Origin of the sequence: Paenibacillus sp. HB172176 (assembly GCF_011947265.1) — a bacterium.
GTDB lineage: Bacteria > Bacillota > Bacilli > Paenibacillales > Paenibacillaceae > Pristimantibacillus.
Window position 1 is genome coordinate 57,672 of sequence record NZ_JAATHD010000012.1, and the last position, 112,421, is coordinate 170,092.

General features: G+C 50.8%; 81 protein-coding genes and 1 pseudogene (1 of these 82 only partly in view). 63 read left to right on the top strand and 19 right to left on the bottom strand.

Annotation, left to right across the window (positions count from 1 at the left end; translation table 11 throughout):
* Positions 1-290, bottom strand: the beginning of a protein-coding gene (gene mnmA / locus HFP08_RS16305) for a tRNA 2-thiouridine(34) synthase MnmA (protein WP_277345860.1). 841 nt of this gene lie to the left of the window's left edge; only the first 290 of its 1,131 coding nucleotides appear in the window; its start codon is at positions 288-290; its stop codon lies beyond the left edge, outside the window.
* 153 nt (positions 291-443) lie between these two features.
* On the opposite strand from mnmA, the gene cymR reads away from it, so the two are divergent.
* The 17 genes from cymR (at position 444) to HFP08_RS16390 (ending at position 18,734) form a co-directional block, all read left to right on the top strand.
* Entirely contained in the window at positions 444-863 is a 420-nt protein-coding gene (cymR, locus tag HFP08_RS16310; RefSeq protein WP_168121666.1) for a cysteine metabolism transcriptional regulator CymR, read from the top strand.
* A gap of 55 nt (positions 864-918) precedes the next feature.
* A complete protein-coding gene (locus tag HFP08_RS16315) occupies positions 919-2,070 on the top strand; it encodes a cysteine desulfurase family protein (protein WP_346768740.1) in 1,152 nt (383 codons plus the stop codon).
* A gap of 16 nt (positions 2,071-2,086) precedes the next feature.
* Positions 2,087-2,623 (top strand): PRC-barrel domain-containing protein, encoded by a 537-nt coding sequence (locus tag HFP08_RS16320; RefSeq protein ID WP_168121668.1) that lies wholly within the window; start codon positions 2,087-2,089, stop codon positions 2,621-2,623.
* Positions 2,624-2,635: 12 nt separating this feature from the next.
* On the top strand, positions 2,636-2,839 hold the full coding sequence (locus tag HFP08_RS16325; protein ID WP_168121669.1) for a hypothetical protein: 204 nt from the start codon (positions 2,636-2,638) through the stop codon (positions 2,837-2,839).
* Positions 2,840-3,019: 180 nt separating this feature from the next.
* On the top strand, positions 3,020-4,090 hold the full coding sequence (locus HFP08_RS16330) for an AI-2E family transporter (protein ID WP_168121670.1): 1,071 nt from the start codon (positions 3,020-3,022) through the stop codon (positions 4,088-4,090).
* Between the two features lie 25 nt (positions 4,091-4,115).
* On the top strand, positions 4,116-4,283 hold the full coding sequence (locus HFP08_RS16335) for a hypothetical protein (protein WP_168121671.1): 168 nt from the start codon (positions 4,116-4,118) through the stop codon (positions 4,281-4,283).
* Between the two features lie 153 nt (positions 4,284-4,436).
* Positions 4,437-7,070, top strand: a complete 2,634-nt coding sequence (alaS, locus tag HFP08_RS16340) for an alanine--tRNA ligase (protein ID WP_168121672.1) — start codon at positions 4,437-4,439, stop codon at positions 7,068-7,070.
* 50 nt (positions 7,071-7,120) lie between these two features.
* Positions 7,121-7,384 (top strand): IreB family regulatory phosphoprotein, encoded by a 264-nt coding sequence (locus HFP08_RS16345; protein WP_168121673.1) that lies wholly within the window; start codon positions 7,121-7,123, stop codon positions 7,382-7,384.
* A gap of 15 nt (positions 7,385-7,399) precedes the next feature.
* The gene (gene ruvX, locus HFP08_RS16350; RefSeq protein WP_168121674.1) at positions 7,400-7,816 is read left to right on the top strand and encodes a Holliday junction resolvase RuvX; all 417 of its coding nucleotides are present in this window, start codon (positions 7,400-7,402) and stop codon (positions 7,814-7,816) included.
* An 8-nt stretch (positions 7,817-7,824) separates the two neighbouring features.
* Complete coding sequence (locus HFP08_RS16355) at positions 7,825-8,124, top strand: DUF1292 domain-containing protein (protein ID WP_168121675.1); 300 nt, start codon at positions 7,825-7,827, stop codon at positions 8,122-8,124.
* Positions 8,121-8,423 carry a DUF1292 domain-containing protein gene (locus tag HFP08_RS16360; protein ID WP_168121676.1) on the top strand — a complete coding sequence of 101 codons (303 nt, stop codon included), beginning with the start codon at positions 8,121-8,123 and terminating at the stop codon, positions 8,421-8,423. Before HFP08_RS16355 ends, HFP08_RS16360 begins: the two co-directional genes overlap by 4 nt.
* A 147-nt stretch (positions 8,424-8,570) precedes the next feature.
* Complete coding sequence (gene mltG, locus HFP08_RS16365; protein WP_240941490.1) at positions 8,571-9,710, top strand: endolytic transglycosylase MltG; 1,140 nt, start codon at positions 8,571-8,573, stop codon at positions 9,708-9,710.
* A gap of 40 nt (positions 9,711-9,750) precedes the next feature.
* Positions 9,751-10,686, top strand: coding sequence for a peptidase U32 family protein (locus HFP08_RS16370; RefSeq protein WP_168121677.1), 936 nt, complete (start codon positions 9,751-9,753; stop codon positions 10,684-10,686).
* A 28-nt stretch (positions 10,687-10,714) separates the two neighbouring features.
* Positions 10,715-11,971 carry a peptidase U32 family protein gene (locus HFP08_RS16375; protein WP_168121678.1) on the top strand — a complete coding sequence of 419 codons (1,257 nt, stop codon included), beginning with the start codon at positions 10,715-10,717 and terminating at the stop codon, positions 11,969-11,971.
* A gap of 219 nt (positions 11,972-12,190) precedes the next feature.
* Complete coding sequence (locus HFP08_RS16380) at positions 12,191-14,380, top strand: methyl-accepting chemotaxis protein (RefSeq protein ID WP_240941492.1); 2,190 nt, start codon at positions 12,191-12,193, stop codon at positions 14,378-14,380.
* A 187-nt stretch (positions 14,381-14,567) separates the two neighbouring features.
* On the top strand, positions 14,568-16,736 hold the full coding sequence (locus HFP08_RS16385) for a methyl-accepting chemotaxis protein (protein WP_240941493.1): 2,169 nt from the start codon (positions 14,568-14,570) through the stop codon (positions 16,734-16,736).
* A gap of 153 nt (positions 16,737-16,889) precedes the next feature.
* Positions 16,890-18,734: a peptidoglycan D,D-transpeptidase FtsI family protein gene (locus tag HFP08_RS16390; protein WP_240941495.1), complete on the top strand. Its 1,845-nt coding sequence runs from the start codon at positions 16,890-16,892 to the stop codon at positions 18,732-18,734.
* On the opposite strand, the gene ytvI is transcribed toward HFP08_RS16390, so the two are convergent.
* Positions 18,731-19,834 carry a sporulation integral membrane protein YtvI gene (gene ytvI, locus HFP08_RS16395; RefSeq protein ID WP_168121679.1) on the bottom strand — a complete coding sequence of 368 codons (1,104 nt, stop codon included), beginning with the start codon at positions 19,832-19,834 and terminating at the stop codon, positions 18,731-18,733. The two genes, HFP08_RS16390 and ytvI, sit on opposite strands and share 4 nt — an antisense overlap.
* Before the next feature lie 182 nt (positions 19,835-20,016).
* Between ytvI and HFP08_RS16400 the strand changes: the two genes are divergently transcribed.
* Complete coding sequence (locus tag HFP08_RS16400; RefSeq protein WP_168121680.1) at positions 20,017-21,429, top strand: polysaccharide deacetylase family protein; 1,413 nt, start codon at positions 20,017-20,019, stop codon at positions 21,427-21,429.
* A 131-nt stretch (positions 21,430-21,560) separates the two neighbouring features.
* Here the strand turns inward: HFP08_RS16400 and ilvD are convergent, their stop codons facing one another.
* Positions 21,561-23,231 carry a dihydroxy-acid dehydratase gene (ilvD, locus tag HFP08_RS16405; protein ID WP_168121747.1) on the bottom strand — a complete coding sequence of 557 codons (1,671 nt, stop codon included), beginning with the start codon at positions 23,229-23,231 and terminating at the stop codon, positions 21,561-21,563.
* A 287-nt stretch (positions 23,232-23,518) separates the two neighbouring features.
* Between ilvD and HFP08_RS16410 the strand changes: the two genes are divergently transcribed.
* The 9 genes from HFP08_RS16410 (at position 23,519) to melA (ending at position 31,496) form a co-directional block, all read left to right on the top strand.
* Positions 23,519-23,824 carry an urease subunit gamma gene (locus HFP08_RS16410; protein ID WP_168121681.1) on the top strand — a complete coding sequence of 102 codons (306 nt, stop codon included), beginning with the start codon at positions 23,519-23,521 and terminating at the stop codon, positions 23,822-23,824.
* Positions 23,825-23,854: 30 nt separating this feature from the next.
* Positions 23,855-24,223, top strand: a complete 369-nt coding sequence (locus HFP08_RS16415) for an urease subunit beta (protein WP_168121682.1) — start codon at positions 23,855-23,857, stop codon at positions 24,221-24,223.
* The gene (gene ureC, locus HFP08_RS16420) at positions 24,220-25,935 is read left to right on the top strand and encodes an urease subunit alpha (RefSeq protein WP_168121683.1); all 1,716 of its coding nucleotides are present in this window, start codon (positions 24,220-24,222) and stop codon (positions 25,933-25,935) included. Before HFP08_RS16415 ends, ureC begins: the two co-directional genes overlap by 4 nt.
* A gap of 13 nt (positions 25,936-25,948) precedes the next feature.
* Positions 25,949-26,641 (top strand): urease accessory protein UreF, encoded by a 693-nt coding sequence (locus HFP08_RS16425; protein ID WP_168121684.1) that lies wholly within the window; start codon positions 25,949-25,951, stop codon positions 26,639-26,641.
* Positions 26,642-26,727: 86 nt separating this feature from the next.
* Positions 26,728-27,420, top strand: coding sequence for an urease accessory protein UreG (gene ureG / locus HFP08_RS16430; protein ID WP_168121685.1), 693 nt, complete (start codon positions 26,728-26,730; stop codon positions 27,418-27,420).
* 17 nt (positions 27,421-27,437) lie between these two features.
* Entirely contained in the window at positions 27,438-28,277 is an 840-nt protein-coding gene (locus tag HFP08_RS16435; RefSeq protein ID WP_168121686.1) for an urease accessory protein UreD, read from the top strand.
* 165 nt (positions 28,278-28,442) lie between these two features.
* The gene (locus HFP08_RS16440) at positions 28,443-28,940 is read left to right on the top strand and encodes a MarR family winged helix-turn-helix transcriptional regulator (RefSeq protein ID WP_168121687.1); all 498 of its coding nucleotides are present in this window, start codon (positions 28,443-28,445) and stop codon (positions 28,938-28,940) included.
* Positions 28,941-28,965: 25 nt separating this feature from the next.
* Positions 28,966-29,877: an AraC family transcriptional regulator gene (locus HFP08_RS16445; RefSeq protein ID WP_168121688.1), complete on the top strand. Its 912-nt coding sequence runs from the start codon at positions 28,966-28,968 to the stop codon at positions 29,875-29,877.
* A 104-nt stretch (positions 29,878-29,981) separates the two neighbouring features.
* On the top strand, positions 29,982-31,496 hold the full coding sequence (gene melA, locus HFP08_RS16450; RefSeq protein ID WP_168121689.1) for an alpha-glucosidase/alpha-galactosidase: 1,515 nt from the start codon (positions 29,982-29,984) through the stop codon (positions 31,494-31,496).
* Between the two features lie 73 nt (positions 31,497-31,569).
* On the opposite strand, the gene HFP08_RS16455 is transcribed toward melA, so the two are convergent.
* Positions 31,570-32,199 carry a 3'-5' exonuclease gene (locus HFP08_RS16455; RefSeq protein ID WP_168121690.1) on the bottom strand — a complete coding sequence of 210 codons (630 nt, stop codon included), beginning with the start codon at positions 32,197-32,199 and terminating at the stop codon, positions 31,570-31,572.
* 443 nt (positions 32,200-32,642) lie between these two features.
* Between HFP08_RS16455 and HFP08_RS16460 the strand changes: the two genes are divergently transcribed.
* Positions 32,643-33,890: an MFS transporter gene (locus tag HFP08_RS16460; protein ID WP_168121691.1), complete on the top strand. Its 1,248-nt coding sequence runs from the start codon at positions 32,643-32,645 to the stop codon at positions 33,888-33,890.
* Positions 33,891-33,962: 72 nt separating this feature from the next.
* On the opposite strand, the gene HFP08_RS16465 is transcribed toward HFP08_RS16460, so the two are convergent.
* The 3 genes from HFP08_RS16465 to HFP08_RS16475 form a co-directional block, all read right to left on the bottom strand.
* Positions 33,963-34,958, bottom strand: coding sequence for a carbohydrate kinase family protein (locus HFP08_RS16465; RefSeq protein ID WP_168121692.1), 996 nt, complete (start codon positions 34,956-34,958; stop codon positions 33,963-33,965).
* Between the two features lie 62 nt (positions 34,959-35,020).
* Entirely contained in the window at positions 35,021-36,541 is a 1,521-nt protein-coding gene (locus HFP08_RS16470) for a sensor histidine kinase (protein ID WP_168121693.1), read from the bottom strand.
* Positions 36,538-37,224, bottom strand: a complete 687-nt coding sequence (locus HFP08_RS16475) for a response regulator transcription factor (RefSeq protein ID WP_168121694.1) — start codon at positions 37,222-37,224, stop codon at positions 36,538-36,540. Before HFP08_RS16475 ends, HFP08_RS16470 begins: the two co-directional genes overlap by 4 nt.
* A 192-nt stretch (positions 37,225-37,416) precedes the next feature.
* Between HFP08_RS16475 and HFP08_RS16480 the strand changes: the two genes are divergently transcribed.
* The 6 genes from HFP08_RS16480 to HFP08_RS16505 all read left to right on the top strand — a co-directional run bounded on the left by HFP08_RS16480 (position 37,417) and on the right by HFP08_RS16505 (position 45,069).
* Positions 37,417-38,097, top strand: coding sequence for a hypothetical protein (locus HFP08_RS16480; protein ID WP_168121695.1), 681 nt, complete (start codon positions 37,417-37,419; stop codon positions 38,095-38,097).
* Between the two features lie 174 nt (positions 38,098-38,271).
* Positions 38,272-39,552: a DUF445 domain-containing protein gene (locus tag HFP08_RS16485; protein ID WP_168121696.1), complete on the top strand. Its 1,281-nt coding sequence runs from the start codon at positions 38,272-38,274 to the stop codon at positions 39,550-39,552.
* Positions 39,553-40,887 (top strand): DUF445 domain-containing protein, encoded by a 1,335-nt coding sequence (locus HFP08_RS16490; RefSeq protein ID WP_168121697.1) that lies wholly within the window; start codon positions 39,553-39,555, stop codon positions 40,885-40,887.
* Between the two features lie 181 nt (positions 40,888-41,068).
* Positions 41,069-43,285: a right-handed parallel beta-helix repeat-containing protein gene (locus HFP08_RS16495; RefSeq protein ID WP_168121698.1), complete on the top strand. Its 2,217-nt coding sequence runs from the start codon at positions 41,069-41,071 to the stop codon at positions 43,283-43,285.
* A gap of 75 nt (positions 43,286-43,360) precedes the next feature.
* Positions 43,361-44,305 carry a VanW family protein gene (locus HFP08_RS16500; protein WP_168121699.1) on the top strand — a complete coding sequence of 315 codons (945 nt, stop codon included), beginning with the start codon at positions 43,361-43,363 and terminating at the stop codon, positions 44,303-44,305.
* A 194-nt stretch (positions 44,306-44,499) separates the two neighbouring features.
* A complete protein-coding gene (locus HFP08_RS16505) occupies positions 44,500-45,069 on the top strand; it encodes a hypothetical protein (RefSeq protein WP_168121700.1) in 570 nt (189 codons plus the stop codon).
* 15 nt (positions 45,070-45,084) lie between these two features.
* Here the strand turns inward: HFP08_RS16505 and HFP08_RS16510 are convergent, their stop codons facing one another.
* The 3 genes from HFP08_RS16510 to HFP08_RS16520 all read right to left on the bottom strand — a co-directional run bounded on the left by HFP08_RS16510 (position 45,085) and on the right by HFP08_RS16520 (position 47,968).
* Positions 45,085-45,990 carry an AraC family transcriptional regulator gene (locus HFP08_RS16510; protein ID WP_168121701.1) on the bottom strand — a complete coding sequence of 302 codons (906 nt, stop codon included), beginning with the start codon at positions 45,988-45,990 and terminating at the stop codon, positions 45,085-45,087.
* A 98-nt stretch (positions 45,991-46,088) separates the two neighbouring features.
* Positions 46,089-47,099, bottom strand: coding sequence for a Gfo/Idh/MocA family protein (locus tag HFP08_RS16515; RefSeq protein WP_168121702.1), 1,011 nt, complete (start codon positions 47,097-47,099; stop codon positions 46,089-46,091).
* A gap of 23 nt (positions 47,100-47,122) precedes the next feature.
* Complete coding sequence (locus HFP08_RS16520) at positions 47,123-47,968, bottom strand: sugar phosphate isomerase/epimerase family protein (protein ID WP_168121703.1); 846 nt, start codon at positions 47,966-47,968, stop codon at positions 47,123-47,125.
* A gap of 242 nt (positions 47,969-48,210) precedes the next feature.
* On the opposite strand from HFP08_RS16520, the gene HFP08_RS16525 reads away from it, so the two are divergent.
* From HFP08_RS16525 to HFP08_RS16545, 5 genes and pseudogenes are all read left to right on the top strand, one after another.
* The gene (locus HFP08_RS16525; protein WP_168121704.1) at positions 48,211-48,735 is read left to right on the top strand and encodes a DinB family protein; all 525 of its coding nucleotides are present in this window, start codon (positions 48,211-48,213) and stop codon (positions 48,733-48,735) included.
* Between the two features lie 159 nt (positions 48,736-48,894).
* Entirely contained in the window at positions 48,895-49,593 is a 699-nt protein-coding gene (sigK, locus tag HFP08_RS16530) for an RNA polymerase sporulation sigma factor SigK (RefSeq protein ID WP_168121705.1), read from the top strand.
* Between the two features lie 110 nt (positions 49,594-49,703).
* Positions 49,704-49,880, top strand: a complete 177-nt coding sequence (locus tag HFP08_RS16535; RefSeq protein ID WP_168121706.1) for a hypothetical protein — start codon at positions 49,704-49,706, stop codon at positions 49,878-49,880.
* The gene (locus HFP08_RS16540; RefSeq protein WP_168121707.1) at positions 49,873-50,478 is read left to right on the top strand and encodes an ATPase; all 606 of its coding nucleotides are present in this window, start codon (positions 49,873-49,875) and stop codon (positions 50,476-50,478) included. The genes HFP08_RS16535 and HFP08_RS16540 overlap by 8 nt, the downstream gene beginning before the upstream one ends.
* Positions 50,479-50,506: 28 nt before the next feature.
* Positions 50,507-50,920, top strand: a pseudogene (locus HFP08_RS16545) (sigma-70 family RNA polymerase sigma factor); the annotation flags it as partial.
* Positions 50,921-51,146: 226 nt separating this feature from the next.
* Here the strand turns inward: HFP08_RS16545 and HFP08_RS16550 are convergent.
* Positions 51,147-51,545 (bottom strand): ZIP family metal transporter, encoded by a 399-nt coding sequence (locus HFP08_RS16550; RefSeq protein ID WP_168121708.1) that lies wholly within the window; start codon positions 51,543-51,545, stop codon positions 51,147-51,149.
* A gap of 214 nt (positions 51,546-51,759) precedes the next feature.
* Between HFP08_RS16550 and HFP08_RS16555 the strand changes: the two genes are divergently transcribed.
* Positions 51,760-52,596, top strand: coding sequence for a lipase family protein (locus tag HFP08_RS16555; RefSeq protein ID WP_240941497.1), 837 nt, complete (start codon positions 51,760-51,762; stop codon positions 52,594-52,596).
* Positions 52,593-53,438, top strand: a complete 846-nt coding sequence (locus tag HFP08_RS16560; RefSeq protein ID WP_481856578.1) for a lipase family protein — start codon at positions 52,593-52,595, stop codon at positions 53,436-53,438. The genes HFP08_RS16555 and HFP08_RS16560 overlap by 4 nt, the downstream gene beginning before the upstream one ends.
* A gap of 103 nt (positions 53,439-53,541) precedes the next feature.
* Here HFP08_RS16560 and HFP08_RS16565 read toward each other — a convergent pair whose 3' ends face one another.
* Positions 53,542-59,886: an immunoglobulin-like domain-containing protein gene (locus tag HFP08_RS16565; protein WP_168121710.1), complete on the bottom strand. Its 6,345-nt coding sequence runs from the start codon at positions 59,884-59,886 to the stop codon at positions 53,542-53,544.
* A gap of 248 nt (positions 59,887-60,134) precedes the next feature.
* Here HFP08_RS16565 and HFP08_RS16570 point away from each other — a divergent pair, with 248 nt between their 5' ends.
* The 11 genes from HFP08_RS16570 to HFP08_RS16620 all read left to right on the top strand — a co-directional run bounded on the left by HFP08_RS16570 (position 60,135) and on the right by HFP08_RS16620 (position 81,118).
* Entirely contained in the window at positions 60,135-63,317 is a 3,183-nt protein-coding gene (locus tag HFP08_RS16570; RefSeq protein WP_168121711.1) for a heparinase II/III domain-containing protein, read from the top strand.
* Entirely contained in the window at positions 63,317-66,721 is a 3,405-nt protein-coding gene (locus tag HFP08_RS16575) for an alginate lyase family protein (protein WP_168121712.1), read from the top strand. Before HFP08_RS16570 ends, HFP08_RS16575 begins: the two co-directional genes overlap by 1 nt.
* Before the next feature lie 178 nt (positions 66,722-66,899).
* Positions 66,900-69,224, top strand: coding sequence for an AraC family transcriptional regulator (locus tag HFP08_RS16580; protein ID WP_168121713.1), 2,325 nt, complete (start codon positions 66,900-66,902; stop codon positions 69,222-69,224).
* Positions 69,225-69,390: 166 nt separating this feature from the next.
* Positions 69,391-70,368 carry an ABC transporter permease gene (locus tag HFP08_RS16585; RefSeq protein WP_168121714.1) on the top strand — a complete coding sequence of 326 codons (978 nt, stop codon included), beginning with the start codon at positions 69,391-69,393 and terminating at the stop codon, positions 70,366-70,368.
* 19 nt (positions 70,369-70,387) lie between these two features.
* Positions 70,388-71,269 carry a carbohydrate ABC transporter permease gene (locus HFP08_RS16590; protein ID WP_168121715.1) on the top strand — a complete coding sequence of 294 codons (882 nt, stop codon included), beginning with the start codon at positions 70,388-70,390 and terminating at the stop codon, positions 71,267-71,269.
* A gap of 66 nt (positions 71,270-71,335) precedes the next feature.
* Positions 71,336-72,964 (top strand): ABC transporter substrate-binding protein, encoded by a 1,629-nt coding sequence (locus HFP08_RS16595; protein ID WP_168121716.1) that lies wholly within the window; start codon positions 71,336-71,338, stop codon positions 72,962-72,964.
* A 115-nt stretch (positions 72,965-73,079) separates the two neighbouring features.
* Entirely contained in the window at positions 73,080-74,987 is a 1,908-nt protein-coding gene (locus tag HFP08_RS16600) for a glycoside hydrolase family 97 protein (protein WP_168121717.1), read from the top strand.
* Positions 74,980-76,335, top strand: coding sequence for a glycoside hydrolase family 28 protein (locus HFP08_RS16605; protein WP_168121718.1), 1,356 nt, complete (start codon positions 74,980-74,982; stop codon positions 76,333-76,335). The genes HFP08_RS16600 and HFP08_RS16605 overlap by 8 nt, the downstream gene beginning before the upstream one ends.
* A gap of 182 nt (positions 76,336-76,517) precedes the next feature.
* A complete protein-coding gene (locus HFP08_RS16610; RefSeq protein WP_240941499.1) occupies positions 76,518-78,128 on the top strand; it encodes a glycoside hydrolase family 28 protein in 1,611 nt (536 codons plus the stop codon).
* Positions 78,129-78,324: 196 nt separating this feature from the next.
* Entirely contained in the window at positions 78,325-79,401 is a 1,077-nt protein-coding gene (gene rsgA, locus HFP08_RS16615; RefSeq protein WP_168121719.1) for a ribosome small subunit-dependent GTPase A, read from the top strand.
* Between the two features lie 154 nt (positions 79,402-79,555).
* Positions 79,556-81,118 carry a glycosyltransferase family 39 protein gene (locus tag HFP08_RS16620; RefSeq protein WP_168121720.1) on the top strand — a complete coding sequence of 521 codons (1,563 nt, stop codon included), beginning with the start codon at positions 79,556-79,558 and terminating at the stop codon, positions 81,116-81,118.
* Here the strand turns inward: HFP08_RS16620 and HFP08_RS16625 are convergent.
* Positions 81,108-83,114, bottom strand: coding sequence for a stalk domain-containing protein (locus HFP08_RS16625; RefSeq protein ID WP_168121721.1), 2,007 nt, complete (start codon positions 83,112-83,114; stop codon positions 81,108-81,110). The two genes, HFP08_RS16620 and HFP08_RS16625, sit on opposite strands and share 11 nt — an antisense overlap.
* A gap of 322 nt (positions 83,115-83,436) precedes the next feature.
* Between HFP08_RS16625 and HFP08_RS16630 the strand changes: the two genes are divergently transcribed.
* Together HFP08_RS16630 and HFP08_RS29520 are read left to right on the top strand one after the other, a co-directional pair.
* Positions 83,437-84,138, top strand: a complete 702-nt coding sequence (locus HFP08_RS16630) for a GDSL-type esterase/lipase family protein (RefSeq protein ID WP_240941502.1) — start codon at positions 83,437-83,439, stop codon at positions 84,136-84,138.
* 181 nt (positions 84,139-84,319) lie between these two features.
* Positions 84,320-86,050 (top strand): collagen-like domain-containing protein, encoded by a 1,731-nt coding sequence (locus tag HFP08_RS29520; protein WP_206109270.1) that lies wholly within the window; start codon positions 84,320-84,322, stop codon positions 86,048-86,050.
* 395 nt (positions 86,051-86,445) lie between these two features.
* Here the strand turns inward: HFP08_RS29520 and HFP08_RS16640 are convergent, their stop codons facing one another.
* Genes HFP08_RS16640 through HFP08_RS16650 form a run of 3 tightly spaced genes read right to left on the bottom strand, consistent with a single transcriptional unit; the run spans position 86,446 to position 92,233 of the window.
* A complete protein-coding gene (locus tag HFP08_RS16640; RefSeq protein ID WP_168121722.1) occupies positions 86,446-87,408 on the bottom strand; it encodes an alginate lyase family protein in 963 nt (320 codons plus the stop codon).
* Between the two features lie 24 nt (positions 87,409-87,432).
* Positions 87,433-91,566, bottom strand: coding sequence for a glycoside hydrolase family 2 protein (locus HFP08_RS16645; RefSeq protein WP_168121723.1), 4,134 nt, complete (start codon positions 91,564-91,566; stop codon positions 87,433-87,435).
* A 16-nt stretch (positions 91,567-91,582) separates the two neighbouring features.
* Complete coding sequence (locus HFP08_RS16650) at positions 91,583-92,233, bottom strand: hypothetical protein (RefSeq protein ID WP_240941503.1); 651 nt, start codon at positions 92,231-92,233, stop codon at positions 91,583-91,585.
* Positions 92,234-92,355: 122 nt separating this feature from the next.
* Between HFP08_RS16650 and HFP08_RS16655 the strand changes: the two genes are divergently transcribed.
* Positions 92,356-93,225 carry a helix-turn-helix transcriptional regulator gene (locus tag HFP08_RS16655; RefSeq protein ID WP_168121724.1) on the top strand — a complete coding sequence of 290 codons (870 nt, stop codon included), beginning with the start codon at positions 92,356-92,358 and terminating at the stop codon, positions 93,223-93,225.
* A 145-nt stretch (positions 93,226-93,370) separates the two neighbouring features.
* Positions 93,371-93,796 carry an organic hydroperoxide resistance protein gene (locus tag HFP08_RS16660; RefSeq protein WP_168121725.1) on the top strand — a complete coding sequence of 142 codons (426 nt, stop codon included), beginning with the start codon at positions 93,371-93,373 and terminating at the stop codon, positions 93,794-93,796.
* 67 nt (positions 93,797-93,863) lie between these two features.
* On the opposite strand, the gene HFP08_RS16665 is transcribed toward HFP08_RS16660, so the two are convergent.
* On the bottom strand, positions 93,864-94,733 hold the full coding sequence (locus HFP08_RS16665; RefSeq protein ID WP_168121726.1) for an AraC family transcriptional regulator: 870 nt from the start codon (positions 94,731-94,733) through the stop codon (positions 93,864-93,866).
* A gap of 201 nt (positions 94,734-94,934) precedes the next feature.
* Here HFP08_RS16665 and HFP08_RS16670 point away from each other — a divergent pair, with 201 nt between their 5' ends.
* Positions 94,935-96,914 (top strand): alpha-amylase family protein, encoded by a 1,980-nt coding sequence (locus HFP08_RS16670; RefSeq protein ID WP_168121727.1) that lies wholly within the window; start codon positions 94,935-94,937, stop codon positions 96,912-96,914.
* A gap of 861 nt (positions 96,915-97,775) precedes the next feature.
* On the opposite strand, the gene HFP08_RS16675 is transcribed toward HFP08_RS16670, so the two are convergent.
* Both HFP08_RS16675 and HFP08_RS16680 read right to left on the bottom strand, forming a co-directional pair.
* Positions 97,776-98,426 carry a transcriptional regulator gene (locus HFP08_RS16675; RefSeq protein ID WP_168121728.1) on the bottom strand — a complete coding sequence of 217 codons (651 nt, stop codon included), beginning with the start codon at positions 98,424-98,426 and terminating at the stop codon, positions 97,776-97,778.
* A 246-nt stretch (positions 98,427-98,672) separates the two neighbouring features.
* The gene (locus HFP08_RS16680; protein ID WP_168121729.1) at positions 98,673-99,584 is read right to left on the bottom strand and encodes an ArsR/SmtB family transcription factor; all 912 of its coding nucleotides are present in this window, start codon (positions 99,582-99,584) and stop codon (positions 98,673-98,675) included.
* A 189-nt stretch (positions 99,585-99,773) separates the two neighbouring features.
* Here HFP08_RS16680 and HFP08_RS16685 point away from each other — a divergent pair, with 189 nt between their 5' ends.
* From HFP08_RS16685 to HFP08_RS16710, 6 genes are all read left to right on the top strand, one after another.
* Positions 99,774-101,534: a glycoside hydrolase family 2 protein gene (locus HFP08_RS16685; RefSeq protein ID WP_168121753.1), complete on the top strand. Its 1,761-nt coding sequence runs from the start codon at positions 99,774-99,776 to the stop codon at positions 101,532-101,534.
* Between the two features lie 356 nt (positions 101,535-101,890).
* Positions 101,891-107,794: an S-layer homology domain-containing protein gene (locus tag HFP08_RS16690; protein WP_168121730.1), complete on the top strand. Its 5,904-nt coding sequence runs from the start codon at positions 101,891-101,893 to the stop codon at positions 107,792-107,794.
* A 235-nt stretch (positions 107,795-108,029) separates the two neighbouring features.
* Positions 108,030-108,989 carry an ABC transporter permease gene (locus HFP08_RS16695; protein WP_168121731.1) on the top strand — a complete coding sequence of 320 codons (960 nt, stop codon included), beginning with the start codon at positions 108,030-108,032 and terminating at the stop codon, positions 108,987-108,989.
* A 10-nt stretch (positions 108,990-108,999) separates the two neighbouring features.
* On the top strand, positions 109,000-109,863 hold the full coding sequence (locus HFP08_RS16700; protein ID WP_168121732.1) for a carbohydrate ABC transporter permease: 864 nt from the start codon (positions 109,000-109,002) through the stop codon (positions 109,861-109,863).
* Between the two features lie 68 nt (positions 109,864-109,931).
* Entirely contained in the window at positions 109,932-111,533 is a 1,602-nt protein-coding gene (locus HFP08_RS16705) for a type 2 periplasmic-binding domain-containing protein (RefSeq protein ID WP_168121733.1), read from the top strand.
* Positions 111,534-111,649: 116 nt separating this feature from the next.
* Complete coding sequence (locus HFP08_RS16710) at positions 111,650-112,339, top strand: hypothetical protein (protein WP_168121734.1); 690 nt, start codon at positions 111,650-111,652, stop codon at positions 112,337-112,339.
* The last annotated feature ends 82 nt before the right edge of the window (positions 112,340-112,421 follow it).

Here is a 112,421-nt window from a genome sequence, read left to right on the forward strand (position 1 = left end):
GTTCTGCCCTGTTTGTATTCATCGAGGAAGTAGGTGAACACTTTATCGAAATATTGCTTCTCGAAGTTAACCGTATAATAAGGGATGCCGATCTGATCGCATACCCGGCGCACATCCTCTGAATCCTCCTCCGCCGTGCAATGGCCGAATTCGTCGGTATCATCCCAGTTTTTCATGAAGATGCCGATTACATCATAGCCCTGCTGCTTGAGCAGGAGCGCTGTTACGGAAGAGTCGACGCCGCCGGACATGCCGACCACGACTCTTGTGTCCGCGTTTGACTTTGTCAATCCAATCACCGCCTTGTTGAATGAAACAACAATATTGTACCATAGGATTGAAACATTTTCATGAATCCCATAAGCTTTTTGTATCGGTTGCGCGAGGGGATATGTTAACATAGAAGAAATATGGGAATACACTGAGATACAGAGAGGTGCAAAATGAAAATCTCAACGAAGGGCCGTTACGGTCTGACGATTATGATGGAGCTTGCAACGGGATACGGACAAGGGCCGCTTTCCCTGAAAAGCATTGCGGAACGCAATGGACTTTCGGAGCATTATCTGGAGCAGTTGGTAGCTCCGCTGCGGAATGCCGGTCTGGTGAAGAGCGTTCGCGGCGCCTACGGCGGCTATATATTATCGAAGGATCCGGCGGAGATTACGTCAGGAGACATTATTCGCATATTGGAAGGGCCGATTTCGCCCGTCGACTTCACGGAAGAGGATGATCCGGCCAAGCGCAATTTGTGGCTGCGCATCAGGGACGGCATTGCGGAGGTGCTCGATTCAACGACATTGGAGCATTTGATTACCTATCAAGAAGCCGAGAAGAAAGACTCCTATATGTTTTACATCTAAAACAGGATTTTTTGATTCTTGCACTTTAAGCGGAAACGGGTGAAGATGATTGCGTATGTATTATTTCGACCATGCCGCCACGACGCCGCTGCATCCTGAGGTCATTCACAAGATGCTTGAGATCATGCAGGGACCGGGCGGCAATAGCTCCAGCATTCACGCGTATGGACGGGCAGCCAAGAAGGAGCTCAGCCATGCGCGTGATCTCATTAGCGGGGCTCTCCGCTGCAAGCCGGGCGAGCTGCTGTTCACCTCCGGCGGCACGGAGAGCGACAATGCGGCCATTATCGGTGCGGCCAGAGCGCAGCGCAGGCAAGGCAAGACCCAGTTAATTACATCCGCGGCCGAGCATCATGCCGTCTTGCATACCTGCGGGTGGCTTCAGAGGGAAGAGGGCTTCTCCTTATCCATACTGCCGGTTGATCATGAGGGGAGAGTCGATTCTCTGCAGCTGCAGGAGGCGCTTGGACCGCAAACGGCGCTTGTCAGCATCATGCACGGCAATAATGAAGTAGGAACGCTGCAAGAGATTGAGGCGCTTGGGGAGCTTGTTCATGCTGCAGGAGCGTTATTCCACGTCGATGCGGTGCAAACCCTGGGCAAGATGCCTATTGCTCTGGATGAGCTTCCGGTCGATTTGATGAGCTTCTCAGCCCATAAGATAAACGGTCCGCAAGGGGCGGGCGCCCTTTATATTTCGAGCGGCACGCCGTTCGAGGCTTTGCAGCAGGGCGGCTCGCAGGAGAGAAAGCGCCGCGGCGGCACGGAGAATATCGCGGGAATCGCCGGATTCGCAGCAGCTGTTGACATTTGTGTGAACAAAATGAATTTTCAGCAACCTTTTCTGGACAAGCTTCGTAAGAGATGGGTAGAGTTGCTTGCTCAAGGGCTCGGAGAAGATGCGATCGCGGTAAACGGACATCCCGTCCGCCATTTGCCGCATATCGCGAATATCTCGTTTCTTGGCATCGATACGGAGAGCATGCTTATGAATTTGGATATGGCCGGCATTGCGGCCGCCAGCGGCTCCGCCTGCACCTCCGGCTCGCTTGAGAAGTCGCATGTACTCGGCGCAATGGGGCTTTCGCAGGAAATTATCGATTCCGCTGTAAGATTCAGCTTTGGATTGGGGAATACTTTGGAGGAACTAGAAGAAGCCGCCGGGATTGTTGTGCGAATCGCGCGCAGACTTCGGGAATCGGCTTAGGAGGCGCTCATCCAAAGTGATTAAACTTCAACAATTAATCGGCATGCCTGTTATCGTCATTCATTCGGGCAAGCTTGTCGGCATCGTGAAGGATGCCTGGTTCGACGAGCACTGGCAGCTGAAAGGTCTGATTCTCGAATTCGCCAGACTGTTCGCCGCCAGAGTGAAGGTGGTGCTCTGGGAGCATGTTCTGACCTGCGGGGAGGATGCGGTCATCATCTCGGATGAGACTGCGGTGCAATCGGCGAAGCCAAACGAGGTGCAGCGGGCCTTCCATTCGGGAGTGGTGAAACTGAGGGATTTGCCGGTTATTACGACCGGGGGCATGCAACTGGGGACCCTCTCGGATGTTTACTTCTACCCTTTTAAGGGTACACAGATAATAGGATATGAGCTAACTGACGGTTTTGTTTCGGATCTGAGAGAAGGGCGTAAATGGCTGAAGGCGCCGAGCGATCCGGATGAGGTATTGCTTGGGGAAGACGCGATTATCGTTCCGGCTGTCAGTGACACGGAATTGGAGCCAGTCGCCGCTTCCAATTTCACAGGATAGGGAGAAATGTTTATGATGAGATGTCCGAATTGCAATTCGAAAGATATCGGGAAGATTGGTTCCCACCAGTTTTATTGCTGGGGCTGCTTTATTGAACTGACAGTGAACGGCGAGAAAATGTCGGTCTACCAAGTGGAAGAGGACGGCACCTTAAGCTCGCTCGACGACCTTTTCTTTGAAGAAGAGATTCCGCAAGAGCATACGCATGTTAATTAACTGCATCTGAAACGTTAACGAAGACGGTATCCGGGATTTCTCCCGAACCGTCTTTTTTGCATGGATTGGCCGCTTCAAGGATGAACCGCCGGACTTGTACATATACTGAACTATACGGTTGCGCGCGGCCGGCGTTTATTTGCCGCCGCGCATACGTCTTTAATGCTTGGAGGTGCAAGTATGGAGCGTTTCACGGGAAACAGAATTTTCGTAGGGCTGGTCTATTTCATATTAGGGCTAATTGCCGTTTTTTTTCTTATGCAGCTCAAGCCGCTTATAGCGACTCTGTTCGGATTTCTCAAAGCGGTCCTCGGCCCTTTCATTATTGCCATGATCATATCCTATGTGCTTCATCCCGTCGTAACCTTGCTTCACGAGCGCAGAGTTCCTCGAACGGTCGCCGTGCTGCTTATCTACGCGGTATTCTGCACCGCGTTCACCGTCTTGCTCGTGAACATGATTCCGATGTTCATCGGACAGGTGCAGGAGCTCAATGAGCATATGCCGGAGCTGACGCTGAAGGCGCAAGATATATTCTCCGACATTAACAACACTTCGTTCCTGCCGGACAGCATCAGAGAGGGCATGAACCGGTCGCTCATGCATATCGAGAAGAGCATATCGAACGCGCTGTTCAATCTGGTCAACAATATCGGCGCCATGCTCAGCGCGATGTTCGTCGCTTTCGTCATACCGTTCCTGGCGTTCTATATTCTGAAGGATTTCGATGTGTTCGAGCGCACGATCATTACCTATGTGCCGAAGGCGCATCGCAAAAACACGGTACGTCTGCTCAAGGACATCGACAGCGCGCTGGGCAGCTACATCAGGGGACAGTTTCTGGTGTGCATGATCGTAGGCGTGCTGGCCTATTGCGGCTACCTGATCATCGGAATGCCCTATGCGCTGCTGCTGGCGGGCATTGTGGCGATCACGAACATCATTCCGTACCTGGGAGCCTTCTTCGGCGCGGCTCCAGCGCTGCTGATGGCTTCGACCGTGTCGATGAAAATGATCATTCTCGTCGCCGTCGTGAACCTGCTCTGCCAGACGCTGGAGGGCAATGTGATTTCGCCCCAGGTGGTGGGAAGATCGCTGCATCTGCATCCGCTGCTCATCATTTTCGCCGTGCTTGTCGGAGGACAGCTCGCCGGCATTGTCGGCATGATTCTCGCCGTTCCGATCTTCGCGGCTTGCAAGGTCATCATGCAGCATATGTTTGCTTATTATGTCAGGAGAAAGATCATTTGACAGCCCCGATGGCTGTAGCTATAATTTGATCATAGATCTGATGAACACGATGACGAATGGAAGTACGCCATTGCCCGTCAGCCAGAGAGAGAGCTTCGCCGAATTTCCGCAGACAGCATTCGCGGAAGGCACGGCGGCTGAGAGAGCGCTCAAGACGAAGAGTGGCCGAAAGCTGTATTCGGAGTGTGAATGAACTTCACCGGGTGGAACCGTTAACTTCCGAGAAGGAGATCGCGGACGAAGGGTCGCGCGATAACCAGGGTGGTACCGCGAAGAAGATTCGTCCCTGTCAATGACAGGGACTTTTTTATGTTCTTTTTGAAAACCAATTTAGGGGGAATCTATAATGAAAGCAAGTGAAATCAGAGCAAAGTGGCTCGCGTTTTTTGAAAGCAAAGGACATAAGATCGAGCCAAGCGCGTCGCTCGTTCCGCATAACGATCCGTCACTGCTGTGGATCAATGCCGGGATGGCGCCGCTTAAGCGTTATTTCGACGGAAGCGAGATACCGGACAATCCGAGGATCGCCAACTCGCAGAAATGCATTCGCACCAACGATATCGAGAATGTGGGCAAAACGCGCCGCCATCATACGTTCTTCGAGATGCTGGGCAACTTCTCCATCGGCGATTATTTCAAGGAGGAAGTGATCAACTGGGCCTGGGAATTCCTGACGAAGCCCGAGTGGATCGGTTTCGACCCCGAGCGGCTTTCGGTCACGGTGTATCCGGAGGACGAGGAAGCGTTCAAATACTGGAATGAGGTCATCGGCTTGCCTGAGAGCCGCATCTACAAGCTGGAGGAGAATTTCTGGGATATCGGCGAAGGCCCTTGCGGACCTTGCACGGAAATTTTCTATGACCGCGGCGAGAAGTACGGCGACCTCTCCGATCCGGAATGCTGGCCGGGCGGCGAGAATGAGCGCTTCCTTGAGGTTTGGAATCTGGTGTTCTCGCAATTCAATCACAACAAGGACGGCAGCTACACGCCTCTGCCGAACAAGAATATCGATACCGGCGCCGGGCTCGAACGCTTTGCATCCATTCTTCAAGATGTGGATTCGAACTTCGACACGGACCTGTTCCGGCCGATTATCGATCGCACCTGCGAGATTGCTGGCGTAACCTATGGTGAAAACGAAGAGCATGATATTGCGCTCAAGGTAATCGCAGACCATGTTCGCACGGTGGTCTTCTCGGTCGGAGACGGAGTCATGCCTTCGAACGAAGGGCGCGGCTATATTATTAGAAGGCTGCTCCGCCGCGCGGTCCGCTACGGCAAGTCGCTCGGCGTCGATCGTCCGTTCATGTACGAGCTCACATCGATTGTCGGAGACGTGATGGGCGTTTACTATCCGGAGGTTGTGGAGAAGCGGGAGTTTATCGAACGCGTCATTCGCACCGAGGAAGAGCGATTCCATGAGACGCTTTCGGACGGCTTGATTATGCTTGCGGAGCTGGTGAAGAATGCTGCGGCTGCCAAGGAGAGTAGAATTAGCGGCGAGGATGCATTCAAATTATACGACACGTACGGCTTCCCGTTTGACTTGACGGAAGACTTCGCCTTCGAGCAAGGCATGACGGTCGACCGCGAAGGCTTCGACGCGGCCATGGAGGCGCAGCGCGAAAGAGCGCGCTCGGCGAGACAGGATACGGGCAGCATGAAGGTGCAAGGCGGTCCGCTGGGCGATTTCACGGATAAAAGCGAGTTTGTTGGCTATAATGAGTTGGTAACGCAATCCAGCGTAATCGGCATTATGTTGAACGACGAACTGGTCGACGTCGCGGGAGAAGGAAGCCGAATCGCCGTCATTCTTGACCGGACGCCGTTCTATGCGGAGAGCGGCGGGCAAGTAGGCGACAAGGGGACGATTACGGGCGAAGGCTTCACGTTGACCGTAGAAGACGTGAACAAGGCGCCTCACGGACAGCCCGTTCATCAAGCTGTCGTCACATCCGGGACATTGCGCAAGGGCGCATCGGCGACGGCCGCTGTTACGCGCGCGACCCGAGAGGATATTATTAAAAACCATACGGCTACGCATCTGCTTCATAAAGCGCTCAAGGAGACGCTCGGCGAGCATGTCAATCAAGCAGGCTCCCTGGTGCAAGGAGACCGACTGCGCTTCGACTTTTCCCACTTTGGCAGCATCTCCGCCGAGGAGCTGGCAGAAATCGAGCGCAAGGTGAACGAGCAAATCTGGCTGGGCACGGAGGTAATCATCTCGAGCAAATCGCTCGCGGAGGCGAAGGCGATGGGAGCGATGGCCTTGTTCGGGGAAAAATACGGCGATGTCGTCCGCGTCGTGCAGGTCGGGGATTACAGCCTGGAGCTGTGCGGCGGCTGTCATGTGACGAACACGGCCCAGATCGGTCTGTTCAAGCTCCTCGGCGAGAGCGGCATCGGATCGGGCGTGCGTCGAATCGAAGCGGTGACCGGCAGACATGCTTATGCCTATTATGAAGAGCAGGCGGAGCTTCTGAAGCAGTCGGCTTCGCTGCTCAAGTCGAATATCGGCGATGTGCCGAAGCGAATTGAAGCTTTGTTCGGGCAGGTGAAGGAGCTCTCGCGCGAGAACGAGTCCCTGCAGGCCAAGCTTAGCCGAATCGAAGCGGGCTCGCTGGAAGCGCAAGCGGTTCAAGCAGGCGGAATCAATATTCTCTGCGCCAAGGTGAACGCGCCAAGCATGGACGCGCTGCGCGGCATTGTGGATGAACTGAAGCCGAAGCTCGGCTCGAGCGTAATCGTGCTCGGCGCCGTACAGGAGGACAAAGTGAATCTTGCGGCCGCGGTTTCCGCCGATTTGGTGAAGAAGGGCTTCCATGCCGGCAAAATCATCAAAGAGGCTGCCATCGTGTGCGGCGGCAACGGCGGGGGAAGACCCGATATGGCGCAGGCGGGTGGCAAAGAAGCAAGCAAGCTGGAAGAAGCTTTGAAACTTGCAGAAGAACTGGTTACAAGTCAGGCAAATGTGATATGATAGAGCAAGGTAATATCCATGTATAGGTTTTGGGAAGCGAGGTGCTGTTGATGAGTTCTATGGACCAAACAATGAAGTTTAACGTGAAGGCGGAGGGTGAGGAAGCTTCTTCCGAGGATATTCTGCTGCAGGTGCATGAAGCCCTTCTGGAGAAAGATTACAATCCGATTAACCAGATCGTTGGGTATTTGCTGTCCGGAGATCCCGCGTATATCCCGCGGCACAACAACGCCAGAAGCTTGATTCGCAAGAAAGAACGCGATGAACTCATCGAAGAGCTTGTCCGGTTTTACCTGTTGCATAAGAAGGAATGAAGGAGCCGGCGCAGGATGAGAACGATGGGAATTGATTACGGCGATCGCAGAATCGGCGTTGCGGTAAGCGATGCCTTTGGCTGGACGGCGCAGGGAGTTGCCGTTGTGGAGAAGCGACGCGATGGCGGAGAGATGGGTAAGCTCGCCGAGCTGGCCAAGGAGCACGAGGTTACCGAAATCGTCGTGGGATTGCCGAAGAACATGAATGGATCGATTGGTCCGCGTGGCGAAATTTGCATGGCTTTTGCGGAGGATATGAGGCAGAAGCTCCAAGTGCCTGTTCACCTTTGGGATGAAAGGCTGACAACGGTTGCAGCCGAACGCACGCTTCTGGAAGCGGACGTCAGCCGGAAGAAACGAAAGCTAGTTATCGACAAGATGGCGGCAACGCTGATCTTGCAAAATTATCTCGATTCTAAAACGAAAAGGTGATGGTCACGATGACAAATGACGACATGCAATTTGAAGAACCGGAAATTATTTATATTCCGGATGAGGAAGGCAACGAAGAAGAGTTCGAGGTCATTATGAAATTCGAAGTAGACGGCTCGGACCAGAAATATATGATGGTGGTTCCTCTTGTCGGCGAAGACGAGGAGGAGGACGAGGTGTATGCGTTCCGTTACGAAGAAGACGGAGATGATCTCAAGCTTTACACCATCGAGGACGAGGAAGAGTGGAATATGGTGGAGGAGACTTTCAATACGCTTCTATCCGAGCTGGAGGAGAAGGAAGAATGAGCAGCGAATTCTCCGGAGGGCTGAGCTTGCTGAAGGAAGCCTTCGGCCAGGAAGTCGAGCTTGTTTCCGATGAAGGCATTGCCGAGCCATATCGCATAATGGCGGAATTTCGATGGAACGGCATGAATTACGCCGCGCTTCAGAACGCAGCAATGAAGGCGGAGGACGAGATTGCTTTCATGCGCATTATTCTCGATGACGGCGAGCCTCAACTGGAAACGATCGAGGATGAAGTGGAATGGGAATTTGTGGCGGAAGCCTATGACGATTCCTTCTTCGCCGGAGATGAAAGACCTTAATCGATGGCTCCGCCATCTCAATTTCATGTATGAAGAGCGGCTTGCAACCGCTCTTTTCTCCGAAAAATACAAGAATTTATAAGAAGCTCCTTATAAATTCTTGTATTTTTATGAGAATAAATGCAGACTCGCGAAAGGGTGTAACGGTTGGAACATACGGAACAGATGGACGAGCAGAAAGAACGGCAATCGAACAAGAAGAAACGGAAAAAAAGACGCAAGGGACCTCCAAGCTGGGTCATCTCCATTTATGTCGTCATTTCCCTTTTATTGATTATGGCGCTTGGAGCCGGAGGCGTTTATTATTATGTATGGAGCAATTTAAAGCCGACGCATGCCGGAGAAGCGCTGAAGGTCACGATTTCCAAAGGCATGTCGGCAAGCGGTGTTGCGGAGACGCTCGAAGAGAATGGCATCATACGCAACGGCAAGATTTTCGGTTACTATCTGAAGTTGAAGAACGAAGGGTCCGGGTTTCAGGCAGGCGATTACGAGCTTCAGCCCGGTATGGAGCTAAGTGCTATTATTAATAAGCTGAACGCCGGTGAGACCATAAAAGCAGAGACGATTCATTTCACTATTCCGGAAGGCTACACGGTTCAGCAAATCGCAGACAAGCTGTCTTCGGAGGGCTTCGTCGATAAGGATACATTCATGTCCCTTGCAACAGGCGAGCATGACTGGGCGGATGCTGAGACCGTTCGCTCGATTCCCGAATCCGATGCATTCAAGGTAAGATTGGAAGGTTATCTCTTCCCGGAAACCTATGAAATGAAAGTAGGCAGCACGGAAGAAGAGATTATTGCCAGAATGCTCCAAGAGACCGATCATAAGCTGAATAGTCTTCCGGAGGGCTGGCAGGACGCGATTGATGCGTCAGGCAGATCGCTTCACGAGGTGTTGACTATTGCTTCTCTGGTTGAACGGGAAGTCGTCGTGGATGAGGAGAGACCGATCGTTGCAAGCGTCATATATAACCGGTTGGCGTATCCGATGCGGCTGCAGATCGACGCCACGGTGCAATATGCGCTGGATGAGCCGAAGGAGAGGCTGCTTCAAGCGGATCTTGATATCGACAGCCCATACAACACGTACAAGGTGGACGGTTTGCCGCCGGGACCGATTGCAAGTCCGAGTCTGGCTTCCATTGAAGCGGCCATTTTTCCCGCCGATACGAAATATCTGTTCTACGTAACGAAGAAGGACGGCAGTCAAACGCATCTCTTCGCGAAAACCTACAATGAGCATCTGAAAAATATACAGCTTAGCAATAAAGCCTCGAAATAATCGGCTTGAGCTTTGAAGATTGGCTATAAGGAGCGCAGCTATGACTTATACACCTGAATTACTATGCACTGCATCCTCGCTTGAGGAGATGGAATGTCTTATGAACGCGGGCGCGAACGCGTTTGTCATCGGCGAAGCGAAGTATGGCACGCGGCTGGCGGGCGAATTCACATTGGATTTGGTAGACGCCGCAGTGAAGCTGGCAAAGCCGAAAGACGTCCGTATCTATGTTTCCATGAATAATCTGATGGACAACAGCTTGCTTGCCGAGCTGCCGGATTATATATCGGCGCTTGGCGATATTGGAGTCGATGCGATCGTATTCGGAGATCCTGCCGTCCTAAAGGCGGTTAAGAAATACGCGCCTGCCCTCGGGCTGCATTGGAACGCGGAGATGACTTCGACCAATTACGCCACTGCGGAATATTGGGCTCGCAGAGGCGCGAGCCGGTATGTGCTGGCGCGCGAGCTGAACATGGAACAGATCGAAGATACGAAAACGAAGTCGGAGATGGAGATTCAGGTTCAGGTGCACGGCATGACGAATATCTATCATTCGAAGCGCAATCTCGTGAACAGCTATCAAGAGCATCGGGAAGCGGCAGGCGGTCAGGAAAAGAGCATAAAGCATTTCGACGGCATGTATATTATGGAGGCAGAACGTCCAGATGAACGTTTTCCCATCTACGAGGACGTCAACGGAACCCATATTATGAGCTCCGGCGATATTTGCTTATTGGAGAGCTTGCACGAATTATTGGCCATTTCGGTAGACAGTCTGAAAATCGAAGGCATCATGAAGTCCATGGCGTATAATGAAGTTGTGGTCAAGGCTTATCGCAAAGCCATCGATGCCTATTTGCAGGATCCCGAGCAATATGAATTTCAAGAGGAATGGCTGGATGCGATTCGCGAGGTTCAGGACGAGAATCGCGAGCTGAGCTTCGGATTTCTCTATAAAGAGCAAGTATATTGATGAAAAGTCAGCAGGAGGTGTTACCGATATGTCCACAACAGTGAAAGCAGCTCCCCGTTACCACGGCAAGCGTTATCGGCTTGACCGTCCGGAGCTGCTCGCTCCGGCAGGAAATCTGGAAAAATTGAAATTCGCCGTTCATTACGGAGCAGACGCCGTCTATATCGGAGGTCAGAAATACGGGCTTCGTTCCAATGCTGATAATTTCAGCTTCGAAGAAATGAAGGAAGGCGTTGAATTCGCCAATCGCTATGGAGCGAAGGTGTTCGTCGCGACGAACATATACGCCCATAACGAGGATATCGAAGGATTGGAAAGTTATTTGAAAAGCCTTGAGGAAGCGGGAATCGCCGCTATTATCGCTGCGGATCCGATCATTATCGAAACCGCTCAGAGAGTCGCTCCGAAGCTCGAGGTTCATCTCAGTACCCAACAATCCACGATGAATTGGCAGGCGGTTGAATTTTGGAAGGAAGAGGGCTTGCCGAGGGTCGTGTTGGCGCGGGAAACGAGCTTCGAGGATATCGCTGAAATCAAGAAGCATGTGGATATCGAGATCGAAGCGTTCATCCATGGAGCGATGTGCTCGTCTTATTCCGGCCGCTGCGTATTATCCAACCATTTCACGGATCGCGATTCGAATCGCGGCGGCTGCTGCCAGTCTTGCCGCTGGAAATACGATCTCTTCCAGGATGATCTCCCTGTCAATGAAGAGGGAGAAGATCCCTTCACGATGGGTTCGAAGGATCTGTGCATGATAGAGCATCTTCCGGCTCTAATAGAAGTTGGCGTGGACAGCTTCAAGATCGAAGGCCGGATGAAGAGCATTCATTACGTGGCTACGGTCGTGAATGTATACAGACAGGCAATTGATGCTTATTTCGCGGATCCGCAGGGCTTTGAATTGAAGCGGGAATGGATCGACGAGATGAACAAAGCAGCGAATCGTCCGCTCAATACAGGCTTTTTCCTCGATGCCCCCGGAGCTGAGGATCATATCTATGAGCCGGAGGAGAAGGCTGCGCCATACGATTTCGCAGCCATCGTGCTGGACTATGACGACCGTACCGGCTTTGCTACTTTGCAGCAGCGCAATCATTTCAAGCCCGGACAAGAGGTGGAGTTCGTAGGTCCGGGCGGCACCTTCTTCAAGCAAACCATTACCGAATTGACGGATCTTGAAGGCAATGCGCTTGACGCCGCCCGCCATCCGATGCAGCATGTTCGCGTCCGCACGTTAAAGCCGGTGAAGACGATGGATATGATGCGCAAAAAAATCAGATAAATAGAAATGAACCAGCTTCATTCCTCCCTCGAGAAACCTGATTGCTGCAATGCGATTCCGACATTGACAGCACTCGGGTTTTTTCTTTGAAAACTTTGAATTGACAGATTGGTTATAATCCCAAATAATAGGGATAACTGATCTTACATCATTCGTCACGGTTCGCCACTCCTAGAGAATATGACTTATGACCTACAAATTGAAAGCGGGTGTCTATGTATGGCTGATAATCAGAAAGACAAAACAGACAAGCAGACGATGAAGAAGATGGAAAAGAAAAAGGAAAATGTTCAGCAAACAAATGAATCCGCTTCCAAAAACGTCGGACTATCGAACAGCGGCGCAATCGCAAAGGGAAGCGCAGCTTCAGCGAGCGGGGTCAAGCTGTTCCAGTCCGTTGGGACGAAGCTTCTGCTCGCTATATTCTGCAGTATTCTTGCATGCGTTCTCACCGTGGGTCTGCTCGCTTATGGAGAGGCGAAGTCCATTGTAGAGAGAAAGGTTTCGGGAGCCAGCTTGCAGACGGTCAATCAAGTGGCGACGAATTTGGATATCATATTCAGTAATTTCGAAGATATTACGATGCAAGTGCTGATCAACAAAGATTTCCACAGCAAGGTGAACGATATGCTGTCAGGCGGCGACGATTATGCGAAATTGGTCGCGTCCAAGGATATTTCGGACATGCTGCAAAACTTTTCATTGAGCAACAATGCGATCTCGGGCATTCTCATGATTCCGCTTTCCGATAAACTCATGCCGATTACCAGCGGCGGCACAAGCACTAGCAAAATCGATGAAATTAAGCAATCGGATTGGTTCAAGCAGACGATAGAGCTAAGCGGAAAGACGAACTGGATTTCGTCGGCAGAGGGTATTTCGCTGAGTAATTCGGAACCGACCATTGGGGTAGCGCGCGTATTGAAGAATAGCATTACGGGCGAAGCGAACTATATGATCTTGATCGAAATTAAGCCATCCGCCATTAGCGAGCGTTACGAGAAAGTAGAGCTGGGCGAAGGCAGCGATATATCCATCGTTGACAATAACGGAAACTATGTAATCAACGACAATCAAGCGCTGATTGGCCAGAAGGTCAAGGTTGAGCTGGCGGAAGAGAGCGTGAACGGGGCGGAAAAACTGTCGGATTCGGATGGAAAAGATGTGTTGGCCGCATACAGCGAGTTCGAGACAATGAATTGGAAGCTGGTGGGAACCATTCCGGTCGGCGAGCTTGTGAAGGACGCGAATGCAATCAAGAAATTAACCTGGATAACAGCGGTTGCGGCAGCCATTATCGCCATTCTGATCGGGATGGTAATCGTATTGACCATTGCCCGTCCTCTAATCAGAATTTGCCAATTAATGGTACAGGGAGCAGGGGGAGATTTGACCGTTCGCTCATCCATTCGGAAGAGGCATGACGAAATCGGCAACTTAAGCGAGAATTTCAACCGCATGATGATTCAAATAACGGAGCTTGCGGTTCGCTCGACCCGCTCTGCCGAAGAGGTGCTGTTCACGGCTACAGATCTGACAGATGCTTCAAGAAAGACTTCGATATCCGCGAAGGAAATAGCCGTGGCAACGGAAGAAATCGCGAACGGGGCGACCAGCCTGGCCGTGGAGGCCGAGAAGGGCAATGATTTGACGGTACATATTAATGACCAGATGAAGCAGGTTATCGAGGCGAACCGGGAGATGGTTGCTTCGGCTTCCGATGTGGAAAGAGCCAGCGGTCAAGGCGTCGAGCATATGGGATTGTTGATCGAGAAAACAGGACAAACGGAAAACATGACGCGCTCCATGGTTGAGAAGGTCGATGCGCTGAAGGAAAGCACAGGCTCCATCGTGAAAATTCTGGATGTGCTTAACAGCTTGACCAAGCAAACGAATATTCTGTCGCTGAATGCGACTATTGAAGCTGCACGCGCAGGAACGGCGGGCAAAGGCTTTATGGTCGTAGCCGATGAAATCAGGAAACTGGCCGATCAATCGCGGCAATCAATCGATGTGGTCGCGCAAATAACAGAAAAAATTCAAGCCGAAATCGGCGAAACGGTACAAGTTCTCTCGGAAGCGTATCCTCTGTTCCAGGAGCAGATCGGCTCCGTGAAGGAAGCGAACGGCATTTTCCTCAGCGTGCAAGAGCAGATGGGTCACTTCGCGAAAAGACTCGACAGTGTCACAACATCCGTTGGACAATTGGATCAGTCGCAGTCTGTGCTGTCTGAAGCTATGACGAATGTCAGCGCGGTAGCTGAAGAAGCGTCGGCAACCTCCGAGGAAGTGGCTTCGCTGAGCAACGAGCAATTAAGCATCAGTCAAAGTCTGGTTCAATTATCGGAGAAGCTGGATGCCGTATCGAAGGGACTGAAGGAATCATTATCTCAGTTCAAAATTGAATAGCAAAGAAAAGAAGAATTTCTCGGAAGCAGCTCCTTAAGACGGGCTGCTTCTTTTTTTATTTGCCTATTCAATTAATTGGCGTAGTAGCCGATAACTATTTTATGCCTTTGTCGATTGAGACTTAGTAACTACATACGATGTGATTCAAATTGTTCATCATACATTTACTTAAGGGGTGTCACCGCAAATGTCAAGCAAGAACAAGCCATCAGGAAAAGCGAATTCAGAGCAACAGATTAGTCAGGATGTCAAGAAATCGGAATCAGGAAGATTAAGCTCCGCTTCCTCAATGGTAAACCAATTGAAAAATATTAAAATTAACAATCCAATCAAGTCGGTCGGAATGAAGCTGTTCTGGATCATATTCATAAGTATTATCGCGTGCGTGCTCATTGTAGGACAGTCGGCTTATATGCAAGCGAAAAGCATTGTGATCAAGAATGTGTCAGAAGCCAGCTATCAGACGGTTAGGCAGGTTGCCAATAACATGGATGTCGTCTTCGGAAATTACGAGGATTTATCCCTGCAGATTATCGCGGATTCCGAAATACAGGACGGTATTCGCAAGCTGCAGTCCAACTCGAGTGATTTTCTGGTGACTCGCGATATTAACGAAAGATTGAACAGCTTTTATATGACGAACAGCTCAATTAAAGGAATGGCGCTTATACCGATGGAAGAAGGCAGACCGTCCATAACGGTTGGGACGATTGGTCGGCTGAGCACCGAGGAAATTATTGCGGATGAATGGGTTAACCGAACGATAGAAGCCAATGGTCAGGTCGTCTGGATTGGACCGCAGGAGAATGGCATTCTATCGTCAACTTCTTCTGATTCCTTTGCTCTTGCACGTCTGGTGAAGGGAATGGGGTCAAAGTCGGAAGACAGCTACATTCTTATTATGGATATGCTGGAGAAGACATTTTTCAGCAGATATGATGATGTGGAGCTCGGCGAGGACAGCGACTTGTCGCTTGTCGACGATGCAGGCAATTATGTGATGAACAATGACGCAACTGTAATCGGAACGCCATTCACGGTATCTCTTCCGACGGAAGGGAGCAAGGCGGATTTCGGCAGACCCCAATTGGAGGATACAACCGGCCATCAAGTATTGGCTGCATACCAACGACTGGAGACGACAGACTGGAAGCTGGTAGGCACGATACCGGTATCGAATTTGCAAGAGGACGCGAAGGGCATTCAACTCTTCACATGGCTAATGGTTCTGATATCGATTGTTTTGGCCGTAATCATCGGTTTTATCGTTATTCGCACAATTGCCAAGCCGCTAGTGAATCTCCGCAATCTGATGGTCGAAGGAGCAAACGGGAACTTGACGGTTAGGTCGAATATTCATCAGCGCCAGGACGAAATCGGACAACTGTCAGACAGCTTTAACGAGATGATGAAGCAAATTACGGCATTGGCGGAGCAGACCACTCGTTCAGCCGAAGAGGTTCTGCTCACAGCAGCGGATTTAACGGATGCTTCCAAGAAAACGTCGATTGCGGCCAAAGAAATCGCTGTGGCGACGGAGGAAATCGCAAACGGGGCAACGAGCCTGGCTGTTGAAGCCGAGAAAGGCAGCGATTTGACCAACCATATTAATCAGCAAATGAAACAGGTTATGGATGCGAATGAGCAAATGTCGTTGTCGGCGACCCAGGTAGAGAAAGCCAGTCAGCAAGGAACAGCTTATATGGGAATTTTGACGGAGAAGACTGGCATTACGGAAGAAATGACGCGATCGATGGTCGAGAAGGTAGACGCGCTGAAGGAAAGCACGGGTTCGATCGTGAAGATTCTCGATGTTCTCAATAATTTGACGAAGCAAACGAATATTCTATCCTTGAATGCAACGATTGAAGCGGCAAGAGCCGGTGCGGCAGGCAAAGGCTTCATGGTCGTTGCCGACGAAATTCGCAAGCTTGCGGATCAATCTCGTCATTCCATAGACGTAGTTGCTCAGATTACGGCGAAAATTCAAGGAGAGATCGAGGAAACGGTTCATGTGCTTTCGGATGCATACCCGCTGTTCAAAGAACAGATTCTCTCGGTAAAGGATGCCAATGAAATTTTCTTGACCGTTCAGGATCAAATGGGCCAATTTGTAGAGAAGCTTGAACTTGCAACCGGCTCTATCGGCACGTTGAATCAATCGCAGGCGGTATTGTCCGACGCTATGACGAGCGTAAGCGCGGTCGCAGAGGAATCCTCCGCCACCTCGGAAGAGGTGGCCTCGCTAAGCTCGGAGCAGCTTAGCATCAGCGAAGGCTTAGTGCGCTTATCGGATAAACTCGATAGCGTATCGAAGGGCCTTAAGGAATCGCTGTCCAAATTCAAAATCATGTAAGCTTGTCTAAGAAGGATCAGTCTCCCGGGACTGGTTCTTTTTTTTCACCACCATTCGCAATCGCAGACGGCGCATGATATTCCAGCAAGCGGGAATACTAGGGCGTGTTTGCAAACACGCCCTAGGGTGCAAATGATTGGCGGGATGGTCAAAATGATTCGAAAAAGAGCGTTATATATGGGGACGATAATCTCCTTCGTCTTATTATTGTTTGTGGCGAGACTGATTTGGCTTCAATTGCTGCCGGTGAATCGGGGCAAGGTTTCCGAGGTCACGCTTAGAATGACTGAAGATTGGAAGAAGCTGGCGGTAAAGCAGCGGGGACGCAGCTTGATGCTCGATTCGGGAAGAGGAGATTTCCTGGATCGGTGCGGGAGAGCGATCACGGGCGAAACCTATCAGGCTCTGGCGTTATTCCCTGTTCACGAGGATGCCGGGAGCGATGAAGCCGAACTAACCAAGCTTGCCGAATTGCTCCATACGAAGAAGGGAGTGCTTGTCAAGCGCCTGGACAGCTTGAAGCAGCCTGAGTTCTGGAGAAACGGCGAGCATGACCCGCCGATTAGATTGACTGAAGAGCAGGCGCGTCAGGTCGGTAATCTTAAGCTGGCGGGAATACGCGTGCTTCCCTACCATAATCGTTATTTATCCGGGTTCGAACCGAAGCATCTGATCGGCTTCACAAGCCAGCATCCCGAATGGCTTCTTGACAATAAGCGCGAGCAATTGTTGAAGGGCAAGCGAAGGCTGGATGAGCAAGTTGGCGGCGCAGGACTCGAGAAATCTTTGGACAGTTTATTGCATGGCGTCGGCGAGACCACGGCCACTTATTTCCTGGACGGGAGGAGTGAGCCGCTGCAGGGCCTGGACTTGCGAGTGACGCGGCCAGGCAACGGCAATTACCCGGTGAAGGTGAGAACGACCCTCGATCTTGCGCTTCAGAACGAAATAGAAGACTATGTGGATCGCGAAGGCTTAATGGAAGGCGCGGTCGTTGTGCTGGACACCCGAAACGCCGACATTGTTGCAATGGTATCGAGACCGAAGCTGAAGCCTGGCGAATTCACAAGCTCGGACGGCTCCCAGTGGGTGAATCATGCTCTCGCAGCAGTTGAGCCGGGCTCGATCTATAAGCTTGTAACCGCAGCGGCTGCGTATGAGAATCGCCTGGCTGATCCTCATGAGGCGTTCGAATGCGATGGGGAATACGGAAAGTATGGATTGTCATGCTGGAAGACAGGCGGTCATGGCAGGCTTACGATGGAGGACGGGCTGGCGCAGTCCTGCAACCTTGTATTTGCCGAAATCGCGGAGAGAATCGACCAAGCCGCATTTGAGCGAACGGCCGAGGCGCTCGGTGTAAAAAATAGGATCGGCTGGCATACGGAAAAGCCCTTTCACCTTATGGGCAAGCCGCTTCGACTGTTAGAAGAAGAGGAAGAGGGGCGTTTGTTCGCCAATGGGGCAGTGGACGGCGGCATTCTTGCGCAGAGCGGAATCGGTCAGAGGGATGTTCGTATGTCGCCTCTGCAAGCAGCGAATCTGATGGTGACCCTGCTTCACGACGGACGAGTGCTTCAGCCGAGAATCGTCAGCGAAATTGATTATGCGAACGGCCAGACGCTCGCCAGGCTGAATACGCATTACGCGGCTCATCTTCAGGGACGCATCAGTCCAAGAACGGCGAGCTTGCTTCGCAAGGGGATGGAGGCTGTTGTGGATCATGGAACAGGTCAATCTATCAAGGGAAGCAGATGGAGGGCGGCGGGCAAGTCTGGCACGGCGGAAACGACTCAGGGTGGAATAGCCCGAAATCATCAATGGTTTGCGGGCTATGGACCGCTCGCGAAACCAAGATATGCGATTGCGGTGCTGGCGGCTAATCGTAAGCCGCACAGCACGCATCAAGCAACGCGATTATTCCGCGGCATTCTTGATATTGCGGCAGCCTCAGAGGCTTCGAGTTCGACAGCGGCTAACTCCAGCTCCAGATCTTAGGTTTGAGGCGGGTCAAATTCATCAATCGGCGTCCGAATCCAGCGATGGAAGTAGCCTTGATCATAGAGCGACTTCAGAAGAATGACAAGAATCGGAGATATAATAACGCCGGCGACTCCGAACAAGGACAAGGATATGATCATGAAAGCAAGCATGGTAAATGCTGAAACGCCGAGTGAATCGCCTGTAATCTTGGGCTCTAGAATTTGACGGGCCAGGATAACAAGAAGCAGCAATACGGAGAGCCAAATCGCAAGAGACGTTTTCCCGACGATGAACAAATAGATGATCCACGGGATAAACAAGGTGCTGACGCCGAGCAGAGGCAGCACATCGAAGATCGCGGCGACTACTGCGGTTATAAAGGCATTATCCACGCCAAGCGCAAGCAATGCGGCCAGAATGACGACAAAGGTGATGGAGATCATTTTGGCCTGCGCTTTCAGGTAGAGGGCAATGCCCTTGAAAACATTGTTGCGCAGAAAGAAGAACGCGGTCTTGAACGTCCGGGGTGTCTTGTCCGATGCGAGCTTCTTCCAGGCATTGATCTCGATGCTTAAGAAATAAGCAAGAATGATGCCGACGATAAAGTTGAAAACAAACGAGGAAAAGGATGAAACATAACCGACGAGATGAGAAAGAAAAATATTGGCAATTGACTCCAGCTTGCCAGTTGAGCCGTCTATCAAATCCGTCGTCTTCTGGGCCAAATCAAAATCTGCAGGCAGCTTGTCGAGCTGCTTCTCCCATTCCTTGGATATATTCCCGATATGGAAGGAAAGCTTTTCTTGATAATAAGGAAATTTGTTGATAAGCTCCGTGCCTTGCTTCGTAATCAGGTAAGCGGCTCCCGAGAACGCCGCCAGAATCAATAAGGTGAACAGCAAGACGGAAATGCCGGATGCGATGGATTTTTTAATTCCCCATCGGTGGAGTTTGCGGGCGAGCGGCTCGATGCAGAGATAAATAACGAAAGAAAAAATGATCGGTGTGGCGATTTTGTAGAAAAAACTGAAAGCCAGCATGATGAGATAGACGGTTAATGCGATTAATGCGATATCAAATGCGGTTCTCCAATATTTCTTGTAGAAGGTGAGCATGCCGGGTTCCCTACTTTCGTTTAATGAAATCAAAGATATTGAAAGCTGCCACATAAGATTGTACTATAGTTTTTGCGAAAAGTGCCTATTATTTTATGAATTATGCTACAATTAGTGGTATTGCAATTGTTCAAATCCGCTATTGAATGACGGACTAATTTATTAAACGGTGGGAAAACATCATGGAAAATGTATGGCTGTGGCTCATTTATGTTATGACTTTCTACGCGTTTCTGCCTGGCGTGATTAGTCGCATATTCGGATTTCGCGTCTTTAAGAAAGGAAAAGCGGATAAGGAAATCGCTCTAACCTTCGATGACGGTCCCGACCCGAAATACACTTCGGAGCTGCTTGATCTGTTGAAGCGCTATGATGCCAAAGCAACGTTCTTCGTCGTTGGCTCGCACGCGGAATCGCAGAAGGATGTGCTCGGAAGAATGGATCGTGAGGGACATACGATCGGCATTCATAATTATTACCATAAGTCGAATTGGATTATGCGTCCGAGCACGGTCAGGAAACATATCGACAGGACGAACCATGTCATCGAGAAAGCGACGGGGAAGAAATCAATTTATTATCGTCCGCCCTGGGGGATTGTGAATCTGTTCGATTTTGCAAAGCTTGGCCATATGCAGATCATATTGTGGTCGTCGATGTTCGGCGACTGGCGAGTGAAGGTCGGTCCGGAACGAATGAAACGGAGAATGCTGAAGAAGCTGCGGCCTGGCGAGGTGCTGCTGCTGCATGATTGCGGCAGAACCTTCGGGGCGGACGAGGATGCGCCGGCGAATATGCTGATCGCGCTCGAAGCTTTCATGTTAGAGGCACAGCGCAAGGGCTATTCCTTCGTAGGCATTGATGAAATGATCAAGCTGACCGATGCGAAGCGGCCGCTTAAGCAATCGCTGGGCAAGCGTTCTGTCATTGCTCTCTGGCTGCTCTGGGAGAGCTTGTTCCATACGTTGTTCCGGCTCAAGAAGGTAGGGGATTCCGAGGAGCCGACACTTCATTATCGCATCATACCTTATCATGGCCAGGAGATTACATTCGAGGACGGCGGATCATTGAAGAAGGGCGATTCTGTCGCTGAGCTTCACTTCGACAATCGTACGTTGTCATCGATCGCGGCAAGCTCCAAGACGCCTTTAGCCACGGGAATTAAGCTGATTCGAGAGGTAGAGAGCGCCTTGCCGGAGCTGGCCGATCAGCTCGAGAAGGATCCGGATGCGCAGGGCATCAAAGCGCTGTACGGCATCACGATGATACATCGGGGAGCAACGCGACTTGGCTTCGAGGTTCTGCGCATGCCGGATGGCTTATTCGCCAGAACGACAAAAATTTATTTGCGCCTGCTGCTTAAGGTGCTGACGAATGCAAAGCCGCGCAAATCGGGGCGTAAAAGCAAGGAACGGAGCGAACTGATTTCGCCGCGGATTTTGCTCATGCCCGTAGACAAGATAAGGGAATTAAGTTCATTATCAAGGAATAAGCTTCAAGAGGAAACTGGCAAGCTGATCAGCGGAGTCGACAAGGTTATTACAACGGTTGGCGAGGAAGCAGCGGCCATTGGCTCGAAGCATGTATCGATTTGATCGATGCAGAGGGTTGTTTACTCGCAAGTCGTTTCATAGTCGATACAGAAAGAAGCTCCGGTGCCGCTAATATGCGGTGCCGGAGCTTCTTTCCTGTTGCTGCCACTGTTCGTATTGTAATGAAGCTTGCGCTACATCTTCATAACGCCGCCGGTCGAGGCGGAAGTAACGAGATGCGCATAGCGGGCAAGATAGCCGCGCTTGATCTTGAGCTCAAAGCCAGGCCATGCGGAGCGGCGTTTCTGGAACTCTTCGTCGCTGATGAGCAGATCCATGGTGCGATTGTTCATGTCAATCTCGATCATGTCGCCGTCTTGCACGAAAGCGATTGGCCCGCCTTCGGCAGCTTCAGGCGATGCATGGCCGATACTGATGCCGCGGGATGCGCCGGAGAATCGACCGTCCGTAATCAGCGCAACTTTGGCGCCAAGACCCATGCCGACGATTTGCGATGTAGGAGCAAGCATCTCAGGCATGCCTGGGCCTCCGCGAGGTCCCTCGTAACGAATGACAACGACATGACCTTCCTTGATTTTGCCTCCCGCAATGCCCGCGAGAGCGTCGTCTTGCGAATCGAAGCAAATTGCAGGTCCTTTGTGGTAGCCGCCGACAGATTTGTCGACCGCGCCTGTCTTGATGATGGCGCCGTTAGGAGCCAGATTCCCGAATAGAACGGCGAGTCCTCCGCGTTCGGTATGCGGATTGTCGATGGTATGAATGACATCCGTATCCTTGATCTCGCAGCCGGCCACGTTCTCGCGCAGCGTATTGCCGGTTACGGTAAGGCAATCGCCGTTCAGCGCGCCTTCCTTCTTGAACAGCTCGTTCAGAACAGCGCTGACGCCGCCGGCGTTGTGAACATCCTCAATATGATAATCGGATGCAGGAGCAATCTTGGCAAGATGAGGAACGCGCTCCGCCACTTCGTTAATGCGTTCAATCGGATAATCGATGCCGGCTTCATGAGCGATTGCCAGCGTGTGAAGCACCGTATTCGTTGAACCGCCCATCGCCATATCAAGAGCGAACGCGTTGTCGATGGCGTCCTTCGTCACGATATCGCGCGGTTTGATGCCCTTCTCGATAAGCTTCATCAATTGGCGGGCGGATTCCTTGACGAATTCCTTGCGCTCAGGAGCGACAGCAAGAATCGTGCCGTTGCCTGGCAAAGCAAGTCCAAGTCCCTCCGCCAAGCAGTTCATGGAATTGGCGGTGAACATGCCGGAGCATGATCCGCAGGTCGGACAGCCGTACTGCTCAAGCTCCAACAATTGATCGTCATTGATTTTGCCCGCTTGATGGGCGCCGACGCCTTCGAACACGCTGGAGAGAGAGATTGAACGACCGTCCGAGGTTTTGCCCGCTTTCATCGGTCCTCCGCTGACCAGCATGGTCGGAATGTTGACGCGCAATGCGCCCAGCATCATGCCAGGCGTAATTTTGTCGCAGTTCGGTATGCATATCATGCCGTCGAACCAATGCGCGTTAACTACAGTCTCAACGGAGTCAGCAATAATTTCGCGGCTTGCGAGCGAATAGCGCATGCCGATATGTCCCATCGCGATGCCGTCGTCTACGCCGATTGTATTGAATTCGAACGGCACGCCGCCCGCCTCGCGGATGGCTTCTTTAACAAGTTTGCCGAATTCCTGAAGATGGACATGTCCGGGGACAATATCGATATACGAGTTGCAGACCGCGATAAACGGTTTGTTGAAATCTTCGTCTTTGACTCCGGCGGCACGCAGCAAGCTGCGGTGAGGCGCGCGGTCGAAGCCTTTTTTGATCATGTCTGAACGCATTCTTTTGGCTGCCATTGTAAAAATTCCCTCCTTCAATTGTTGCGATAAAACATCAATACATTCGATTTTATCATATTGGACAAGGGTTGGCTATATAAGCGGCGGATGTCCAGATCCTCTCATTACATTTAAGATCTGGTTGTTAGTTTGATGGGAGTGAATGCGGATACATTGTGAGAATCGACAATTTTCGATTGATTAATGTCACTATATCTGACATAAAATGATTTACTTCATTCCAATTCCTTACTATAATGTAGCTATTACGAGGATTGAGAGGTGACATTATGCAATTGACGGAACGCGAGAAGGAGAAGCTGCTTATTACGATTGCGGCTGATCTTGCCAAGCGCCGGATGAAAAGAGGCGTGAAGCTGAATTACCCCGAGAGCGTGGCTCTAATCACCTCAGAAATACTGGAAGGGGCTCGCGATGGCATGACGGTAGCTGAGTTGATGGAATACGGCACGACGATTCTGAACAGAAGCCAGGTCATGAACGGCATTGCCGAAATGATTGACGAGGTGCAGGTCGAAGCGACCTTCCCTGACGGAACGAAGCTGGTTACGATTCATCATCCCATCACAGGATGAGTTAGGAATAGCAGGAGGAGGCGGCAAACGATGATTCCGGGACAATATCGGACAGCGGCAGGCTTTATTGAATTGAATGCAGGCCGCGAAACCAAAACCATCTCCATTCGAAATGCTGGCGACAGGCCAATTCAGGTTGGGTCTCATTATCATTTCTTCGAGGTGAATCGCGCATTGACGTTTGACCGGGAGGCTGCTTACGGCATGAGGCTCGATATTGCGGCCGGCACCGCAGTTCGGTTCGAGCCGGGAGAAGAGAAGCCCGTTAATCTGGTGACGCTTGGCGGCGCCCGAATCGCATGCGGTCTTAATGGTCTCAGCCGCGGAGAAGCCATCATTGGCTGCATGAGCGAGGAAACGCGCGCAAGGCTGGCTGTCTGGAAGGGGGAGGGGCAATGAGCCGGATGGACAGGGAAGGCTACGCAGCCATGTTCGGCCCGACGACCGGAGACGCTGTACGCTTGGCTGATACCGAGCTGTGGGCGGAGGTTGAACGCGATTTCACCGTCTATGGGGATGAATGCAAGTTCGGCGGCGGGAAGGTCATTCGCGACGGCATGGGCCAGTCAAGCCGCGCTGTTCGCGATGACGGCGTTCTCGATACACTGATTACGAACGCCCTCATTATCGATCATTGGGGTATCGTGAAGGCGGATATCGGCTTGAAGAACGGGCTGATCGTCGGCATTGGCAAGGCCGGAAATCCGGATATTATGGACGGCGTGGATGAGAATATGATCGTCGGCGCGAGCACGGAGGTAATTGCGGGCGAAGGCAAGATCGTGACGGCAGGAGGCATTGATGCCCATATCCACTTTATCTGTCCACAACAGATCGAGACAGCATTGTCCTCCGGCATCACGACGATGATCGGCGGAGGAACCGGCCCGGCTACCGGCACGAATGCGACGACGGTCACGCCGGGCAGTTGGCATATGGGACGAATGCTTCAAGCGGCAGAGGCTTTTCCGATGAATATCGGCTTCACCGGCAAGGGCAACGCGTCTACGCTTGCGCCTCTAATCGAGCAGATTGAAGCCGGCGCAATCGGGCTTAAGCTTCACGAGGACTGGGGGACGACGCCGGCCGCGATTGATACCTGCTTGCAGGCTGCGGATCAATACGATGTGCAAGTGGCCATACATACCGACACGCTCAATGAAGCCGGCTTTATCGAAGATACGCTGGCCGCCATCGGCGGTCGAACCATTCATACCTATCATACGGAAGGCGCAGGCGGCGGACATGCTCCCGACATTATCGTGGCGGCGGGACATAAGAATGTGCTTCCATCCTCCACGAATCCGACGCGGCCCTTCACCATCAATACGATTGAAGAGCATCTGGATATGCTGATGGTGTGCCATCATCTTGACAGCGGCATACCCGAGGATGTCGCCTTCGCCGATTCCCGCATTCGGCCGGAGACGATTGCCGCCGAGGATATCCTGCACGACATGGGCGTCTTCAGTATGATCAGCTCCGACTCTCAGGCAATGGGCAGGGTTGGTGAAGTGGTTATTCGGACGTGGCAAACGGCGCATAAGATGAAGGAGCAGCGCGGGCCCCTCGCGCCGGATGCGGAGCAGAACGATAATTTTCGAATCAAACGCTATATTGCCAAATACACGATTAATCCCGCTGTGACGCACGGCATCTCGCATCTCGTAGGCTCAATCGAAGCAGGCAAGCTGGCGGATCTCGTCATCTGGCAGCCGAAGTTTTTCGGGGTGAAGCCCGATTTGGTGCTGAAAGGGGGAAGCATCGCTTTCGCGCAGATGGGCGATCCGAATGCTTCCATTCCAACGCCTCAGCCCGTATTCGGCCGTCCCATGTTCGCGGCGTTCGGCAAAGCGGTGCACAGCAGTTGTATCACGTTCGTCTCGCAAGCGGCGGCTGACAGCGGCATCGCGGAGCGGTTAGGTTTGCAGAAGCGGATCGAACCCGTGCGAAATTGCCGGGGCATCTCGAAGAAGGACATGATTCACAATGACGGAACGCCCCTTATCGAGGTGAATCCGGAAACCTATCATGTAACGGTTGACGGGGAGCATATTACTTGCGAGCCCGCAGCCTCGCTGCCGATGGCTCAGCGCTATTTCTTGTTCTAGGGGGCGCGGCGGCATGAAGGATTCGATGAAATGGCTTTCGTTGCAGCAGCTGCTGGATTCGGCTCTCCCGATTGGAGGCTTCTCGCATTCGTTCGGCTTGGAATCGCTCGTGCAGGATGGGAGGATAGACAACTCGGCAAAGCTTTACGAGTACGTGTCGACCATGCTGCTGCAGAGCTGGGCAACCTCTGACGCGCAGCTCGTGAGGGCGGTGTACCGGGATGCGCCCGCAGAGCAATGGGACAGGCTGTGGCGGCTGGAGAGGCAGCTGCATGTTCAGCGGATCGCCTCGGAGACGAGAGGGGGAGTGGAGAAGCTCGGCAGACGACTGGTGCTGCTTGCCAGGAAGCTGCACCCGGACATGCGCTGGGAGGAGATTTTTGCGGGATTGGCAAGCGGAGCATGTCTCGCCACGCATCCCCTTGCTCATGGCTATATTTGCTGGCAGCTTTCAATTCCGCTCGAGCAGGCTTTGCAAAGCTACTTCTACACCTGTATTGTGACCAGCGTGAACAGCGCGCTGAGACTCATGTCGATCGGACAAACCGAGGGACAAGTGCTGATCGCCAGACTCTCCGAGCTGATTGATCATGGGGTTGCGGCGGCGGAGGGAATGGAGCCGGAGGAGGCTTATACGAATATGCCGCTTGCCGAGCTTGCGATGATGCGTCACGAGCATCTCTATTCGCGATTATTCATGTCTTGAAGAGGTTGTTGAAGGCATCAATAGAGGTTTTCGGTTTTCGCAACACTTATTTGAATAAGACTTCCAAAATCCAAGGAGGAATGGATATGTGTCAAGGTCAAGGACATACGCATCAGGAATGGGAAAGCGGAGCGATTGAAGGGAATCGGCCGATTCGAATCGGCATCGGAGGACCGGTAGGCTCGGGCAAGACTGCGCTTGTCGAGCGTTTGACGCGCGAGCTTCACGAGAAATACAGCGTTGCCGTCATCACGAATGATATCTATACCAAAGAAGACGCGCGGATTCTGTTCCGCACCGGCGTGCTTCCAGAAGAGAGAATACTCGGTGTGGAAACGGGCGGTTGTCCCCATACGGCGATTCGCGAGGACGCATCCATGAACTTCGAGGCGATTGAAGAGCTGGAGCGGCGATTCGAGCATCTCGATCTTATCTTCATCGAGAGCGGCGGTGATAATCTGGCGGCAGCCTTCAGTCCGGAGCTCGTGGATCGATTCATCTATATTATCGATGTGGCGCAAGGCGAGAAAATACCGCGAAAGGGAGGTCCGGGCATTATGCGCTCAGACTTGCTCGTCATTAACAAGATCGATCTTGCTCCATATGTGGGAGCCAGTCTTGCGGTAATGGAGGAGGATTCGCTGAAAATGCGCGGCAACCGCCCGTTCGTATTCTCCAATCTGAGGGGCGAGAATGGACTTGCCGACATTGTCGGATGGCTGGAGCATGAAATCGCCCATACCCGCGGAGAGCATCATAGTCACGAGGAAGCCCATTGACGAGAAGCTTACCTGGAATGGGGAATAGCCAACAGCATGCCTATTTGCGGTCCGTATTCGTCAAATCAGGGGATCGAACCGTTCTTGCGAATAAGTTCCATACCGCTCCGCTCAAAATCGCGAAATCCTTTCAAAAGCAAGGGCAACTGAGCGTCATTGTGATGGATGTGTCGCCCGGCATCCTGGAAGGAGATCGCTATACGATGGAATGGAGGGCCGAATCGGAAACGCATGCGATGATTACGAATCAATCGTATATGAAGGCGCATCCTTGTCCGCGAGGCATTCTCTCCAAAGTGGAGCAAAGCTTTCAATTGGAAGCGGGCGCGGTCGTCGAGCATATGCCGGAGCCTGTGATGCTCTTCGAGGAGGCTGTCTTGCTTAACGAGGTGAAGGTGACGCTGGAAGAGGGCTCGATCTGGATGCAGGCGGATATTCTCTGTCCCGGCAGAACGCATAAAGGCGAGCAATTCCGTTATCGAAGCTTTGATAACCGATTATCGGTTCAATGGAAGAATGAGCTTATTTTCCATCAGCGCCAGTTCATCGATCCGATGAGACATAGACTTCGCAGTTCGGGCAGTTGGGAAGAGATGACGTATACCGGGACCTTCTACCTTTTCTCCGACTTTGTACGGGCGGAGCATCTGCCCCCATTCACGGAGCTGCTTGAACGATATGCTGCGCCGGAGGAGCATCCGATTTCCGCCGGCGCGACGTTGACGCATCGTCACGGCATTGCCGTGATGGCGGTATGCACGGCGGCATGGCCGCTTCAGCAGTTAATGCGATTAATTTGGGAGGAAGCGAGAAAGCTGATGCTGGGGAAAGCGCCGCTTCGATTGCTTCAGTGTTAGTCCGAAGAGCTGAACGGAATATAATTCACGACCATTGAAAAGATAGCATGAAAGTCGAGCCATACCTTCAGGCGAGCCGCCGTTAGCGCGCTCGCCTTCTTTGTTGCTATCGATCTTATGGATGTGAGCAAAACAGCTTCGTCTCGTGGTACACTAGAGGAAGACATGTTGAACGGGGGAAATGAGCAATTGATGACGGAGCATGAGAATAGATACAAATTGATGAGACTGCTGGACGAGTCGTTCAGAGAGGTTCGGAAACAGATTCATGCGGAGTGGAATCGATATAATGTGCATGGCCTCGGGATGACCCATGCGAAGATGTTAATCATCCTGGCGGAAGAAGGCGAACAGAATGTGTCTTACATGGCGGAGCGCCTCTCTATTACGAATGGCGGCGTTACGGGTATCTCGGATCGGTTAATCGATCTTGGCTATATGATTCGAGATCGAAGCAGCGCGGATCGGAGAGTCGTGCTGCTTAGGCTGACGGAGGAAGGGAGAACCGTAGTCGAGAATATTCGTCAGGTGCGCAAGAGCGTGATGATGAAATTATATCGAGGCATGAGTCTTGAGCATATGCAGCTCGCCTTGGAGTTGTTCAATCTTATGAGCGAGAATTTGAGGCAGGAGCAAGAGGAAGCGCAGCAGGAAGAGCATTAGTAATGCGTGAGGAGGCGAAGCGCAGATGGGTGCTTTATTCAAGGAAGAATGGCTGAAGGGGCCGAAATATCCCAAAGTGTTCGCTTATTATTTCAAGCAGTGGTCGAATTATGCGATGAACTTCCATACGCATGATTCCGTTGAAATTATGTATGTGCTTTCGGGGGAATGCCGCATTGATCTGGAGGAAGCTGCGGATGGAAAGCGGGAAAAAAACTTCCTGCTGCGGAAAGGCGAATTTATGATGCTCGACGCAAACACGCCGCATCGGTTAATTGTCGATGACACGGGGCCTTGCCGCATGCTCAACGTAGAGTTTGCGATGAGAGACAGGGAGAGCGTATTCCCTTCCTTCGGCCAGCTCGCGTCCGAGGATCCGTATATTGAGGATCTTGCCAAGGAATCGTCGTCCTACCTCGTATTGCGGGACTCTGATGAAGTATATCCGCTGCTTAAGAGCCTCGTGCTGGAACTGGATGCGAAGGAAGAGCGAGGCAGGATGCGAATCGAGCTGCTCTTTGCCCAGCTGCTTCTTGCAATTGCGCATATCAGGCAGGATCATCTGCAAGAATCCCATAATGCGGTTGATCGTTATTTGAAAGAAGCGATTGCGTATATTCATCATAATTATGATCGGCCGATTCAAGTCAAGGATATTGCCGCATCCGTTAATTTGCATCCAGGCTATCTCCACCGCTTATTCAGCGCAGGAATGAATCGGACGCTCTCCGTCTATCTGAACGATCTCAGAATGGAGAAGGCGAAGATGCTTCTTCGACAGACCGATATACCTGTTGCGGATATTTGCGACTATGTCGGTGTCGGCAGCAGGGCTTACTTTCATGCTCTGTTCAAAAAATATACCGGAACGACGCCAATCGCGTATCGATCCTCCTTCCAGCCTCAACATTTCGAGTATGAAAGTGACGATATCTAACACTTGAACGGCAATGTCGTCACAATATTGATAACGCTTTCCGCATAGGCTTGCTACAATGATGGTGTATTCATTCTATTGGTTATGCGGAGGGTGATTTGACGATGTCAAAATTCAAGCTTACATTTATCGGGGCCGGCTCAATCGGCTTCACCAGAGGGCTGCTTCGCGACTTGCTCGCGGTTTCTGAATTTCGGGAGATTGAAGTTGCATTCCATGATATTAACGCGGAAAACTTGAAAATGGTTACCGAGCTGTGCCAGCGCGATATTAGGGAGAACGGCCTCTCCATTCGCATTGATGCTACGACCGATCGCAGGGAGGCGCTTCAAGGTGCCCGGTACGTCATCAATACCATTCGAGTAGGCGGACTGGAGGCCTTCGCGACCGATGTGGACATCCCGCTCAAATACGGCGTGGATCAATGCGTCGGCGATACGTTGTGCGCCGGCGGCATTATGTACGGGCAACGCGGGATCGCAGAAATGATGAATATATGCCGCGATATTCGCGAATGCGCGGCGGAGGATGTTCTTCTGCTCAATTACGCCAATCCGATGGCGATGCTCACTTGGGCCTGCAACAAATACGGCGGCGTACGGACGGTAGGTCTTTGCCATGGCGTGCAGGGGGGCCACTCACAAATCGCCGAAGCCTTCGGTCTGAAGCAAGAAGAGGTTGATATTATTTGCGCGGGTATTAATCATCAGACCTGGTATATTTCCATTCGACACAACGGTGAGGATCTGACGGGCAAGCTTCTCGAGGCTTTCGAGAGTCACGAGGACTTCAGCCGAACCGAGAAGGTCAGGATCGACATGCTTCGCCGCTTTGGCTATTACAGCACGGAATCTAATGGCCATCTTAGCGAATATGTGCCGTGGTACCGGAAGCGTCCCGAAGAAATCGGGGAATGGATTGATCTCGGTTCGTGGATCAACGGCGAAACGGGCGGTTATCTTCGTGTTTGCACCGAGGGGAGAAACTGGTTCGAGAAGGATTTCCCGAACTGGATGAAGGAAGCTCCCCTGATGTATGAAAGCGAGAAAAGAAGCCATGAGCACGGCTCATATATTATCGAAGCATTGGAAACGGGCCGAGTCTATCGCGGACATTTCAATATGGTGAACAACGGCGTCATTGCCAACCTGCCTGCGGATGCCATTATCGAGGCCCCGGGCTACGTGGACCGCAACGGCATCTCCATGCCGCTGGTAGGCGAATTGCCGCTTGGTCCCGCAGCCGTATGCAATGCGAGTATTTCCGTTCAGCGATTGGCTGTGGAAGCGGCAGTCCATGGCGATGACAAGCTGTTAAGGCAGGCGTTCATGATGGACCCTCTTGTCGGAGCCGTTTGCAACCCGAAGGAAATCTGGCAGATGGTCGACGAAATGCTGGAGGCTCAGGAAGCATGGCTGCCGCAATACGGTGCCGCCATTGCCGCCTCGAAGAAGAGATTGGCGGAGGAGCCGCTCTTGCCAACGCGCGATTATGCAGGAGCCGCTCGTTTGAAGGTGAAGACTGTCGAGGAGATGCAGTTAGACCGCGATGCGGCTAACCGCAATGCCGGGGAATCGGATAAAGGGAAGGAACGCGCGAAGGCAGTCGAAGCCAATTAAGGAGGAGACTCTCCCTTGCGGCTAACAGGCAATTTCGCAGCAGCAGCTGATAGAGTCACAAAGGTGCAGAGATCTATGCATTTCGCGGTTCATATTTCAATTCAATTGGCACTAATTTCGCATGAGGCGGGCTCCAGGCAGGGGGCCCGTATTTCTTCATGTAACCGAGCAGATTCAGAGCCTCCGGAGAGGGCTGCTCCTCCTCCATGGTGCGGAACAGCTCCCAGCAGGCAACGACGTCGTTCAGCGCGCGATGTCCGCCGATTAACGGAATGCCGTATCGGTCACACATATCCTTCAGCGTATGGGGATACACATGGCGCTGTCTGCTGATCGTCAGCGTGTCGATAAAATCATTGCGAAACGATCGGCCCGCGATGCGCATCAGCGAATGATGAAGGAAGCTAAGATCGAACTGCGCGTTGTGGGCGATCAGGATATGGTCGCCGATGAAGCGGTTCAGGATACGAAAAGCCGTGTCCTCGTCCATGCCGCAGGCGGTCATGTCGTCCGTGATGCCGGTAAGCTGGGTTATTTTGCTCGACAGCTTGCCTTCGTACTGAACCAATGTGCTGAACTCGCTCGCGATTTCCCCGTTAACGACGCGGATGGCCGCCATTTCGATGACGCGGTCCTTCTTCGGGTCGAGGCCGCTCGTTTCAAAATCAAAGATGGTATAGGATAAGGCAGGATTAAACGTCACTTCATATCACCGCTTTTCATTGTTTTGAAGTCGAAATTCGCAATCTGATTTCGAGTCATTAGTCAATACATTCTACATGGAAGACCGTAATCCTCGTTTTGAAACGCGAAATATGTGCGAAATGCGACTATTTTAGCGGTATTTACCCCATATGTTCGACTTTGAGTCATTATCCCCTATGCCAAGCAACTTCCCCCACTTCAAACAGGGCTCACATTTCCCACGGATGCTGATATGTTCCGGGTTCCTGCTCTTGATTGTGTTCCTGCTCCTGTTTTTGCTCCTGCGTAAAGGGGATAGTAAGTAAAAGCTTGCTTCAGGACCATCTCCTTCAATTGAGTGGAATTATATGGGATTAAATACAGTTTGGCTCTTCGCAGAGTGAATGAATTAGCGTATAATCGACATGCGTATACGTTTCAACAACTTCGGAGGAATGAATCATGAGAGCGCTGCAACCCGTGTTTCAAATTTGGCAAGCGATCAAAGGAGCGGCTTTGCCGCCTGAGCGGAAGCTTGGCAAAGATGCCGTGACGGCATTAATTATACATAGCTGCTTTCAATTTGGCGCATCGATGTCGGGTCTCTTCCTGAATCTCTATCTATGGCGGCTGACGCATGATTTGAAGGTGAACGCGGCCTACAATTTAATCGTATTTATCATTACGCCGTTCGCTTTTGCCGCGGGAGGATGGATGGCGAAGAAGAAGGATCGCATGGTGACCTACCGGCTCGGCATTGTGATGATTGCCATCTTCTACTTGTCGGTCATCTTAACGCAGGAGCGTGTGCCGGATTTATATGTATGGTTCGCGATATGCAACGGCATCGCTTCGGGCTTCTACTGGGTCGGTTATCTGGTGCTGCAATATGATGTTTCGACGGAAGCGAACAGAATCCGCTTTCTCGCAATCAATATGGTGATGTTCAACTCGGCGGGGCTTGCGGGACCTGCTCTGGCAGGCTTTGTCATCCAGCATAATGAAGGCTTGCGAGGTTATATCTTTATTTTCACCCTGGCATTCGTCATGTTCGTTATTGCTGCGGTCATTTCGTTCCGTATTCCAATGGTCAGCTCGCATCACAAGACGTATTATTTGAAATTAATGGGGCTTGTCATGCATCGAAGCCGCCGCTGGTTTTTAGGTCTTTGCAGCTTTCTTGTGCTTGGTTTGTTTCAGGGCATCATGCTGTTTCTGCCTAACATTCTTCTCTTTCAAGCGGTCGAGCGCGAGGATTGGGTCGGTTATTTCGGCGTTGGCTTCTCGTCGCTCACGGTTGCGATGGGCTATGCGATTTCACGCATGGCGCAGAAGGAGAATGTTCGTCAATATGTGTTGTTCTCGACAACGGGGGTCGTGATAGGCGCAGGCTTGCTCTTGTTCGGCGTGGAATTATGGTCTGTCATGATTTTTATGATTCTGTTCTCGATTTGCAATCCGCTCGCGGTAAATACTTTAACCTCATATTATTACAGGCTAATCGGGACTCTGCCGCTGAAGGGACAGCTGAGGGTGGAGTCGGTGGTGATGAGAGAGCTGTTCCTGAATACGGGAAGAGTGATGTCGCTTTTATTATTTGTTGTTTTTTCGATTGATTTGGACTCGATAGGGCTGCCTCTTATCCTCTTTGCGGCAGCCGTTCTGCAGTATTTGCTTGTGCTGTTCATTTCGGAGAAGCGTGGAGGCTGAACTTCCTGAATCGGGAGTATGCAGAGGACAGAGACGGGTGAAGGCGCTGTTGAGCCGAAGGGCCACGCATGATTATGCGTGGCGCTGCGCAACGAATGCGCGAACTTGTTCGGCGGAAGAGGGCAGGGAAGGAATTGCGCCTTTCCCTGTTGCCGTTATAGCGCCCATCGCGTTGGCGAACGCGAGCATCCGCTCAAGCTTTGAGGTTGTCCATTCCTTGCCAAGCGGGCTCCGACTGTCAAGAATACAGTAGAGAGCACCCCCAAGAAAGGCGTCTCCGGAGCCTGTCGTATCCACAACGGTAACGGAATATCCGGCGCTTCTCGCAGATTGATAGGGAGCTTGTCCATCGCCTGTTGTTCGAAGCTTGCAATAGCTGCCATGGGGTCCCAAGGTGATGAACAGCAGTTGCAGCTGATTGAAGCTCTCCATCAGCATGGAGGAGCCCTTATCCAGATCATCCGTGCCTGTCAGGAAGAGCAGCTCTTCCTCGGAAAGCTTGGAGATATCCGCCAATCGCATGCCTTCGAGAATAACAGTTCTTGCCGAAGCTTCATCCTTCCATAATGGCAGGCGAAGATTAGGGTCGTAGGAGATCATGACGCCCTGACTCCTCGCGTAAGCCGCCGTCTCAAGCGTTGCGCTGCGGGCGGGCTCGTCTGTCATGGAGACAGAGCCGAAATGGAGCAACTTGGCCGAAGCGGCGGCTACTCGATCAATCTCCTCCGCGCGGAGAAATTGATCGGCGCCCGGCCTGCGGTAGAAAGTGAAGGAGCGGTCGCCGCTTTCATCCAAATGGACGAAAGCAAGCGTCGTCAACGCCTCCTTCGAATGCTTCAATTGGTCGATGTTGATATCGGCTTCTCGGAGGGTGTCGCTCAGGTAGGCTCCGAAAGCATCATCGCCGACTGCGCCGATAAAAGCCGTTCTCTTGCCAAGCTTGGCAAGGGCGGCTAGCACATTCGCTGGCGCGCCTCCCGGATTCCGCTCGTAGAGCGGTTGTCCCTGCTCGGACACGCCATATGGCGTGAAATCGATCAATACTTCTCCAATCGCTATTACATCCATCGCTAATTACGTCCTCTCTTGTATCGAATTTCATTGAGATCTGTTTTCCATCGTATCATAATCTATGAAATCGCGGGAAGTCGCAGCCGGCATAGGGTGCCTTCCTGCTCCCTGCTTTCGATTGTCAGAACGCCTTCATGGGACTCGACAATGGATTTCGAGATTGCGAGACCGAGGCCCGATCCGCCGCTCAATCTGGCTCTTGACGCATCACCGCGATAGAAGCGTTCGAAGATATGGGGCAAATGCTCTTCTTTGATGCCTGATCCGTTATCCTCGATTACGAGTTCCACGCTGCTTCGCTCCGCTTTCAGCGTGAGGCTGATTTTGCCTTGCGAAGGATCGGTATGCTGTACGGCATTCTGGAACAGATTGAGAATCACTTGCTTGAGCTTGTCTGCATTTGCGCGTATTGTCGCATCTTTCACTAGTTGCAGCTGTAGTGAGCGTCTGCCGCCAAGCACCTGAAGCTGAGGCTCCATCTCTTGAATGAGCTGAGTCAGATTCAGGGGCTGGAGTTGCAATTGAGGCGATTGATCCAGCTTCGCGAGCTGCAGCAGATCTTCGACCAGCTTGCGAATCCGGCTGGACTCCTCGTTCATGCTTGTCAGCGCGCGACGCAGCTGCTCCGGATTCGCTGCTGCTCCCCGCAGCAGAACCTCGATAAAGCCCTGGATGGATGTCAGCGGCGTGCGCAGCTCATGCGAGGCATCCGCGACAAAACGGCGCATGGCATTCGTCATGTTTCGCTCCTTCTCGAACGAGGTATTAAGCCGCATGAGCATACTGTTGAACGCTTCGGACAATGAATCGATTTCCTGCTGGCCCTGATGCTCCGGGATTCGCGTTGTCAGATTGCCCGCATCGGTCAGTCTGGCAGCTTCTACCGCCTTCGACAACGGCTTCAGAGTTCTGCGCAGCAGGGGCAGATACAAAGCCAGTCCCGAAAGCAATGCCGCAAGCGAAAGCGCTGCGTACAGACTGACCTGGGCAAGCAGCTGCTTCCGCAAGGAGTCGGTTTCCATGCTGGCTTGAATCAATATGGGATTATCATCCTTGCCGGGATGTCCGACAAGACGAAACACGACAAGCTTTCTGGAGCCGGAAGCATCATCCAGCAATCGGTAGGGAACATGTTTCTGTCTTTCGAGATTCGATTCGATCTGAATGTATTCCTCGCGCGACAAGGCGGGTGGAGCAGCCTCATCCGAGTGAGACGCATTGATTTGGCTTAAGCTGCCGTCTTCATGCACGATGGCGATGGTCAAGCCTGGCTGGAATTGCACGGGTGTAGGCGACAATCCATGCTCCTCATTTCCGTCCATATCGGGACGGGAATGATCAGAAGCGTTATCGCCATCCGAATTCCGCAGAATATCCGGCGGCAGGCTCATAATTTGCGCATTCAAGGCTTCCGATTTGTTGCGATACAAGAAATCTCTCATGAATACGAATTGCAGCGAGCCGATCAACAGCAAGAGTGCGGCCATGAGCAGCAAGGTGCGGCTTAACAGCTGAAGACGCAACGATTGCGGCTGGATGAATCGCTGTAAGGTCTGGATGAAGCGGGAGCCTCTCTTCATGGCAAATCCAATCGATAGCCGGAGCCGCGCAAGGTGCGAATAAGCCGGTGCTCTTTGTCGCCCAGCTTCTCGCGGAGCGATCGGATATACACTTCGACAATATTTTGTTCCCCGCCGAAATCATAGCCCCAAACCTTATCGAGAAGCAGAGACTTGCTCAGCACGACGCCATGATTCATTACGATATATTTGAGAAGCTCGTATTCGGTTGGCGAGAGCTCCAATTGTTCCTCTCCATAATGAAATTCCCTCCTGCGATCATCAATACGGAAAGGACCGCAAATCACTTCGCCGAGCAAATGAGGGAATTGATTCCTCAATCTGGCATGAATTCTGGCAAGCAGCTCTCCAAAGCTGAACGGCTTGGCCAAATAGTCATCGGCTCCAAGCTCCAAGCCTTGAATGCGTTCTTCAACCTCGTCCATGGCTGTCAGCATGATGATGGCTGCAGTGCTGCCGGTATCCCTTAGTCTTTGACACACCTCATAGCCGTTCATAATCGGCATCATAATGTCGAGAATGATGACATGCGGCTTGAAACGCTCAGCTGCTTCAATCGCGGCTTCTCCGTTCGAAGCTGTGGCAATCTCGGCTCCTTCGTTCATTAACCCCAGCTCCAGAAATTGTATGATATTGGGCTCGTCGTCTACGAGCAGCAGTTTGATTCCTTGCAGCTTCTTCATAGTCTCATCTCCTGATTCGTTTTCCAGTCTTACTATCTTCGACATCCTTGAGCGAAAATGCTCTTTTTTCTACCGTTTTAAGCAAACTTTAAGGCCGTTTATCTTTTTTTTGAAAATTTCTGCAATGATTTTCGAAAAATGGGGATAGTAAGCATGGTAATCCGAAATGTAACCAGAAAGGAAAGTGTGGCAATGAAAAGAGCAATCGAACAAGGTTCAAAAAAGAAGCAAGCTTCTGAAGGCTTGCAGAAAGCCAAATACTTAAGCTGCGGCATTCTAACCTTCGCATTATTGGCATGGATGCCGAATGCGCCGGTTTCGGCAGCAAAAGGGGAAGCGCAGCAAGGCGCTGCCGTTACGCAGTCAATCTCTTCTCAAGGTTTCCTAAGTACATCTGCCGAGCTGTTCATCGAGGAGTACGTTGGCGGCGAAGCTAGAGAGAGCGCCGGGGACGGGGTTGACGGCGGAACAGGCGGCGGAGGCGGAGGCGGTCATCATGGAGGAGGCGGTCATCATGGCGGTGGAGGCCACCATGGCGGCGGAATGAACGGTGGCGGAATGAACGGCGGTAACGATGGCGGCACAGGCGGCGGCACTGGTGGAGGCACAGGCGGCGGTACTGGTGGAGGCACAGGCGGCGGCACTGGTGGAGGCACGGGCAGCGGCACTGGTGGAGGCACAGGCGGTGGCACTGGTGGAGGCACAGGCGGCGGCACTGGTGGAGGCACAGGCGGTGGCACCGGTGGAGGCACTGGTGGCGGAGGCAAAGGTGGCATGGGCGGAAGCAGCATGCCGGGTAAGACGCCAATAAATCCAGGTACAGGCGGCGCTTCGAAGGGAAAAGTGGACAAAAAGTCAGGAACGCGTCAATAGGTTTTCCAATCCATAATGAGGTTCGCGCTCACAGACTGCCGACAAGCCGACTGGCTTGTTCGGCAGTCTTATTCGTCATTGTCTCTCGCACTCCGGGGTGGACGGTGGTTGGCTTTGCCCAAAAAGGTTAAACTAGTAGAAGGAAAGCGAAAGCATGGGAGTGGGGCTAGTCAGATGAATATATCCATACGCACGAAAGCCAATATCATTCTATTTGTCGCGGCGGCGGGGATCCTTGCGTCGTTTCCGTTCCAGCATACGTTCATCGGCGGATTGTTGTTCGCGGCCTTCAGTGCGGCGACGATCGGCGGGCTGGCCGATTCGTTTGCAATCAGCGCACTTTTCGGGAATCCGCTGCGTATTCGCTGGCCGGAATGGATGGGCACTCATATTATTGCGAGAAACAGAGAACGTTTAATTCGCGAGCTTGCGGAGATGGTGGAGCATGAGCTGCTGACCGTATCTATGATAAGGGAAACCTTGCCTGAGCATAGTCTTGGGCAAGCGCTGCTGGAGTATCTCAACGATAATGGCGGCGCCGAGGCCATACATGCGATAGCGCAGCGATTAGCAGGCGATTTGATGGCGAGAGTCGATACGGAAGAGGTGGCAAGGGGGCTGGAACGATTCCTGCAGGAGCATGCCGACATGCTTCAGATTTCGGATTTGATCGCGGATATTGGCGATTGGACGATCAGGAACGGTTATGACGAACAAATCATCCGCTTTTTGCTCGAACAGTCTGTCCATATCGTGGGCACGAAGGATTTTCGCAGGCTCATCGAACAATTGGCAGATACCGCGATCAAAGCCTATGAAGGGGATAAATTCCGTAGAAGGCTGGTTGATTATTCGGCGGGATTGAACGCAACAGCCATAAGCGAAAAACTGCAAGTCTGGCTCATTCAATTTCTTGAACAATTCAAGGACGCAAGTCATCCACAGCATATGAGATTGAAGGAGCAGCTGCTTCTTTTTATCCAGCGCCTAAGAGAGGATGAGGAGCTAAGGAAGCGGATGGAGGACGGCAAGCTGTCTCTGCTGAAGTCCTTGGAGGGAAAGCTTAAGCTGGACGAGTGGCTTAAGAATAGATTGAACGCGCTTAGAGAGTTGGCGGAGAAGGGCGAAGGGCATGAAGAAGGAACTTCTCTTCCATGGCTTCGAGAGCAGCTGGATTACGGCTTCCGACAGCTGAATGAGAAGCCGCAGTTGGCGGAAGCGCTGGATCGCAAGCTGAAGTCTGCCATCTTAGACTGGGTTGAACGAAAGCATTCGGCAATCGGCGGCATTGTTCAAGATCAACTGCAGCAATATTCAGAGGCCGAGCTGATTCAGCTCGTTCAAGAGAAAGCCGGCAAGGATCTTCAATATATTCGACTGAATGGCATGATCGTCGGCATGTTGGTCGGCATTCTATTCTATTTGCTTACGTTCTGGATTGGGGGGATTCATTAGATGACGATGCGTAAGAAAGCGAACCTGTCTCTCTTGCTGCTTGCGGCGCTGTTCATCTGCGCTGCCGCCGTCATCTATTATTATCCCGGACATTGGTGGACGAGGCTGCTGTTGTTCGCTGCGGAGGCCGGACTCGTCGGGGCGCTTGCTGATTTGTTCGCCGTTACGGTTCTGTTCCGCCATCCGCTTGGCATCAAGCTGCCTCATACGGCAATTATACCTCGGAATCGCGATAAGCTGGTTGACGGCGTCGTCCAAATGGTAGAGAATCAGCTACTGAGTAAAGGCTTTCTGAAAGCAAAGCTGAGCCAGCTAAGTATGGTGGATGCGCTTATTCGTTGGGTGGAATCGTTATCAAGTCCGGTTTCCATCATGGACAGGGGCTGGGCGATGCTGGTTTCCTTTCTGGATAAGCTCGATAAGAGCAGACTCTCGGAACGATTTGACCAACATTTGAAGAAAAGCTTGCTGGAAGTGGAGGTTTCCAGATATGCGGGTAGAGGTCTGAAGTGGATGCTGGCTCAAGGCGACTTCCATAAATGGTTGACGCTAATCATCGATTATGCGGCGGAAAGAGTGTCTGGCGAGGAGACGAAGCAGGCGATCCGAGAGATGATTGAAAAGGAGAAAAGCAAGTTTGTGAACGAAGGCGGGGCAATCGCCAGATGGTTCAAGCAAAAGCTTCTGGATTTTGCGGAATCGACGGATGCGATCAACCTGGATGAAGCGGTTGAAACGCTGCATAACGATCTTCTCGGCTTCATGGTTGAGTTGCGCAATCCGGAGCACGAGCTAAGAAAATTGCTCTTTCACAAGCTGCATGAGCTGGGCGACAATCTTGAGCAGAATGAAGATATTGCGGCTTCCATCGAAAGCTGGAAATCAAAGCTGCTGGAGGAGCTGTCCTTCGCGCCGGCCATTCAAGCTTTGCTCGAAACGGTGATGAGCATTATTGGCAATCAATCCGACACCAAATATGTGATGAAGGAGGAGAAGAAGCTTCGAATGGAAGATGTGAAGCAATGGCTGACCGGCTTGCTCATCTCCTATTGGGAATGGTTCAAAGCGGATGAACGGACCAAGGATCAACTGGAGCGGTATTTGCAGCAATTCGTAACCCAAGTTATTGAAACGGAGCATGCCGTAATCGGCAAAATCGTACGGCATACGCTTGATGGATTCACAGAAGAGAGACTGGTCTCTTTCATCGAAGGAAAGGTCGAGATTGATCTTCAGCGGATCAGGCTTAACGGCGCGTTCATCGGAGCCGCTGTCGGCGGGCTGATGTTCCTGTTCCTGTACGGCGTCTACAAGCCTCTCCTGGACTGGTTATAGATATCTTCTTACAGGACTAATTCACTAACGGGCAAACGGAAAACGGGGCGATTCGTCACGAATCTGCGCTTTTCCCGCACACATTTAGGTCTATTAGCTTGCTGTTTAACGCATGGTCGCAATGGTATTATTTAGTAGAATGATAGATTGTGTTCATAAATACCATTGAAGGAGGATCATTGTGCCACTATTACTATTAAGCTTGTTGCTAGGCGCGCAGCTAACGATGATGCCGTCGCTCGGTTCGATTGGAGCTTCTGGCCGACAGGAGATGGCGGCGCTTCTGGACGCGGCTGCGGTCGCAAATGTTCAAACGGAGAAAACGAGCGAGCCGACGGGAGCCGATGAGAGCGCGTTTAAGCAGCAGCTGCATCAAATAGATTTGAAACGTTGGGGCATCTACAACGACGGCACCCATGCGGTCGAAACAACGGAAGGATTGAACAAAGCTCTTGCCTGGGCTCATGAAGAAGGCATTCATGCCGCTACGTTGCAGCCCGGAACGTATTTGATCGATAAGAACAGTCGGATTGACATGGTCGGTGATATGCGATTCGAATTGACACCGGATGTTATTCTGCAGAAGGAAACGAATGGCATGGAGCATTATGAACTGCTTGCCGTCGATTATGGCGCGAATAATGTCATTCTTCGAGGCGGAACCTATCTGGGAGACAAAGACACTCATAATTACGAAGGGAAGGACAATCCGCATACTTGGGGTACGCATGAGAGCGGGTTCGGAATCGCTTTGTATGGCGTGGATTCCGTTACGATCGACGGCGTCAAGGCGAGTCAATTCACCGGGGACGGATTGATTATCGGAGGTCATGGCACGATGGCCAAGGACATCTATGAGAACAATTTCGAATCCGGCAGCTTGGACGAATCCGGCAAAGAGTTGGCCGCCAAAGGCTATATTCGTACGATTGAGGGATTCGATCTGACGCTTCCCATCTTCCAGGAGAGGAAGGAATTCGAGCTTGCCAATCCGATATCGCTGCCTAACTTATTCGATATGTATTTCTACGACAGCCAGAACAAATTCATCAGCAAGCTGACCGGGAAGAAAGCGAGAGACATTATCTCCATTCCCGAAGGCGCCGCGCGTTTGCAGCTCGTATTCAAGCAAGAGGGATGGAGCAAGGCGTATATTGAACTATGGAACAGAACCGTGAGTACGAATGTGGTTGTGAAAAATTCGGAATTCTCCTACAACCGCCGTCAAGGCATTACGGTAGGCGGCGCTGACGGCGCTTTGATCGAGAACAATGAGCTGCATCATATCAAAGGGACCGCTCCGCAATCCGGCATTGATGTGGAGGGGGGCTTCGGAGATAACGGCAATCGCAACAGCGATATTATTATTCGCGGCAACGCCTTCCATGACAACGCTGCTTATGACGTCATCCTGTATGACGGCAAGGATGCCCTGGTAGAGAACAATCATATGGCATCAAAAGGACTAATCGGGCTGGCGGTGTCCGAGCCCTTCACCGGAGCGGTTGTACGCGGCAATCATTTCGACGGTACTCGAATCGTGGCTTATCATGACGTCACGTTGCTGGACAATAAGCTGAATGATTCCTATACTACGCTTATTGGTCCGCGAATTAAGGTGAACGGACTGGCGGTTACGGACGGCATCTTCTCGATTAGCGCAAGCCAGCCCTTCGGAGTGAGCGCTTCGAACGTGACGATCGACAGCAGGAACAAGGATGTGGAGTCCGGAATGACGTTGTCCGGCAAGAAGGTTATTCTTAATCATATTACCATTAACGGTGAATCCAAGCTGAGGTCATTCAGCGGCAATTCCGAGGCGGGCAGCATCATTAATCATCTGAAGATTATCGGCTATAATTCCAAATACGGCTTGTCCCTGCCTCCCGCCTATTATAATTATTGTGAATTTGAAGGCGCGGCGGGCGACAGCACCGGTGCGGTTGGCATCAGCTCGGCAGGGCTGTATTCCTTCAATCATTGTCGCTTCAGCACAAGCTCGACAGCCGCCGCCTCCATTATCGCGGATCATCCCGATCTCCAATTGACGATCATGAATTCCAGCTTCGAGCTCGGAGGAGATTCGAGTGCGATCAGTATACAATCGGCGAAGAAGGCACGCATCGAAAATAACGATATTAAGGCCAACGCGCTTGCATTCGAAAAAACGGAGATCATTCGCATCAATGATTATTGGAAGAGGGAAGAAGCAGCCGATGTGTTGAATGCTGTTATTAGAGGAAATCGAATTTCCACCAATATTGCAGCAATCGGAATCAGCACGCTGTATGCGGGCGCAGGCGCGCCGGCCTATGATGTATCGCTCAATCAATTGACGAAAGCGCGATATGCGCTTAAGGATAATGATACGGATGAGGGAAATGCCAGGACGCCGTAGAGACGATTATGGGAATGAAAGCATGAAATCTGCGGTATACTAAGTCGGCTACTTTGACCTTAGGAGCTGAGCACTATGGGTTGGAATTGGCTGACAGGCTTGATGGTGCTGCTGCAGCTTATGAATCCGACGGAATTATTATGGATTGATCATGATGGAGAAGCAATCGATACGGTCAATATTCGCGAATATATACAACCGTTGCCCGGAATTCCCATAGTTGATGAGAATAAGCTGGAGCGGCTGATGGATCAAGCGGCGAAGAAGGTTGCCAGAGCTCCGGTGGATGCGACTATTGACGGCTCGGGCCGCATTAATCCTGAGAAGAATGGCAGCGAGCTTGACAGGCAGGCTTTCCGGATTAAATTTTATCGCCGAGTTTATGAAGGAGAAGCTTATTCCAAGCTTGAGGTGCCAACCAAGCATGTCTATGCCAAGGTGGACAGCGAGGTGCTCTCCTCGATCAAGGTGAAGGAGATTGGCCAGTACTGGACCTATTACAACAGCCGCAACAGAAATCGTTCCCATAATGTAGCGCTTGCCGCCAAGGCGGTGAACAATATCGTGGTTTTCCCAGGGGAGACATTCTCGTTTAATAAGACGGTTGGGAAGCGGACTCGGCAGAAGGGATATTTGAGAGCGCCCGTTATCGTACGCGGCGAACTAGCGGAGGATTATGGCGGCGGCATCTGCCAGGTGTCCTCCACGCTCTTCAATGCTGCTGATCGAGCAGGCTTGCGCATTGTCGAGCGATATTCGCATAGCAGACAGGTTCCGTATGTGCCTCCGGGGCGGGATGCGACAGTCAGTTGGTACGGACCCGACCTCGTCTTAGAGAATCCGTATCAGCAGCCGATCCTCATTCGGGCGCGGGCAAGCGCAGGCGAGGTATCCGTATTGATAACGTCTACGGAGATGCTCGAGTTTCAGAAACGCGAGGTGCCGAGCGCGTCGAAGAAGCTGCCGCCGGAAATTAGAGTAGATGATTTGAATGTGAATGGACTCAAGCAACATCGTTAATCGTTAAAAATTGGAGCTGGAGTGGAAGAGAAGGACGGTCCTTAGGGATTTAGTCCTTCTTTTTCATGTGGAAATATGTCGAATCAGTATGCTGCAAGCTTTGGAATTCATACTTGGTAATCATGGTATACATTACCAATTACGACTACAATAAACAAAAAGAGGGTTTGTATTGAAGGGTTGGGGGTTGAAAAATGATAAAAAAAGTCGAAACGCAACAAGACCTGCATATTTTTAATTCCATTTGGATGAAGGCTTGGGAAGAGAAGGGGTTCGAATATGAATTCACGGCAGGGGACTCGTATTTGATTTATCAAGACGAGGCTGCCGCAGGCACCGTGCAATTCGCAGCCTATGAACCTGAGAGCGCAGAGGACATGCATCGCGTTTTCCAATTCTGCGGATTGAAGAAAATCAAGGATAACCTTGAGCGGATTTTCATCATTGATAAGTTCGCCGTCAAAAAGGAATATCGTTCTTCTCAAATTTTGGATCTCATGATGTATTGTGTCTTCGATTATGCTGAACGCAACCGCAAGAGTTATTCCATTGCTCTTATTGATCCGCTGTTCTATCGACTGCTTCGCTTTCAATATCATTTCAACATCGAGCAAGCGGGGAAGCGGGCCATATACAAGGGGGCCGATGTCATCCCGATTATTATCGACACCCATTATTTCTTAAGCTGCAAAGAGCAGTATGCCTGGTATAACCATATTGCGAGTTCTCTTCAATCGCAGCAGCAGACTGTCGCTTCCTATTGACGCCGGCATCCGCCGCTACAGGATTCGCGCCAGCTTGCGATAGGCGCGAGGCGAGATGCCTTCGTGACGGCTGAAGCTGCGGCTGAAATAGTGAATGTCCGCATAGCCGACATTTCGCCCCACCTCTTCAATCGTTTGCTCCGTCTCCCGAAGCAATCTTCTTGCTTCGCGATGCCGGATGAAGCCGATAAATTCGCCGGGAGGCATGCCGGCATGCCTCTTGAACAGCTTGGCGAAATGATCCTCGGTCATGTCCATCGCATCCCCCAAAGCTTTGTTCGTCCAGGGATGGGCGGGGGATTGTTCAATCGCGCTCATCAACTCGGTAATGCGTGAACCGTGAACGGATGCGCTCGTTAATCGGCTGGCGAGCTGTGTACGGTATAAGACGGCAAGGATGTTCAGCATGAGAGATTTGCACAGCAATTCGTAGCCGGGCGCGCGCATCGTGAATTCTTCGACGAGCTGCTCCATTAGCTTCACGCAAGAGATTGGCGGCGTATAGACCGGATTACTGGAAAGCGGAAGATTGGCTTCCGTCACCGCTTCTTTGGCGAATTTGTCCCTTTGGACGGCATCTTCGTTAACGACGATATCCGCTTCTGTGACAATATCGAGCTCATCGAAGAAATCGAAATGAATGCCGATGAACTTGGCATAAGGAGAGGATACGACTTCATTCTGATGAAGCACTCCGGCTGGCAGGAAAATCAATTGTCCCGCTGTGATGCGGTATTGCCGGTCAGGCATATACGTAACCGCTTCGCCTTGCACGACGTACAGCAGCTCGAAATCGTAGATTCGCCGCTGCGCAAGCTTTCCGGGCGCGAGGGTCTGCTCCTGCGCATAATGAATGCTTGGCGACCAGTCCCGGAACATAGAGAGCTGGAGCTCGGGATATGGCTGCTCATTCCCAATCATGTTCGCACTCACCTCGATCTTAGTCTTACTTGATTGTTAACACAGCCTACCGACAAAAACAAGAGGCTGCCGTCAGGCAGCCTCTTCGAGCTTCATTCTTACAGCGATACGGGCGCTCCGTTGCGATTTGCCGATTCTATCTCCGCTTCAATGATTTCGAGCGACTCTACCGCGCTCTCCGGCGTGCAGATTGATACCGGAGTGCCGTTCTCGATCGATTCGACCAAATATTTCAGCTCCCGATAATAGCCCATCTCCGGCGACAACTCAGCAATGAAGCCTGCTTCGCCATGCGGATTCACCTTTACTTGATTATTCTCAAATATGAGATTCGCCTTCTCGAAATTGACGCGGTAGGTCATCGCGAAGCCGAAGTCGCCTTCGAGCGTCCAGTCGGCCTGGGCGTTCAACACCTTGCCGTCCCCGTACCTATAGTTCGTGGAGACGATGTCGTACGCGCTTCCCGGCACTACATTGCGCGCGATTGTCGACACCTGCTCGGGCTTGCCGAACAGCCAGTTCACGACGTCGGTGTCGTGAATATGCATATCGAGCAAGCAGCCTCCGCTCAGACTGCCGTCGCGGAACCAGCCAGGGGGCGTTGCGCCGCCGCGGAAGAAGGAGCCGGCGAGCATCTTGCCGTAGCGGCCATCCTCGACACATTCCTTCAGCAATTCGTAGGCCGGCCAGAAGCGGAGGCATTGACCGATCATCAATGTTTTGTTCGTCGCTTTGGCCGCCTCCGTCATGCGCCGGCCGTCCTTCGAATGGAAGGCGATCGGCTTCTCACACATCACATGGAGGCCTCTCTCCAGCATGGAACAGGTCATATCCGCATGAAGCTGCGTAGGCAACGTAAGATCGACCATATCCAGTTGCTCGTTCTCGAGCATCTTCTCCACATTATCATACAGCGCGAAGGAAGACAGGTCGTAGACATCCTGACTGGTGGCGATATTGCCGGACGCCGCCGCATTCTTGAGCTCCTCGATGCGAAGATCACAGATGGCGACCAGTTCGACCGGCGCTCCTTCCTTCATCAATCTGACATAGTTCTCGAAATGCATGCGGCCCATAAAGCCGTAACCGATTAATCCTACTCTTACCATAGTCATTTCCTCCTAATCATGTATTAGCGGGAGCGTCCCAGAATGGCATCCATCGCGCTCGAAGTATTGAATATAATCTGATCGGAATGATGCGTGTATGGGGGAATCATCTCGGCGGTTACGTAATTGTCGTAGCCGACCGCTTCTAGAGCCTTCATCACCGCAGGAAAATCCACATCGCCGGCGAGAAGATCGACGAAGCCGTGCAGGCCGCCGGCTTGTCTGCGATAGTCCTTGAAATGAACCTTTTTGATGCGCTCACCGAGTATGCGGACCCATTGCTCCGGATAGCCGTTCGCCACAACATTGCCTACATCGAAATAGGAGCCGACGAATGGGGAATCCTGATCATCGATGAAGGAGCGCAGCTCCAGCGGAGAAAGGAGAAATTTGTTCCATACATTCTCGATCGCAATGGAAACCCCGGCACTTTCCGCGAATGGTACGAGCTTCGCGATGGCTTCGGATGCGCGGTCATACGCGCGATCGTAGTCCACGACCTCCGCTCCAGGAATGAAATCCACGCCTACCGCGCCCGGTATGACAAGAATAGCGTCGACGCCGAGGGCGGAAGCCAGCTCAAGCTGCTTCTTGCACACGTCAATGGCTTTGCTGCGAATCGACTCATCGTTGCTTGTCATGGAATAAGACCAGTATAAGCCTGTCGCCAGTCCGGCAATTTCCAGATCGGCATCCTTTAATTGCGCAGCAATCGTATGAATCTCCTTGTCGGTTGCTTGAAGCCCAAGCTCGCCGGATTCGTTCAGAGACAGCTCAATGCCGTCGAAGCCCGCTTTCTTCGCGGTTGCAATACACGACTGAATGGTTGCTCCCTCTTGAAATGACCAAATATTAATGCCTTTCTTCATGACGCTCACGCTCCTTCATTCGAATAGGTTTGTCGTTCTCCTCCAATTTTTTTCATTCAGGTTCGTTAATCGATGGAGTGGACGATGGATATATGGATTAGTTTATAGCTAAATTCTTATTTTTTCTTTAGCTGTAGCAGTGACTTTTTGGACTTTTCCGGTTTTTATTGCTGTTTCCATTCGGACGAGCTGACTCAAATGGTATACTTGGATGAAGGGGATCAAAAGGAAGGGGAGAGTATATGACATTCGACTTGAAGGAAGCCATCGAGATTCTGGAGCGGACTCCGAAATCGCTGAGGGCTTTGTTAACCGGTCTATCTGATGGCTGGACGCAATGCAATGAAGGGGAAGGGACCTGGACCGTCGCCGAGGTGATCGAGCATCTCATCGAAGCGGAGAATGCGAACTGGCTTCCCCGATTGGAGCATATTTTGCAAGAAGGCGAGAGCAAGCCGTTCCCGCCGTTCGACCGTTATGCGCATCTGGAGAAGGAGCGGGGCCGATTGCTGGAGCAAGGCTTGAGTGAGTTCGAAACGATCAGAGCCCGGAATTTGACAAAGCTTCGGGAAATCGTTAATCCGGAGCTTCATCTGGAAAGAACGGGCTCGCATCCCGCCTTCGGCATTGTGAAGGTGAGGGAGCTGATTTCCACCTGGGTCGTTCATGATTTTACCCACATTTCCCAGATTGTCAGGGTCATGGCGGAACGATACCGTGAGGATGTTGGACCTTGGCAAGCCTACTTGGGTATATTGAAGAAATAAAAATAACGGTTCATCGACGAATCAGGCTATGCTAGAAAACCCTTTGCGGCGTACATGCACATCTAGGCCTCAGCCCACATACACTATACAACTGACTTAACTTGCGCGCTGAGGCTTGAAGTTGCAGCCTGGGCAATACTGCTTGGGGGTGTACGTTGTATGGGATTATTCACCGCGATTGCTTTGTTCATCAAACAGCTTAGTCTTCTTGTATCCTATGTGAAGAATAACGCCTTTCCTCAGCCGTTGAAGGAAGACGAGGAAGCGAAGCATCTGGCGTTAATGGCGGAGGGCAACGCGGATTCGCGGAACATATTAATCGAGCATAATCTGCGCTTGGTGGCGCATATTGTCAAGAAATTCGATAATACGGGCGAGGATCTCGAGGATTTGATCAGCATCGGCACCATCGGTCTGATCAAAGCAATTGAGAGCTTCCAGACGGGCAAAGGCACGAAGCTCGCGACCTTCGCAGCTCGTTGTATTGAGAATGAAATACTTATGCATCTTCGCAGCTTGAAGAAGACGCGCAAGGACGTATCCTTGCATGATCCAATCGGGACGGATAAGGAAGGCAACGAGATCACCTTGATTGATATTCTCGGCACCGAGTACGACGATGTGGCGGATAAGGTGCAGCTCAAGATTGAGAAGAGTAAAATTTATAAGAATCTGGAGATTCTGGACGACCGCGAGAAGGAAGTTGTGATCGGCCGCTTCGGTCTGGTGCATGGCGGCGACGAGCGGACGCAGCGTGAGATCGCGAAGGAGCTGGGGATCTCGCGGAGCTATGTGTCGCGAATCGAGAAGCGGGCGCTGATGAAGCTTTATCATGAGTTTTACAAGGCGAAACGTTGAGAATATATGTTTGTTGAGAAGCCGGCGATGCCGGTTTTTTCAGTCTACATGCATAATCGCTGCTATGGTATAATTCGATTATATGCTTTGCAATGGAGGCTGAGGTTGAGATGAATCGCACACAAGACCTAGGTAAGTTAATTAAACTGACAGGAGACCGTGCAAAATTAGACGCAAAAGCAAATGACACCTACATCGTTTATAAAACCAAGGTTGGTACAATTGTAAAAGAATACAGCAATGGCGATATAGTTCGAATGAACGATCAGGATTTCCAACATGAATGATCCCTTGGCTACCATGTTTGTGTTTGCAGGAAATAATGGCAGCGGAAAGAGTACGATTCGAAATCTCATAATTGATAAACTAGGTGTGAGTGTAAATATTGATCCTGATGCGTTAGCACGAGGTATCGATATTGAAAATCCTGAGAGTCGAAAAGTTTCGGCTGGAAAAGAAGCGATTAAGCTCGCAAGAGAATGTATTCATCAAAGACGAGATTTTACGGTTGAGACAACACTTGCAGGTGGCAATGTAATCCGTCAAATGCGTGAGGCGAAAACGAAGGGTTTTGAAATCATTATGTTCTATGTAGGACTTGGTGATGTTCGCATTAATATTGAACGCGTGGCCGCACGTGTTCGAAATGGCGGTCATCATATTGAAACTGCAGATATACTGCGTCGACACCTAACTTCTATAAACAATTTACTCCACAATTTGGAACTCATTAATCATTTAATTTTTATTGATAATAGTGGTGCCGGTGGAGAAATTGTAATGGAAGCTGATAGGATGCAAATAAAGCAGTACACACCAGAAATGCCGGATTGGGTGGAAATGATTGAGCGAGCGCTCGTAGAGCGAAATAACTTAAAGGATTAGACCGATTAAGTCTATTTACTGTAATCGGGATTTGATCAGCATCGGCACCATCGGTCTAATCAAAGCGATTGAGAGCTTCCAGACGGGCAAAGGGACGAAGCTCGCGACGTTCGCAGCCCGTTGTATCGAGAACGAAATACTTATGCATCTTCGCAGCTTGAAGAAGACGCGCAAGGACGTATCCTTGCATGACCCGATCGGGACGGATAAGGAAGGCAACGAGATCACCTTAATAGATATTCTCGGCACCGAATACGACGATGTTGCGGATAAAGTGCAGCTCAAGATCGAGAAGAGCAAGATTTACAAGAACCTGGAGATTCTGGACGACCGCGAGAAGGAAGTTGTGATCGGCCGCTTCGGGCTGGTGCATGGCGGCGACGAGCGGACACAGCGGGAGATCGCGAAGGAGCTGGGGATCTCGCGGAGCTACGTATCGTGAATCGAGAAGCGGGCGCTGATGAAGCTTTATCATGAGTTTTATAAGGCGAAGAGATAGTGGGTGAAAATGAAAGAACCTTGCATTGGCAAGGTTCTTTCATTTTTGCTTTTCTAGGATGTGGAGAAGGTGAGCAAGAAGAAGGGAAGGAAATCGACTCTTTCGGAGCCAGAATCTGTAGAATTGGACCAAGATGATCAAATGAGTATGGAGATTTGGCTTTCTCTCCCTAGTTAAGATGGTCCAGCATGAGTGAAGCCAGCAAGCCGCATGAGGCGACCAATCCGATAAATGGACCGCCTTCCTCATAGGCTTCAGGCATCATGGTGGAAGAAAGCATCGCAATAATTCCTCCGCCGGTGAATGAGGCCATATAAACCATCACATGGTCTGGAGAATCGGCGAGCAATTGATTGCCGGTCATAGCGGCCAGAGTAGAGATAACCAATATGGATATCCACATGAGAGAGAGCTTCATCTTAGAAAATCCGTTTTTGCGCAAGCCCACTGTACTTGATAGTCCTTCTGGTATGTTGCTGAGAAAGATGGCGATAACAAGCAGCCAGCTCACCTTGCCGCCTCCGAGCAGGCTGGACCCGATCATGACGGATTCAGGAATAGCGGCCATCACTGTTCCGACGAAAATCGCGACACCGCTTGAGTTTTCTGCGGATTTACCCGCCTTATCGGGATTGGATCGCTTTCGATGCGAACCGCCGTTTCGGGAAATGAACCATTCAAAAACGGTGAAATTCCGATCATCAGCCCGAAGGAAATTTCATAGTTATAATCGAGTATTCTCGTCAGTGATTGTGACAAGTCGAATCGAATGGGGGATGAAGATGAAACAGGTAACAAGAAATGGCTATCATGATCAGACGGCTATTTTTCTTGCTGCGATGTGTTATCAAACCTATCCGTTTTTTTTCTCACAGAAGCTCGTGCTGCCGAAAGGCTATAAGCTTCTATCTGTCATCCGGGGCTTCGCCAATGTCGAAAATCCGGCGGAGCTCGAGCTTGGTTATATGGCGGAATCCCGCGATCGTATCGTTATCGCGTTCAGGGGTTACGCTTCCTATCCTGCCGACTTGTTGGCCAGCTATGATATCCTGCAAATTCCCTATGGGTTTGTTAAGAACGCGGGGAAAACCTCGCGCGGATTTACGTGCGTGTATCGTTCTGCCCGACTTTCGATTTTCAGACATTTAATGAAGGTGGCGGGAGCCAAACGATTGTTCATTACCGGTCATAACTATGGCGGAGCATTGGCTACTCTGGCGGCTCTGGATATAGCTGTGAATACGAAATATCGTAATCCTGCTGTCTATACGTATGGAAGTCCGCGAGTGGGGGATCCGCGCTTCGCTTCACGCTTCAATGAGACAATTGCTCATAGCGCAAGAATTGTCAATATCCACGATTCTTTTCCTACCTTTCCAAGCCGCGTGTATCCGCCTCCCTTTACTCGGAAGGGCATTGCTTATCGGCATGTAAGAACGAAGCACTCCCTCTCCTTTCAACTGAACAATACCCCTCGAAACGATGCCATTGCCTGCTATTTCAAGGCGCTTAGCCAGAAGAATCCGGAGTATACCCGAATCTTATGCGCGGAGAATCCCGATTTTTGTCCTACGACTGACCTTTGTATTCCCTATGTGGATAAGGAGCTGCTGCCATGACAGAAATGATAGCTTTCAATAATGAGGAAGCGATTATTGTTGCAGGGATGATTCATCAATGCTATCGATTGTTCGAGGAGGAGGAGGTCTTCCTGCCGCGTGGTTATGAAATTCGATCGATTATTCGCGCACTTGCAGGGGTGGAGCAGCCTGTCGAGGAGGTTTTCGGCTTTATTGCGGAGTCTCCAGAGCAAATCGTGGTGGCGTTCCGGGGAACGCGAACCTTTCAAGATAACGAATCGGATCAAGACCTGTATCAAGTGCCGTATCCCTTTGTTGAAGCGGCGGGGAAAACGCATCGCGGGTTTACCAGCATTTACGCATCGGCCAGAGACGAGCTGCTTGCGCAAATCAGCAGACTCTCCGCCGACAAGAGGCTGGCGATTGCCGGACACAGCCTCGGTGGAGCGTTGGCTGTTCTCGCTGCCGTGGATATTGCCCTGAACAGCGATTTTGAGTCGCCTGTCGTTTATACATACGGCAGCCCGCGCACTGGAGATCCGGCATTCACAGAGCGGTTTAATGGAATCGTTCCGAACAGCTTTCGCGTCGCGAACGTGCATGATATTATCCCGACTTTGCCTGATCGCGTCTATCCGCCTCCGTTTACGTTGAACGGACTCTATTACCAGCATGTGAAGAAGAAGGTATCGCTTGCGTTCCAGTTCAACAGCGTCGCGGTTCGCAATCATGAGATTGTCTGTTATTTCCACAAACTCAGCCAGCGCAGCCCTCGATTTGTCGCTGCCTTGTGTGCGAGCAATCCGAATTTTTGTCCGGATACATCCCTATGTGTGCCATTCCTGGGCGTATGCAGTCCTTTGGAGGAGGAGGAGGAATAGGTAGCGGGAAAAGAGTTCCTGCCGCGACATGGACTGCGCGGCAGGATTTTTTTGTTCAAAATTTCCGATATCAGGATGACTACGAAGTTGTTAACGTGATTCGCTATTCCATAAATCCAACAAGCGTCAGGAACCTCTTGATCATCACTGCAGCCTCGGCGCGTGTGGCTTGCGCATCCGGAGCGAGAATGGCGTCGGACTTGCCGTTCACGATGCCGATTCGAATCGCTTGCGCCATCTCCGTCTGTCCCCAAACCAGTTTGTCTGCATCCTTGTACGATTTCAGAACGGCTTCCGTTTGTTCCGCCGAGTTGTCATACGCAGCAGGATTTCCCTCCGCATAGGATACAGCCCGGATAATCATTGCCGCCAGCTCCTCGCGAGTGATGGTTGCATTCGGATGGAAGCTTCCGTCCGTATAGCCGTTGATCATTCCGATGCTTGCTGCCGCTGCCGTAACCGGAGCGTACCAGGCCTCCGAATCAACGTCGGTGAAGGAGGAAGAGCTCTCGTCTGAGACGGAGATGCCAAGTGAACGAATCAGCAATGCGGCGAATTCCGCACGGGAAATGCTGCGGTCTGGCTCGAATTCCGTTGCGGTGACGCCATTCACTACCAGTTTGTCGGCCAACTGTTCAACATCCGACTCCGACCAGTGACCTTTCAAATCCTCGAATGACTTGTTGAATTTTGCAACGGTATAGATGCTGCTGCCTGTTCGAAGGAACGTCGCTTCCGAATCCTGCATGCTGCTTGGCACGAAGGAAAGCGAGTGATTGTCCGGATCAAATCGCACAACGACAGATGAAGTGGATGCTGCATCATCCAGTTTAATGGATCGCTGCACGTATGCATTGCCGAAACTGTCGATCGTGAAGGACTTGCCGTCTTTCGACTCTACGACAAGACTGAAGTCAAGAACATCCGAAAGAGCTTCTCCGCCTAGCGAAGAGATCATCTCAGCCGCGGACTGCGCATCATCGTCCTTCGCCGGAGCGATGCGTACACGAACGCTCAGCTCGGCAAGCGGAACGTTCCACTCCTTGGCAAGCTGCTCCAGCGGCAGCACCTTAAGCGGCAGGAGGAAGGAGCCATGCGCCGACTTGATCTCCACTTCCTGATCCGCCATAGCAGCAGGATCAAATGCGGATACCGGCAATATAGCGAGATCGCCCTTTGAGTGGATCTGTACGAATTGCGCCTTCTCCAATGCTGTTTTAAGCTTCTCGGCGTTCACGTTGCCGTCAGTGCCGGCTGGAATAACGCCGACATCAGTCGAGTCACCGCCATTATTGATGGAACCGCTTGTGTTCTCATTGGAGCCCCCAGAGTTATCAGGATCGCCTGGATTGTCAACTTCAGCTTCCTTCGGCTCCAGCACGGTCAGTTCGGATGCTGCCAGCGTCACGGATACGATCCCGTCTTCGGAAGGAAATTCTGTGCCTGTCTTCAGGTTGATAAGAGCTTCCGCAGACGGCAATTCAACTATCGTTTCCGCATCGCTGTCATTCACGGCTGCGAAGACTTGACGAGCATCAGCCGTTTCCAATAGATAGACTTCGGCAGAGCTTTCGCCAAGCTCAAGCTTCTCGGCCTTTTGCAAACCTTCGGAGCCTTTCGCTTTCGGGTAAAGCACAGTCAAGTAGTTCTGGTTCGGATCATTCGTGACGCGAATATAATCCAGCTTCTTTTCCCCGTCGACTGAAGGAACCATATCGGTTGCTCTTCCCCAAGCCTGCGTGATCGAAGGGTTGGCCGGCTGGAGGATGGTCGTCTCCAGATCCATGTTGTATTGTCCGGTTGAGGTGACAACATTGCCGTCAATATCCGACAGCTCGGAGGCTGCTACAGGCAAATTCCAGATCGTGCCGGTCGAGGCGTTATTGATCTGATCCCAAATGATGAAGGCTTCGATTCCATTCTTCACATAAGCGATCTTCCGAGTCTGAGAGCCGGAGGAGCCAGAGTTTGGATCAGCTACTTTGAGCGACATCGTATCAAGCTGCTCATTGGTTGTAAAGGCTTGCTCCGTGCTTGTCGTCGGCGTATTCAAGTAAGAGGTATTATCTGATTTCTTGAACTGCACCGTCGCATGAGCGGAAGAACCGACATACCAGGTCTTGGTTCCGGCAAAATAACTCTCGATTCCGGGATCCATGACAAGCGGCGTGCTGCCCGCGTACAGGGTGAAGCTTCCTTGGTCATAGTGACCATGTCCGAGCGGCTTCCGATTAGCCATGATCGACATGAATGTGTCGTCAGGCGTACCATAATGATTGCGGAGCATGACCAGTCCTACATCCTTGTACTTGTCGGTGGATTGCAGCTCCAGAGGCGCATAGGCCGGCGTGAAATCGAGCGGAGTGAAGAAGCTCTCCAACAGAATGGTTTCGACGCCGTTATTCGGCAGCCTGCTGCCCGCTTTCACCCAGGTTTGATACATCTGAGAGGCAAGCGCCTCGTTGCTTCGGGCTACTTCGTCATAATACACGCCCAGGAGCGAGAATTCATTGCCTGAGGTCATGAGGTCATCGCCAAAAATCGGCGAATTGATGGTGTTATTCGTATATTCGTAAGCTGGAGTTTGAACCTCCATGTTGTATTGAAACATCTTCACCAGCTTCGGAAGGGCGAACCAATCCTCGCCGGTTTGATAGCGAAGCGCTTTGGCATAAACGCCGAAACGTTGCAGCACGGCAAAATGATAGCGAAGGGATTCCGGCCATTCCCCTTCTTCGCCTACTCCGTAGAGGAGCTGCGCCTTGATCAGCTTGTTCGCGTTCGCAATGTATTGCTTGCTGTCATCCAGCTCCGGATACACCATCGCGAGCATGGCTGCTCCGATAACTGCGTCGGATTCCCAGTTGCTCGCGCCAAGCTGAACCGAATAATCATCGATTTCATGCCGGTCTCGGCTGTCATTGAGGAACAGCATAAAGTAATTCAGCTTCTGCATCAAATCCTGATACTCTTCCTCCGAATAGACGCCGGAATTTTTAATAAAGGTCGCAGCGGAGGCAATAATGGAAGCAACCCGTCCGCCTTGCACTTTGCCGTATGCATCGATGTTATCCGGCCGCGAATCCTTGACGAGCCAGTGCTCCGCGCCTTGAAGAAAATCATTTAATTTGAGATATATCTGCTCCTTCGTTTTCTCCGCATAGGTGATGTCGCCTGTTATTGCGTAGACAAGCGCATTCGCTTGAACGTTTTGGTTGGAAGGTGGACTCGGCATCGACTTTCGATTGGTTGAAAGTTCAGCGGTGCCAATTGCCGCTCCGTTGACATCCCGATAAGTGATGATTGCTTTGACACCGGTCTTCAGCTTGCCGTCAATTTTGGCGGCAAAGGTCAGCGTGTATGCCAGGCCTGAGTTGACCTCGATCTGTTGATCCGAGGTCCACATGCCCTGATCGCCCGAAGTCGGATTTTCCATGTAGATGGAGCGGGTACCATCATTGCTGTAATGTTCCCGATTCTCCCATGTCATAACGGGATTTCCTTTGACGACGGTCGGTGACCAATGCTCGGGATTGGCAGAGCCATCCTCGAAATCGGCGTTCCAAATATCGAGATCCGCCGTGTCGGGAGGAGAGATCTTCACGCTGTCCACCCACGCATGGCCGAGCCCGCCCGTTTCATTATCTGCGGCATCCAATGTGAATTGAAGCTGAATCGATGCAGTGCCGGCAGGAGGAGTGAAATTCAATGTCTCTGAATGGCTCCAGAGCTTATAGTGCTCATTCATAGATTCATAATTAAAGTCATCTTGCAGGAATAGCTTCTGTGCGATCAAATCCTCTAAGGATTCTTGATCCGCTAATTGCTTCGCTTCATTATATTTGTCAGCCAGATCGGCATTCTGTTCGATCTTTGTCTTCAGCTCGGTCAAATCATCAGAGGAGAAGTAGAGCGTGGAGTCCGGCTCTGCATCGGTTCGTAAGAGCTGGCTGTCTCTCATATCCTTCATGGCATCATACACATGAACGAGAGACTCCGCGATATCTTCCACATTTCCCCCGGCTTTGGCAGCCTCTGCGGCAGCTATGCTGTCGTTCACGCCATCTACTGTCTCCTCGGGATATCGCCAAGCCTCATTGCCGACATTCGCTTGCTCGACCAGATCGCTTGCTTGACCGATGATCCGATCATATTTCTCCTGCAGCTTCGAATCCATCACTTGGTTCAAGCTTAGCTCCAGATAAGGGCGATTAGCGGCGAGAGCCGTTTGACTGGAATGAATTTCTGACGCCCAGCGAGTTCCCGGAGCGTTACTGAAGCTTAGCGTCAATATTTTGTCGCCAAGCAATTCCAGGTTCACAGGAGTCGTCAGATCTGCTGCACCGGCACCGGCGACATCCTTTGCTCCAAGAATAAAGGAGCTGACGACGGGCCCAAGTTCAGGGTCGCCGGCTTCAGGATACACAAGCGTATCCTCTTGCCAATCATCGCTATTTTCGTAGTGAACCTCTGTCGTATTGCGGTCGTTCTTCCAGTTTGTCACATGAAGCCCGGCTTTCTTGATGCTGCCGCTCACTTCGGTCAGATCAAACTTCATATATGCGCTGCGACCTTCGCCGTAGATTATGCTGCTCCCGTTATGCGGAGCTGTTTTCTCAGTTGTCCAGACGAAGGCGTCGTCCACCGGGAACAGCTGAATCGTGTTGTAGGTGCCGGCCAAGATATGATTGTCCGGATATAGCGCGATAAGCTCCTTGAGTCCGTACTTCTGGGAATAGGGATGCGAAGCCTTGGAATAATGCTCGATAGCGAATTGAATATCTTCATCCGGTCTGGGCGCATAGAATGCCCGATTGCGCACAAAAGGCACTTGATAGTTGCCGTTTAGTACTTCCTCGGCATGATTGATCTCCTCGCGCACGGCTTCCTTCGAAGCCTTCGTATACATCTCCGGATCGATGAGCAGCATCGTCTTCGCTTCCCATACAAGGGCGTTCAATTGTTGGCGATAGACAGAAAATTCAAGCGTGTTCGCTTTGGAATCGATAACCCGGTCGGAAATGATCGTGCTGCCAATATAGGCTGTGCCCGCCTCTCTCAGTTGCTTGATCGCGAGCTCGAGATCGCCGTCCAGGCTGGTCAATGCGTCCTCTGCGTCCTGAATTTGCGAGAGCAGCTGATCTTTCGCGGATTGGGGCACTTGTCCAGGGGCCGTTCCAACAGCGTATTGCTCCGGCAGCTGCCCGGCCAAAGCCAGCATAGCCGTTAAGGCTTGTTCGCTCGAAGCTGTGCGGACGCTAAGCTTGGGCACGAGCATCTGAATATCGACGCTGTCGGTAATCTCGCCGTACTGTATTGTTGCTGTCAGCGTCACATTCGCATCATGTTCGTTTGCCGCAGGGCGGGAGACTTCGCCTTCATTTGATAGAATAGCTGGAAGCTCCGAGGTCCAAGTAATGGTCGAGAATCCATAAGAGCCGACGGGCTGCAGATAGACGCTGTCATAGACGGTCATGTTGTTGTATTTCTCCACAAGCAGCTGCTTGTCTGAAGCAACCCGCTCGGAATTGCTTGGCGTGGGCTGCTTCTGAACCGTCACATGAATATCCGCCGTATCCGCCGCATTTCCATAGGATAGCGAGGCTGTCAACGTTACCGGCACATCAGCTTCGGTATAGGCAGGCCTTGTAACGACTCCTTCCGAGCTGAGGACAGCGGGCTCGCTCGAGCTCCACGAGATGACTGTATTCGTAGCGCCTTCAACAGGCAATGTCACATTATCTGTAACAATCGTGTTGTCGAATTGCTCGAGCAGCCGCGCTTTGTCATTAGCGACACGCTCTTCTTCCGTAAGATTCCGAAGCGTCGATATTTCCAGCACGGGTCTCCATGAGGCGGTTGCATGCTCCTTGGATGCAAGATCCGTTCCGGGGGTTGCGTTGATGCTGTCCCTCATAAAGACGAGAGACAGGAGCTTGTCCCCATCAGCCTCCGTTATCACGGCGTTCGTCAGATTGATCGGGATCATCGTGCCGCCTCCGCCGCTCGCGACGCAGGGATTGCTCGCGCAGGCATCGGCGATCAGATTTTCGGCAGGCGGGTTTCCAGTGAGACTGCCGTAAGTTACGGTACTCTCCGACCAGTCGTCATCTTCGCTGCGATACACGGAGAAGTTTGCCGAATTCGTATTGGTTTTGTAAAGCTTGAGCGTGGCGCTCGTGATTGGGTCTGTTATGCCGGAAAGGTCGAATTTCATCATGAACTGTCTGCCCGCTCCAAGGATAAGCGTTCCCGCTGCATAATTTGTATTGGCATTTCCGCTGTGCACGCTTGCATCGTCGGTTGGACTTAGCTTGACAATTACAGAGCTTGGCGAAGTCGAGCCCCCGTCTGCATAGACAGCAGGGGCAATGCCTGTCAATAAGCCGAACAATAAAGTTGCGCTCAGAAAGAGCGAAATCTTTCGCTTCCAGTAACGATCTCTCATGTTTCTTAAAACCTCCGTTTTCTCGCGAATAGTGGTTTACATTTGTAACCGTTTGCACTTAATGTTGGTCATTCACCTCCCGTTAGCAAATTATCACAATTGAAGGTTCGGTTTCTTATGATCGTGAAAATTTGAACATTGATTTGATGCGAAAGTTGAATATTGAGCATTTCGTTACGAATTGGTGCTAGCGCATAATCTTTCAATCTGTCATTCTGTTCGAGCAATACTTGAAAGAGGTGAGAGAGATGGCGATCACAACGAAAGCCAGAGAGAAGCTTCAAGGATTGGTTAATCGAGCGGAGTCTATCTTAGGCTCAGGAGGCCGTTATTATACGGAGGGATCCAAGCTGGCGTTGATGGATATGCTGCATGCAGCGCGCAGAGCATTAAGGGATGATGAAAGCCTTCCTTTTAAAAGAAATCGGGAATTCTACCTTCCTCGCGAGGAAGAGGCGGTGCTGTGCGCAACAAAGCGATTCACGATGGTGCCTCCTTTCGCTGCAGGAAGCAGCGTGTACGGACGATACGGTCTCGAGCCCGCGCTTGAATGGTTCGAGAAGCAGGATATGCGCTATGAGGGCAAGGAGAAGCTTCCCATTAAAGCAGAACTGGCGCTGGCGAAAGCGATGGAGCTCTTAGAGGAAGCGAGAATCGGTTCGGAGATTGGATGCTATAGCGAAGAAGCTATGCATCGTTTGAAGGCTTCTGCGGAAGCGCTGGAGCAGGCAAGAGAAAATTTGAGTCAGGATAATTCCGGTGAAGAGCTTGCGGCTGCAATTGTGGATTGCTTCAACCGCGTTCGCGAATTTCGTCATTCGCGAGTGCTCCGATCCCATATAGATCCCGCAGCTTCCCTCTACTTGACGGGGGAAGAATTGGAGGGAATAAAGAGGGCCGTCTCAACAGATAGTCGGGTTCGGGGGCAATATGAAGAGATTGCAGGCATAGCCGAACGCTATACGCTGAGTGAACTCGAGAAAGTCTCGGCTATGATCATGAACGAAGAAGCGGATTACGAGGCGTTGAACCGCGAATTCTACTTATGGAGCCATACGGATAAAATCGCGAATTTCAAAGCGCCTGAGCATGCGGCAACGGCTTCTCTTTCTTTCATACTCCCTTGCGTGGAGAATGAGGAGGAGGGCTTGGGTCATGTCTGGATTGACAATCTCGAGATTTTGTCAGCAAACGGCGGAAGCATTCCGATTCGTAATGCGGGATTCGATTCGGGAGAAGCAGCTCCTGCCGGTTGGGTACCGGAAGCGCGACAAGGAAATCCCGTCATGAAATGGGAGCAGGAGTATCCTTATAGCGGCGGTGGAGACCGGAAGCAGGCAGAGCCGGCTAATCCTTCTTCGCAGATCGTGCCTCGATACGAAGAGGGTGATTCCGCAAGATCGCTCTATCTTTGCAATCCAACAAAGGAAGATGAGGGAGCCTGGACGTACGGGGAACGCTTCGCGGTAGAGGGCGGAGCCGGATATACGCTGACCTTCGCAGCGAAGCTTGACGGAAAGCTGAAGAAGGGTCTTCTCGCAGTGATCACGTTCTATGACGAAGCAGGTCAGCCTGCTGGTGTGTTCGAATACTGCTTCAACCGGAAGTCATCCATTCCCGGCGGCCGCTTTCAACTGGCAATGCAATGCGATGCGATCCAATATGCGATTACCGGCGAGCTGGACTACGCTCGCAAGGTCAAACAAGCCTTGCTCTACATTCTCCATGACTTCTGTCAAGGCGCCGAGCATTGGTTGACGATGAACTCGCGACCCGAGGGAAGCGACAGCTACGGGGCGGTTCAAGGCGGGCGGCTGCTGAGCAGCGCCGCGGTCAGCTACTCCTTCATTAAGCAGGCGGATATCTTCTCCAGCGAGGAGAAGCAATGCTTCTATGGAAGGGTCGAATATTTGCTCCGCTATATGCTGGATCTCAGAGATCGAACCGAGTGGACGAGACGCGAGGCGCAGGAGGGCTGCAGCAATTGGCAGACGGATATGTGCGCGGGTGCCGGGCTTATGATGATGACGCTGACGGATTTCCCCAATCGACTCTCCTGGCTATATAATGCGAACACGATACTGAAGGCTCAACTGGAGTTGAACGTGAACGCGGATTCGTCATGGCCCGAATCGATCAGGTATCATCATGCGGCGCTTGAGAGATTCGCGGGCTATGCGAAAGCCGCTCACAATGTTCTCGGGGACAATTGGTTCGAGACCACGCCTCTTGCAAGAATGTTCGGATTCAGCATCGATATGCAAACGCCGGGCTACGCCTACTTCGGAGGGCGAATCGGCACGCCTCCATTCGGCGATCATGCCCTTGGCGGAGGTGGAGAATTCGGCAGCTTCGCGACGTATTTGAGCGATATCTCGAAGGTCGATAAGCCTCTTGCGGACCGCATGCATCATACATGGACAGCGGCAGGCAAGCCGTTCAAGAAGCTGTGGGGAGAAGGCATTGCGCTGGAGAACTTGATGGGGCAAGGAGAAGGATATTTCCCATCCGCGCCTCTGGAGCTGGATTCAACCGCTGATTTCCCCGATGCGGGCATCTATATTTTCAGGCGGGATGCCGGGGGTTCGAGGCTGAGCTACTTTGCCATTATGTCCAGTCCCAAACCGATCGCGCACGGGCATCTGGATCAAGGCTCGTTCATCCTGTACAAGAATGGCATTCCACTCGTTATGGATTCAGGAATCGAAGGCTACTTCGACAGCAGCACAAGCTGGCATATCAGCTCTTATTCCCATGCTTGCCTGCAGTTCGCGACGCAACAGAAGCCATCCGACATTCGGAAGGCGGGAGACGGAGCGATCAATCTATCCGCAGGCACATACAGTCTGGAGCGAGGCTGGGCGGATGTTCCGAGAACCAGTCGGGTGCTGGATGTGAGGCTGAGCGAGTCCATTGACAGCATTACGATCGAGATCCTGAATCCTGAGGGAGCGGGTCGGCATATTCGCCATGTGACATTCGTTAAGGAATGGGATTTGTACATCCTTCGCGACACGGTCCTGGATTTCAACGGCAAGATTCAATTCACCCTTCCTGTCGCGGCGGAGCGAACGGTCATTGAGGGAAACAGACTTTATTCCGAAGGAGCTTACAATGTTGATCTGGAAACGTTGTTCTTAAGTCCGTTGCAATCGCTGGGGCTGGAGAAGGGACGTTCCACGCCGTTCTTCGACAGCGGAGAGCCTGATGTCTCGATGATGGATTATATACGAGCAGTCGCAGAGGCAAGGGATGGTTTCCTGACCGTGCTGTATGGGAAAGAACATTATCAACGGAGCCTGCTAGCCGAGCTTGAGCAGGATGGAACGCTAATGCTGGACACAGGCGATGCTTCCGTACGACTGAGGAGAGTCAAGGATCAGGAAGGCATTGAACGGTTTGCACTCGAGTCGACAAGGAGGAAGAGCTGATGGTTGCGCATATCGATTTGCTCAAAGAATGGGAGACTCGTGGCATTCGCGCGGACGAGGGCTTCTGCTTGCGCGATAAGCTGACGTTGACATATCCGAATAACGGAACAGGCTGGTATGGGATCGGCTTCGAGAGAGGGAATGATTCCGCGCAGGACGCCCTGGATTGGTACGGCTTGATCCTTAGCGTAGAAACGAGAGATGACATTGCCGAACTGAATATCGAAGCGCATTTCGCGGATCATCGAAGCGTTCATGCTTCTGCGGCAGTAGCCGGAGCAGGCGTACACGAAGTGAAGGTGAGCTTGGAGGATTTCGAGATTGAAGCGGCCAAAGCCAATCAATGGCGGTTTCTGAAGAGCTTCGAGCTGCAAGGCCATGCGGCGCTTAAGTCTGCCCGTCTTGTAAGAGGAGAGCGGATATTCGTTCAAGCGAATGTTCGGGGCAAGGCTGGAGAGCCGGGCGAGGCGGTGCAATATGAAATGACAATATTCAACTGCACGGACGCCCGTCAGCGCGTAACGGTGAAGCAGCGCTTCCATGGCTGGGAGTCCTTACTGGCGGAGCTGTCTTCAAGTCAGTTCGATCTTGACCCGTTCCAAAGCAGGAAGATAACGGCCGAAGTAGTCGTGCATGAATCCATGGTTGCCGGAGGTCATGAGAACACCGTTCTCCGCTTCATTGCAAACGGAGACAGCGGCAGCGCTGTCCAAGTGGAGCTTAAGACGCTTCGCCGCCTTCCTCATCCTTACATCTATTGGACGAAGGAGAAGTGGGCGGAGCGCAAAGCGCTGATTGACACTCATGAACACTTCCGCCCCGGCTATGAGCGTATTCTGTCGGACGCTGACGCGTGGATTGTCAAGCCGCCAGTTCCCGTGGAAGAACGAGATTATTGCTATGACACACGCGAAGAGCATTATATCATGTCCGCCGCTTACGCATATGCCCTGACCGGGGAGAAGCGCTATGCGGAGAAGGCGGCGCAATTCCTTCGTTATTTCATTGATGAAGAGACAGGATATCCGAAGAAGAAAAAGGGCTGCAGTCAAAGCTATGTGCAAGAAGGTCATTTCTTCCAGCATCTCGCCATACCGTACGACATTATTCATGATGCGGGCGTGCTCACTCCTGAGGAGCATCAAGGCGTGGAGAAATGCTTCCGCATCTATATAGATATATTGGATCATCACATTCGCAGCGGGCATATTTCCAACTGGCTTCTATCCGAAATAACGGGAGCCTTCTATTGCGCTTTGGCGATTCAGGATATGGAGAGAGCGCTTCGCTTCCTGGATGGTCCCGGCGGCTCGATCGAACAATTGAAGTACGGGCTGTTCAACGACGGCTGGTGGCATGAATGCTCGGTCGGCTACAATATTTGGGTGTCATCGATGTATATTCATACCGCTCATGCGTTGCTGCCGTTCGGGATGAACATCCTTCATAAGCAATTTCCCGTTCCGTTCAATCAAGAGGTGAGCAGCACCTATAACGGAGAGCAAGCCGAGGTTAGCTTCGGCATGCATAACAAGAGATGGGGCGGCAATCGCAAGAGCTATATCTGCATCAAGGATATGTTCGACGCAACCATTCCCTTCCTTGATTACAGAGGCGTGCTGTTCGGCATCAGCGATTCCGATGAGAAGAAGCTCGAAGGCGTGCATTTCGGAGCGACTTATGATTTGGCATATACGTACTACAAGGATCCTGAATACATTCCGGTTATTCAGATGAACAACGAGGTGGATCCCATCTTCGGTCATGCCAAGCTTCCGGAATACGAATCCTCTTATTCGAGCGGCAATGCATGCTCGGATAATGTAGGCGTGCTCATGCTTAGAAGCCAGGGGGAAGGCAGAGAGCAATCGCAGCAAATTCAAGCTGTGCTGCGATACGGCTCTCACGGCTATGCCCATGGACATTATGATCGAACGGAGCTGCTCTCTGTTATGCGCTATGGAAGAAGCTTCTTCAATCCGGAGCATGTGTGGTGGGGCTACGCTCATTTCATGTACAAGTTCTATGTCCAGAACTCCCTCACGAAGAATATGGTCGTCGTGGACGGGAAGATGCAGCAGGCTTCTGACGCCAGACGAACCTTATTCTACAGTGGAGAAGCGATTCAGGCAGCAGCGGTGGAAACAACTGCCGTATGGTCCTATCCGCCCTATGGCGGCATGATCTATCGGGATGGCGAGACGCTGGAGCAGCGGGCGGAGATGAACGCCAGCTTCCTGCCGCCATCGCCGGAAGATGCGAAGTACGGCGAGATGTCCGAATGCACGGAGTCCGTCCATCAGAAGCGTGTAATGGGCGTTACGGATGATTATATCGTCTTGTTCGATTATGCGATCGGGGAACGGGATCATCAATTCGATTGTCTGTTCCAGATCAAAGGCTTCAAAGAGCTCGATGCGGAGAGATTGACAAAGATAAAGCACACGAGTCAATGGTCGGATAACCCCTTGTCGGATGCTCAATTCATGACAGACTGTCATTGGTATCAGGCGGAAGGAACAAGCGTAGCGCGATTCGAGACGATATTCGGCGAAGGAGAGGATCTGCGGGGAACGAGATCGCATTATAACGCTCCCGGTCTGCTTAAGATGGATGTGCATGCGGCGTGGCCTAAGCAGACGGAGCAGATTATAGGACGAGCCGCCGAGGATCACGGCATTGCCATTCCGATGGATTATACGGTGGAGGCTGATGGCAAGCCGCTTGCGCAAGGCGGCTTTGGAGCCTGGATTCTTGGCGAAGGCAAGGTGGATGTCTCTCTCGGCGCTGATGTTAAAGCGTTGACGCTGCGGGTCAAGAATCATCCTGTCTACACCGAGCAGAAGTATCCGATGCGGACGAAGCAAGGCTTGTTCTGGGGCGAGGCTTATTTGATCATGGGGGATGGGAAGAGGATACAGCTCAGCGAGCTGTCACCTGACTATGTGAATGTGGATACCGGCTGCGGCATCGGGAAGGATTATGAAGGCGGACGAGTGACGATCGTAGGGAATGAATATGGTAATGCAGTCCCGACAAGCCCCATCGATCATGAGCAAGAAGCAGTGATCCGTGTCAGCCTGGAAGGTCTGGACGCCGTTCGCTTCATAGGTTTGATTGGAGCGGATGCATTCCCGGGAGATGAAGCTCAGAGGCGAATGACATACAGCATTCGCACGCAGGATGCAATCGGACGCTTTATTACGGTGGTGGAGCCTTACGAAGCAGACAGCAAGATTCTCAGTGTTCAAGCAAAGGATGCGAATTTGGTTCGCGTCGAGCTGACAGACGGCCGGGTGCAGGAGATTATGGTGAGCAGTATCGAATCGGAGAACAACGCTCTAGAGTTCCGAGAATATGTGGACGGCAGTCTCATTCGAGCGGAGCAGGCAGTTAGGGAATAAGCATTAACGCTCCGTATGCATAAGGGACTCAATCTCCAGGCGTGAAACAATGGTTTCACGCCTTTCCCATGCAGAAGTTCTTAAATTACCATCACCTCAAGCTTAAAAAACAGCATACCAATCCGCTCCGCCTTTTTCTATAATGGAGAATGCTGTGAAGCAGAACGGGAGGATGCCAATGAATAAAGCGCGACATTTTTTCATGAAGAAGAGTCTGTTGATCCGAATCATTCTATCCTATCTATTCGTCGGTTTATTAGTCATAGCCGCGCTTACGCTTGCGATCACCTCTAAAGTATCCGAGAGCATGAAGACGGAATTGACGCTTTCGACCGATCGTTCCTTGGAGCAATCCTATAATACAGCGAACATTTTATTGAATTCGACTTACCAACATTTTGCAAGCGCTTACGGGTCAGCTGATATACAAGCCGGCTTCTACGCCAACGATTTCAATACCGCACTAATGGGAAGAATAGGGGCGGAACTGACGAATTTGGCCAATACGAATCCGATGGTACACTCTGTTTATTTGGTCAATACGCGGCATGAGCTCGTCTTCTCTTCCTTAACGACCGTCAGATCATTCGACGAATTCTATGATCAGCAGATTCTGCATTTGCTCCAGAATACGCAGACCCTGCGCGGCAGCGTATTCATTCCCCGGCATACGTCGTTCGTCCATGACACGAAGCCGTTCGACGGCAATTTAATCTCGGTAGCGTATATGAGCACGCGGGACGAGAAGGCAGTGAATGGCGCGATGATCTTGAATTTGGACCAGCAAATTTTGCAGAACATGATGATGAACGGAACGGACAGCGACTCCTTCCAGTCAATGATTCTGAATCAGCAAGGCATCGTTATTTCACATTCGAATAATGAATTGATCAATACGAATATATCGGAATCTGAACCCGTTCAAGCCATTCTTGATTCAACGGCGTCAAGAGGCGTCATCGAAACAAATATTGATGGAACAGGGCATCATATCTTCTACATCAAGTCGGAAAGCTTGGGCTGGATCTTCATTGGCGATGTGAATTACACGAATCTGTTAAGCAAGGTCAATGCAATGAAGCAATATATTCTTACTGTCACCGCCATCATCCTGCTAATTGTTATCGTTAGCGGCTTCTTCTTCACTCGAATGATCTATGGACCGATTCATCGGCTCGTCAAGAATATTGCCAAGTTGCCCGGCTCGGAGCATTCGACGCATGGGGTAAGCGAATTCGATCTGCTGTCGAATGCGTTCCAATTCATGGAGCGTAAAGTGCAGGATATGCAGATCAGCATGACAGGGTTTCAGAATACAGAGCGAAACGAGGTGCTGAGACAGCTCCTGTCGGGAGGCTGGAGCAGCGAGGCGGAGATGATCAGCAGAATGTCCCGCATCGGCATTGAGCTTCCATCTCAGGGCTTCCAGGTTTGTATGCTTAGGCTGGATGAGATGAATGAGCTGGCGGAAGCCTACAGTCCTAATGATCTGGCTCTCTTGAAGTATGGAATTGCGAATATTGCCGATGAGATCGGCAACACTCATTTTCCTGCCTTCAGCTTCGATGGAGAGGAGGATCGGATCGTCATACTGTTATTGAAGGCAAGCGAGTCGGAGCTTCAGATCCGGCAGCTGTTAAGCGAAGTCCAAGCAAGCACGGAGCATTATCTCAAGCTGTCCGTATCGGCTTCATACGGCTCGCATGCGGCGGATCTCAGACAAATTCCCAAGTCATGGCAAGCCGCTTATGATGCCTCGCGATATCGTCTGGTATACGGAAAGGGCTGCTTCATTCCCGCCGATGTGGAGCAGAACAGAGAATCAATCCCGGACAGCGTATCCGCCCCGATGGAGAAGCAGATTGCCGACAGCATGAAGCTTGGAGATGCAGCGAAGACCGCTTGCGCGATCAAAGCTTATTTCGAAATGCTGCAATCGGCGCCGTTCGATGAAATGATGTTTCTTCTGAATCAATTGCTGTTCACCGTAACGCGCACATCCAAATCGATGGCAAACGGGGATCTGACCAGCACGGGCAATGATATCGCTTCCCTGGGCCAGCAGCTCTACAAGTGGGAGACGCTGGATGAGATGGAGGAATGGTTTGTTGGACTCGCGGAAACGGCGATCAGCTTAAGAGACAACCAGTCCTCGCAGAAGAATGTTCTGATCGTAGAAAAGCTGAGGAACGAGATTCATCAATCGTACATGGATGCAAGTCTTACCGTTGAGAAGCTGTCAGAGGTAGCGGGACTCTCCGTCAACTATATGAGGAAGATATTCAAGGATATCACAAGCACATCTCTGAACAAGTATATAAGCGATTATCGCTTTGAGAAGGCGAAGGAGCTGCTGCTGACGACAGATTTGCCGGCGAATCGCATTGGAGAGATGGTCGGTATGGACAATACGAAGTACTTTTATATCTCCTTCAAGAAGTATTCCGGGAAGACGCCTGATCATTTCAGGAAAAGCAGTGAGCCTCCTTATTCCTCGGAATAAAGGGGCTCACTGCTCATCTTCGGCACTTTTTAATCCAATCATAAGATTTTGAACCTCTCCAAGCCTTGAAAATCATGCTTTTTATGCGAATTTTGAGGTTTTGCAATTGGATTTGAGCAAGTAAAGTGAAGTCATCACAACAGCAGCGCAGTCGAGGAGGATTCGAATGAGTGAGAGAGCAGCAATTCTACCCGAGCAAGCTTTCAAGGAAAGAAGGAAGCGGGGAAAGCTCGGAACATTCTTTTTTGAAATGACTAGAAACAAGTTCCTGTATCTATTGGCGCTTCCAGGCATGATATGGTTTTGCATTTTCGCTTACCTGCCTATGGGCGGCATCGTTATAGCTTTTCAAGATTTTAAAGCGATGAGCGGCATAACTGGCAGTGAATTTGTGGGACTGAAAAATTTCAAGTTTTTCTTCGCGTCGAATGATTGGATTCAGATCGTAACGAATACGGTGTTCCTTAATGCTTTGTTCATTGCTTTCAGCACCCTTGCATCGATCGCGATCGCCATCATGGTGACGGAGCTGGGAGGAAAATGGTTCAAGAAGATTACTCAGTCCGTTATGATCTTCCCGCATTTCCTGTCCTGGACCGTTGTTGCGATGTTCGTCATGGCGTTCGTCGCGACGGATGGGGGCTTTATTAATCAAATTCTTTCGATGTTCGGCATTGAACCTATTCAATTTCTATCGCTTGCCGGATATTGGCCGGTCATTCTTGTTTTGCTTAAGATTTGGCATGGAGCGGGCTTCGGATCGATCGTCTACATGGCGACGATATCTGGAATTAATCCGGATATCTATGAATCGGCTTCCATAGACGGAGCGAGCAGATATCAGAAGATCCGCTTCATAACGCTGCCGCTTCTTAAGCCAACTGTCATTCTATTGCTCATTCTCGCGGCAGGAGGCATCTTCAACGGTGATTTCGGTATGATCTACGCGATAATCGGACGCAATCCACTGTTGTATCCGACAACCGATGTAATCGACACCTATCTGTTCCGCGCGATGATGGATCTGGGCGATATGAGCATGTCGGCCGCGATCGGCTTCATGCAATCTCTGATCGGATTTGTGCTGGTCATTACCGTGAACTATATCGCGAAGAAGACCGCGCCTGAATCCGCTATTTTCTAATAAGGAAGTGAATTGCATCATGATAAGAGAAAGCTTCTCGGATCGACTGCTTAGAGGACTGTTCTATCTATTGATCGCCGTATTCTCCGTCTATTGCCTGTTGCCGTTCTGGTCGGTTGTCGCAAGCTCCTTCGCTACGGAGGCTTCCATCCTGAAGGACGGCTATACCTTCTGGCCGAAGCACTTCAGCCTAGAAGGCTACAAGCTGATCTTCAAGGATAACACCATCTATCGGGCCTACGGCGTCACCACCTTCATTACGCTTGTCGGAACATTGATGTCCATGATTCTAACAAGCGCAATGGCGTATTCTTTATCGGTCAAATCGGTCAAGTATCGCAATTATATCGCGTTCTTCGTCTATTTCACGATGCTGTTCCACGGAGGACTTGTTGCCTCCTATCTCTTGATCTCCAAGTATCTGGATATGAAGGACACGATCTGGGTTCTGATTATTCCCAGCATGATGAGCGCATGGAATATGTTCCTGCTCCGCAATTTCTTCGCCTCCATTGACGATTCCATTGCGGAATCGGCCAAGATTGACGGGGCGAATGATATCTATATCCTGTTCCGCATCATTCTGCCGATCTCACTGCCGGCTATGGCTACCATCGGGCTGTTCTACGCGCTTGGCTATTGGAACAAATGGTTTGACGCGGTTCTCTATATCAATGATAAAGATCTATATCCGCTGCAATATTTGATCCAGCGCATTATGAATAATCTCGATTATATTAATCAAATCTCATCGGATGTCCATATTCCGAATTTTATACCGCCGGCCATGACCGTTCGTCTGGCTACGACGGTTGTCACGATTGGTCCGATCGTGTTCTTGTATCCCTTCTTGCAGAAGTACTTCGTGAAAGGCCTCATGGTAGGCGCTGTCAAAGGCTGAATCCGCTTCACCGGCGGTTTAGTATAGATCCAATACTGAGGAAAAAAAAGGGGATGAATGAACGACATGAAGATGAAACGCATGACAACAGCTGTACTGACCGTCGCGCTTGCTGCATCAGTGGCCGCGTGCAGCAACAACAACTCGAATGAAGAGCCGACATCAACAGACGGAAACGCTGGCGCAACAAATTCGGCAAACACAACGAAGGCGCCAAGCGCGGTCACTCTGAAGGGCATGCTCTTCGGAGATGAGCCTCAGGATATGTCGCTTGTGCTGGACGAGTTCGAGAAACGCACGAAGGATACGCTCAATACAAAACTTGATATTCAATGGAATCCGATTGCTGATCACAAGCAGAAGGTTAAGCTGATGATGACTGCCGGCGAATCGGTTGACTTTGTCTTCGACGCTGATTTCCAGAATTTGAAGGAGCTAATCCCGCAAGGCGCTTATGCGCAGCTCGACAAGTACTTCAATAACGATGATTATCCGGGCTTGAAGGCAGCCTTCACGCCTGAATTCATCGAGATGAACAAGCGGTATGACGATCATCTGTATACGATTCCATTCACGCAATACTTCTACGATATTCCTGTCATCTATATTCGCAAGGATCTTCGCGAGAAGCTGGGCTTCAGCGAGCCGATCTCAAGCTATGAGGAGCTGCAGCAGTTCTATGACAAGGTGCTTGCGTCCGAGGATGGAATCACTCCGCTGGCTGTGAAAGGAAACGGCGGATTCCAGGAAGTACTCGCGCCCGAGAGAGAAGAATTGGATACCGTTCGTCCGGTAAATCTGGGCGGAATCGTGTATTTCGTCCATCTCTCCGATGATCTGAAGACGGTGCAGGATGTTGTCGCCTTCGGCGATCCCGCAGAGGAATGGGCGAAGCTGCCTGCGCCGTTCGATACGATGAAATCCGCTTTCGCGCAATATGACAAGTGGGCGGAGTGGAGCAAATATCTGGAGAAGGATGTGCTGAGCCAGAAGGATCAGAAGGCTTACTTCATGTCAGGCAAGGCGGCATCTTACTACGGAACCCTCTCATCGTACGCAGCGGACAAGAAGAAGCTGCAGGATACCATTGCCGGTTCCGATCTGGAGTTCTTCGTCTTCAAGGAGAAGATCCGCAACATGGAGCCTCATGCGATCTCGACAAACTATAAGGCGAACAACTCGCTTGCCATACCTGTGTCTTCCAAAAATATTGATCGAACAATGAAATTCTTCGATTGGATATTCCAAAGTCGGGAAAATCACGATCTATTCGAATACGGCATTCCAGGCAAGCATTGGGAGCCGGTTGGCGAGAATAAGCTGAAGCTGCTTGATGATTCCAAAAATTACACATTCCCCGGCTACGAGTTTACCTGGAATCCGACGATGATTCGCATGCCGGAGGATTTGGATGAAACGGCGCAGAAGTATTTGGAGTATTCGGCTAAGGCTGATACGTACTACTCTGCTGTATTGGCAAAATTTGCGTTCGACACCTCTAACGTGAAAGGCGAATTCGCTAATATTCAGTCCAAAGCGGATCCATTCATCCAAACGCTCAAAGCCGGTCAAGTGAAGGATTGGGAAGGGGATGCTGTCAAGCTGAACAAAGATTTGCAAGGGCTTGGATTAGATAAAATACGCAATGAGATTAAGACGCAGGTTCAAGCTTATTTGGATGGGGGCGGCAAGTAGGCCGTCGATTCTATCGATCGGAAGTTAAGGTACGCCGGGCAACGGAGGAAGCTCCGTTGTCTGGCTCTTTGCTTTGAAATATGGAAATGACTTTTGTTAGGAGCTGGTACTAAAGATGAATGAATTCAAAGCAGTTTCGCCGAATCATGCAATAGGTTTGAATGTGACAGTGGATGCGGGCGGACATCCCATTTATGAAGTGTTGTATAAAGACACTGTGTTAATTAACCCATCTCAATTGGGGCTGAGGCTTGATACGAAGGATTCGCTTGTCGATCAATTTCGAATCGTGAATGCGGAATCGAATTTCGTGAATGAAAGCTGGACTCCTGTCTACGGGGAGCGAAGTCTCATTCCGGATTGCTATTCTTCTTTGAAAATCAGCTTGGAGCAGATGGACAGCTTAAAGACGATGGAGCTGGAATTCCGCGTTTATAATGAAGGTGTCGCCTTTCGTTATGTTATTCCTGAGCAGTCCTCCTTGAAGAGCTTTATCATTACGAAGGAGCAGACGCAGTTTCATTTCCCTCCCGGCTGCTTCGGCTATGAAGAGCATGGGGCGGAAGGCGAATATGAACGAGTCAGCATCTCGCAGATCGGTTCATTATGCGAGCGGCCGCTGACAATCGCCTATCCTTCCGGTATATGGGCGGCGATTGCCGAAGCAGGCCAGAATGATTATCCGCGAATGCTGCTTGGAGCAGATTCTTCTCAGCCTGACACGCTGATTAGCGAGCTTAGCGGTCTAGTGAAGCATTTCGTCGGTTACGATAATATGTCCGAGCTCGATGCGCTGCCCCATGAGCAGAAGGACGCGCTCGCTAGAGTGGACGCTCCCTTCGAGTCGCCATGGAGAATCATCCTGGCAGGCGACAGTCCCGGAGAGCTCTTGGAGAGGAACTACTTGATCGAGAATGTAAGCAAGCCTTGCGAAATTGAAGACACTTCATGGATAAAGCCTGGCAAGCTGCTGCGCGAGATGACGTTATCTCCACAGGGGGGACGCGATTGCGTCGATTTCGCGGCTGAACACAACCTTCAATATATAATGCTGGATTGGGGCTGGTATGGCGATCCGTTCAATGACGATTCCTGTGCGGGAAATGGGGTGAATGATGTCTGGTTCTTCAAGATGGAGGAGGGCGTTGCTTATCCTAAGGCCGATATTCCAGCCCTTGTTCGCTACGCGGAAGCAAGAGGAATTGGCGTGATTCTCTATTTGGACAGGCGGGCAGTAGAGCATCAGATTGACCGTCTTCTTCCGATATATAAGGAATGGGGTGTGAAGGGGCTTAAGTTCGGCTTCGTGAATACAGGTCCGCAATACTGGAGCCGTTGGCTGACGGACACGATCAAGAAATGCGCGGACTATGGCCTGATTGTAAACGTTCATGACGCTTATCGTCCAAGCGGGTTTTCCAGAACGTACCCGAATCTGCTGACTCAGGAAGGCATTCGCGGCAATGAGCATATGCCGACAGCCAGACATAATTGCACGCTGCCGTTCACAAGATTTATTGCTGGAGCCGGGGATTATACGATTTGCTACTATACCGATCGCAAGCAGACAACCTTCGCTCATCAACTGGGAATGTCGATTATCGCTTACAGTCCTCTTCAATCGGTGCTCTGGTATGATAAGCCTTCGGATTATCAGGGCGAATGGGAGCTGGAGCTGTTCAAGAAGCTTCCGACGGTTTGGGATGAGACAAAGGTGCTGATGGGAGAGGTTGGAGAGTATGCGGTCATCGCCCGCAGATCGGGCGAGGATTGGTTTATTGGCGCAATTACGAACGAGTCGGCAAGAGAGTTGAGCATTCCGATGGATTTTCTGAAGCGTGGACGCAGTTATATCGCGCAAATCTACAGAGATAACGATGTGGACAACGAGCCGACCCGGACCAATGTGGCAGGAGAGCGCAAGGCGGTTGGAGCTGAGTCGGTGCTTCAAGTCAAGATGGCAGCTGCCGGGGGGCAAGCTATTCATCTAATGATGAATGAAAGGGGCGAATGGAATGCGTGATCAATACGACGTCAAGCAATACGGCGCTATAGCCGACGGCAAGACAGTGGACACGAAAGCGATTCAGAAAGCGATTGATGATTGTTATGAGGCTGGAGGCGGCTGTGTCGTGCTGGCAGGAGGCACTTTCGTATCGGGAACTCTCTTTCTGAAATCGAATGTTTATTTGCAAGTGAATTCGTCTGCAGTTCTGTTGGCGAATCCAGAAATCAGCGATTATCCGGGCGGGACGCACTACAACCGGTATATCAATGAGAAGGATATGGACAGATGCTTTATCTATGCCGAGGATGCCTCGAACATTGGCGTGATTGGCCAAGGCGAGATCAACGGCAACGCAGAAAGCTTCCCGAATGAGGGGAGCATCGATCGGCCGATGATGATGCGGTTCCTGCGCTGCAAGCATATTCATGTCAAAGGTCTTCGACTCCACAACTCGACGGCTTGGACGACAGCCTTTCTCGACAGCGAGAATATCTGGTGCGAGGATCTTGATATCCGCAATGACAAGAAATATAACGGAGACGGCCTCGATTATGACGGCTGCACGAATGTGTTCGTGTCTAATTGCAAGATCTTGGGCACGGACGACAACCTCTGTCTGCAGGCAAGCAGCAAAGATTATCCGATGAAGAATGTGCATATTTCGAACTGTCACTTTACTTCGATATGCGCAGGTATCCGCATTGGACTTAAATCCGTTGGGGACATCTCCAATGTCGCGATTCACAATTGCACGTTCGAGAATGTATGGCGGGAAGGAATCAAGATTGAATGCACGGAGGGAGGCAGCATCACGGACATCGTGGCTCAGGGACTCCTCATGCGGAACGTGACTCGTCCGATCTTCATTCTGTTGAACAACAGACTTGATTCCATTGGCTCCTCCATCGGTCTGGAGGAGATGCCGGAGATCGGATCGCTGGAGCGGATCATGCTGTCTGATATAATTGCGACGGATGATGCGGAGATGTGCAAGACGCATTATCGCTTCAGGGACGATATCATGGGCAGTCCTTCGTTCAACGGCATTCGCATAGATGCGTGCGAAAGCCATCCCATTCGCGATTTGACGATGAGGAACATTTTGTATACCTCTATCGGCGGCGTGAAGAAAGAAGATATCCCTGCTGAATATCCGCTCGTATGGGACAGGAGGCATGAACATCCGGAAACCGTTTCCGAGAATTATTATCCCACATGGAGCCGAACGACCTTCATGGATGTCCGAAATGTCGAGGGACTCTCGCTCGATGGGGTGAGATTCCGCGCGTTGCGGCCGGATACGAGGGATTCTTTCAAGATTGAGAACTGCAAGGCCTATAAGGCAGATGTGACAGAAAGCTAGCTGAAACCATGAAACGCCGCCTTTGCCAGGCGGCGTTTTTGCCGTTCAAGAGAGCAAATAAATGCAATTATGATGCGAATTTGAGCATCTGTGAACAAAAACAGCAACGGAAGTTCTTCTATAATGGAATAGATCATGAGTTATCGGAGTGGAATGAATACAATTGGAAAGCGGGTATGGATATGATACAAGATAACGATAAAAACGTTGTACAGATAAATCAAGATCATGCACCTGCATTCGTAATGCCTGAGACGGAGCTGCCGTCCATCCCGGACCTTGCGGTTTCGATTCGAGACTTCGGGGCTATCGGAGACGGCATTCACGATAACACGAAAGCGATCCATGATGCGATTGAGCATATCACCGCATTAGGGGGAGGGAAGGTGCTTATTCCGGCAGGCGTATGGCTGACGGGCCCGATTCAATTTCAAAACCGATTGGAGCTAAGCGCAGAGCAGGGAGCCCTCGTCTTATTCAGCAAGAGTTTCGATGATTATCCGTTAATTAAGTCTTATTATGAGGGGAGCCGGGCGGTAAGATGCAAATCGCCTCTTGATGCGGAAGGACTTGAGCATATCGCGATTACCGGAGGAGGGATTTTCGACGGCGGCGGCGATGCTTGGCGTCCTGTGAAGAAAATGAAAATGACGGAGCGTCATTGGGAAGAGTTGATTCGCTCCGGCGGCGTTCTGGATGAGTCCGGAACTTGTTGGTGGCCGTCAGAAGCTGCATCTCGCGGGGAGGGAATCATCTCGAAGCTGCAAGAGCAAGGCGCGATAGAACCAAACGACTTCGCTCCTGCGCGTGATTATCTTCGTCCTTGCTTGCTGAGCTTCCGTCATTGCAAGCATATTCTGATAGACGGCCCCACCTTTCAAAATTCGCCAGCCTGGTGTCTTCATCCCTGGGCGTCCGAGCACATTACGATTCGAAACGCAAAAGTAAGAAATCCTTGGTACGCGCAAAATGGAGATGGTCTTGATGTGGATTCATGCCGATATGTTCTGGTCGAGAACTGTACATTCGATGTGGGCGACGACGCAATTTGCGTGAAATCTGGCAAAGATCAAGCAGGTCGGGATTTCGGCAAACCGAGCGAGTATATTTCGGTGCGCAATTGCGTTGTCTACCATGGTCACGGGGGCATAGTCGTTGGCAGCGAAATGTCCGGAGGCGTCCGTCATGTTCTCGTCTCCGACTGCATCTTCCTGGGCACGGATATCGGTATTCGCTTCAAAAGCTGCCGTGGCAGAGGGGGCGTCGTGGAGAAAATCCATATGAAAGGGATCCGCATGAACGAAATTGCTGGCGACGCGATATCCTTCAATCTGTATTATGAGGGCCGCGCGGGCTCCGGCGAGTTCGGAGGCGATTTGAGAGCTCCTGTATCGGTGGAAACGCCGATTTTTCGCGATATTCATTTGGAGGATATAAGCTGCAGAGGAGCGCGAAAAGCGCTCGTCATTAATGGCCTTCCCGAGATGCCGATAAGCAATTTGACGATAAGCAAAGCTTCTATTCTAAGCGAAGAAGGAATGGTATGCCGTCATGCGGAAGACTTGCGACTTACAGATATTCAAGTCGCCTGCCGGAGAGGAGCTGGGGCTGTGTTCCACCAGTGTCGGACCACGCAGCTGCTCCAAGCCACGTTGGCTTCCGAACAATCTGAAGAGTGCTTTGTTGAAGTGTCTGGCGAACTGACGGCTCGATTCGAATATTCCGGACTGCCCCAAGACGTCAAACTCGCAGTGAAGGATGATGTCGCGTCGGATGCTATTCATGCTCGATAGACGTGTATCGACTTGCTGAACGACCGATTACCCGTTATATTGAGGATACATCTTTCAAGGAAAGGAGTCGTTGACATATGGTTAAAATGAATGCAACTTCGATTGTTAAGCAGATTGCGGAAGATAGGGAGGGGTGTGCAAGCTAAAAATTGCGCTTCGCCTCCCAAGATGCAATCCAAAACTTGAGGAGGACAAAATGAGTACAATCGATATGAAAAGCGTGGGCTTGAATGAAAGCTTTATTCAGGAAGCCCGATTATATAGCAAATGGAAGATCGGACGAATCTCGTCCCAGTCCAAAGATTTGTACAAAGTGATTACCGAATGGGGAGAGCTTACTGCAGAGGTTTCAGGAAAATTTCGCTTTGGCGTTCAAACTTCTGCCGATTATCCCGCAGTAGGCGACTTCGTTCTGTTGTCGGAACCGGATAATCGAATCGATCATGCGACGATCCACCATGTTCTGCGAAGAAAGAGTGTTTTCACGCGCAAAGCGGCCGGCACTGCGAATGATGTCCAGGTTATTGCCGCGAACATCGATACGGTCTTTATTTGCATGGCGCTGAATAATGATTTCAATCTGCGCAGGCTGGAGCGTTATTTGTCCATAGCATGGGACAGCGGGGCGACACCTGTAATCGTCCTGACCAAATCGGATCTGTGCGAGGCAATTCAAGCGAGACTTGATGAGGTGTCCTCGGTGGCTATAGGCGTCGATGTCGTCGTGACTTCGGGATTGTCGGAGGATGGTTATTTGGTAGTGAAGGCATACATGGTACCAGGGAAGACATTCGTGCTGATCGGATCGTCCGGCGTGGGGAAATCTACCTTGACGAATCGGTTGCTAGCCTCTTCCATCATGGAGACGAATGAAACCAGAAACGATGATAAAGGAAAGCATACGACAACGAGTCGGGAGCTGTTCGTTCTGCTTGAAGGCGGGGTAATTATTGATACGCCCGGTATGAGGGAGCTCGGGATCGAAAGCGCCGATCTCTCAAAATCCTTCTCGGATATCGAAGAGCTTGCCTCGCAGTGCAAATTCTCGGATTGTTCCCACGGCAGCGAGCCGAAATGTGCCGTGCAAGAGGGAATTAGAGACGGCAAGCTTTCTCCAGAGCGACTCGCAAGTTATCTCAAGCTGAAGAAGGAAGCACAGTATGAAGGCCTAACCTCACGGCAGATTGAGACCGAGAAGCTGAACAGGATGTTTGCCGGTGCAGGCGGGATGAGGAGCGCCAAAAAGTTTATTAAAAGTACGAAGAAAAAGTAGGGGAAAGCGATGAGGTCCAACTGACCTCATCGCTTTTTTATCTCCAATTTTTCAGCAAACTTTAAGTTGGCGCTCAAGAATCGTTCAGTTTGTCCGGCTATACTGAATGCCAGGCAGGATTGTCTTAGTTCATATTTTTTGGGGGAGCACCGCGATGGCGTTCATTCGAAAATCAATTTATTTCATTCTGATCTTTTTTATAGGGTTGTTCATCGTGTCTTCTTTTTTCGTCCGAGCAAAATATAATTTTATTGTTTATGGAGATAATCCCATTCTTGAGCGGCAAAACATCCCCTTATTCGTCTGTATCATGGTACTGCTGTCTTCGGTCAGCATTGTCTTGTACCGATTGTCTCTATGGCTCAACAAATTCCCTGCCAAAGGGGTCGTTCCTGTTGTTTTGGCGTTATCCTTCGCGTTGCAAATCGGCATTATGCTTGCATTTCCGAGGCTGCCCACGGATGATTCTCAGACAGTGCTGTCTCTTGCGAAGGAGATGCTGTACAATCACGATTATTCTTCGTTTCAGGCTGGCGGTTATTTGCATATGTTCCCTTTCAATTTCTCTATGGTGCTGTATTTGAAGTCGTTATTAGCCTTGTTTCCTGACAAGCTTATCCTGGTCAAGCTGTTTAACAGCTTGTTCACGCTAGTCACAACGCTAATGATCTATCTGATTTACAAAACGCTGCATGTCAGGTCAGCTTCTCGTGATTACGGAGTGCTGCTATTTGCGGCAATGTACGCACCAGCCTTGCTGATGAATAATTTGATCTACAACGATGTTATCGCTACTGCTTTTCTGACCTCGGCACTATACTTTGTCATTCGATTTGTTCGGGACAAACGGATCGCTTTTCTGATTATCGCAGCCGTTTTGCTGTCCATCGGCAATTATTTCAGAGGCATTGGCGTAATTGTGCTGATTGCGGCGGTTATCTATATGTTCTTGCACGCAAGAGAGATCGGCGTTAGGAAATCCTTAATCGCTGCCTTTGTGCTCGTCCTGATGCTCCAAATTCCGGGCTGGACGCAAAATTTCGTTCTGCAGAGAATGAATATCGTGGATGAATCTCTCTCGAAGAATGCAGCACCCGTATATATGTGGCTGAACATGGGGATCAACAAGGAGAGATTCGGTTTCTGGGATAATCGGGCGAGCTACAACATATACGAGAGAGAAGCGGGCTATAACAAAGAAATGAGCGAGGCGTTATTCAAGCAGGAAATCAGAGACAAGCTGTCCGAGATGAGCTTCGGCGATTTGTCTGCAATGTATTATAAAAAGCTGATTTGGGTTTGGACGGAAGGAACCTATCAAGTGGACAGATACGGCATTGGAACCCAAGGCTCCGATCAAAGAGGAAGAAGGGGAGGAAGCTCCATTATGGGCGAATACAGCTACTCCACCTTCTTCACGGAGCTGTTCAAAGGCGATTCGAAATATCGCAGCGGATTCCTGATGATTCTGTATGTCATGAATATACTTATGTACATCTTCATCTTCATCCGGCTTTATAAGGGGTTAAGAAAGAAGAGCTTTGATGAAATGCCATTGGTGCTGGTTATCCTTGGCTTCATCGGATTTTATCTGCTGTGGGAGATCAAGTCGAGATACTTATTCCCTGTCTATCCCATCCTGATCATGCTGTCTTTCTTGGGATTCAAGGATACTTATGAATATGTGACATGTCGCCGAATTGCCGTTAATGAGTAGATAGCTTAATATCCTTAATTGTAATTTTAAAATCCTGCAAGGTTGTCATGCTTGAATGATAGGTGAATGTAAGCTTCTGGTATTCGTAATATTGTTTCGCTTCGACATCTGCATCATAGATTATTTTCATAAGATCCAGCGTGTAGGTCTTGTTCTCTTCCAGACCATTTAGCGCATAAGTGCCTTCTTCATCTGTTTTGAATTGGAGAAAGTCGAATGATTTGCTGCCTCCATGCACGATAATATAGACATCTGGAACCGGTTTGTTATTTTGATCAATCAGTTTGCCGGTTATCTGCGCATCTTTCAGAATAATCGGTTTTAATTGCTGGGATGATTCTTGATCGGTAACTCCGTCGTCGCCCGCGATTCTTCCCCCAATAACTCCAATAACAGTAACCGCTCCTTCAATAGCGGTATCAGTAATTTCATCTGAGTTCGACTCTGGTTCCTTCGTTTCAATCGTAACGGTTCTAGTATCAGGATTCCAGCCGACAAGAGCCCCGAAGGTCTCGCTTGCCAGTCTTGCGGGAACCATGGTTCTGCCATTCACGCTTATGGCTGGTGTATGAAGTGGAATGGCTTCGCCGTTCACATAACCAACCGAATCGCCAAGCGTGAGCTTCAGCGTAGTATCCTTTTTGACCGCATTTATGGTTCGAGTAGCTTCGTTCCATTCGATCTCCGCGCCCAAAGCTTCGAATATTTGCCTAAGAGGTACTAATGTTCGTCCCTCTTGAACTATTGGCTGTTGATCGAAGTCGATAGGATTCCCGTTAATCTCAACCGTGAGCGGAATCGGAACGATGGACTCGTCCGGGCTGCCTTTTATCCAAACCGGACTCGTTCGCCACCATTTGCTGCCATCCCCGACATGACCGTTGCCCCAGGACCATAACGTGTTATCCTGTCTGATAGCCATTGCCCGAAATCCGGTGCTGGAGGAAGCGATCGTTTTTATTTTGACAAGACCTTCAATTCTAGTCGGCACGATCTTGCTCTCATATGATCCGATGCCAAACTGTCCGCCAAGGTTGCTGCCATTCGACCATACGCTTCCATCATGCTTCAAATAAAAAGGGCCTCCAGCCGATGCCGCGATTGCATCTACATCCTCCATGCCGACAATCTTAACCGGATCATTACGATCAATAGTGGTTCCATCGCCAATTTCGCCAGCATGGTTGTATCCCCATCCCCAGACGCTGCCGTCCTCCTTGAGCGCATGTGTAGTTCCGCCGCCAGCCGCAACAGCGATTACATTCGTTAGGTTTTTAATTTTAATCAGGGTGGTTGGCCCTGGATTCTGCAGGTTGCCGTCCTTGTAAGAAGGCAATGAGGACGCACGCTGCCATACTGTCCCATCCTTTTTGAGCACGGCAATATGCGCATAGCCCACCGAGATGGATTGCACATCTGTATATTCTGTTAATTGGAGAGGCGTCTTGCTTATCATGCTTCCCCATGCCCAGACGGTACCGTCACTCTTGACCGCATAGCTGTCTGCAAAGCCTGCGGCGATGTATACGATGTCTTCCAAGCCTTTAACTTGAAAAGGAATGGATTTGTTCTCATTCTTGATGTAGCTTTGCGTCTGACCATCGTACACAGATCTTGTGCCATCGCCTAGCTCGCCTTCTGTATTGCCTCCCCACGCCCAGACGGTTCCATCTTCTCTAAGCGCAAGAGAGTGACTTCCGCCGGCAGCGACTCCAACAATTTTCGTCAGGCCTTGTATACGGAGGGGCACATCTTGAGCGGCGTAAGAACCCGTCTTTCCGAACAGCTCCGCGGCTCCCGATCCCCAAGTCCATACCGATCCATCCAGCTTGACGCCAAGATTATGCGTGGTTCCCGCAGCTATGCTCTTCCATCCGGATACAGCGGCAATAGGTTCCGCAGACACCGAAGGCTGCAGCATAAAGAATGATAATAACAATGCGATTACGGCGACCATGAATTTATTTGTTGCGTTGTTCCTTATCTGGCGTGACATATACTCGCTCCTTTTAATGAAACGTATCGTATCTCCATCTCTCTTGAATTTACTATAATACTACACGATGAGGAGCGGAGAAAGAAAGGCAAAACAATTTTTGTATCGCGACCGAATTGACAGATAGAGATAGACCATTCAGAATAGATCCTATTGAGACCGTCACTCCAGTAATATTATGCATTTATGAAATAATTTGGATTAAATTATTTTGAAGCGAATAATCGCGGCAGGTCATGTATTAATCGCTCGCGAATGGTTGGTGCAGAGCTCATCCCTTGCAATTCGATAACAAGTGTATAGAGAAAGAAGGATAAAAGAAATGAATGTGGAGATGGAACAGAGTAACGTCAACACAGCCGTCATTCCGACGCCTAAAATTGAGGAAGACTGCTATGACTGGTGGGAGAGACACGAACAGGTTTTAGAGACGCAAGAGCAGTTAAATCCGGAAATTGTGATGATCGGCGATTCGATTACGCATTTCTGGGGTGGCGAGCCCCGAACGCCTGGCATGCAAGAGCATGAATCCTGGAAGGAACTGTTCGAAGCATATCGGGTTATGAATATGGGCTTCGGCTGGGATCGCACGCAGAACGTGCTTTGGCGGCTCGATCATGGAGAACTTCAAGGCTTGGCGCCGAAGACGGTCGTCATTCTAATAGGAACGAATAATACAAGCGGTACGGGGAACGCGAGAGAGAATTTGCCTGGAGAAATCGTGGAAGGGCTGCGGGCCATTTGCGACCGCGTATATAGAGCGGCACCGACTGCGAAGATTGTCATCATGGCAGTGCTGCCGCGTGAGCATAAGCCGGATCATTCGAGACGCAAGGTTATTGCGGAGATCAATCGGGGTTATGAGTCTTTGGCGAAGGAACGGGGATACGCATTTTTGGATATTGGCGAACAGCTTCTCGAGACGGACGGAACCTTGTCGGCGGAAACTGCGCCGGACTTTTGTCATTTGTCGGAACGAGGGTACCGTGTGTGGGCGGAAGCTCTTCGCCGGCTGCTTCCCTAAGATAAGAATGTCAGCTAAGTTCGATTATGTGTAGATTAAGATCACAAATGTTCAAACCTGTGTTGGTTTGCTGCGTCTGTGATTTTTTTATGGGAATTTGATTGTCTAAGATAGATGTCTAACCAAATAGAAGTCTCTCTACATAGAATGAACATGAAATCTATGAGGAGGCGGGGAGAATATGGAAGAGAGAAAAAAGAAGAAGTGGAAGCTGGCTAAAAAAGTATTTATATTGAAAAGAAAACAAAAAGAATGCAAGTGTTTTATCGTAAGATGTCCAAAAGAACCCAAAGGACCTGATTTTGAAAACAATCATACTTATTGCTGCGTATGTCGGGGGAAAAGAGGAAAGAGAGGAAAGAGAGGTCCTCAAGGCGCAACAGGCGCGACGGGTGCAACAGGAGCAACAGGAGCGACAGGAGCGACAGGTCCGGCGGGAGCAACGGGAGCCGATGGAGCGACAGGCCCAGCGGGAGCAACGGGGGCCGATGGAGCGACAGGCCCAGCGGGAGCAACGGGGGCCGATGGAGCGACGGGCCCAGCGGGAGCAACGGGAGCCGATGGAGCGACGGGCCCAACGGGAGCAACGGGAGCGGAAGGAGCGACAGGCCCAGCGGGAGCAACGGGGGCCGATGGAGCGACGGGCCCAGCGGGAGCAACGGGGGCCGATGGAGCGACGGGCCCAGCGGGAGCAACGGGAGCGGAAGGAGCGACAGGTCCGGCGGGAGCGACGGGAGCGGAAGGAGCGACAGGCCCAGCGGGAGCAACGGGGGCCGATGGAGCGACGGGCCCAGCGGGAGCAACGGGGGCCGATGGAGCGACAGGCCCAGCGGGAGCAACGGGAGCGGAAGGAGCGACGGGGCCTGCGGGAGCAACAGGCACCGATGGAGCGACAGGCCCGACCGGAGCAACGGGAGCCGAAGGGGCCACGGGTCCGACCGGAGCAACGGGAGCGGAAGGAGCGACAGGTCCGACGGGAGCAACGGGAGCGGATGGCCCAACGGGGCCAACGGGCCCCGATCAGTTTCTGTGGGGCATGAACACGGTCATATGGGCTGATTCAAGTGCTCCTGGGCCTGGAGACGGGACGCCAATTAACCCTTACAATTCGTTACAAACGGCGGTAACAGAAGCCACTTCAAGCACATTTGCAAATACGTATGGAATGAGAGCGAGATTAGTTATTTTGATTGCTTCCAATTCGGTGTTCGACGAGGATATAGTCATTCCACCGGCCAGACATGTTCAACTGCTCGGACTCGGTCCATGGGTGCTTGGGAATTCGGATTTAGCTAATTTCGGATCTTCAACACCGAGGAACATTACAGTTGAAACGAATACAACGGATGAAGATTTCTACAACAATCAAGGTGCGGCGTTTCAAGCACGACCTGTCACGGTAGTCGGAACCTTGAATAATGGCACATCTGTTAGTACGCATACCAATTATACCGATGGAGCAATCATTAGCGGCAATATAACATTCTTGAATACGGATCCTGTTGATCCGTTCACAACGATAGAATTTCAATTGCTGAATGCACGGGTGGTTGGCAGCATTATGCCCGACGCTGCTGATCCACATCAAGGCATAACAAATGCTTATCTCTATAATAGTCGAATTAATATTATTAATGATCCAGGATTTCGAATTAACCGCATGGTAGAGTGCCTGTTAAATGGATCGATAACTGCTGCTGGATATTCCGATATAAGCAATTGCAATATTCAAGGAAACGTCACAGTGGCCGCAGCAATTACGGATGTACCTCCTACTGGAGTGTTCAGCAGTCAATTCGGCACAATTACTTGGACGGGTCCGCTAAATTTGGATGCGGCATCCAACTATTTTTTCGTCACTAACAGTTCGACCTTAGTTGGTACGAAAACCGTATTAAACAGTCTTGTATAAGCTGAATGAAGCTACGAATGCAAAGCCCTCTTTCGAAGACTAAGCTGATCCCGAATGGGGGCTTTGCTCGTATCGGGCTGCCTGCGCAGCCAATTAATCGCCGGATATCTGCACCTTGCGCTGCGGCGCCTATCTTTCGGCAGCCTATTGCTGACGGTACTGTCCGAGTGACAGGTCCTTTCACGGGATAGGGCCCTTCCCGTTCAAGAGTAAGTACGTCGAACCGAGAGAAATCAATATGAAGCTGGAGTTGCTCGGCGGCTTGATCCTCTTCGCTGCCTTGGATAAGATCGTTCAAATATTTCTCTTTTATAGCGGTTCGATTGTCAGTTAGCAACCTAGCTTCCGATCTAATGATGATCGCATCGCTGCAATGAATCTCCAACTCCCTGTATCTATGCAAAAAGCAACTCCGGGAACACCCACGCATAAGAATGGAAATAGCCGCTGGTTTGGCTTCTGTTGCCGATGATGGGACGATGCGACGCCGCAAAATGATCATAATCGTCGTCCCCGTATTGGCGGGCCATCGCTTCGAATAAATCCAACGGCCAAGTCTCGGACGAGAGAGGAGACGGCATCTCCTGATTTTTATCGAAGGGCCATTCTTCAGCATGTCCGTTGCAATAATACAGTAACGTGTCAAGCGCCTTCTTCAGACCTTTGCCGGAAGGGGAAATCCAGCGGAACAGATCCTCTCCAGTAGCGTCCAGGACAATTTTGGCAGCGGCGGTTAGCGGAGCTAATGCGAAATAGTGATACCATATCGACTTGGTTCCCCGCCTTGTTTCTTCGGGAAGAAAGCCTGACTTATCCAAGGATTCATCAATATGTGCTTTAAGCTCCAGAACTTCCTCCGCCATTCTCGCCTCGTCCTCCATGAAGCGATAGAGGGAAAGCTGAGCGTACAGACTCCAGCTCCACCAGTTATTCCGTCCTTGAATGCCATCCCACTCAGGGAGACACACCGTCGTCATCCAATGGATGAAGCGCTCCCTGCTCTCTGAGAGCCAGCCTTTATAGTTCTTGAGCAGCTCAGCAGCTTGGAGAAATCCTGTGGCCAAATAAGCCGAAACAAGCGGACCGTCATGGTCCGTGAATCCCCGATTAATGGAAGCCCAGCCATCGATCAGCTCAATCGCTTTATCAGCGTAGAGGGCTTCTCCGGTAAGGCGATACGCGAGCGCCGTCGTATAGATAGCCTGAGCATCCTCCTCCATCAGTCGCTTGGCGGCTTGATGACCTTCTTTGTCGTAATAGAAACCGGGAATTTTCCAGAGAGGCACGGCATGGCATTGCACCGAGAGACTTTCGTGCGCAAGCCGCAGCAGCGCCTCACTGGCAGAATCGTTATGCATGATGAATTATCCTTTCATGAGCCGTTATTTGGGATCGACTTCATCGATTGTCAATCGGTATTGCAGATGTTTCATGTATGTGCCGTCCGTATTGCGGAACACGAAACGAAGCTTCCAGGCATCAGAATTCTCAGCATGATCAGATTCAGAGCTGTTGCGGTTGCCAGCTCCATCCATACTACCATCCAATTTGCCGGGCTCGCCAGACACAATCGCGATAAATCGGTTTAATCCGGGTTTAAGCTCAACATGCTCCTCCGGATTCGCGACCTTTTCGCCGTTGATATAAATCTCATAGGCGCAGTTCGAATCCACCTGAAGACAGCCGGAGCGAGTCCCGCATATTGTTGAAGCATCGCAATCACCGTAGTCACCGTTATCGCCGTAATCTTCCCAAGCACGCATCGTTCCCACTTCCGCCTCCAGAAGATGAACGAAGCAGCTTAAGAACCATTGTTCATCTCCGGCAGGCTGAATAAGGAAGCTGCCGTCGTCTCGATTTCTCTCCTTCTTCTGCATCCAGCCGTAATAGCCTTCTCCCAAATTGTTCAGCGAAAACGCAGGATCATTATAATAAGCTTTCATCGCCTCGAAATCGACATGGGCTGGGCAAGGGAGATCCATAATTTTCTCAACCGCCCATGATTCATCGCCCTTGATGCTGTCAAGCAATCGGTCCTCGAAGGCGGCGCCCAGATTGGTAAACAATCTCGTGTACAAACGAAGCAGCTTGTCGCTATTGGCATCCAGCAGCAATTGCGAGTATAGTATTCGTCCTTCGCCGCAGGAAGCGATCGCCGCATATTGGCCGGACCGCCGGGCTTTGTCCCGATTCAGCTCGACAAGCGCGAGCCGGCTATATTCATCGGTATGCTGGCGCACGAAAAAATCGTTCCACGCTGTGCCCTCCACGCTTGTGAGGAGCTGCTCCGCGCCTTCGACCGATAGGCTGTACGTCGCGAGCGGCGCATTGACAACCTCTCTTGGGGACAGGAACACCTTGTCAAAGCCGAACAAATCGACCGGGCTCATCCCATACGTTTCCGGCAAAGCGTAATTCGCCTCAAGATGGAAGGTCTCCTGCTCACAAATGCTCACTGTACGACTAAACAAACGGGATAATGCATCTTCACTTGAAGGCTCAGCCGGAAGGATAATTACCGTTCCTCCACCGCCAGCGTATTCTTGCAGCCAGAGCATCCAATCATCCCGCACCGGCAGCAGCTTACCATCGACGATTACCTGACCATACATTGCAAACGGCACATGCTGTAGTTGATCTTGAAGCTCGTATTTTAAACCGAGTTTCTGCAGGAAGAGCTCCGCTTCGCTTCCCGGAGTTACGAGCGCGCAAGTTAAAGCGGGCGCGGATATCGCGACATTTCCCGCATAATGCAGCAGATTGCGCAGCAAGAGGCAGGCTTCCGGCACAGAGCGGAAGCTTCGCATCAACTCAAGCTGATTGGCGATGAACAAGCCTTGACCGCTTCTGTATTCGAGCAGCGGTGACCAGAGATCGCCGCCGTCTCCGAAATCGCCGGCGCCGCATTCCAGAATCATCGTAAAGTCGCCATGGACAGGCTTCTCGAAAGCGGCATGGATGATGGGCGCGGGTCCGTCTTCCCGCAGCTCCTCATGCCAAAACATCATTGCCTCATCATCCAGTCCCGCAAGGACGGGATGATCGTAATGACCGCTATGCGCACGGAAGAAATCCTGTCTCGACAGAGGCAGCTTGCCAAGCGAGAGATGGAGCTGCTCCAGCAGCAGAACGCGGCCTCCTCTGGCGACAAACCGCTTCAACTCTTGCTCCAGTTCATGCCCTGCTTCAAGTCTGCTGCCCACCACTACCAAATGCGGGAGAGGCAACGCTCCGATATGCTCCGCGGCAATCCGCTCGCAGGCCGGAACAAGGCTGCGAATCACTTGGAAATCCGTCTCTCCGCCGATATAAGAGAGGGGCACGAGAATGGAAAACTCTTCCGATCGAAGCCGGGCGGGATGCAGCTTGTACAGGAGATCAAGCTCATGCATAGGCTGATCATCATGATATAGAACGGCGTGAAGACTAACGCGCGTCAGGTCAGGAACAGGCACCGGCGTCCAGGTCAAATTGGCGATTCGCTGTTCGGCAGGTTTTTGCGTGAACGCGATTGTTTCTTGATGCACAATCCGTTCATTCACTCGCAGCTTGAATTCAATGCGAACCTGGCGCTCATAGAGTGTGTCATTATACACATCGAAATGACGCGTGATTGTCTCGTCGTCGAAGAACGAACGATTATACTCTGCAGGAATCATCGTGACGGGCTTGAAGGCCGCTGCCATGCGACTAAAGGCAGGATTCGGCCGATAAGAAGGATATTCCTTCGGCAGCATGCCGTTGTTCAGCGTCAGCGAATATTTCGGAATCAGCCTCGGCTTAGGCCCGGGCTCACTCCAATCCGCCATGTCCAATGGAATGTCTCTCTCGGGCATGGCGCGCATGAAATAATGCGCGAAGTTGAAGGTGGAGAGACCGCTGACACCTTGCCTTCTGGCGTATTCGACGAACAACCGCTCCTTCTCCGCCAGCCCTTTCACGCATTCATCCGTGTTCCGGTAGGCGGCATGACCGACATACATGCTGCTGTTCTGAGGGCAGACATACCACCAGCCGCCATGCTCGCCGAATACGAGCGGTCTCTCGCGAGTCCACTGCGAGATCGTGCCGTCGATATTATAATGGAGGCTGTCCACCTCCGTCAGTTCTTTGGCCAACAATCGGTTGTCGCCTTCAAGAATAATCGGTCTGGTCGGATCAAGCTCGCGAACGATATCCATCAAGCCGGGAATATGCTTTTTGTACCCGTCTCGCCCGTCGACCCAGCGCATCTCATTCTGCAGGCTCCACATCATGACGGAGGGATGATTGCGATCCCGTTCGACCAATCTGCGGATATGCGCTCGGCAATTGGCGATGAACGCGGGATGATCCGCCGCCATTGATTTGCTGGAGCCGTAGATGGCTGTTTCGTCAATAATGAGCATGCCTTCCTCATCGGCGATGTCCATATAATAGGAAGGATGGGGCTCGGCATGCAGCCGAACGCAGTTGACGCCTGCTTCCTTGCACATACGATACCAATTCCGCACATAGTCGCGGGTTTGCTGCAGCGCGCCTTGGAAATGCCAGGAATCTCCGCGAAGGTTGATTGGAATGCCGTTAAGCATGAACCGGGGACCCTCTGTCCATATCTCGCGGAAGCCAAATCGTTCGCTGATTCGGTCGATTATAGCGCCGGAATCCCAAAGCTCAAGGTCCAGCCGATAGAGGAATGGATCATCATGCGTCCATAGCCTGGCGTCTTTCCAGTTGAGCCGAAAAGCAATAGACTCCCTATCCGCGCCGGGCTGCAAGGAAGCAACCGTCGCTTCAGCCCGAAGCACAGGCGAAGCTGCATTCGTCTGATCGGCTTCTCTTACAGCCAGTTTGACGGTGAGATTCCTATCACCCGCTACCCCAGACGCAGCGCAAACCTTCACCGCTGCCTCCAGCCGGTTCTCTCGGACCGAGGTGCGGATAGCTCCCATGGACAGTGAAACGGCAGGTTGTATTTCCAAATACACATCCTGCCATAAACCTCTGGCGAGCGAGCCGAACCATGAGCCGGACAGCCCTGTTATTTTCTGCTGCCCGGATGGAATCGTCACCTTGTCGAAGCTGCCGCAGACAACATGGAGCTCATGCTTTGTCCCGATCTTCATCCACTCCGTCACATCCACATGCAGCGGCAAATATCCGTCCTCCCACATGGCGACGCATTGGCGATCCAGATAGACAGCCGCCTTCTGCATGATACCGTCGAAGCGCAGAATAACCCGATCTTCCTTCCGAGCAATCGACTCAGGCAGCTCAATCATGCGATGAAGCACTCCGGCATTCGCCTCCGCCCATTCCTTGGGATAGCCGTAGACATCATAGGGAGCATAGTCATGCTCGGGAATATCACCGAAGAGCTTGCCTGACGGCTTTACATAGGTGCTTCTCCAACTGGAGGGCACTTGCAAGCTCTGTTGCTCGTAACACAGCGCGGCGGGCAGCTCGAAGGTATTCGCCTCCTCCCCGTAAATAGGCATAAAATTCCATTCTCCGTTCAAGCAAATGGTCGTTCTCATCTAGGCACACTCCTTGTTAGGGCTCATCGATTCTCGCGACAAGCGATATTTCTTTCCAAAGCTGGGGAGGCTCCGTGCTGCTATTCCATGGGATAAAATGAGGCAGCATCGCTGCCGCCCAATCCCGGGGCGTGGCGGAAGTGGCGAGCATGCCCTCGTAAGGCGGAGCGGCAATCGTGGCCGGTTGCTCCGAATAGAAGAACAAGAGATTCTCATTCAGGGCGATGATGCCGTATTTGTCGCCATCGCCCGGCTTCTCCTCCTGATATTGATAATGATAGAACACATAGCTGGCAACCTTATCGGGCTTCAGCCTGGCGATTCTGGCAAAGGGCTTTGCAGACTTTTTGCTCGCGGGCCGCCAATCCACGTCGCCGAAGGGCATCTGATAATGGAATATATCCATCATCGGGACCCACTCGCGGGTCATGTTTTCGCCTGGCCATTGTTCAAGCGCGGCTTCGCAGCCAGCGAATAAGAAGCGAGGATCAACCTCCTCATTAGGACTTTCATAATAAAGAAACAAGCAGCTGCCTTCCGAGAAAAGACTTAAATGGCTGGCTTCGATCTCTTTCATGCGAGCTCGCAACTGCGGCAGCGTTTCGCGGAAATAGGATTGCGGCTCGATGTCGAAACGAAGCTGAGCCCGATAGTGATAGCGATACATAGGACATCTCCTTTGATTAGGGAATGCGTTCATACTGTCTCTATTATAGTTTCGCGCGGGTATGTCCATGTTGTGCTAAACTATAGCTATATTGCGATTTTCTGCAACGGGAGGCGGAAAGAATGGCCATGCGAATCGAGCATATCGACCCGGAAAACAGCCGATTTTTTCTTGTTTTCAAATATGATCAATCCGAGAGGCTGTTCCATCGCTTTCATGCGCATCAGGGTCTGGAATTGCTCTTTATCCATGAAGGCAAGGGCAGGGTGGAGGTGGAGGGACGTTCTTACACGCTGGAAGGTGGTTCCTGGTTCTGTTTTCAGCCGTATCAACTGCATAAGCTGGAGGTTCAAGGGGGCGACGCTTCCTATTTGAGAACCAATTTAACCTTCGATCCGAGACTGCTGGAGCCGTATTTGGCTCCCTATCCGAAGCTGAAGGGATTTCTTCGTTATTTATCCAGAGGCGTACTGCCGTCGGCAAAATACAAGTTCGAGGATGCGCTTCTCACGGAGCTCATTGCGAGTCACGCGCAAGCGATTCATGAGCCGGGCGATGAAGGCGAGGAGTCGCGAAGCTTGTTTCTCCTTTTGTTGCTGCGCCAGCTTCAGCTGTCTGCGTCAGCGAACGGGGAGCTTGCGGAAGAGGAGTTGTCCTTCAAGACAGCTGCTCACATTGAGCTGATTATGGATTGGTTGGAAGAATGCTTCAGGGAGCCTTTCCGACTTGAGCGGCTTGCGGAGGAGCTCCATCTTTCTCCTTACTATGTTTCTCATCTATTCAAGCAGCACACGGGAGCTACGCTCTCGGACTATATCGCAGCGAGAAGAGTGAGAGAGGCTTGCGAACTGCTAGGGCGTTCCGACAAGTCGGTAAGTCAGATTGCGGCGGAAATCGGCAGTCTGAGCGCTCCATATTTCGGCAAGCTGTTCAAGAAGCATAAGAGCATGACGCCGCTGGAATATCGCGCCGCGCTGCTTCGAAGGTCCTAGTCAAACAGTTCCGATCAACCGCTAAGTCGTCAAGATTGATTCATGATCGCCTTCTTGTGTTTATAGGATTAGGGATGGGCTATGTATATTTTGAAGAATATGCTCACATCCTTATAGCGTTATGGAAAAGAAAGGAGATCATGCGATGAGCGCGATGTTTACCGCTTCAGTTACTGTTGCAGGAGGCAGAGAAGGACATGTGACTTCCTCCGATGGGAAGATCGATCTAAACCTCTCCATGCCGAAGGAAATAGGGGGCAAGGGAGGGGACGGCACCAATCCGGAGCAGCTGTTCGCCGCGGGCTACGCCGCCTGCTTCGACAGCGCCTTGCAGCTTGTCATTGGCAGGCAGAAGGAGAAGGAGGTTACGGGCACAGAGGTCACGGCCGAGGTATCGCTCCTGAAGGATGAAGAAGATAATGGCTTCAAGCTTGGGGTCAAGCTTCATGTACTGGTGAATGGCGTCTCGCAAGAGCGAGCGAGCGAACTGGTGGAAGCGGCTCATCAGGTATGTCCGTATTCCAAGGCCACGAAGGGCAATATTGAGGTTGAGGTTTCGCCGAAAACGTAAAAGATGCGATAGAGAGAAACATTTGAAAAGCTTCGCCGTGCGCAGCCACGCGCGGCGGGGCTTTTCGTCATGCGCGGCCTATTCGCCGATTACGGTACTGCCCAGGCGTGACGCCTGCATGCCTGCGAAACAGTCGAATGAAATAATTGACGCTCTCGATGCCGACTCGCTGGCCGACCTCAGCTACCGAAAGCGCAGTGTTATCGAGCAGAGCTCTCGCTGTTTTCATTTGCAGGTCATGGCGATATTGAAGCGGGCTCATGCCCGTATAGGTCTTGAGGCAGCGAGCGAGATAATCGAAATGAAAATGGAGCGTCTGCTCCATATGCGCGGCGTTGAAGGGCTGCGTCATATGTTCGCGCAAATATGCGATCACCTTGTCGCACAGCTGCCTGGAGCGCGGCGCGAATTGCTTGCGGGCAGCAGCCTGCAGCTCTGCGAGCAGACCTGCCAGCTCCGCTTGAAGCGGCAGGGAGCTGGAAGCCGACAAGCTGCGGTGAAGCTTCAGCATGCGCTGCAGATACGGCTCGATATCCGGGATTTGAAATTCCGTAAATTTAGGTAAATACATCATCTGGCGATGGGGAGAGAGGTCGAGATCGGTTCCTTTGGCATATGGGAACGACCAGGGAATGCTGTCACTGTCTATTTCGCGAATCGGAGACGGATGAACAAAATGCACCCAATAGATTTCGGTAGTCTCCTCGCAAGGACGATGTCCGACATGTCGGCGTCCCGGCTCCAGCACAAGCATAGAGCCCTCCGTCAACTCGTAAGGCTGGTCGTCCTCGGCCATGTACAGGCTTCCTTTGCAGACGAACAGTAAATCATACACATCGAATAAGCGCTCGAAATGCTGCTGCCCCGGCGACCAGAACGAATGGCCGATCGTAACGAGCTGCGGCAGCGGGGGGATGATCAGCTCCAGGCATTTCAATGAATAATCCTCCTCAAAATCGTGTTCCAGCCTCCGTCATATCTCTAGCTTTCCGCGAACAAGCATCAGGCTTGCTTCCATTGTAGCATGCTTTGCTCGAAATAGTCGAAATCGTGCTAGTATTAGTCGTTTCCAATCCTGTCCGCCACGCGGCAATGTTTATATACTTAAGGCACATGAACCGGAGAGGAAGCGAAAAGGATGAGATTTCGTCAAGTGCATCTTGATTTTCACACTTCTGAAGCGATAAAGAGTATCGGTGAAAGCTTTGACAAGAAGCAATTTCAGGAAATGCTGATGCTGGGGAAAGTAGATTCTGTTACATTGTTCTCGAAATGCCATCACGGCTGGGCGTACCATCCCTCCGAGGCGAACGAGATGCATCCCGAGCTGGGCTTTGACCTGCTTGGCGCCCAGATTGAAGCGGCGCATGAAATCGGCGTCAAGACGCCGGTCTATCTATCGGCCGGTCTCGATGAGAAGCTGGCGAGACGCCATCCCGAATGGTTGATCCGCGACGAGAACGATGCGACGAATTGGGTGAAAGGCTTCATGGAGCCCGGCTATCACCAGTTTTGCATGAATTCGCCTTATCTTGACATACTGCTCGCACAAATCGAGGAAGCTCTGTCGCGCTATGACGCGGACGGCTTGTTTCTTGATATTGTCGGAGTGCGCAAATGCTATTGCCACAATTGCATGGAGAGTGTGCGCAGTGAAGGCAAGACTCCTCGTGACGAGACTGCGATGCGGGCACTATGGGAGCAAACCTATGCGAATTATACGGCAAGGGTGAAGGGGACAGTCGAAGCGGTCAAGCCGGGCTTGCCTATCTTCCACAATGGGGGTCATATTACGCGGGGGCGCCGCGATCTTGCGTCGATGAACACGCATCTTGAACTGGAATCGCTGCCGACCGGCGGCTGGGGTTATGATCACTTCCCGCTGTCCGCGAGATACGCGCAAACGCTTGGCGTTGATTTTCTCGGCATGACCGGCAAATTCCACACCTCTTGGGGAGAGTTCGGGGGTTACAAGCATCCAAACGCGCTGCGTTACGAAACCGCTCTCAGTCTGGCGAATGGAGCCAAATGCTCGATCGGCGATCAGCTTCATCCGAATGGACGCATGGACGAAGCGACCTATTCGTTGATTGGGGAAGCCTACGGAGAGGTGAAGCAGAAGGAGGCTTGGTGCGTGAACGCGTCGAATGTGGCGGATGTGGCGTTGCTCTCGATCGAAGCGACAGGCGTGCATCCGAAATCGGCCGCTAAGGCGGAGGCGCGCACGCCGCATTCAGATGTGGGAGCCGTTCGCATGCTGCTGGAAGGCAAGCTTCTTTTCGACATTGTGGACAAAGAGAACGACTTCTCGCCTTATCGAGTACTGATTTTGCCGGATTATATCGCAATCGATGAGGAGCTTCAACGCAAATTGGAGCAATATCTCGCGCAGGGCGGCAAGGTGCTGGCGACCGGCTGGTCGGGTCTGAATCTGGAGGGTGAGGGCTTCGCCATTGACTTCGGCGCACAATATAAGGGCTTGAATGCCTATTGTCCCGATTACTTCCGACCCTTGTTTAAGCCGGGCAGCCTGAATATGGCCTCCTATATCTTCTATTCTCAGGGGCAAAAGCTGGAGCTTGCGGGCGGCGCCGAGCTTGGCAAGCGGGAGAACCCTTATTTCAACCGCAGCGCGGAAGCCTTCTGCTCGCATCAGCATACGCCGAGCAGCCAGGAATACGGAGGCCCGGGCATGGTCGAGAGCGCGAACGGCATCTACATCGCCTGGAACGTATTCGAGGATTATGCGACCAAGGGCAGCTTAATCCTGAAGGAGACGGTATTGTATGCGCTGAATCGTCTGTTGCCTGACAAGTCGCTGCAAACGGGATTGCCGGCTCAAGGCGTCGTTACGCTTCAGGAGCAGAAGCAAGAGAAGCGGCTTGTCAATCATCTGCTGTACGCTTCTCCCGTCCTGCGCGGCAAGGGCGTCGAGGTGATCGAGGATATTGTACCGCTGAGTGATGTCCGCGTTTCGGTCCGAACGCAGCATCCCGTGAACAATGTTTATTTGGCGCCGCAGATGACGCAGCTTCCGTTCGAGAGCAAAGCGGGCATCATTTCCTACACCGTGCCCGAGCTGGAATGCCATCAGATGGTTGTGCTGGATTATGAATGAGTGAGGCTGGAAGAATACGATGACATAGACAGGCATGTCCTTTGAGGCATGCCTGTATTTGTTGGCAGACAGTAACGCTTGCCCCCTAGCCTATTAGGAAAGACGCAGCCCAACAGCTGCGGTCGGCAACACCAGCGGGCCAGTTGCATCACAATCGCAGCAGCCTGCAATACAGGCACAGATACTGCAAGTCGCGACAGCCCACAGCCCTTTGACCGCAGGCCGCAGCATACTACCGCAGCACAACACCAGCGTCCAGCGATACCCGCAGCCCAGTTACGGCAAAGTCGTAGCGTCCAGCGATACCCGCAGCCCAGTCGCCGCAAAGTCGTAGCGACCAGCGATACCCGCAGTCCATCACGGCAAAGTCGTAGCGACCAGCGATACCCGCAGTCCAGTCACGGCAAAGTCGTAGCGGCCAGCGACACCCGCAGCCCAGTCGCAGCAAAGTCGTAGCGGCCAGCGACACCACCGCAGCCCAGTCACAGTAAAGCCGCAGCGGACCGTAGATTCGCTATTTAAGCAAAATTAGCTGTTTTTATGTTTTCGCGGACACAGATGACGTTATTTTCGAAAAAACAGCTATTTTTAAGCTTTTTTGAGGAAATAGAGGCATCTGTATCCGCCAAAATGAACAAACTTAGCATTTTTCTCAAATAACGTCACCTGTGTCCGCCAAAAATGAATAAACCCAGCATTTACCTTCAATAACGTCTCATGTGTGTCCGCTTGTGCGAAGAAGACAAGTAGTGCATAGAGTTTGTTGTGCGCGTAGAATTTGATGTATGCTTAGAATTCATTGTTTGCTAATGCATTCGTTGTTTGCTTATGCGTTCGTTCTTTGCTCAAGAGTGCGTTTCTTTATTTCTCGGTTAATCGAAAAGTTCGCATTCTCGACTTTCCGCTCGCAACCTCAAGCAGTTGCTTCTCAATTAGCGATTGCAGCACCCGTCTTGCATGTCGGTTGCTAACGCTGAGATGTTTGGCAAGATCAGTCGGAGTAAACGGTTTGTGCATCCTTCTTGCCAATCGAATTGTTTCCGCTTCCAGCCAGCTTAGATTAGACTCGGCAGGAGCAGCAACAAACTTGCCAATAAACGCTAATATGAGCTGCTGACATTGCTGGGGTTCATCTGTAATTGACGGAAAAGCAATAGGGAGGAAAATCCAATTATCTAAAGCAAGAAGACAATGCCTTCTGCATAAATCTTTAAATCTTCTAATATCGAGATCACGGGCGTGCGAGGCATAGTCCTGGATTTCGATTCCCCCTTTCGTGCCCGCCGGCATATAAGCAAAGTCTACATACCGATATCCGTTGCTAAAGTCTCGAACCTCCCACTCGGCATGCAAATGCTCGAAGCTGCCAACGGCAGGCAACCAGACTCTTCTCAGAAACTCGATGCTGCTATAAGAAAGTCCCTTCTTTAACCTCTCCAGCCTCCTTGCGTTCGTTTCCTCCATCAATTGCTTAGACATCCATTTCTCATAATAGTGGTCAAAATGCAGCATATTCGAACACCTCCTGTTCGTCGGTCTATGGGAACAACAAAAAGCACCTCCATCAGCTGAAACAAGCTGAGAATGAAGGTGCTTCCTTAAAATCTTGCGTATGGTAAATTCTGTTTTTATCTATTCATTTGCCTTTTTTATCTATTCATTTGCCTTCACTATAGCTCGATAGCTGCATTCTGTCAATCTTTGTTACGCTATGCAGCTTGGACCTACTATCTTTCATATCGATCTTTTCGGCAAACTTCAAGGCGCCGGCGCATAATGAACCACGACCTCGATCTCCTGGTCATAATTGCCGAAGCGGCTGCCGAACAGATTGACGCCGCCGCGATGAACGGCCGTCTCGGGATTCGAGATTTGGAAGGCAATGTCCTTGCCTACTTCGATCTGAAGATCCCCTGGAGTGATATCCGACATACGCTGACCGTCGAGGAACGACCCCTCTGCGCCAATCGTGAGCGTCTTGAGCAGTCCGTGCTGCGTGCCGGTTCTCCACCAATCCGGAGTGAAGACGCCGCGCTTGCGGCCGAAGTCGCCGGGACATGTCCACATGCCGACATGAACGCCGTTCAAGGAGAAGGAAATGTCCGAAGGCCAATGCTCATTGTAATCGGGCGCCTCCGAACAGATCTCGAACGATATCTTCAATTCCCTGAGCTGCTGCCTCCCGACCAAATAATTCGGAATCCGATATTGAACGAATCCGGAGCCGAACCAGAGATGCTTCGCCTTCACATGATCCGGGGAGGAGAAATAGCGCGGATCGTCGACCATGCCGATCATGCCTGACTCCGAAGCGAGTCCGCAGGTTGGCTTGACCTCATAATCGGCGTATTGTCCTACTGGAATGGAGACGGAATAGGCGTTGTCATCCTCTTGCTTCACTGATTTGAAACGCAGCGTCAGCGAATCGTGGAGCAGATGGCAGACCTTGCGTCGGCCCCGCTTGCCGGAGATGCTCTCGGTTCTGATGAGTCCGGCCTCCTCCAGCTTCTGAATATGCTTCGTTATGATCGCGGAGGAGAAGCCCAGCGCCTCGGCCAACTCGTTAATGCTGCGCGGCTCTTCGTTCAAGAGCATTAATATTCTCACTCTGCTTTCAGAGGAGAAGCATTCCAGTATATGCATGTTCTTGTTATTGATTTCGATATCCATCTTGGTCAGCCTCTTCGCCATTATAAAATAAGAATCATCGTCATTCTTCTCTGATTGTATAACCAATTGATTAATTAATCAACTTATAGTTGACAAATAAGTCGCTTATTCGCATAATATGTTCAAGAACAGTTCACTTATTGATTATTTAATTAATCTAAAGATTAACAAAAGGAGAGTGCAATGAACATGTCCAGCACGCACAAGTATGTTAAGGATTATCCGCGCCCGCAGTGGCTGCGCGAGGATTGGCAGCTGCTTAATGGAGAGTGGGGCTTCCGTTTCGACGATCAATTCGAAGGAGAAAGAAGCAAATGGTTCAACGAGCTTAAGGGCGACCGTAAGATTCAGGTGCCTTTCACATACGAGACGAAAGCAAGCGGCATCGGCGAGGAAACATTCCATCCTTGCGTATGGTACGAGCGCAGCGTCTCCATTCCGGAGTCGGCAAGCAACAAACGTGTTCTGCTGCATTTCCAGGCTGTCGATTATCTTGCCAAGCTGTGGGTGAACGGCGTCTATGTCGGCTCGCATGAAGGCGGTTACGCCGCGTTCTCGTTCGATATTACGGACGCGCTACAAGCTGGAGACAATCGTCTTACGGTACGTGTCGAAGACAGCAACAGCACGATGCAGCCGCGCGGCAAGCAGCGTTGGGTCGAGAAGAACTTCGGCTGCTGGTATGTGCAGACGACGGGGATTTGGCAGTCTGTGTGGCTGGAATACGTAGATGCGCTCCATGTCGATCACGCGAAGATTACGCCAAGACTGGGGGATGCTGCGGTAACGTTCGAATATGAACTGGGCGACACTGTTCGTTCTTACGAGGGATTGACGCTTCAGACCATAATCCGGTTTAACGGCGAACTGATCCGTTCGAATGAGACAAGCGTCGATCGGAAGTTCCTGAAGGTGGATCTGAGCGTCATGAACGACACCAAAGAATGGAAGATTCACGCATGGCATCCGAATCACCCGAATTTGTACGATGCCGAGGTAATTCTGAAGAAGGACGGGAAACCGGTCGACACCGTATACTCGTACTTCGGCATGCGCCATATTGAAATCAAAGGACATACCATCGTGCTTAACTCTCATCCGCTTTATCAACGCCTGCTGCTGGATCAAGGCTACTGGGAGGATACGCATCTGACTCCGCCTTCCGAGGAAGCGATTATCGAAGATATCGACAAAACGCTGGCGCTCGGCTTCAACGGCGTGCGCAAGCATCAGAAGCTGGAAGATCCGAGATACCTGTACTGGGCGGATCGCAAGGGCTTGCTCGTCTGGTCGGAAATTGCAGCAGCCTATGAATTCGGAGATGATGCGGTTCAGCGATTTACGAAGGAATGGATGGAGGTTGTACGCCAGCATTACAACCACCCAAGCATCATAACTTGGGTGCCGTTCAACGAATCATGGGGCATCGCTCAAATCGCGAATAACCGGAAACAGCAGCAATTCACCGAAGCGATCTATCATTTGACGAAATCATTCGACCAGATGAGGCCGGTTGTCGTCAATGACGGTTGGGAGCATACGATTTCGGATATTATCACGCTTCATGATTACGAGGAAACGGGCCCTGCGCTGGAAGCCCGTTATACGGACAAGGATCATCTCCTCAGCAATGACATTGCGCATAATGGGCACAGATTCCCGTTCGCCGAAGGCTACGGCTACAAGGGCCAGCCGGTCATCATCAGCGAATACGGCGGCATCGCGTTCACGAGCGAGGACGGCTGGGGGTACGGCAACCAGGTGAAGAACGAAGAAGAATTCCTGGCGCGCTACGAGAGCATTACGCAAGCGATCAAGAATCTGGATTATGTCAGCGGCTTCTGCTATACGCAGCTGACGGACGTTCAGCAAGAGGTGAACGGCTTGCTCACGATTAATCGCGAGCCGAAGGTCGATGTGGAGCGCATTCACAAGATTAATAAGCAATAGCGGCAGGTATGAAATTAGGCAGAAAGTTGCTCCGACCTCTGGCGGGCGGCGCGTTACTACCCTCAAGACGATTATGTCTTGGGGGGAGTTTGCGCTTTTGACATACTGCCTCGAATACAATTAATGGCAATATTCATTGAAAGATAAAAGTAGAAATCAACCCTCTATTAAGTAGGAATACCCGGTCATCACAACAGTCAATCTGCTCTATAATTCAGTGTGTAATCTTCTGATAACAGTCGAATGAAAGGAGGCTATGCAGCTGAACGGTTTTATTGAAATCATATGAACCTGTAATTTTTCGAGGCAATTGAAAACGCTATCAAAGAACGATTGAATCTGGGAGGTAAATGTCTATGAACAAACATAAAAGGTTGAGAATGATCTCTGTTTTTCTTGCAGCCAGTATGATTATGTCGATATTCACACAAACTGCTGGGGCGGCAGAAAATACTGATGATCCTGAGACCCCGGCTTCAGCGATTTATGAACAACCTGTCATTGATGAAACAGTCAGCAATACCGGATTTGTGCATCCAGCTATCGGTTTCAGTGCGGATACGCTCAGGCTTATGCAGGAGAAGGTTGCTATTGGCGCGGAGCCATGGGTAAGCGCTTTCGAAAGCTTCCGGCAGAAAGCAAGCGGTTCGCTGGATTATGATATTCGCAATCAAAGCAAGCTGGATCCTTCCTTGCCCGCTTATACGAAGATTGATAATGATTCGAAAGCCAAGGAAGCTAAGGTTGACGCGGAGGCGGCTTTCACTGATGCGGTCATTTGGACGGCAACCGGAGACCTCCGTTATCGAGAGAAGGCAATGTCTATCATTCGCCTCTGGTCGCTGATTGATCCTTCTGATCCGGTTGGCTTCACTGATTCGCATATCAGTATCGGAGATGCGATGGCGAACATGGTTAGAGCGGCAGAATTGCTGCGTTATACTGAATGTGAGGGTGAATGGGGCTGGACAGAGAATGATACGAACAACTTTGTGAATAACTTTCTAATGGCTTTCTATGACGGTAATTTCTATCATAATAACGGTAGATGGATGAATCAGCATGATATTGCAGCGCTTGCGTATACGATGGCAGCGGTATTCTCGGACAATGAGAGCTGGTATGAGGAAGCTATAGAGTGGTCAACCGTGAACAAGACGGCGCCGAGACCGGGGTTATCAGGAGACATCTTCCATCAGATCCGATATGTCACGCAGAACGAGCGGACAGGCGAGCCCGTTGATCCTCATGTGCAGCTTGTCGAGATGGGACGAGATATGGGGCATGCATCGGGGAATACGGGAGCTTTGTCGATGATCGCATATATGAGCGAGCTTCAAGGCACAAAGGTGGATCCTGATTCAGATTCCCCAACCTTTGGCGAGATTACGGATGATGCGAATGGCGAAGGCATGTTTGAATTCCTGGATGATCGTCTATTAACAGGCGCTAACCTGTTGGCGAAGTATAATCTCGGCTATAACATTCTCTATACTCCCGTCAATGTAAGCACAGGGATCATAGCGGATGAAAGCGCTGATTATTTCGATACAGTAAGCGACAATGGAAGAGGATTAGGATATGCTTCAGAGCTTACTTACGGTTATTATACTCACATGAAAGATTCGCCGCTTGATCCGAATGATGATAAAATCGCCTATTTGCATCAATCGATTGAGAAGCAGGGGGGACTTCAAGCTATTCCTTCTTATGTTCTGCTACAAGGAACAGAGGACTTGGCAACCGGCGAAGTAACAGGCCCGCCGCAGCCGCTTAGTCAGCCCACCTATGCAGAAACGAAGGATGCTTACGACCGAATGCAGGCGTTCGATTACTTGGGCAGAAGCGCGACGACAAGCACGAATACCTTCCAGGATCTCGATGGTATGAGATCGGTCTTGTATGATGTGCGATATGAGAATCAATATACATGGTACGACCTGAATCTAAGCGACAATTATGATCGAATTACCATTCGCGCAGCAAGCAATTCCAGCGCGGGGACCAAGGTGGATGTGATTCTGCTTGATGATGTAGATGGAATAGATAAGGAGAATGTGACTGCAGGCGATCTTGATGCGGGTGAAGTTCTGACGACGCTGCAGGTGCCGAACACAGGCTGGTGGACAGATTATGCGACAGTCTCCGGTCAGCTCAGCAGACCGCTCTCGGGAGAGCATCTCATTGCTTTTAAGTATTATGGCAGCGCAAACTGGCTTTCCTATCAAATCGCTTTTGATTGGTTTTCTTTCTCGAACTATTATGCGGGCGATGTGAATCTTGCGGCGGATGGAGAGCTGTCGGGAGGAGCTGAAGTCGGTACTGACGGTGTTGAGATGAGCGACGGCGGAATAATTTCCTTCGACCAGATGAACTTTGACAGCGGGGTTAACAGCATCGAGTTAAATGCGAAGACAACGGATGCGAACGGCTTATTGAATTTGTATAGCGATAGCGAGCTTATTACCTCCTATAGCTTGAAGAATACGAATGGGACGATGCTTACCTTCACATCGGATATTCCGAATGAGGATATCGCCAAGATTACCGGGATTCATAATGTTTCGCTCGCATATAGCGGTACTTCTCCAATTGTAATTAAATCCTATCGCAATATTGATCGAAATCGATTAATACCAGATGAACAATCGTCGAGCAACAGTCATGAAATCGAAGATCAGGCAATTGCTATATCAGACGATTTGGAAACAGGCTATGAGGATTCAAGGACATACGTCAAAGCCGTAAACGGCAGCTTGTATTATATGAGCAAAGGTGCTTTGCAGGCTGATCGTACGAAAGACGCGATCGTGTCATTCACGGTCAAATCGAATGGAACTGCTGAGTTGAACTTGCAACGAGGGGATAATACGGAGCCGTTCGCGACAATCAAGGTGCCTGACACGAATGGACAATGGATTCATGTCAATACCAATATTTCAGAGCAATTCGTAAGTGTAGACAGCTATCCCGCGAATCTGCAGAGCTTTTATTTGAAAGCGGTGTCGCAGGATGCGAACACGGAGGTGCTGCTTGACAGCTACGAGCTTGATCCTGTGGAGAAACCGCCAGTTATTAAGGTGACTACAGATCATGGCGATGAGATTGACACTGCGGTTGCTTACGAGAATGACAATAACTTCACTCTGAATATAGCAATCGAAGATCCGGATTCCAGCGATATTGTTTTAACAAGCGATAACCCAAGCTTCATCAACACCAATTTAAATGGCAAGCTTGGAGGGACGGTAAGCATTCATTCTGCAGGTCTTGCTGCTGGGAATTATTCCTTTCATCTCTATGCGCAGGATGAGACTGGCAATTATACGGAGAAGGAAGTCGGGATTAAGATTTATCCCGAGCAAGATAAGCATGCTCCCGAGAATCTGACGGGCATCATGGTGGGTCCTTTCAGTGCACAGCTGGATTGGGAACCGGTTAATGGAGCGGCTTATTATGTGATCTATCGTCAGGATGGAGCAGACAGCGAATATATCGCAATTGACGAGACGACAGAAAATAATTACACAGATGAAAATTTAAATCAAGGCATAACCTATTCTTATCGCATTGCAGCAAGCGGGAATTCAGGTGAAACCGATCCTAGCGAGTCCGTGACCATTCGAACTATGAAATCCATTGCTGTGGATGCTGCGATGGTCACTTCGAATACCAATGCTTGGCCGGGCACTACCGGCACTCCGGAGGAGAATGGATGGTATGCGTTCGACGGGAATACTGGCACTTCACCGGATACAACGACCGCAGAGGGCTGGGTTCTTGTCGACCTGGGAGCAGGCAATGAACAGGCGATTGCAGGTGTGAAGTATTATCCAAGAGCGAGCAATTATTGGAAGCGAATGAATGGCGGCAGCATCCAGGGATCGAATGATGGAGAAGGCTTTGATACGCTGTATTCATTCAGCGGGGTTAACAGCTCAGGCTGGTTCTTCGTTACTTTCGAGAATGATACGATGTACCGTTATATCAGATACTACACGCCATCAGGAAATGCAAATGTTGGAGAGCTGCAATTTTTTGCGAAGGCTGATGAATCAGAGCAATCTGAAACGCCGGGAGAGTTGACCTATCAATTCGAATCTGTTCCAGATCAAACGGCCTCACCGATCATTGAAGGTTATGAGGCAGGCACACAGGAAATTAAGAGCGTGCCGCTAAAGAACAGCGGAACAGGGGATTTAACAGAATTGCACGCTGAGCTGAGCGGTAGTGAAGCAGATGCGTTTGAACTGACTCAGCCTTCAGAACAATTGAATAGCGGAGGTCAGTCCAACAACTTGTCCTTCGCGATTAAGGCTGGTCTTGCAGCCGGAACCTATACGGCAACCGTCACGGTATCGACTTATGAGGAGGCCAGCATTTCCTTTGCCATTACACAAATTGTGTTGTCGTCAGAAACGCCAGAGGTGCCAGAAGCTCCACAAAATCTTGTTGCGGTTAGCGGCGAGGGGCGGATTGATTTAACCTGGGAGCCGGTAGCGGAATCAGTAGCTTACAGTGTGTACATGGGATCTGCTTCGGGACAATATGACGAAGAGGCTATTGCGACGGTCAATGGTGCCGAAGCTCATATACAAGAGCTGACGAACGGGCAGACCTATTACTTTGCTGTGCGAGCAATGAATGGCTCCGGTTTGAGCGAATTCTCAAGTGAAGCGAGCGCGATGCCCGGCACGACAGCCTCTGCTCCAATGAATATAGTTGCATCTGCAGGCAATAAGAGTGCGACGATCTCATTTACAGCGCCTGCAACGGATGGGGGCCGTTCGATTACCGGGTATGTCGTTACAGTTCAACCAAGCGGACGAACCGTCACAGGGACTGGAAGCCCGATACTGATAACGGGCTTATCCAATGGACAATCCTACACATTCACCGTTTACGCTCAGAATGCTGCCGGCAACGGCGAAGTGTCGGATGCTTCGCAGGCCGTGAGGCCAAGCTCGCCATTTTCAGGCGTTACTATTCCGAGTCAGCCGTCAACAAATTCAGCTTTTGAAGGCAAAGTGAATGGTAAACCAATGAAGATAGGCAAAATGACGGAATCAGTGGAGAACAAACAATCGATAACCACCGTTGAACTTGACAGCGGAAGCTTAAGTGAAATTCTTGCTTCTGCGGGAGATCATCCAGTCATTACCGTGCCGGTAAATACGAAGTCAGATGTTGTAATCGGGGAACTGGATGCGCGGTCGTTGAAGGAATTAAGCGAGCGCCAAGCTGCTTTGGTCATTCAAACGAACAATGCGTCTTACACGTTGCCGTCATCGCAATTAAATGTTGGGGAAATCTCAAATCAATTCGGCCAAACGGTTTCACTAGAAGATATTCATATTCGCATTCGTATAGCGACTCCCGCTCAGGAGTTAATCGAAATCGTTCGGGCTGTCTCGGAGCGCAATGACTTTCAACTTGTTGCTCCGTCGGTTGAATTCAATATTGAAGCCGTATTCGGCAGCCAACAGATGGAGTTGAACCATTTCAATAATTATGTCATGCGAACAATTGCAATCCCTGAGGAGGTTGATCCAAATCGCGTTACAACAGGCCTCATTATCGAGCAAGATGGCGAAGTTCGCCATGTGCCTACCCGAATTGTAGAGGAAGATGGCGTTTATTATGCTGAGATCAACAGCATGACGAACAGCGTCTATTCGCTTGTTTCTCATGAGATTGCTTTCTATGATGCATCGAACCACTGGGCTAAGGATGCGATTAATGATTTGGGTTCCAGAATGGTTATTAAGGGAACCGGCGAGGGGAATTTCAGTCCCGATCTTCGTGTAACTCGGGCAGAATTCACTGCTTTTATCGTCAGGGCTTTAGGATTGGAGCTGGATGATGGGGGTTCGACATTCCGAGATGTTCAGAGCTCGGATTGGTATGCGGAAGTCGTGCAGACCGCCTGCAACAGACATCTGATCAATGGATTTGAGGATGGTCTCTTCCATCCCGATGACACCATCACTCGCGAGCAAGCTATGACGATAATCGCCAATGCTATGTCTCTTACCGATCTTGAGGATGCATGGTCTCAGCAGCCCTCAGAGGATTTGTTGCCATCTTATGTGGATGCCGTTCAAGTATCTCCTTGGGCTGAGGACGCAATGGAGCTTGCTTTGCAATCTGGCATTCTGAAGGGCAAGAACAATCAATTTCTCGCTCCGCAAGATGCTATGACTCGTGCGGAAGCAGCGGTTCTGTTAGAGCGATTGCTGCAAACGGCAGAACTGATTTAATGAACGAACTCCGCAAGTCAGACAGTAGCTACACTGGTTAATCTTATAAGAGCAGTCACTATTGAGCGATGTGTGAACGCTTGAAGGGCTGCTCTTTTGAGCTTTAATGCAGGCAACAAGATTGACGATAAAGTAGGATTTTACTACGCAGTGCATAGCTTTATGCCTCTATCCTCTATCACAGGGTTGATATAATGAAGCCATAGAAAAGAAAGAACTGTGATTGGAGGAACTTATGGAAACGATAGCTGAGGCTTCATCGCAGAGAGTTAGTAAGCATCGAAGGAGACTAACCTCGCTATGGAAAGGGATCAATCGAAACTATATTTTGTTTTTGATGCTCATTCCTTTCTTGCTATGGTACGGCTTCTTTATGTTCAAGCCGATGTGGGGAATTCAAATTGCGTTCAAGGACTACAGCTTGTTCAAAGGAATGGCGGACAGTCCGTGGATTGGCATGGAGCATTTCAGACAATTTCTGACCAGTGTATATTTTGGCCGTGTGCTTAAGAATACGCTGTTAATCAGCTTTTACAGTCTTTTGTTTGTATTTCCAGCTCCGATCGTCTTGGCATTGCTTATGAATGAAGTGAAGAATGCTTTGTTTAAGCGGATGGTACAGACTTTAACGTATTTGCCGCATTTCATCTCTATCGTTATTGTATGCGGCATCGTTACGAATTTCTTGTCGCCAAGCAGCGGCATCGTGAATTTGATTATCGACAAGCTCGGCGGGGACAAAATTTATTTCCTTGCTGAGCCAAGCTATTTCAGAACAATCTTCAACTCGATGACCATTTGGCAGGAGACGGGCTTCTCAGCCATTATCTACATTGCCGCGCTTTCAGGAATTAATTCCGAGCTTTACGAAGCGGCAGTTATAGATGGGGCAAACAAGTGGAAACGAACCCTGTTCATCACGCTCCCCGGCATTCTGCCGACCATTATGATTCTGCTTATATTGAAAATTGGACATCTTCTGGATGTTGGGTTTGAAGCGATCATATTGCTATATCAACCGGTTACGTACGAGACAGCGGATGTCATTAGTACGTATGTGTATCGCGAAGGGATTGTCAATGGGAGTTATGATATGGCGACAGCGGTAGGCTTGTTCAATTCCATTGTAGGATTTATCCTGATTGTCGCTTCGAACTGGTTTAGCAAAAAATATACCGGAAACGGTTTGTGGTAGGTGATAAGGAATGCTGGAAAGTCGCGGTGAAAAAGTCTTCTATGGGTTCAATAACCTGTTTCTTGCCATCATATCGTTATTGGCGTTATACCCATTCTTGTATGTGGTGTCAGCATCCGTCTCCTCGCCTCAGGCGGTGGTTACGGGGGAGGTGCTCCTATGGCCTAAGAATTTGACTTGGGATGCTTACAGCGCTGTGCTTCAAGATCCAAAAATTTATACAGGATATGCCAATACGATCTATTATACGGTCGTTGGAGTTGTCGTATCGATGGTGCTTACCATCTGCGGGGCATACCCGCTTGCGCAGAAGAGATTGCCTGGCAGAACCTTCTTTAATCTTCTCATATCCTTGACCTTAATCTTCAGCGCAGGAATGATTCCGATGTATTTGAACTTCAAGGATTTGCACTTGCTGGACAGCAGGTTCGGAATTGTTATCGGTTTTGCAATCACGACCTTCAACTTTATCATTCTCCGCACCTTCTTTCAATCGATCCCGTCTGAGCTTGAGGAAGCGGCAAGAATAGATGGAGCGGGCGATCTTACGATATTGTTGAAGATTGTGCTGCCGCTGTCCAAGGCGGCGATTGCGACAATCGCGTTGTTCTACGGCGTATCAAGATGGAATGGCTACTTCTGGGCGATGGTTATGTTGAGAGATCAGGATAAGGTTCCGCTGCAGGTTGTGTTGAATCAATTGGTCGTGAAGATGAAACCGACCAACGCGATGCTGGACACCGCCGCTTTCACAATTGGCGAAACGATCATTTATGCTACTATCGTTGTTGCAATCATTCCGATTATTTGTGTCTATCCGTTCATTCAGAAGTACTTTGTCAAAGGGGTTATGATCGGCTCGCTTAAGGGATAATGATAAAGCTTCAGTCTCCAAGCCACGCCGATGCAAACATATTATTATATTATATGGGGGAATGTGAAATGTTACGAAAGTCGAGTAAAATGTTAGTTCTGCTTCTCATCACGAGCTCGCTGCTTGCAGCGTGTTCAAGCAACAACAATTCGAATTCAACTGCAGGCAACAACAATGCTGCGAATGCAACGAATGATGGAGGAGCTTCAGCAACTGCCGATCCGAATGCCGAGCCAACGCAATTAAGCATCTTCTACTTTGATGCCGAGACAAATCCCATTTCCGACGATATGCCTGTCATTAAAAAGTCGGAGGAAGCGACCAACGTGCATTTGGAGAATGTTGCTCCTATCGGAGGGGAAGAGCAGCAAGCGTATAATCTCATGCTCTCTTCAGGCGAGATACCTGATATTGTGTCAACAAATCTGGGCAACCTGAACAGCATTGCAGTTGAAGGAGCGTTAGAGCCGCTGAATGACTTGATTGATCAGTATGCGCCAAATTTCAAGAAGTTTTTGGATGAACGCCCTGATGTTGCGAATGCGATAACTCAATCTGACGGACAAATCTTCTATGTTCCATTCGTTGCCGACGGCGCCGCTTCAACCGGTTGGTTCATCCGCCAGGATTGGCTTGACAACCTGGGACTTTCAATGCCGAAGACGGTTGATGAATATCATGATGCTCTGACTGCATTCTTGAATGATGATCCCAACGGCAATAAGAAGAAGGATGAAATTCCGTATTTCAACCGGAGAACGGATACAGGAGTAGATCAATTGCTGCCGCTCTTCGACGCATTCAATACCTTCTATATAAAACCGGACGGCCAAATTGCTTTCGGTCCTTACGAAGCGCAATACAAGGATGCACTATCCAATCTTGCTCAGTGGTATAAGGAAGGGCTGATTGACAAGGAGATCTATACACGCGGCTCCACGGCTAGGGACACGCTCCTCGCGAACGACACTGGCGGCTCCACGCATGATTGGTTCGGAAGCACAGCCGGCTATAATGATTCCTTGTCTGCGGATGTGCCAGGCATGCAATTCTATCCGATGACTCCGCCGGCGAGCACTTCTGGCAAGATATTCGAAACAGGCATGAGAGCAGCTCTTAACGGAAAGGGCTGGGCAATCTCCGCTCAATCCGAGGATAAGGAAGCGGCAATGAAATACTTTGACTTCTGGTGGTCGGAGGAAGGGCGCAGAATGTTCAACTTCGGGGTTGAAGGCGAGACGTACAACATGGTGGACGGACAACCGATATTCACGGACGAAGTGCTGGCGCAGCCTTCTGTGCTTGGCTACCTGATCTCGGATTACGGCGCGCAGCTTGCAGGAATCGGCGCTTGGCAAGACTTTAATTATGAGAAGCAGTGGACGAATGAAATTGCTCTGAAGGGCGTGCTTGATTATCAAGACAATAACTATATTGATCCGAACTACACGCTTCCAACGCTAAGCTTCACCGAAGAGGAACAGAATAAGATCAATCAGCTTCAAACTGCGATTACGACCTATGTGACCGAAACAACGCAGAAATGGGTAATGGGCGGCGAGCAAGTTGACGCAGGGTACGACACTTACATCAATCAGCTTAAGAAGTTGAAAATCGATGAGCTCATTGCCGTGTATCAATCCGCTTATGATCGTTATATGAAAAAATAAATAAAAGTGAAACGGTGGAGGGAGCTTTGACTTCCTCCGTTTTTCTCTATTTAAGTGGAACGAAGCGGGACTTTCCATTAAGCTGTTGGTATGACAAGAGCCGGAGGGATATGCGTTTGAAAAAATGGATTTACGGGAGCTCCTTCAAGCGAAGAATATGGCTCTCGCTAGTGCTGTTCACAGTGACTGCGATATTAATATCAGGAGGAACATCCTACTACATTGCATCAGCTATAATGGGGCGCAAGATGAATTCGCTTAATCAGATGGTTGTCAACAAATCAGCCCAAGCGCTCGAAGAGAAGCTGCGCAAAGTAAGACTTGCCGTGCTGACCTTCATGTCGAGCGAGCCCTTTCAGGATGTTATATCGAATTCAGGGAGCGAAGGCGATGCATCGGCATATGAGCATTTCAAGACGAATAAGCTTCTGCAAACGCCAATATTCCAGATGAGATTAATCGAGCCTGCCATTCAGTCCATTATTATCGATACGCCTGGCGGAGAATATTATGGCGCATCCTATGAGCGACTTACGCAATTTCCGCTGAAGGACAGCGAGTTGTACAAGCATATGGAAGGTCGGAAATTGCCGGCATGGATACAAGCGCATGAGGACCCATTCTTCTCGGGCAACGAGAAGGTGGTCAGTCTGTTGCTGAGCCCGCTTTCTCAGAAGGATGTCAATGTATTAGTTAATGTCAGAGAGAGCAACCTGAATAATTATTTGCTCGCGGACAAGGATGAAGGAAGCGGGGATTTCATCGTTTATAATGAGAACGGTGAGCTGGCCTTTACTGGACAGTAAAAAGTTTTACATCATTAAGAAGCAAGGAAATCGGCGTCCTGCTGGGCCGCTTTCTGCTTGGAACGAATAATTTGAGTTAGCG

Coding starts and splice junctions, on each gene's coding strand:
- cymR (WP_168121666.1), top strand. CDS start 444: ATGAAAATCTCAACGAAGGGCCGTTACGGTCTGACGATTATGATGGAG.
- HFP08_RS16315 (WP_346768740.1), top strand. CDS start 919: ATGTATTATTTCGACCATGCCGCCACGACGCCGCTGCATCCTGAGGTC.
- HFP08_RS16325 (WP_168121669.1), top strand. CDS start 2,636: ATGATGAGATGTCCGAATTGCAATTCGAAAGATATCGGGAAGATTGGT.
- HFP08_RS16330 (WP_168121670.1), top strand. CDS start 3,020: ATGGAGCGTTTCACGGGAAACAGAATTTTCGTAGGGCTGGTCTATTTC.
- alaS (WP_168121672.1), top strand. CDS start 4,437: ATGAAAGCAAGTGAAATCAGAGCAAAGTGGCTCGCGTTTTTTGAAAGC.
- HFP08_RS16345 (WP_168121673.1), top strand. CDS start 7,121: ATGAGTTCTATGGACCAAACAATGAAGTTTAACGTGAAGGCGGAGGGT.
- ruvX (WP_168121674.1), top strand. CDS start 7,400: ATGAGAACGATGGGAATTGATTACGGCGATCGCAGAATCGGCGTTGCG.
- HFP08_RS16355 (WP_168121675.1), top strand. CDS start 7,825: ATGACAAATGACGACATGCAATTTGAAGAACCGGAAATTATTTATATT.
- HFP08_RS16360 (WP_168121676.1), top strand. CDS start 8,121: ATGAGCAGCGAATTCTCCGGAGGGCTGAGCTTGCTGAAGGAAGCCTTC.
- HFP08_RS16370 (WP_168121677.1), top strand. CDS start 9,751: ATGACTTATACACCTGAATTACTATGCACTGCATCCTCGCTTGAGGAG.
- HFP08_RS16375 (WP_168121678.1), top strand. CDS start 10,715: ATGTCCACAACAGTGAAAGCAGCTCCCCGTTACCACGGCAAGCGTTAT.
- HFP08_RS16380 (WP_240941492.1), top strand. CDS start 12,191: ATGGCTGATAATCAGAAAGACAAAACAGACAAGCAGACGATGAAGAAG.
- HFP08_RS16385 (WP_240941493.1), top strand. CDS start 14,568: ATGTCAAGCAAGAACAAGCCATCAGGAAAAGCGAATTCAGAGCAACAG.
- HFP08_RS16390 (WP_240941495.1), top strand. CDS start 16,890: ATGATTCGAAAAAGAGCGTTATATATGGGGACGATAATCTCCTTCGTC.
- ytvI (WP_168121679.1), bottom strand. CDS start 19,834: ATGCTCACCTTCTACAAGAAATATTGGAGAACCGCATTTGATATCGCA.
- HFP08_RS16400 (WP_168121680.1), top strand. CDS start 20,017: ATGGAAAATGTATGGCTGTGGCTCATTTATGTTATGACTTTCTACGCG.
- ilvD (WP_168121747.1), bottom strand. CDS start 23,231: ATGCGTTCAGACATGATCAAAAAAGGCTTCGACCGCGCGCCTCACCGC.
- HFP08_RS16410 (WP_168121681.1), top strand. CDS start 23,519: ATGCAATTGACGGAACGCGAGAAGGAGAAGCTGCTTATTACGATTGCG.
- HFP08_RS16415 (WP_168121682.1), top strand. CDS start 23,855: ATGATTCCGGGACAATATCGGACAGCGGCAGGCTTTATTGAATTGAAT.
- ureC (WP_168121683.1), top strand. CDS start 24,220: ATGAGCCGGATGGACAGGGAAGGCTACGCAGCCATGTTCGGCCCGACG.
- HFP08_RS16425 (WP_168121684.1), top strand. CDS start 25,949: ATGAAGGATTCGATGAAATGGCTTTCGTTGCAGCAGCTGCTGGATTCG.
- ureG (WP_168121685.1), top strand. CDS start 26,728: ATGTGTCAAGGTCAAGGACATACGCATCAGGAATGGGAAAGCGGAGCG.
- HFP08_RS16435 (WP_168121686.1), top strand. CDS start 27,438: ATGGGGAATAGCCAACAGCATGCCTATTTGCGGTCCGTATTCGTCAAA.
- HFP08_RS16440 (WP_168121687.1), top strand. CDS start 28,443: ATGTTGAACGGGGGAAATGAGCAATTGATGACGGAGCATGAGAATAGA.
- HFP08_RS16445 (WP_168121688.1), top strand. CDS start 28,966: ATGGGTGCTTTATTCAAGGAAGAATGGCTGAAGGGGCCGAAATATCCC.
- melA (WP_168121689.1), top strand. CDS start 29,982: ATGTCAAAATTCAAGCTTACATTTATCGGGGCCGGCTCAATCGGCTTC.
- HFP08_RS16460 (WP_168121691.1), top strand. CDS start 32,643: ATGAGAGCGCTGCAACCCGTGTTTCAAATTTGGCAAGCGATCAAAGGA.
- HFP08_RS16465 (WP_168121692.1), bottom strand. CDS start 34,958: ATGGATGTAATAGCGATTGGAGAAGTATTGATCGATTTCACGCCATAT.
- HFP08_RS16470 (WP_168121693.1), bottom strand. CDS start 36,541: ATGAAGAGAGGCTCCCGCTTCATCCAGACCTTACAGCGATTCATCCAG.
- HFP08_RS16475 (WP_168121694.1), bottom strand. CDS start 37,224: ATGAAGAAGCTGCAAGGAATCAAACTGCTGCTCGTAGACGACGAGCCC.
- HFP08_RS16480 (WP_168121695.1), top strand. CDS start 37,417: ATGAAAAGAGCAATCGAACAAGGTTCAAAAAAGAAGCAAGCTTCTGAA.
- HFP08_RS16485 (WP_168121696.1), top strand. CDS start 38,272: ATGAATATATCCATACGCACGAAAGCCAATATCATTCTATTTGTCGCG.
- HFP08_RS16490 (WP_168121697.1), top strand. CDS start 39,553: ATGACGATGCGTAAGAAAGCGAACCTGTCTCTCTTGCTGCTTGCGGCG.
- HFP08_RS16500 (WP_168121699.1), top strand. CDS start 43,361: ATGGGTTGGAATTGGCTGACAGGCTTGATGGTGCTGCTGCAGCTTATG.
- HFP08_RS16505 (WP_168121700.1), top strand. CDS start 44,500: ATGATAAAAAAAGTCGAAACGCAACAAGACCTGCATATTTTTAATTCC.
- HFP08_RS16510 (WP_168121701.1), bottom strand. CDS start 45,990: ATGATTGGGAATGAGCAGCCATATCCCGAGCTCCAGCTCTCTATGTTC.
- HFP08_RS16515 (WP_168121702.1), bottom strand. CDS start 47,099: ATGGTAAGAGTAGGATTAATCGGTTACGGCTTTATGGGCCGCATGCAT.
- HFP08_RS16520 (WP_168121703.1), bottom strand. CDS start 47,968: ATGAAGAAAGGCATTAATATTTGGTCATTTCAAGAGGGAGCAACCATT.
- HFP08_RS16525 (WP_168121704.1), top strand. CDS start 48,211: ATGACATTCGACTTGAAGGAAGCCATCGAGATTCTGGAGCGGACTCCG.
- sigK (WP_168121705.1), top strand. CDS start 48,895: ATGGGATTATTCACCGCGATTGCTTTGTTCATCAAACAGCTTAGTCTT.
- HFP08_RS16535 (WP_168121706.1), top strand. CDS start 49,704: ATGAATCGCACACAAGACCTAGGTAAGTTAATTAAACTGACAGGAGAC.
- HFP08_RS16540 (WP_168121707.1), top strand. CDS start 49,873: ATGAATGATCCCTTGGCTACCATGTTTGTGTTTGCAGGAAATAATGGC.
- HFP08_RS16550 (WP_168121708.1), bottom strand. CDS start 51,545: ATGGCCGCTATTCCTGAATCCGTCATGATCGGGTCCAGCCTGCTCGGA.
- HFP08_RS16555 (WP_240941497.1), top strand. CDS start 51,760: ATGAAACAGGTAACAAGAAATGGCTATCATGATCAGACGGCTATTTTT.
- HFP08_RS16560 (WP_481856578.1), top strand. CDS start 52,593: ATGACAGAAATGATAGCTTTCAATAATGAGGAAGCGATTATTGTTGCA.
- HFP08_RS16565 (WP_168121710.1), bottom strand. CDS start 59,886: ATGAGAGATCGTTACTGGAAGCGAAAGATTTCGCTCTTTCTGAGCGCA.
- HFP08_RS16570 (WP_168121711.1), top strand. CDS start 60,135: ATGGCGATCACAACGAAAGCCAGAGAGAAGCTTCAAGGATTGGTTAAT.
- HFP08_RS16575 (WP_168121712.1), top strand. CDS start 63,317: ATGGTTGCGCATATCGATTTGCTCAAAGAATGGGAGACTCGTGGCATT.
- HFP08_RS16580 (WP_168121713.1), top strand. CDS start 66,900: ATGAATAAAGCGCGACATTTTTTCATGAAGAAGAGTCTGTTGATCCGA.
- HFP08_RS16585 (WP_168121714.1), top strand. CDS start 69,391: ATGAGTGAGAGAGCAGCAATTCTACCCGAGCAAGCTTTCAAGGAAAGA.
- HFP08_RS16590 (WP_168121715.1), top strand. CDS start 70,388: ATGATAAGAGAAAGCTTCTCGGATCGACTGCTTAGAGGACTGTTCTAT.
- HFP08_RS16595 (WP_168121716.1), top strand. CDS start 71,336: ATGAAGATGAAACGCATGACAACAGCTGTACTGACCGTCGCGCTTGCT.
- HFP08_RS16600 (WP_168121717.1), top strand. CDS start 73,080: ATGAATGAATTCAAAGCAGTTTCGCCGAATCATGCAATAGGTTTGAAT.
- HFP08_RS16605 (WP_168121718.1), top strand. CDS start 74,980: ATGCGTGATCAATACGACGTCAAGCAATACGGCGCTATAGCCGACGGC.
- HFP08_RS16610 (WP_240941499.1), top strand. CDS start 76,518: ATGATACAAGATAACGATAAAAACGTTGTACAGATAAATCAAGATCAT.
- rsgA (WP_168121719.1), top strand. CDS start 78,325: ATGAGTACAATCGATATGAAAAGCGTGGGCTTGAATGAAAGCTTTATT.
- HFP08_RS16620 (WP_168121720.1), top strand. CDS start 79,556: ATGGCGTTCATTCGAAAATCAATTTATTTCATTCTGATCTTTTTTATA.
- HFP08_RS16625 (WP_168121721.1), bottom strand. CDS start 83,114: ATGTCACGCCAGATAAGGAACAACGCAACAAATAAATTCATGGTCGCC.
- HFP08_RS16630 (WP_240941502.1), top strand. CDS start 83,437: ATGAATGTGGAGATGGAACAGAGTAACGTCAACACAGCCGTCATTCCG.
- HFP08_RS29520 (WP_206109270.1), top strand. CDS start 84,320: ATGGAAGAGAGAAAAAAGAAGAAGTGGAAGCTGGCTAAAAAAGTATTT.
- HFP08_RS16640 (WP_168121722.1), bottom strand. CDS start 87,408: ATGCATAACGATTCTGCCAGTGAGGCGCTGCTGCGGCTTGCGCACGAA.
- HFP08_RS16645 (WP_168121723.1), bottom strand. CDS start 91,566: ATGAGAACGACCATTTGCTTGAACGGAGAATGGAATTTTATGCCTATT.
- HFP08_RS16650 (WP_240941503.1), bottom strand. CDS start 92,233: ATGTATCGCTATCACTATCGGGCTCAGCTTCGTTTCGACATCGAGCCG.
- HFP08_RS16655 (WP_168121724.1), top strand. CDS start 92,356: ATGGCCATGCGAATCGAGCATATCGACCCGGAAAACAGCCGATTTTTT.
- HFP08_RS16660 (WP_168121725.1), top strand. CDS start 93,371: ATGAGCGCGATGTTTACCGCTTCAGTTACTGTTGCAGGAGGCAGAGAA.
- HFP08_RS16670 (WP_168121727.1), top strand. CDS start 94,935: ATGAGATTTCGTCAAGTGCATCTTGATTTTCACACTTCTGAAGCGATA.
- HFP08_RS16675 (WP_168121728.1), bottom strand. CDS start 98,426: ATGCTGCATTTTGACCACTATTATGAGAAATGGATGTCTAAGCAATTG.
- HFP08_RS16680 (WP_168121729.1), bottom strand. CDS start 99,584: ATGGATATCGAAATCAATAACAAGAACATGCATATACTGGAATGCTTC.
- HFP08_RS16685 (WP_168121753.1), top strand. CDS start 99,774: ATGTCCAGCACGCACAAGTATGTTAAGGATTATCCGCGCCCGCAGTGG.
- HFP08_RS16690 (WP_168121730.1), top strand. CDS start 101,891: ATGAACAAACATAAAAGGTTGAGAATGATCTCTGTTTTTCTTGCAGCC.
- HFP08_RS16695 (WP_168121731.1), top strand. CDS start 108,030: ATGGAAACGATAGCTGAGGCTTCATCGCAGAGAGTTAGTAAGCATCGA.
- HFP08_RS16700 (WP_168121732.1), top strand. CDS start 109,000: ATGCTGGAAAGTCGCGGTGAAAAAGTCTTCTATGGGTTCAATAACCTG.
- HFP08_RS16705 (WP_168121733.1), top strand. CDS start 109,932: ATGTTACGAAAGTCGAGTAAAATGTTAGTTCTGCTTCTCATCACGAGC.